At 65.2% G+C, this 93,602-nt stretch carries 81 protein-coding genes and 3 pseudogenes; 54 read left to right on the forward strand and 30 right to left on the reverse strand.

Going from position 1 to position 93,602, the window contains the following annotated elements; all coding sequences use genetic code 11:
* The 4 genes from AVHM3334_RS12855 to AVHM3334_RS12865 all read left to right on the forward strand — a co-directional run.
* Positions 1 to 446: RHS repeat-associated core domain-containing protein (locus AVHM3334_RS12855; protein ID WP_284412819.1), on the forward strand; the 446-nt coding region annotated here is incomplete at its 5' end.
* A gap of 12 nt (positions 447 to 458) precedes the next feature.
* A complete protein-coding gene (gene imm45, locus AVHM3334_RS23915; RefSeq protein WP_349816621.1) occupies positions 459 to 794 on the forward strand; it encodes an Imm45 family immunity protein in 336 nt (111 codons plus the stop codon).
* A 300-nt stretch (positions 795 to 1,094) separates the two neighbouring features.
* Complete coding sequence (locus AVHM3334_RS23920) at positions 1,095 to 1,784, forward strand: polymorphic toxin type 17 domain-containing protein (protein ID WP_349816622.1); 690 nt, start codon at positions 1,095 to 1,097, stop codon at positions 1,782 to 1,784.
* Positions 1,781 to 2,005, forward strand: coding sequence for a hypothetical protein (locus tag AVHM3334_RS12865; RefSeq protein ID WP_284412820.1), 225 nt, complete (start codon positions 1,781 to 1,783; stop codon positions 2,003 to 2,005). Before AVHM3334_RS23920 ends, AVHM3334_RS12865 begins: the two co-directional genes overlap by 4 nt.
* Positions 2,006 to 2,624: 619 nt before the next feature.
* Here AVHM3334_RS12865 and AVHM3334_RS12870 read toward each other — a convergent pair.
* The 12 genes from AVHM3334_RS12870 to flgB all read right to left on the reverse strand — a co-directional run bounded on the left by AVHM3334_RS12870 (position 2,625) and on the right by flgB (position 14,863).
* Positions 2,625 to 3,887, reverse strand: coding sequence for an HDOD domain-containing protein (locus tag AVHM3334_RS12870; RefSeq protein ID WP_284412821.1), 1,263 nt, complete (start codon positions 3,885 to 3,887; stop codon positions 2,625 to 2,627).
* 31 nt (positions 3,888 to 3,918) lie between these two features.
* Positions 3,919 to 5,205 (reverse strand): flagellar hook-associated protein FlgL, encoded by a 1,287-nt coding sequence (flgL, locus tag AVHM3334_RS12875; RefSeq protein WP_284412822.1) that lies wholly within the window; start codon positions 5,203 to 5,205, stop codon positions 3,919 to 3,921.
* Positions 5,206 to 5,223: 18 nt separating this feature from the next.
* Positions 5,224 to 7,155, reverse strand: coding sequence for a flagellar hook-associated protein FlgK (flgK, locus tag AVHM3334_RS12880; RefSeq protein WP_284412823.1), 1,932 nt, complete (start codon positions 7,153 to 7,155; stop codon positions 5,224 to 5,226).
* A gap of 13 nt (positions 7,156 to 7,168) precedes the next feature.
* Entirely contained in the window at positions 7,169 to 8,086 is a 918-nt protein-coding gene (gene flgJ / locus AVHM3334_RS12885; protein WP_284412825.1) for a flagellar assembly peptidoglycan hydrolase FlgJ, read from the reverse strand.
* A gap of 68 nt (positions 8,087 to 8,154) precedes the next feature.
* Positions 8,155 to 9,300 carry a flagellar basal body P-ring protein FlgI gene (locus tag AVHM3334_RS12890; RefSeq protein WP_284412943.1) on the reverse strand — a complete coding sequence of 382 codons (1,146 nt, stop codon included), beginning with the start codon at positions 9,298 to 9,300 and terminating at the stop codon, positions 8,155 to 8,157.
* Positions 9,301 to 9,519: 219 nt separating this feature from the next.
* Positions 9,520 to 10,245, reverse strand: coding sequence for a flagellar basal body L-ring protein FlgH (locus tag AVHM3334_RS12895; protein WP_284412827.1), 726 nt, complete (start codon positions 10,243 to 10,245; stop codon positions 9,520 to 9,522).
* A gap of 65 nt (positions 10,246 to 10,310) precedes the next feature.
* Positions 10,311 to 11,093 (reverse strand): flagellar basal-body rod protein FlgG, encoded by a 783-nt coding sequence (flgG, locus tag AVHM3334_RS12900; RefSeq protein ID WP_092745654.1) that lies wholly within the window; start codon positions 11,091 to 11,093, stop codon positions 10,311 to 10,313.
* A 49-nt stretch (positions 11,094 to 11,142) separates the two neighbouring features.
* Positions 11,143 to 11,883: a flagellar basal-body rod protein FlgF gene (gene flgF, locus AVHM3334_RS12905; RefSeq protein ID WP_284412830.1), complete on the reverse strand. Its 741-nt coding sequence runs from the start codon at positions 11,881 to 11,883 to the stop codon at positions 11,143 to 11,145.
* Positions 11,884 to 11,935: 52 nt separating this feature from the next.
* Positions 11,936 to 13,213, reverse strand: a complete 1,278-nt coding sequence (flgE, locus tag AVHM3334_RS12910; protein WP_284412832.1) for a flagellar hook protein FlgE — start codon at positions 13,211 to 13,213, stop codon at positions 11,936 to 11,938.
* Positions 13,214 to 13,285: 72 nt separating this feature from the next.
* Positions 13,286 to 13,939, reverse strand: coding sequence for a flagellar hook assembly protein FlgD (locus tag AVHM3334_RS12915; RefSeq protein WP_284412834.1), 654 nt, complete (start codon positions 13,937 to 13,939; stop codon positions 13,286 to 13,288).
* A 21-nt stretch (positions 13,940 to 13,960) separates the two neighbouring features.
* Positions 13,961 to 14,365 (reverse strand): flagellar basal body rod protein FlgC, encoded by a 405-nt coding sequence (gene flgC, locus AVHM3334_RS12920; protein ID WP_272550767.1) that lies wholly within the window; start codon positions 14,363 to 14,365, stop codon positions 13,961 to 13,963.
* A 39-nt stretch (positions 14,366 to 14,404) separates the two neighbouring features.
* Positions 14,405 to 14,863, reverse strand: coding sequence for a flagellar basal body rod protein FlgB (gene flgB, locus AVHM3334_RS12925; protein ID WP_284412836.1), 459 nt, complete (start codon positions 14,861 to 14,863; stop codon positions 14,405 to 14,407).
* Positions 14,864 to 15,078: 215 nt separating this feature from the next.
* Between flgB and flgA the strand changes: the two genes are divergently transcribed.
* From flgA to AVHM3334_RS12940, 3 genes are all read left to right on the forward strand, one after another.
* Positions 15,079 to 15,840: a flagellar basal body P-ring formation chaperone FlgA gene (gene flgA / locus AVHM3334_RS12930; RefSeq protein WP_502869904.1), complete on the forward strand. Its 762-nt coding sequence runs from the start codon at positions 15,079 to 15,081 to the stop codon at positions 15,838 to 15,840.
* A 91-nt stretch (positions 15,841 to 15,931) separates the two neighbouring features.
* The gene (gene flgM / locus AVHM3334_RS12935) at positions 15,932 to 16,267 is read left to right on the forward strand and encodes a flagellar biosynthesis anti-sigma factor FlgM (protein WP_284412838.1); all 336 of its coding nucleotides are present in this window, start codon (positions 15,932 to 15,934) and stop codon (positions 16,265 to 16,267) included.
* A 40-nt stretch (positions 16,268 to 16,307) separates the two neighbouring features.
* Positions 16,308 to 16,670, forward strand: coding sequence for a hypothetical protein (locus AVHM3334_RS12940; protein WP_284412839.1), 363 nt, complete (start codon positions 16,308 to 16,310; stop codon positions 16,668 to 16,670).
* Between the two features lie 104 nt (positions 16,671 to 16,774).
* Here AVHM3334_RS12940 and AVHM3334_RS12945 read toward each other — a convergent pair whose 3' ends face one another.
* From AVHM3334_RS12945 to motA, 9 genes are all read right to left on the reverse strand, one after another.
* On the reverse strand, positions 16,775 to 17,491 hold the full coding sequence (locus tag AVHM3334_RS12945; protein ID WP_284412841.1) for an RNA polymerase sigma factor FliA: 717 nt from the start codon (positions 17,489 to 17,491) through the stop codon (positions 16,775 to 16,777).
* A gap of 4 nt (positions 17,492 to 17,495) precedes the next feature.
* Positions 17,496 to 18,290: a hypothetical protein gene (locus AVHM3334_RS12950; protein ID WP_284412843.1), complete on the reverse strand. Its 795-nt coding sequence runs from the start codon at positions 18,288 to 18,290 to the stop codon at positions 17,496 to 17,498.
* The gene (gene flhF / locus AVHM3334_RS12955; RefSeq protein WP_284412845.1) at positions 18,283 to 19,815 is read right to left on the reverse strand and encodes a flagellar biosynthesis GTPase FlhF; all 1,533 of its coding nucleotides are present in this window, start codon (positions 19,813 to 19,815) and stop codon (positions 18,283 to 18,285) included. The genes AVHM3334_RS12950 and flhF overlap by 8 nt, the downstream gene beginning before the upstream one ends.
* On the reverse strand, positions 19,812 to 21,893 hold the full coding sequence (gene flhA, locus AVHM3334_RS12960) for a flagellar biosynthesis protein FlhA (RefSeq protein WP_272550778.1): 2,082 nt from the start codon (positions 21,891 to 21,893) through the stop codon (positions 19,812 to 19,814). Before flhA ends, flhF begins: the two co-directional genes overlap by 4 nt.
* The gene (locus AVHM3334_RS12965; protein ID WP_284412848.1) at positions 21,890 to 23,044 is read right to left on the reverse strand and encodes an EscU/YscU/HrcU family type III secretion system export apparatus switch protein; all 1,155 of its coding nucleotides are present in this window, start codon (positions 23,042 to 23,044) and stop codon (positions 21,890 to 21,892) included. Before AVHM3334_RS12965 ends, flhA begins: the two co-directional genes overlap by 4 nt.
* A 261-nt stretch (positions 23,045 to 23,305) precedes the next feature.
* Complete coding sequence (locus AVHM3334_RS12970) at positions 23,306 to 23,935, reverse strand: protein phosphatase CheZ (RefSeq protein ID WP_284412850.1); 630 nt, start codon at positions 23,933 to 23,935, stop codon at positions 23,306 to 23,308.
* Between the two features lie 2 nt (positions 23,936 to 23,937).
* Complete coding sequence (gene cheY, locus AVHM3334_RS12975) at positions 23,938 to 24,324, reverse strand: chemotaxis response regulator CheY (RefSeq protein WP_092745669.1); 387 nt, start codon at positions 24,322 to 24,324, stop codon at positions 23,938 to 23,940.
* A 66-nt stretch (positions 24,325 to 24,390) separates the two neighbouring features.
* Entirely contained in the window at positions 24,391 to 25,329 is a 939-nt protein-coding gene (gene motB / locus AVHM3334_RS12980) for a flagellar motor protein MotB (RefSeq protein ID WP_284412852.1), read from the reverse strand.
* Between the two features lie 12 nt (positions 25,330 to 25,341).
* Complete coding sequence (gene motA / locus AVHM3334_RS12985; RefSeq protein WP_092745671.1) at positions 25,342 to 26,202, reverse strand: flagellar motor stator protein MotA; 861 nt, start codon at positions 26,200 to 26,202, stop codon at positions 25,342 to 25,344.
* Between the two features lie 249 nt (positions 26,203 to 26,451).
* Between motA and AVHM3334_RS12990 the strand changes: the two genes are divergently transcribed.
* The 19 genes and pseudogenes from AVHM3334_RS12990 (at position 26,452) to AVHM3334_RS13080 (ending at position 48,343) form a co-directional block, all read left to right on the forward strand.
* Positions 26,452 to 28,131: an O-linked N-acetylglucosamine transferase, SPINDLY family protein gene (locus AVHM3334_RS12990; protein ID WP_284412855.1), complete on the forward strand. Its 1,680-nt coding sequence runs from the start codon at positions 26,452 to 26,454 to the stop codon at positions 28,129 to 28,131.
* Positions 28,132 to 28,154: 23 nt separating this feature from the next.
* The gene (locus tag AVHM3334_RS12995; RefSeq protein ID WP_284412857.1) at positions 28,155 to 29,336 is read left to right on the forward strand and encodes a DegT/DnrJ/EryC1/StrS family aminotransferase; all 1,182 of its coding nucleotides are present in this window, start codon (positions 28,155 to 28,157) and stop codon (positions 29,334 to 29,336) included.
* Positions 29,337 to 29,351: 15 nt separating this feature from the next.
* On the forward strand, positions 29,352 to 30,122 hold the full coding sequence (rfbF, locus tag AVHM3334_RS13000) for a glucose-1-phosphate cytidylyltransferase (protein WP_284412946.1): 771 nt from the start codon (positions 29,352 to 29,354) through the stop codon (positions 30,120 to 30,122).
* A pseudogene (locus AVHM3334_RS13005) lies at positions 30,116 to 30,622 on the forward strand (GDP-mannose 4,6-dehydratase); the annotation flags it as partial. The gene rfbF and the pseudogene AVHM3334_RS13005, both read left to right, overlap by 7 nt.
* A 265-nt stretch (positions 30,623 to 30,887) precedes the next feature.
* A pseudogene (locus AVHM3334_RS13010) lies at positions 30,888 to 31,173 on the forward strand (IS5/IS1182 family transposase); the annotation flags it as partial.
* A gap of 28 nt (positions 31,174 to 31,201) precedes the next feature.
* The gene (locus AVHM3334_RS13015; RefSeq protein ID WP_284412859.1) at positions 31,202 to 31,600 is read left to right on the forward strand and encodes a MerR family transcriptional regulator; all 399 of its coding nucleotides are present in this window, start codon (positions 31,202 to 31,204) and stop codon (positions 31,598 to 31,600) included.
* A gap of 53 nt (positions 31,601 to 31,653) precedes the next feature.
* Positions 31,654 to 31,961: pseudogene (locus AVHM3334_RS13020) on the forward strand (PaaI family thioesterase); the annotation flags it as partial.
* A gap of 38 nt (positions 31,962 to 31,999) precedes the next feature.
* A complete protein-coding gene (locus AVHM3334_RS13025) occupies positions 32,000 to 33,187 on the forward strand; it encodes an isovaleryl-CoA dehydrogenase (RefSeq protein WP_284412861.1) in 1,188 nt (395 codons plus the stop codon).
* A gap of 30 nt (positions 33,188 to 33,217) precedes the next feature.
* Positions 33,218 to 33,880: a carbonate dehydratase gene (gene can / locus AVHM3334_RS13030; RefSeq protein WP_284412863.1), complete on the forward strand. Its 663-nt coding sequence runs from the start codon at positions 33,218 to 33,220 to the stop codon at positions 33,878 to 33,880.
* A gap of 28 nt (positions 33,881 to 33,908) precedes the next feature.
* Positions 33,909 to 35,720 (forward strand): bifunctional isocitrate dehydrogenase kinase/phosphatase, encoded by a 1,812-nt coding sequence (aceK, locus tag AVHM3334_RS13035; protein ID WP_284412865.1) that lies wholly within the window; start codon positions 33,909 to 33,911, stop codon positions 35,718 to 35,720.
* Between the two features lie 66 nt (positions 35,721 to 35,786).
* Complete coding sequence (locus tag AVHM3334_RS13040) at positions 35,787 to 36,971, forward strand: acetyl-CoA C-acyltransferase (RefSeq protein WP_284412867.1); 1,185 nt, start codon at positions 35,787 to 35,789, stop codon at positions 36,969 to 36,971.
* Positions 36,972 to 37,060: 89 nt separating this feature from the next.
* Entirely contained in the window at positions 37,061 to 37,732 is a 672-nt protein-coding gene (locus AVHM3334_RS13045; protein WP_284412868.1) for an SDR family oxidoreductase, read from the forward strand.
* Positions 37,733 to 37,734: 2 nt separating this feature from the next.
* Positions 37,735 to 38,880 (forward strand): acyltransferase family protein, encoded by a 1,146-nt coding sequence (locus AVHM3334_RS13050; RefSeq protein ID WP_284412870.1) that lies wholly within the window; start codon positions 37,735 to 37,737, stop codon positions 38,878 to 38,880.
* 72 nt (positions 38,881 to 38,952) lie between these two features.
* Entirely contained in the window at positions 38,953 to 40,083 is a 1,131-nt protein-coding gene (locus AVHM3334_RS13055) for an acyl-CoA dehydrogenase family protein (RefSeq protein ID WP_284412872.1), read from the forward strand.
* 201 nt (positions 40,084 to 40,284) lie between these two features.
* Positions 40,285 to 41,994, forward strand: a complete 1,710-nt coding sequence (locus AVHM3334_RS13060) for a hypothetical protein (RefSeq protein WP_284412874.1) — start codon at positions 40,285 to 40,287, stop codon at positions 41,992 to 41,994.
* A 465-nt stretch (positions 41,995 to 42,459) separates the two neighbouring features.
* Positions 42,460 to 43,911, forward strand: a complete 1,452-nt coding sequence (locus AVHM3334_RS13065; RefSeq protein ID WP_284412876.1) for a hypothetical protein — start codon at positions 42,460 to 42,462, stop codon at positions 43,909 to 43,911.
* A 10-nt stretch (positions 43,912 to 43,921) separates the two neighbouring features.
* Positions 43,922 to 44,539, forward strand: a complete 618-nt coding sequence (locus AVHM3334_RS13070; RefSeq protein WP_284412878.1) for a hypothetical protein — start codon at positions 43,922 to 43,924, stop codon at positions 44,537 to 44,539.
* 310 nt (positions 44,540 to 44,849) lie between these two features.
* On the forward strand, positions 44,850 to 46,427 hold the full coding sequence (locus AVHM3334_RS13075) for a hypothetical protein (protein ID WP_284412880.1): 1,578 nt from the start codon (positions 44,850 to 44,852) through the stop codon (positions 46,425 to 46,427).
* Between the two features lie 437 nt (positions 46,428 to 46,864).
* Positions 46,865 to 48,343, forward strand: a complete 1,479-nt coding sequence (locus AVHM3334_RS13080) for a hypothetical protein (protein ID WP_284412881.1) — start codon at positions 46,865 to 46,867, stop codon at positions 48,341 to 48,343.
* A gap of 26 nt (positions 48,344 to 48,369) precedes the next feature.
* Here AVHM3334_RS13080 and pepE read toward each other — a convergent pair whose 3' ends face one another.
* On the reverse strand, positions 48,370 to 49,098 hold the full coding sequence (gene pepE / locus AVHM3334_RS13085) for a dipeptidase PepE (protein ID WP_284412883.1): 729 nt from the start codon (positions 49,096 to 49,098) through the stop codon (positions 48,370 to 48,372).
* Between the two features lie 129 nt (positions 49,099 to 49,227).
* On the reverse strand, positions 49,228 to 49,707 hold the full coding sequence (locus AVHM3334_RS13090) for a DUF421 domain-containing protein (protein ID WP_284412885.1): 480 nt from the start codon (positions 49,705 to 49,707) through the stop codon (positions 49,228 to 49,230).
* A gap of 147 nt (positions 49,708 to 49,854) precedes the next feature.
* Between AVHM3334_RS13090 and AVHM3334_RS13095 the strand changes: the two genes are divergently transcribed.
* From AVHM3334_RS13095 to AVHM3334_RS13105, 3 genes are read left to right on the forward strand one after another with little or no spacing between them, the layout of a single operon-like run.
* Entirely contained in the window at positions 49,855 to 50,562 is a 708-nt protein-coding gene (locus AVHM3334_RS13095) for a DUF4197 domain-containing protein (RefSeq protein ID WP_284412887.1), read from the forward strand.
* A 7-nt stretch (positions 50,563 to 50,569) separates the two neighbouring features.
* Positions 50,570 to 51,019 (forward strand): YchJ family protein, encoded by a 450-nt coding sequence (locus AVHM3334_RS13100; protein WP_284412889.1) that lies wholly within the window; start codon positions 50,570 to 50,572, stop codon positions 51,017 to 51,019.
* Positions 51,020 to 51,029: 10 nt separating this feature from the next.
* Positions 51,030 to 52,877 (forward strand): ATP-binding response regulator, encoded by a 1,848-nt coding sequence (locus AVHM3334_RS13105; protein WP_284412892.1) that lies wholly within the window; start codon positions 51,030 to 51,032, stop codon positions 52,875 to 52,877.
* Between the two features lies 1 nt (position 52,878).
* On the opposite strand, the gene AVHM3334_RS13110 is transcribed toward AVHM3334_RS13105, so the two are convergent.
* Positions 52,879 to 53,580, reverse strand: coding sequence for a LuxR C-terminal-related transcriptional regulator (locus AVHM3334_RS13110; RefSeq protein ID WP_284412894.1), 702 nt, complete (start codon positions 53,578 to 53,580; stop codon positions 52,879 to 52,881).
* 287 nt (positions 53,581 to 53,867) lie between these two features.
* Between AVHM3334_RS13110 and AVHM3334_RS13115 the strand changes: the two genes are divergently transcribed.
* Positions 53,868 to 54,974: a hypothetical protein gene (locus tag AVHM3334_RS13115; RefSeq protein ID WP_284412896.1), complete on the forward strand. Its 1,107-nt coding sequence runs from the start codon at positions 53,868 to 53,870 to the stop codon at positions 54,972 to 54,974.
* A 131-nt stretch (positions 54,975 to 55,105) separates the two neighbouring features.
* Positions 55,106 to 55,789: an HAD family hydrolase gene (locus AVHM3334_RS13120; protein WP_284412897.1), complete on the forward strand. Its 684-nt coding sequence runs from the start codon at positions 55,106 to 55,108 to the stop codon at positions 55,787 to 55,789.
* Positions 55,790 to 55,884: 95 nt separating this feature from the next.
* Here AVHM3334_RS13120 and AVHM3334_RS13125 read toward each other — a convergent pair whose 3' ends face one another.
* Positions 55,885 to 56,943 carry an AraC family transcriptional regulator gene (locus tag AVHM3334_RS13125; RefSeq protein ID WP_284412898.1) on the reverse strand — a complete coding sequence of 353 codons (1,059 nt, stop codon included), beginning with the start codon at positions 56,941 to 56,943 and terminating at the stop codon, positions 55,885 to 55,887.
* Positions 56,944 to 57,084: 141 nt separating this feature from the next.
* Between AVHM3334_RS13125 and AVHM3334_RS13130 the strand changes: the two genes are divergently transcribed.
* The 8 genes from AVHM3334_RS13130 (at position 57,085) to AVHM3334_RS13165 (ending at position 67,170) form a co-directional block, all read left to right on the forward strand.
* Entirely contained in the window at positions 57,085 to 58,815 is a 1,731-nt protein-coding gene (locus AVHM3334_RS13130; protein ID WP_284412899.1) for an AMP-binding protein, read from the forward strand.
* Complete coding sequence (locus tag AVHM3334_RS13135; RefSeq protein ID WP_284412900.1) at positions 58,812 to 60,416, forward strand: carboxyl transferase domain-containing protein; 1,605 nt, start codon at positions 58,812 to 58,814, stop codon at positions 60,414 to 60,416. The genes AVHM3334_RS13130 and AVHM3334_RS13135 overlap by 4 nt, the downstream gene beginning before the upstream one ends.
* A 25-nt stretch (positions 60,417 to 60,441) precedes the next feature.
* The gene (locus tag AVHM3334_RS13140; RefSeq protein WP_284412902.1) at positions 60,442 to 61,608 is read left to right on the forward strand and encodes a dienelactone hydrolase family protein; all 1,167 of its coding nucleotides are present in this window, start codon (positions 60,442 to 60,444) and stop codon (positions 61,606 to 61,608) included.
* A gap of 79 nt (positions 61,609 to 61,687) precedes the next feature.
* Positions 61,688 to 62,476 carry an enoyl-CoA hydratase/isomerase family protein gene (locus AVHM3334_RS13145; RefSeq protein WP_284412904.1) on the forward strand — a complete coding sequence of 263 codons (789 nt, stop codon included), beginning with the start codon at positions 61,688 to 61,690 and terminating at the stop codon, positions 62,474 to 62,476.
* A gap of 11 nt (positions 62,477 to 62,487) precedes the next feature.
* A complete protein-coding gene (locus AVHM3334_RS13150; RefSeq protein WP_284412905.1) occupies positions 62,488 to 63,207 on the forward strand; it encodes a DUF4126 domain-containing protein in 720 nt (239 codons plus the stop codon).
* A complete protein-coding gene (locus AVHM3334_RS13155) occupies positions 63,208 to 65,235 on the forward strand; it encodes an acetyl/propionyl/methylcrotonyl-CoA carboxylase subunit alpha (protein ID WP_284412907.1) in 2,028 nt (675 codons plus the stop codon). It abuts the gene before it with no gap.
* Between the two features lie 37 nt (positions 65,236 to 65,272).
* Positions 65,273 to 66,202, forward strand: a complete 930-nt coding sequence (locus AVHM3334_RS13160; protein ID WP_284412908.1) for a 2-hydroxyacid dehydrogenase — start codon at positions 65,273 to 65,275, stop codon at positions 66,200 to 66,202.
* A 53-nt stretch (positions 66,203 to 66,255) separates the two neighbouring features.
* Positions 66,256 to 67,170 carry a hydroxymethylglutaryl-CoA lyase gene (locus AVHM3334_RS13165; RefSeq protein WP_284412909.1) on the forward strand — a complete coding sequence of 305 codons (915 nt, stop codon included), beginning with the start codon at positions 66,256 to 66,258 and terminating at the stop codon, positions 67,168 to 67,170.
* Positions 67,171 to 67,199: 29 nt separating this feature from the next.
* On the opposite strand, the gene AVHM3334_RS13170 is transcribed toward AVHM3334_RS13165, so the two are convergent.
* Entirely contained in the window at positions 67,200 to 68,132 is a 933-nt protein-coding gene (locus AVHM3334_RS13170; protein ID WP_284412948.1) for a LysR family transcriptional regulator, read from the reverse strand.
* A 199-nt stretch (positions 68,133 to 68,331) separates the two neighbouring features.
* Between AVHM3334_RS13170 and AVHM3334_RS13175 the strand changes: the two genes are divergently transcribed.
* From AVHM3334_RS13175 to AVHM3334_RS13240, 14 genes are all read left to right on the forward strand, one after another.
* Complete coding sequence (locus AVHM3334_RS13175) at positions 68,332 to 69,864, forward strand: ABC transporter substrate-binding protein (protein WP_284412910.1); 1,533 nt, start codon at positions 68,332 to 68,334, stop codon at positions 69,862 to 69,864.
* A 45-nt stretch (positions 69,865 to 69,909) separates the two neighbouring features.
* On the forward strand, positions 69,910 to 70,827 hold the full coding sequence (locus tag AVHM3334_RS13180; protein WP_284412911.1) for an ABC transporter permease: 918 nt from the start codon (positions 69,910 to 69,912) through the stop codon (positions 70,825 to 70,827).
* A 22-nt stretch (positions 70,828 to 70,849) separates the two neighbouring features.
* Complete coding sequence (locus AVHM3334_RS13185; RefSeq protein WP_284412912.1) at positions 70,850 to 71,767, forward strand: ABC transporter permease; 918 nt, start codon at positions 70,850 to 70,852, stop codon at positions 71,765 to 71,767.
* A gap of 13 nt (positions 71,768 to 71,780) precedes the next feature.
* Positions 71,781 to 72,767 (forward strand): ABC transporter ATP-binding protein, encoded by a 987-nt coding sequence (locus AVHM3334_RS13190; protein ID WP_284412914.1) that lies wholly within the window; start codon positions 71,781 to 71,783, stop codon positions 72,765 to 72,767.
* Positions 72,764 to 73,630 (forward strand): ATP-binding cassette domain-containing protein, encoded by an 867-nt coding sequence (locus AVHM3334_RS13195; protein WP_284412916.1) that lies wholly within the window; start codon positions 72,764 to 72,766, stop codon positions 73,628 to 73,630. The genes AVHM3334_RS13190 and AVHM3334_RS13195 overlap by 4 nt, the downstream gene beginning before the upstream one ends.
* A 52-nt stretch (positions 73,631 to 73,682) precedes the next feature.
* Entirely contained in the window at positions 73,683 to 75,092 is a 1,410-nt protein-coding gene (locus AVHM3334_RS13200) for a M20 family metallopeptidase (RefSeq protein WP_284412918.1), read from the forward strand.
* A 199-nt stretch (positions 75,093 to 75,291) separates the two neighbouring features.
* Complete coding sequence (locus tag AVHM3334_RS13205; protein WP_284412920.1) at positions 75,292 to 76,479, forward strand: ATP-binding protein; 1,188 nt, start codon at positions 75,292 to 75,294, stop codon at positions 76,477 to 76,479.
* Complete coding sequence (locus AVHM3334_RS13210; RefSeq protein ID WP_284412922.1) at positions 76,476 to 77,465, forward strand: ParA family protein; 990 nt, start codon at positions 76,476 to 76,478, stop codon at positions 77,463 to 77,465. Before AVHM3334_RS13205 ends, AVHM3334_RS13210 begins: the two co-directional genes overlap by 4 nt.
* A 48-nt stretch (positions 77,466 to 77,513) precedes the next feature.
* Positions 77,514 to 78,020 carry a YbaK/EbsC family protein gene (locus tag AVHM3334_RS13215; protein ID WP_284412924.1) on the forward strand — a complete coding sequence of 169 codons (507 nt, stop codon included), beginning with the start codon at positions 77,514 to 77,516 and terminating at the stop codon, positions 78,018 to 78,020.
* A 29-nt stretch (positions 78,021 to 78,049) separates the two neighbouring features.
* On the forward strand, positions 78,050 to 78,292 hold the full coding sequence (locus AVHM3334_RS13220) for a DUF1289 domain-containing protein (RefSeq protein WP_284412926.1): 243 nt from the start codon (positions 78,050 to 78,052) through the stop codon (positions 78,290 to 78,292).
* The gene (locus AVHM3334_RS13225) at positions 78,289 to 78,942 is read left to right on the forward strand and encodes a 2-hydroxychromene-2-carboxylate isomerase (protein ID WP_284412927.1); all 654 of its coding nucleotides are present in this window, start codon (positions 78,289 to 78,291) and stop codon (positions 78,940 to 78,942) included. The genes AVHM3334_RS13220 and AVHM3334_RS13225 overlap by 4 nt, the downstream gene beginning before the upstream one ends.
* A 407-nt stretch (positions 78,943 to 79,349) precedes the next feature.
* Complete coding sequence (locus AVHM3334_RS13230) at positions 79,350 to 81,008, forward strand: MFS transporter (protein WP_284412930.1); 1,659 nt, start codon at positions 79,350 to 79,352, stop codon at positions 81,006 to 81,008.
* A 252-nt stretch (positions 81,009 to 81,260) separates the two neighbouring features.
* Positions 81,261 to 82,223 carry a porin gene (locus tag AVHM3334_RS13235; protein ID WP_284412932.1) on the forward strand — a complete coding sequence of 321 codons (963 nt, stop codon included), beginning with the start codon at positions 81,261 to 81,263 and terminating at the stop codon, positions 82,221 to 82,223.
* A 140-nt stretch (positions 82,224 to 82,363) separates the two neighbouring features.
* Positions 82,364 to 82,564, forward strand: coding sequence for a hypothetical protein (locus AVHM3334_RS13240; RefSeq protein ID WP_284412934.1), 201 nt, complete (start codon positions 82,364 to 82,366; stop codon positions 82,562 to 82,564).
* 194 nt (positions 82,565 to 82,758) lie between these two features.
* Here the strand turns inward: AVHM3334_RS13240 and AVHM3334_RS13245 are convergent, their stop codons facing one another.
* Positions 82,759 to 83,868 carry an ABC transporter substrate-binding protein gene (locus AVHM3334_RS13245; protein ID WP_284412936.1) on the reverse strand — a complete coding sequence of 370 codons (1,110 nt, stop codon included), beginning with the start codon at positions 83,866 to 83,868 and terminating at the stop codon, positions 82,759 to 82,761.
* 375 nt (positions 83,869 to 84,243) lie between these two features.
* A complete protein-coding gene (locus tag AVHM3334_RS13250; RefSeq protein ID WP_502869905.1) occupies positions 84,244 to 85,353 on the reverse strand; it encodes an ABC transporter substrate-binding protein in 1,110 nt (369 codons plus the stop codon).
* 233 nt (positions 85,354 to 85,586) lie between these two features.
* Between AVHM3334_RS13250 and uvrA the strand changes: the two genes are divergently transcribed.
* On the forward strand, positions 85,587 to 91,520 hold the full coding sequence (uvrA, locus tag AVHM3334_RS13255; protein WP_284412938.1) for an excinuclease ABC subunit UvrA: 5,934 nt from the start codon (positions 85,587 to 85,589) through the stop codon (positions 91,518 to 91,520).
* Positions 91,521 to 91,623: 103 nt separating this feature from the next.
* Here uvrA and AVHM3334_RS13260 read toward each other — a convergent pair whose 3' ends face one another.
* Both AVHM3334_RS13260 and AVHM3334_RS13265 read right to left on the reverse strand, forming a co-directional pair.
* Entirely contained in the window at positions 91,624 to 92,673 is a 1,050-nt protein-coding gene (locus AVHM3334_RS13260) for an LLM class flavin-dependent oxidoreductase (protein WP_284412939.1), read from the reverse strand.
* A gap of 181 nt (positions 92,674 to 92,854) precedes the next feature.
* Entirely contained in the window at positions 92,855 to 93,223 is a 369-nt protein-coding gene (locus tag AVHM3334_RS13265) for a DUF1493 family protein (RefSeq protein WP_284412941.1), read from the reverse strand.
* Positions 93,224 to 93,602 lie beyond the last annotated feature (379 nt).

Here is a 93,602-nt window from a genome sequence, read left to right on the forward strand (position 1 = left end):
ACAACACGTTCCGGTATTACGAGCCGGAGGTGGGAGCATTCACGACGCCGGACCCGATTGGGTTGGCGGGCGGGATGAATCTGCACCAATATGCGCCTAATCCGATTGCTTGGGTTGATCCTTGGGGTTGGAATGCTAAACCAGAAACTGCAGCAGATTTTGAGGCAAAAATTTCCAAAATGCCACCTTCCGAGAGGGTTATTGTGGTTAACGGGAAAGTCCAAAAGGTAGCTGATAGAAACGGCTGGGTGAAAGATCCAAAGCTCAGCAAAAACAATGGAAGAAATGTATATAGAACGCCAAATGGAGATTTAAGGGCTGTGGATAGTCAGCATGGACGAATTGAACATACGGACAGCAAGGGGCGCCATTTGGGTGAATTTGATATCGATGGAAAGCAGGCAAAACCTGCAGATAATTCCGGGCGACATAATTTAAGATGTTAGTAAAGGATTTTTATGGCAATAAAATTGATTGATTACACCGGGAATTTATCACGCGGAATGATTTTGAGGTGCAGAGGAAAAGTGCCATATGAAAAAATTGTGGATTTTATGATTGTAGAGTCCGGAAGGGCGACAAGTCCGAGTTACTCGCTAATGGTTTCTTCTGGATATAAGGCCGGTTTGGTTTATTCCGTTCTTCCAGATGAATCTATTCCGTCAGAGGATGACGGTTATGCTGTGAATTTGAGTTGGTTGAAGATGAATTGGGGGAAATGGGGGTATTTTGAGTGCCCTCTCAATGAGGTATATGTCCTCGAAAATCAGCCGCCTGAAAGCATGCCCAACTAATTAAGGCGGCTGAAATCAAGTACTAATAAATTAATCTATTAAGTGCGGCCTACTCCTTATTAAACTGCTGTGTTGGTCTAAAAATACTGCCCGCTGTCCCGCGTTGGCGGTCGGCGACATAGCGACCACCCTTCAGCGCAGCATGCGTTCGGGGCGAATGCGAAAGAGGGGAAGGCGCACTCTGTTCCGACCACGAATCCAGATTGGGGAGACCGGTTCAACGTCGTTGCTGCCAACGATGACGGAAGTAGCAAACCCGCTCCTCGGCCGTCCCCCGTAGTCAGCAATGCGGCTGGTTCCATTGCGCAGGTTTACTACTTCCACAACCAACCCAACGGACGGCCAGAGGAGTTAAGCGATAACCGGGGCAACCTGGTCTGGCGGGCGCAGTACAAAACCTGGGGAAGTGCCGTCACGGAAAGCTGGCAGGCCTTCGACGACGTGGGGCGGCCGCTGGGGCAGGCCATTGCCGGCGGGCAAGCGGTAGCGCCGCAGAACCTGCGCATGCAGGGGCAATATCTGGATCGCGAGACAGGGCTGCACTACAACACGTTCCGGTATTACGAGCCGGAGGTGGGAGCGTTCACGACGCCGGACCCGATTGGGTTAGCGGGCGGGATGAATCTGCACCAATATGCGCCTAATCCGATTGCTTGGGTTGATCCTTGGGGCTTAGCTCGTGAGTGTGGTTCTGCCGTACCCCCTTCAAAAAAGGGTGCGATTAAAGCTGCCGGGCTACCGACTAAAGGCCGGATTCGGTATGTACCTCCAAAAAATTGGTCTCCCACGATGCCATTGCCTAAGGGAAAACAGAATGGCTACATCGATAAATTTGGTAATGAATGGACGAAGGGGCCTTCTCGGACGCAGGGCCAGGCTCATGAGTGGGACGTTCAGTTGTCTAAACAGGGCCGGGAAAAAATTGGATGGACGACACGGGATGGCTCACATGCAAATGTATCTCTAGATGGGAAGATAACTCATAAATGACACGTATAGAACAATTCGACTATGTGGAAGTAATTTCTGATAATTTGAATTTAAAAGAAATTCTTAACCGCGAAGGTGTGGTAATTGGTTTTTCTGAAACAGAGAGCGCAAGATGGTGTGCTGTATATATTGATGGTGAAACTTGGATGATACAAGATAATGAATTGTTAAGATTGGGAAGAAAAGCCAATCATGATGATATTTATCCTCCTCCCGTTTAATTTTTAATGTAGAATTTTTGAGGTAAATATTTTATAGCAGTGCTAGATAATTTTTAATATTCGCATTCATTCATTAATTCATTAATTCACTCCATGCCAAGAACAATGTTCAATCTGCTAGGGCGTCCGTAGATCTGCAGTGCATGATAAAAAATATCGAACTCTCGCAGTTATAAATTTATAGTGAAAGATGATGGAGCTGATGCGTTTTTAGGGATGAAAGCTACAGCCCGCTGGCCCGCATTGACGGTCTGGGACGAATCGAGCCCCACCCCGCGGCGCAGCATGCGTTCGGGGCGAATGCGAAAGAGGGAAAGGCACAGTCTGTTCCGACGACGAATCCAGATTGGGGAGACCGGTTCAACGTGGTGGCGGCCAACGACGCGGATGAAGGCGGCACATCCAACGCGCTGCCACCGGAACACAATTCCGGCAGCAACACCGCCGTGCCCAATGCGCAGGTGTACTACTTCCACAACCAGCCCAATGGACGACCGTAGCGGCGCGTAGCAGCTTAGCGACTCAGCGTGGGACACGCCGAACAGAGCCGTTGCGGCTCTGTCCCGTTCTAATCTGCAGGGCGTAACGCTGTACCCCGCAATCTCCAAGCGCGCAGTCCTCAGCCCCCGCGCTTCACATCCAGATCCGCGAGCACCCGCAGCAATCCCCGATTCACCTCTTCCAGATCCATCTCGTGCGTCTCGCACAGTTGGCGGATCGCCGCGCCGTTGTCCGTCTCCAGCGCGCAGGCCATCTCCAGGCTGGCCGCATACGGCCCGGTGTGCAGCACGGTGGCGTCGTAGATGCGTTCGGACAGGGGCAGTCGGCGCAGGATGGCGCCCAGTGGTTCGCCCAGCAGGTCGTCCATCTGCGAGAGCAGGCCGCACAGGTAGATTTCGCGCCGCAGGTCGTTTTCCACGCCGGCGTCCAGCAGGCGCTCGGTCAGGCGGGCGCGCAGCACCATGGATTCGCGGATGGGCTGCAGGTTGGGGTCGGTGCTGGCGTGGGGCAGCTGGTCCGAGAGCCAGCGCTTGAGCGAGCCGTAGCCCATCATCACCAGGCCGCGCCGCAGCGAGTCCACGCCGGTGCGCAGGCCCAGCGCGGCCGAGTTGGTATAGACCATGAAGCGGTAGGCGAGCAGCGGGTCTTCGCCCAGGATCTGCTCGAAGGCTTCCAGCGACTGCTCGGCGTCGATGGCCTTCATCAGCTTGAGCACGGTGTCGTGCCCGGGCTGTGGCGGCTGGTGGCGCAGTTCGTACAGCACGTCTTCCGCCGGCCAGCCGGCCAGGGCCAGGGCCTTGTGCCGGTCCAGGCAGTGTTCCATGAGGGCACGGCTGGCCACGTTCTCGTACATCTGCCCGGCCAGCACGGGGCTGGGCTGCGTATGGGCGTGGGCTTGGTGGGTTGCCGCTGTTGCTGCCGCCCCTCCCGCGCGCTGCATGCCCGTGGTGGTTTTGAGGGCGGCCATGGCGTCGGCGGCGCTGAGGGTGAGCAGGCTGTTGTCGAAGCAGCCGGCCACGGCGGGTTCGGGCAGGTGGTGCAGTTCGCCGCGCCAGACGAGTTTCAGGCCGCGCTGGTGGGCGGCCTGCACCTGGGCGACCATGGAGGGCTCTTCCAGCCATTCGCTGCGCACTTCGATCCAGGGGGAGCCGCGCGGCGCCTGCGCCAGCAGGTCGGTGAGCAGTTGCGGCGTCTGGGGGGAGAGCAGCACCGGTGGCGAGCTGGCGCTCCACAGTTCCTGCAAGGTGCGCAGCAGGTGGGGCGCGTCCACGACGGCGGCGCCATCGCTTTGCACGTAAAGCTGCACGGCGGCGAGGCGCCGTGCCTGGTTCCAAAGGGGGCGGTAACCGAGGAGAAGGCTGCCAAGAACGGATTGGACCATGGGGTGCGAAGGCGGCCGTTACCGCGCGGGCTCAGCCGATGTAGTTGAAGAGGGACAGCTTCTGCACCTGGGCATAGGACTTCAGGGCCGCTTCATACCCGACCTGGTTGTTCTGGAAGTCGGAAATGCCCTTGATCATATCGAGATCCTCCGCGCGCGAACGGTCGGCTTCGAGCTGCACGGCGCGCTTGTCCTGGTCGCCCGTGATGCGGTCGGCGCGGTTGAGCAGTTCGCCCGCGTAGCCGCGCATGTTGTGCATGCGCTCCATGCCGATGTCGATGTTGTTCAGGGCCTGGCCCACGGCCTGCGACGCCGCGCCACTGGTGGTGGCGCTGCCGATGTCGCGAATGGCGCTGTCCAGCGTGCTGAAGATGCTGGCGCTGGGCTGCAGCGAGATGCTGTCGCCGTTGGCAGGCGAGAGGCTGAAGGTGCCATCGACCTTCTTGACCGGCGTGCCGGTGATGTTGAAGCTCATGCCCGGAATGCCCGTCACGCCGATGCTCACCGGCTTGTCGGACGGAAAGTCGGGCACCGTCACCGGCGCGGACGACACGCCCGTGGTGGTGTTGGTGATGGTGTAGGTGGCGGTGGTGGTGCCCGCTGTGGCGCCGGGGCCGACGCCGCTGAAGACGATCTGGTAGTTGTTGCCCGTGATGAGGCTGGTGTCGGTGGGCTTGATGCCGTCGGTGGTGAGCAGATGGTCGGTCGAGCTGGTGGTGACGGCCGCGTTGTAGGCGCCGTCGCGCTGGGGCACGAACATGAAGGCCGATTCGCCGTCCAGCGACAGGGGCAGCGAGTTGTCGGTGCCCGAGCCCTGGCCGGGCAGGCCGGAGAAGGTGTAGTCGGGGCTGCCGGATTGTGGCCCGAGGAACGGCGTGAGGGCGCTGCCCAGCGCGCCCAGCAGCGGCATGCCGTTGCTGTCCTTGCGGTTGACCATGGAAGAGAGCTGCTCGCGCAGGCCCTGCAGCTGGTTGGCGATGGTCTTGCGGTCGTTGGGGGTGAGCGACCCATTGCCGGCACTCACGATGAGCTGGCGGGCTTCCTGCACCAGGTCCACCGCTTCGCCCATGGTCGATTCGGCCTGGGCGATGGAGTTGCGCTGGTTCTCCAGCGCGCGCTGGTCGGTCTGCACGCGCGACAGCCGCGTCATGGCGCGCTCGGCCTGCGCCGCCGCCACCGGGTCGTCGCTGGCCCGCACCACGCGTTTGCCGGAGGTGAGGTTTTCCTGCAGGTTGGACAGCGCCGTCTGCCGATTGCCCAGATTGCGCAGGGCGTTGTCGTACATGTTGGCGGTGGAGGTGCGGTAGAAGTTGGCCATGTCTTGCTCCGGCGCGGTTTATCGGCCCATCGTCTGGATCAGGCTGTCGAAGATGCTCTGGGCGATCTGCAGCACTTTGGCGGATGCCTGGTAGGCCTGCTGGTACTGGATCAGCTTGGCCGCTTCTTCGTCCAGGTTCACGCCCGAGACGGCGGTGCGGTCCTTCTCCAGATTGCCTGCAATGGTGGTGGACAGCTGGGCGGAGTTCAGCGCGCTCTGCGTGCGCGTGCCCACCTGGGCCATGAGGCCGGCGTAGCCGTCGCTCATGGTGGATTCGTCGAACATCTTCACGTCGCGCAGGGCGTTCATGGCCGTGGCGTTGCCCGCGTTGCGGGTGAAGGCGTCGCCGTACTGCGGATCGAGGGCGTTGCCCACCGTCACGGTATCGCCCGTGTTGGGCGTGCCTTTGAGCGTCAGTTCCCAGCCGTCGATCTTGATGGGCTGGCCGGGCGTGTAGGCCAGGCCCGACGTGCCCGAAGGCGGCGTGGTCGAGCCCGTCACGGTGTAGGTCGTCGGTGGGCCGGCCGTGAAGCTCAGGCTCACGCCGGCGGGAATGGGGGGCGCGGTGAAGCCGGTGGCGGTGGCCTGCACGCCCGTGAGCTGCATCGACCCGCCGTTGGTCTTGCCCATGGCGGCGTTGACGGGGCTGGCCACGGCCAGGTCGCGCGGCGACAGCACCTTTGCCTGAATGTTCGCGGCCGAGCTGCTGAAGGGCTTGAACAGCACGCGTTCGCCGGTGGCGCCGGCCGTCGTCATGTTGAAGTTGAGCCCGTCGATCTGCTTGCCGGCCAGGTCGGTCAGGTCGGTGAAGGCGGTGGCCTTGCCGTCGGACATGCGCACCACCTGGCCGGCGGGCGGCGTGGTGAAGCGCACTTCGTAGTCGGACGCGGCGAACTTCGTCGCATCGGTGAACGCCACGTTGCCCACGGCCGCGCCCTTGGTGTAGCCCGGCATGCTGGCGGGCACCGAGAACAGGTCCTTGCCGGGCTGACCGTCCAGCGTCAGGCCCTGCTTGTGCTGCGCGTTCATCGTCATGCCGATGGCCTGCGCCATGCGGCCGAGCAGGTTCGCGCCTTCGGCGAGGTCCGTGTTGTTGAAGCGCAGCAGGCCCGAAACCTCGCCGCCGCCGAGCATGTTCTCGTCCAGCTCGACCGGCGTCACGCCGGGGCGGTTGAAGAACAGCTTGGTCTGCCCGCTGCCGGGAAAGGCCGTGGCCTCGCCCACCGACAGTTGCGTGGCCGTGGAGCCCAGCACCAGCGGCTGGCTGCCGGCCACGAACAGGCCCACCGTGCCGTCGTCGGCCTGCACCTGGGTGGTCTGCACGTATTGGTTGAGCTCGCGGATGATCTGGTCGCGCTGGTCCAGCAGGTCGTTGGGCGACTGGCCGTTGCCGGTGGCGCGGGCGATCTGCTCGTTCACGCCGGCCATGCGGCTGGCCAGGCTGTTGATCGCGTTGACGTTGCTGTTGAGCTGTTCGGTGACGGTGTACTGGATCTCCGACAGGCGGTCGGCCGCGGAGCGCATGCGCCCGGCGGTTTCGTCCATGCGCGTGAGCACCACCGTGCGCGCGGTGATGTCGGTCGGCGCCGCCACCACGTCCGACAGCGCGTTCAGCATGTCGGTGATCGAGGCGCCCAGACCGCTGGTGCCGCCACTGAACACGTCCTGCATCTGCGACAGCCGCTCGCCGCGCGTCGTGTCCGCCGCCTGCGTCGAATTGGCCGCGGCGGCCTGCCGTGTGAGCAGTTCGTTGTGGTTGCGCAGGATGGTCTGCACGTCCACGCCCTGGCCGATGTAGCCGCCGCCCGTGAACTGGCCCTGCACGGTCTGCAGCGCCAGCGTCTGGCGCGAATAGCCGGCGGTGTTGACGTTGGCGATGTTGTGGCCCGCCGTCTGCAGGGCCACCTGGTTGGCCAGCAGGGCGCGGGCGCCGACGTTGAGCAGGCTCATGGGGCGTGCCCTGTCAGGCCGCCGTGCGCGATACGCGCAAGGTGCTGTTGATGGCCCGGCTCAGCTTGCTGGCGTATTCGGGGTCGGTGGCGTAGCCTGCCTTTTGCAGTTCGGTGGCATAGGCCACGGCCGAATGCGTCTTCTCGCGCGCTTTTTCGTAGCGCGGGTTGTCGTTGATCAGCTTGGCGTAGTCCTTGAAGGAGTCTTCGTAGGAGTCGTAGGCGCGGAACTTCGCCGTCACCTTGCGCGGCACGCCGCCGATGTATTCGGTGGTGGTGATCTCGGCGACCTTGCCCGTCCAGCCCTTGCCGGCCTTGATGCCGAACAGGTTGAACGAGTTGTCGCCGTCCTTGGCTCGGATCTCGCTCTTGCCCCAGCCGGTTTCGTGGCCGGCCTGGCCGAGCATGAAGCTGGCGGGAATGCCGCTTTCCTTGGCCACGCGCTCGGCCGCGTCGCGGTGGTGCTGAACGAAGCTCTCGCGGCCCTTGGGCGCGGGAGCCGACGGATCGGCCGCCACCGCGGCGGTGCGCTGGCTCGCGGCGCCCAGGCTGAGGGTGGAGGGCACCGAGAACGTGGGTTCGGCCCCGGCACCGGCATCGCCGCCCCCGCCGATCTGCCGCGTCAACTGGCGCTGGATGGCCTCGGAGAGACCGCCCTGGCGGCCCGACATCTGAATGGACAGCTGCTGGTCGAGCATGTCGCTGCCCAGGTCGGCCTGGCCGCCTTCCATGAGGCCGGACTTCATCGTCGCCTCGCGCATGCTCTTGATCATCTCGCGCATGAACAGCGATTCGAACTGCTTGGCGGCTTCCTTGGCGGCCTGCGGATTGTTCTGACCGGCCTCGTACTTGAGCGCGTTGAGCGAGCGCGAATCGACGGCCAGCGCATTGGTGGCGGTGGTGGTCGCGGCAGAGGGCAGGGTCATGGCCATGTGCGTTCTCCGTCAGGTCGGGCGCCGTCCCGCGAAGCGCAGGGGCGAAGGGGTGGCGGCCTGGGTCATCAGATGACCTCCAGCTCGGCGTTCAGGGCGCCTGCGGCCTTGATGGCCTGCAGGATGGCCAGCAGGTCCTGCGGCGTGGCGCCCAGGGTGTTGAGCGCGCGCACCACGTCGGCCAGTTGCGGCGACGGCGGCATCTGGATGATGTTGCCGGGCTCCTGCTTGACGCTGATGTCGCTCTTTTGCGCGACCACGGTCTGCCCTTGCGACAGCGGGTTGGGCTGGCTGATGACGGGCGTGGTGCTGATGGTGATCGACAGGTTGCCGTGCGCGATGGCGCAGGGGCCGAGCGTCACGGCCTGGTTGAGCACGATGGAGCCGGTGCGGGCGTTGATCACGACCTTGGCGGAGGGGATCGAGTCGGCCACCGCCAGCTCTTCCAGGTCGGCGATGAAATTCACCCGGGCGCCGGGGTCCAGCGGGGCGCGGACCTGCACCGTGCGGCCATCCAGCGCCGTGGCGATGCCGGCGCCGTTGCCCAGCTTGCCGTTGATGGCCTGGGCCACCTTGCGGGCGGTCTGGAAGTCCGAGGCGTTCAGGCCCAGGGTGATGGTGTCGCTGTCGTTCAGCGGGGTGGGCACCGAGCGCTCCACCTGAGCGCCGTCGGGAATGCGGCCGGCGCTCAGGTGGTTGATCTGCACCTTGCTGCCGCCGGCCGATGCGCCCGCGCCGCCCACGACCATGTTGCCCTGGGCCATGGCGTAGATCTCGCCGTCGGCGCCGCGCAGCGGCGTGGCGATCAGCGTGCCGCCCTTGAGCGACTTGGCGTTGCCCATGGAGGACACGCTCACGTCGATGGTCTGGCCGGGCTGGGCGAAGGCGGGCAGTTGGGCGGTGACGATCACCGTGGCCACGTTCTTGAGCTGGGGCGCCGCCGTGCCGGGCGGCAGGCTGATGCCCATCTGCTGCAGGTAGTTCGTCATCGCCTGCGTGGTGAAGGGCATCTGCGTGGTCTGGTCGCCCGTGCCGTCCAGCCCCACGACGAGGCCATAGCCCGTCAACTGGTTGCTCCGCACGCCTTGCACGGCCGCCACTTCCTTGATGCGCAGGGCATGGGCGGGCAATGCGGCGCAGAGGGTGGCCAGTGCGGCCAGCAGCCACACGAGCCGCGACGCGCGCGAAATCAGGGGGGAGGGCAGGGCTTTCATGGCCTCGATTGTGAAAGCGGAGCGCTTCACGGGATGGGCCAAAAAGATGCCGGATTACCGGCCAATTGGGGCGGCCGCCCCTGGGGGAATACAAGCGAAAAATGCCTCCAGTGCAATAAGCACTAAGGCATTGTGCTATGAAAAACATAGCAATCTGCCGCCAGGGCATGGCGGCAGATTGCGGCGAGCGCGAGCGCTGGCTGGCGCTGGCGGGCGCTTTTAGAACGGCGTGACCGAATTGAACGCGCGCGACAGCCATCCCACGGCCTGGGCTTCGCTCTGGGCGCCGCGTCCGCGCGACTGCACCCGGGCATTGGCCACCAGCGTGGAGCTGATCACGCTGCCGGGCTGCAGGGCGCGCGGGTCCACCGTGCCCGAGAACCGCAGCACGTCCACGTTCTCGTTCACGCCGATCTGCTTTTCGCCGGCGATCACGAGGTGGCCGTTGGGCAGCACGTCGATGACGGTGGTGGTGATCGTGCCCGTGAAGGTGTTGGTGCTTTCGGTACCGCCCTTGCCTTCGAAGTTGTTGGTGCTGGTCGCGCCCAGCGAGGCCTTGCCGAGGTTGGTCGAGCTCACGAACGGCAGCGCGGTGATGCCCGAGGCCGTGCCCGACTTGCGGTCCACGGTGGAGGTCGATTTCTGGCTGGCGGACACCGTCTCGATGATCTGGATGGTGACCACGTCGCCCACCAGGCGCGCGCGGCGGTCCTCGAACACCGGCCGGTAGCTGGCCGCGTGGAACAGGCTGCCGGTCGCCGGGCCCGAGGGGCGTGGCGTGGCGGCCACGGGCGGCGGCGTGGTGGGCAGCAGGTCCACGGGCGGGGGCGGCGACAGCGTGGCGCAGCCGGTGCACAGCAGCACCAGGCCGGCGACGGCGGCCAGGCGCGCGGGCCGGGCCGGCAGGGTGAACGAGCGAGGAAGGAGAGAGGAGGCGGTACGCATGGCGGAATCCTGCAACGGGCGGTGGGGGCGTGGGCGTTCTTCGTGGGAACGGTCGGCGTTGCGCTTCAAAGCTGCGCGAGCTTGGCCAGCATCTGGTCCGATGTCTGGATGGCCTTGGAATTCATTTCGTAGGCGCGCTGGGTCTGGATCATGGTCACCAGCTCTTCCACCACGTTCACGTTCGAGGTTTCGAGGAAACCCTGGCGCATGTAGCCCAGGCCGTTCGTGCCCGGCGTGCCCTGCTGGGGCTGGCCGGACGCGGCCGATTCCTTGTACATGTTCTGCCCGATGGGCTCCAGGCCGGCCGGGTTGATGAAGTTGGCCATCGCGATGCTGCCCAGCTGCTGGGGCGCGGTGCTGCCCGGCACGGTGGCGGAAACCACGCCCTCGGTGCTGATGCTGATGGCCGTGGCGTTGGCAGGCACGGTGATGCCGTTGGCCACCGGCAGGCCGCTGGAGGTGACCATGCGGCCCTGCGCGTCGAGCTGGAACGAGCCGTCGCGGGTGTAGCCGATGGTGCCGTCGGGCTGGGTGATTTCGAAGAAACCGTTGCCGTTGATCGCCACGTCCAGGTTGTTGTTGGACTGCTGCAGGCTGCCCTGCGTGAAGTTGCGGCTGGTGGCCACCGTGCGCACGCCCAGGCCCAGGTGCAGGCCGGTGGGCAGCTGGTTCTGCTCGGTGGTCTGCGAGCCGACCTGGCGCTGGTTCTGGTAGATCAGGTCTTCGAAGACCGCGTTGTTGCGCTTGTAGCCGTTGGTGGAGACGTTGGCCAGGTTGTGCGAGATGACGTCCAGCTGGGTTTGCTGGGCGGACATGCCGGTCTTGGCGATCCACAGGGAATTGATCATGGCGGTTCCTTCGGGGAGGCGGTTGCGTCGTCGTCTTCGGCGTCGGGTGTCAGCCGTTGATGCTCAACAGCTGGCTGGCCGATTTGTCGTTGGTCTCGGCCGTCTGGAGCAGGCGCAATTGCGCCTCGAACTGGCGGGAGGCGGCGATCATTCCGACCATGCTTTCAACGGCATTGACGTTGGAGCCTTCCAGCGCGCCCGACAGCAGGCGCGCATTGGGGTCGTTGGGCATCGGATCGCCCGAGGTCGTGCGAAACAGGGCGTCGTCGCCGCGCTTGAGCGGGTCTTCCAACGTGGGCGTGGCCAGCTTCAGGCGTCCCACGGCGGCGGGGCGCTGGTTGCCCACCTTGGCGGTGATGGTGCCGTCCGAGCCCAGTGCGATCTCGGCGCCCTGGGGCACGTCGATGGGGCCGCCGCCGTCCGAGAGCACCGTCAGGCCATTGCTCGTGAGCAGCTGGCCCGTGGCCGACACTTCCAGGCTGCCGTTGCGCGTGTACGCCTCGGTGCCGTCCAGGCCCTGCACGCCGAACCAGGCATTGCCCACCGCCATGGCATCCAGGTTGCGGCCGGTGCGCTGCACCGGGCCGGAGGCTTCGGAATGGCCCGACGTCGCCTCCAGGGCGAACACGCGCGTCTTGGCGCCGTCGCCCTGGATGGGCACGGCGCGGAAGGTGGACATCTCCGCGCGAAAGCCGTTCGTGGAGGCGTTGGCCAGATTGTTGGACAGCACCGACTGCCGCTGTGCGGCGGCGTTGGCGCCCGTCATCGAGGTGTAGATGAGGTGGTCCATGGTGTGTCTCGCGCAGGCGTCTCAGTCGGGGGTGTTCAGGAATCAGGCCGGATCAGCGCAGGTTGACCAGCGTGGACATCACCTGGTCCTGCGTCTTGATGGTCTGCGCGTTGGCCTGGTAGGCGCGCTGCGCCGTCATCATGTTGACCAGCTCGGCCGTCAGGTCCACGTTGGAGTCTTCCAGCGCGCCGGAGCGCAGGGCGCCGAACTTGCCATCGGTGGGCGAGCCCATCACGGCCTGGCCGGACTCGAAGGTTTCCGACCAGTTGTTGTTGCCGATCGAGGCCAGGCCCTGCGTGTTGCGAAAGCTGGCCAGCGCCAGCTGTCCTTCGGCGCGGGTCACGCCGTTGGAGTAGCGCGTCATCACCATGCCGTTGTTTTCGATGTTGATGCCCGTCAGTTCCCCTGCGGTGTAGCCGTCCTGCGACAGGTCGGACACGGCGAACTTGGTGCCGAACTGCGTCACGCCGTCCAGCTTCACCTCCACCGTGTAATTGGTGAGGTTGTTGGGGTTGGGCGGCGTGGGCGAGATCGTGAGCGGCATCTGAAAGCCCGTGGCGGGCGGCGTCGCTGCCGGCGCGGTGATCTTGCCGTTGTTGTCGAACGTGATCTGGCCCACGGGCGTGGCCGTCACGGGCGGGGTGGCCGTGGCATCGTCCAGCTGGTCGTACACGTCCCATGTGTTGGCGCCGTTCTTCTGGAAATAAAGGCTCACCGGCTTGGCGACGCCCTGGCTGTCATACACGTTGATCGACGTGCCGTAGGTGGCGCGCGGCGTGGCCGGCACGGGCGGCGTGGCGGTCGAATCGCCGGCGGCGTCGGGGGCCCGCGCATCCAGGTTGAACGATGCGGTGATCGACGTGGTCTGCTTGGCCGGAATCGGCTGCGACGTGGGGAACGTGAGCGGCGCGGCGTTGCTGGACGAGCGCAGGCCCGTGGCCGGGTCCACCGCGTAGCCCATCACCTTGGCACCGCTGTTGGTGATCACGTTGCCCAGGTCGTCGAGCTTGAAATTGCCCGCACGGGTATAGGCATTGGTGCCATCGGGCTGCTGCAGCTTGAAGAAGCCGTCGCCGTTGATGGCCACATCCAGGCTGTTGCCGGTGATCGACAGATTGCCCTGGTTGAACTGCTGGGCCACGTCGGCGGTTTCCACGCCGATGCCGGCGTTGGTGCCCCCCGCGGAGCCGATGGCGGAGGCCACCATTTCAGCGAACTCGGCGCGGGAGGCCTTGAAGCCCACCGTGTTGGAGTTGGCGATGTTGTGGCCGATCACGTCCAGGTTCTTGCTGGCCGCGTTGAGGCCGGACAGGCCTTGCTGAAAGCTCATGGTGTTCTCCTGAAAGGAAGAAGAAAGCGCGTGGAAAAGGGGAGGAAGGTGGGGGAGATCAGGGCCTGTCCGTCAGAGCACGGCGCGGATCTGGTTGTAGTTGACGGTGCTGCCGGTATCCAGGTCGAGCGTGAGCGCGCCGCTGCTGGAGCCGGTGCCCACCACCTTGGCCTGCATGAGCGCCGTGGATTGCACCGTGCCGTCCTTGGTGGCGGCGACCACGCGGAACTGCAGGTCGCTCTTGCTGCCGGCGTACTTGCTGGCATCGAACTCGAACTCGTGGCGGCCCTTGTCCTGCGCGCCCATGTCCACGGTGCCGACCACGGCGCCGCCGGGCGTGACGACCTCGACCTTGGCGCTGGTGGCCGCGCCGGCCAGCTCGAAGTAGCCCTTGCCCGTGCCTTCGGTGAAGGTCATCTTGGACCCCTCGGCCAGCACCGAGCGGCCGATCATGGCCGTGCCCTGCAGCGTCTGCATCGTGGAGAACTGCTCGGCCATGGTCTGCATGGTGAGGTTCAGCGTCTGGATGCCGGTGACGGTGTTGATCTGCGCCATCTGCGAGGTCATCTGCGCGTTGTCCATCGGATTCATCGGATCCTGGTTGTTCAACTGCGCGACGAGCAGCTTCAGGAAGCGGTCCTGCGCGGCATTGGGATCGGTGGCCGAGTTGGCGCTGGTGCCCTGCGAATTCACGGTGGCGGTGGAGCCGATGGGGTTGAGGATCATGGCTTGGGTCTTTCCCGAAAGTTACTGGCCCATCTGCAGGGTCTTGAGGAGCAGCGACTTGGCCGTGTTCATGACCTCGACGTTGTTCTGGTAGGAGCGCGAAGCGGAGATCATGTTGACCATCTCCTCCACCGCGTTCACGTTGGAATGGGTGACATAACCTTCCGCGTCGGCGGAAGGGTGGCTCGGGTCGTGAACCCGCTTGCCCGGCGCGTTGCTTTCGCTGATGGCGCTCACCCGCACGCCGGCAGAGCTTTCGGCCCCCATGGGCGCGGTCTGGAACACCACTTGGCGCGCCTTGTAGGCCTGGCCGTCCGGGCCGGCCACGGCTTCGACGTTGGCCAGATTGCTGGCCACGACGTTCAGCCGCTGCGACTGCGCACTGATGGCGCTGCCCGAGACATTGAAGATGGAGAACATGGACATGGCGGTTTCCGCTTTCCGTGGGTCTGGGCGTTATGACTCTTACTGGCCCTGGATGGCGCTCAGCATCGTCTTGGCGTTGCCGTTGATGAAACGCAGCGTGGCTTCGTAGCGCACGGCGTTGTCCACGAAGGCGGCCCGCTCGCGGTCCAGGTCCACCGTGTTGTTGTCCAGGTTGGGCTGGGTCTGCACCGAGTAGCCCAGCGTGCTGCCCGATCCCATGCCCGTCGTGGCGGCCGGCAGGGGAATGTGGCGGGGGTCGGTGGCGCTTTGCTGGCGCTGGCTGGTGGCCAGCGACATGCTGGCGCCCGATCCGGTGCTCAGCGTGGTCGAGCCGCCACCGGTCGCGTCGCGCATCGCATCGGCGAAGTTGAAGTCGCGGGCCACGTAGCCGGGCGTGTCGGCGTTGGCGATGTTGCTGGCGATGGCGCGCTGGCGCTCGGCACGCAGCAAAAGCGCGTTACCGTGAAAATCCAGCCTTTCGGTCATCTTGTTCAGCATGTCAGCCTCGCACAGCGGTGGGTTCCTGGCCGGAGGACAACGGTGTTCCGGCGTGGGTTCGATTATGGAAATGGGCCGGTTTTTCTAAAGCGCGAAGAACGCGGCGATTGGCGCGCAGTTCGGTGCTTCGTCCAAGCCCGGCGGCCCTAAAGTGCCAGGGGTCGAATGGCCTTTCCCCTCGTGGAGCCGCCTTCGCCGCCACAGGAGACCTTCCCATGTCACATCACACCGCTCACCGATCTTTCATTGCACGGCCCCTGGTCCGCATGGCCGCCCTGGCGGCCGCCTTGGCCCTGCCCGCTGCCGCATTGCGGGCGCAGCAGGCCGTGGCCGACCCGGCGGCGGATCTGGGCGGCATCACCCAGCGCTGGCTGGACGATGCGCTGCAGCGCGGCCAGTCCGGCACGGCCAACATGCCGCTGCGCATGGAAGTGAGCGTGGGGGCGCTGGATTCGCGGCTGCGCCTGGCGCCGTGCGCCCGGGTGGAGCCTTATTTGCCGGCGGGCTCACGGCTGTGGGGCCGCACCCGGCTGGGGCTGCGCTGTGTCGATGGCGCCACGGCCTGGAACGTGTTTCTTCCCGTCACCGTCAAAGCCTATGGCCCGGCCTGGGTGCTGACGGGCAACGTGGCGTCCGGCGCCGTGCTCACGGCGGCCGATGCGACCGAGGCCGAAGTCGATTGGGCGGCGGAAACCACCGCCATCGTGGCCAATCCGGAAAGCTGGGTCGGCATGGTCGCCTCGCGCCAGCTCATGGCCGGCCAGGCGGTGCGCCAGCACATGGTCAAGGCACCGACCTTGTTCAAGGCCGGTGCGGCCGTGCGGGTCGTGGCACAGGGAAAGGGCTATTCGGTCACATCCGCAGGGCAGGCGATCACCGCTGGCGCCGTGGGCGAGACTGTGCGCATCCGTATGGATAATGGCCGCGTAGTCGCCGGTGTCGTGTCTGAAAATGGGACAGTAGAAATCACTTTGTAACCGATGCGGCGCAAGAAAAGCCTAAAGTCGCCGCCGAAGTGGTCGAAAACATTGCTACTGTGCCCCACATCGAGCGGGGTGGGAGAGAGCGATGAAGATAGGTCAGAACCCCGAAATTGCCAATGCAGTGTCGCAAGCCGCCACTGCAGCCAAGCAGGCCAAGGCGCCTGCGGCCGCCGCCGAAACGGCGGCCAAGACTGCAACGCCAGCCGCCGTTGTGGCTGCCGGCGTGCCCGTCACGTTTTCCAATGCGGCCCGCGCGCTGGATGCCAACAGCCGCGCCAGCACCGATTTCGATGCCAACAAGGTGAAGGCCGTGCGCGCCGCCATCGAAAAGGGCACGTTCACGGTGGACGCCGATGCGATCGCGGACAAGCTGCTGTCCAATGCGCAGGAAATCATTTCCCACAACAGCAACAGCCATTGATCCCGGTTTCCTGCGGGGTTGATCGGCACAGGATCCACCCATGCAGCTCGAAACCACGCTCTCCGAAGTCGAATCCCGTCTGAAAGACGTCGGCGCCGCCTTGCTGGCCACCGACGCGCTCGCGGTGGAACGCACCGCCCCCCTGCTGCGCCAGGCAGCCCTCGATCTGTCCAACGCGCTCCAGAAAATCGCTCGCCCGGCGGAACTGCCGGCCGACCTCCAGCGCCGCATCCAGGCCATCCGCTCCCAATTGATCCAGCAGCGCGAACACCTGGCACGCCTGACCGCCCTGACCGAGCGCCAGGTGGCGACCGTGTTGCCGCCCCAGGAAGCCTCCACCTACGGAAACGGTGCGCCAGGGCGTTCGGGCGGCGCGGCCCGCATTTACCGCTCGCAGGGCTGACCCCGAGCCCAAAAACAAAAACGCCGCACATCGATGCGGTGTTTTGTTTTGGAAGGGAATGAAGCAACTGCAGAAAGAGTGCCAGCCCGACGGTTGTGCGTTGGCTAATGGCTGCGCATCTTGGCCCGAAGGCGCGCGATCGACTGGCTGTGCAGCTGGCAGATGCGCGATTCGGTCACCCCGAGCACCGCGGCGATCTCTTTCAGGTTCATGTCGTGCTCGTAGTACATGCCCATGATGTGCTGCTCGCGCTCGGGCAGGCTTTTGATGGCGGCCACCAGGGAGGCCTTCAGCCGCTGGTCGCGCAGCACGGCCATCGGGTCGGCTTCGCCGTCGGCGACGTGGCGGTCGAGAAAGCTGTCGTCGCCGTCGTCGCCGCGCGTCATGTCTTCCAGGTACACCAGCTGCGTGCCGCGCACCTTGCCCAGCAGCGTCTGGTATTCCACGAGACTCAGGTCCAGTTCGGCGGCGATTTCGGATTCGAGCGGGCTGCGCCCGAACTTCTGCTCCAGCCTACGGACCGCATGTTCGATCTCCTTTTGGCTCTTGCGCGAGCTGCGGGACATCCAGTCGCCCTCGCGCAGTTCGTCGAGCATGGCGCCGCGGATGCGCTGGGTGGCGAAGGTTTCGAACTGCACGCCCTGCGCGGCTTCGTAGCGGGACAGGGCCTCGCTCAAGCCCATCATGCCCACCTGGATGAGGTCGTCCAGTTCCACGTTCGGCGGGAGCTTGGCGATCATGTGGTGCGCAATCCGGCGGACCAGCGGCACATGCTGGCGGATCAGCGCATCGCGGTCGAGCTGGCCTTTGGCGGTGTACATGGGGTCAATGGCTCCGGGCGAAATGCGCAGCCGTCTCCGTCATGCCGAAGGGCTGGGTGGCAGGCATCGCGGCGCCAATGGTGCACGCGTTTTCCAGCAGTTGCAAGGCCAGCCGCTGCACGTCCTGTGAATGGTTGGCCCGCACGGTGCTCGTGAGGATGCCGCTGCCCAGGTGCCGCTCGGCGCAGCGCTGCAGGGTATGGAGCGCCGCGTGCGTCAGGTCGGCCTGCGCCGGCCCGCCGGGCGGCAGGATGGAAGCCACCGAGCAGTGCACGCCAGCGTGCATCGCCATGTGTTTGAGCTGGCGATAGCTTTGCACCACGCTGTCCGGCCCGCCCTCGGCGATCACCAGCGGCACGGCGGCGGTGGCGCGCACCAGCGGGGCCAGCACTTCGGCGCTGGCGTACAGCACCAGGAGCGCATAGGCGCGAAAGAACGGTTGCAGCGCCTGCAGCGCGGCCGGGCCGTCGGCGGTCTGGCGTGCCAGCCGCTGCATGCCGTAGCCGGCGGGAATCACGGCCAGCGACGAGGCCGCGGGCCCGGTTTCCAGCGGGGCGCCGTTCTGCCAGGAGGGCTCGGCCAGCAAGTGGGCCAGGCCGGGCGCATCGTCGGTTTCGCGGGCGGTCCCGTCCAGCACGGCGACGGGATAGCCCAGCCGCTGCAGGCTGGAGCACACCTGCCAGAGGGTTTCCAGCCCATAAGCGGCGTCGGGCTGCGCCACCACCGCCACGATCCGCAGATCGGACTGAGGCGTGATGCTGTGCAGGCTCGCGGCCTGGTGAAAACCGGTATCAAGCATCGACCATTCCCCTTTCCGAGGCCAGCTCGGGCGAGTGCGAGAAGAAAAAGTTCAGGTCCGACGCCTTCGGGTCGAAGGCCGACTTGGCGGGCGAGCGCATCGACGTGCTGATGAGCCGGTGCGCATCGGCGGCTTCCCAGTCTTCGGGCACGCGCTGGCCGTTGGTCACGCCGCGCAGCACCATCTGGTGGCGGATCAGGGCGTCGATCGAGGGGCCGAGCTTCACGGCTTCGTCCACCTTGGACAGGATGGCCTGTTGCGAGCCTTCGGTCTTGAAGGCGCTGAGCGTGTCGTCCAGCGTGTCGCCATGGCAGCCGGCGTTCAGCACCAGCAGGCGGTTCACGTTGGGCAGGTCCAGCACGTCGAGCATGTCGCGCTTGCGCGGATCGCGCGGGGCGATGCCCGTGGTGTCGATCAGCACCATCTTCTTGCCGCCCAGCAGGCCCAGCAGGTCCTGCAGCGCGGCCCGGTCGTGCGCCAGATGGGCGACGACGCCCAGCATGCGGCCATAGGTGCGCAGCTGTTCGTGGGCGCCGACACGGTAGGTGTCCAGGGTGATCAGGCCGACGCTGCCGGGGCCATGGATGCGGGCGCACATGGCGGCCAGCTTGGCGGTGGTGGTGGTCTTGCCCACGCCGGTGGAGCCCACCATGGCGTAGATGCCGCCTTCCTCGTACAGCGGGCGCACATGCGCGTCGGTCTTCAGGTTGCGTTCCAGCACTTCCATGAGCCAGCGCACGGCATCGCCCGCGCCCAGTTCTTCGGGCAGGCGCTCCAGCACGGCACGGGCCAGCGACGGCGAGTAGCCGGCGCGGATCAGCTTGAGCATCAGGTTCGACTGGATCGGATTCTGCTTGGCCTGGCCGAGCCAGGCGAGCGTGTTGAAGCGGTCTTCGATGAGGTCCTTCATCGATTGCAGTTCGCTCATCAGGTTCTGCTGTCCGGAGGCGGGAGCTAGCGAGGGCACGGGTACCTGCATGCGGCGCGGGGCCACGGGCTCGGGCGCGATGTCCATCGGTATGGAGCGCAGCGGGTTGTGGCGCACGACGGGTGCGGATGCGGCCGCTGGCGCGGGCATGCGCTCGCGTTCACGCTCCGGAGCGCGTTCGCGGCTGCGTTCGTTGATCGATGGGGCTTCGGCCGTTCCGGTGAGGGCTTCGTGGCGGCGGCGCAGCATGCGCTCGCGCACGTAGTCCTGGAACGAGAGCGTGCTCATCGCCAGTTGCTCGGTGTCCTGCGCCACCGCACTGCGCTGCGGCTCGATGCGGGCTGCGGCCGCCTGGGGGCGGGCCAGGGTGCGCGCGGGGCTGGCGGCCATGTCGGCAGCGCGTTCCTGCAGGCGGCTGGCGGGCGCCGGCTCGGGCGCGTTTTCCAGGCTGGACAGCGTGTCTTCCGCGGTGGCCATGACTTCCACGCCGTTGGCCGTGGGGCGGTTGGACAGGATGAGGGTGCCGTCCCCGAAGGCCATGCGCGCCTTGGCCAGGGCCTCACGCGAGGTGGGGGCGGTGAAGCGTTTGATGTTCATGCGGATGCACCTTTGAGGATCGGACCAATGCGGATGGTGTGGGTTTCAGGGATCTCGCTGTGGGCGAGCACCTGCAGCCGTGGCGCGACGCGGCGCACCAGGCGGGAAATGGCGTTGCGGATCGCGTCGGGCACCAGCAGGCAGGCGGGCATGCCCATTTCTTCCTGCTTCATGGCGACTTCGGCCGCTTTCTGCGTGAGGATGTCGGCCACGCCGGGATCGAGCGACGGGCCGGCGCTGTTGCTCAGCGCCTGGACCAAAAGGCGCTCCAGGCCGGGTTCGATGGCGATCACGTTCAGTTCGCGCGTCGGACCGTAGATCTGCTGCACGATGGCGGGCGACAGCGCGATGCGCACGCGGCGGGCCAGTTCGACCGGGTCGGTGGTGGCGCCGGCGTGCTCTGCCAGCGTTTCGATGATGGTGCGGATGTCGCGGATGTGCACAGACTCTTCCAGCAGCAGCTGGAGGACTTTCTGGAACGTTGCGATCGACACCATTTTGGGTACCACTTCCTCGATGAGCTTGGGGGCCAGTTTGGCCACGTGTTCCACGAGTTGCTGGGTTTCCGTGCGACTCAGGAGCTTTGCGGCTTGAACTTGCATCAAGTGTGACAAATGCGTCGCCATCACGGTTTCTGAATCAACGACCGTAAAACCCGCCATTTGTGCCGCTTCCTTCTGGTGTTCGTCGATCCAGTGGGCGGGCAGGCCGAAAGCGGGGTCGGTCGTGGGGGTGCCGATCAAGGGCGTGGTGATGCCGCCGGGGTTGATGGCCAGGTGCATGCCGGGGAAGGCCTCGCCTTCGCCCACCACCACGCCGCGCAGGGTGATGCGGTAGGCGCTGGGCTTGAGTTCCAGGTTGTCGCGCACGTGCACGGCGGGGGGAAGAAAGCCCACTTCCTGGGCGAACTTGCGGCGCACGCCCTTGATGCGGGTGAGCAGGTCGCCCTGGCGGTTCTTGTCCACCAGGGTGATGAGGCGGTAGCCCAGTTCCAGGCCCAGCAGGTCCACGGGTTGCAGGTCGTCCCAGCTGGCTTCGCCGTCGTGGGCGGGCGGGGGCGCTTCCACCACCGGCTGCGGGGCGTTGGCGCGCTTCATCAGCGTCCATGCGGCGTAACCCAGCCCCGAGCCCATGATGAGGAACACGGCGTGCGGCATGCCGGGAATCAGCCCCAGCAGGATCAGGATGCCGGCGGTCACGCCCAGCACGCGGGGCGACATGAAGAGCTGTTGCACGATCTGGTGCCCCATGTCCTCTTCCTTGCCCACGCGCGAGATCACCATCGCCGCGGCCACCGAGATCAGCAGCCCCGGAATCTGCGCCACCAGCGCATCGCCGACCGCCAGCAGGATGTAGCTGTTGGCGGCCTGGCCGGCCGAGAGGTCGTGCTGCAGCATGCCGATGGCGAAGCCGCCGACGATGTTGATCAGCAAGATCAGGATGCCGGCGACCGCATCGCCGCGCACGAATTTCGAGGCGCCGTCCATCGAGCCGAAGAAGTTGGCTTCTTCCGCCACTTCCAGGCGCCGGCGCTTGGCTTCCTTCTCGTCGATCAGGCCGGCGTTCAGGTCGGCGTCCACGGCCATCTGCTTGCCGGGCATGGCGTCCAGCGTGAAGCGGGCCGACACTTCGGCGATGCGCTCGGCGCCCTTGGTCACCACCACGAAGTTGATCACCACCAGGATCGCGAAGACGATCAGGCCGACGGCGAAGTTGCCGCCGATCAGGAAATGCCCGAAGGCCTCGATCACCGCGCCGGCAGCGCCCGGGCCGGTGTGGCCTTCCAGCAGCACCACACGGGTGGATGCCACGTTCAGCGACAGCCGCATCAGCGTGGTCAGCAGCAGCACCGACGGAAACGCCGCGAAGTCCAGCGGCCGCAGCATGTACGCCGCCACCATCATCACCATCAGCGCGACGGCGATGTTCAGCGTGAAGAAGGTGTCCAGCAGCCAGGCGGGGATGGGCAGCACCATCAGCGCCAGGATGGCCACCACCAGCAGCGGGGCGGACATGCCCTGCACGGCCGAGGCGTTGGTGCCGGCCCACTGCCGGACGGATTTCATGGAGGGCGTCATGGTGCGGTCCCAGCGTCGGTGGTGCGGTTCAGCGGATCGAGTTCGGGCGGCACGAACGGATCGGGCTGCGCGTCGGGCATGCGGCCTTCACCGCGCATCGCGGCCTTCAGGCGGTACACGTAAGCCAGCACTTGCGCCACGGCGGCGTACAGCGTGGCGGGAATGGCCTGGTCCAGTTCGGCATGCGCATACAGCGCCCGGGCCAGCATCGGCGACTGCAGTACCGGAACCGAATGCTGCGTGGCCATCTCGCGGATCTTGAAAGCCAGCAGGTCGGTGCCCTTGGAGATCACCTGCGGGGCGCTCATCGTGCCCTCGTCGTACTTGAGCGCCACGGCATAGTGGGTCGGGTTCATCACCACGAAGTCGGCCTTGGGCACCGACGCGATGCTGGCGCGGTCGGCGATCTCGCGGGCCCGCTGGCGCTGTCGGCTCTTGGTCTCGGGGCTGCCTTCGGACTCCTTGTGCTCCTGCTTGATTTCCTCGTGCGACATCTTCTGGCGCGATTTGAAGAAGAACGCCTGGAGCGGAACGTCGACCACCGCCGCAAGAAACACCACCAGCAGCATCAGGCTCACGCCCGAGGTCATCCATTCGCCGACCCAGCGCAGCGACACCGGAGAGGGCTGGAGCACCAGCATGGAGAGCTTGTCGATGCTGTTGCCCAGGAAATTCCAGGCCACGGCGGTGATCACGCCGGTCATGAGCACCATCTTGCCCACGTTGACCAGCTGCTGCTTGGACATCAGATTGGAGAAGCCCGAGATCGGGTTCAACCGATTGAACTGTGGCGTGATCGGCTGGAAGCTGAACACCCAGCCGCCGGCGCCGATGGCGCTGGCAACGGCCGCCGCACCGGTCAGCAGTGCGAAGACGATGCTGGCGAGCACTCCGATGAAGGCCATCTGCTGCAGCCGGGTGACCATGGAGCCCGTGGCCTGCACGGTGGCGGCGTTGAACACCAGCTGCTCGCGCACGGCCAGTTGCATGTGCTCGGTCAGCATGGGAGCCAGCACGAGGACGCTGCAGGCACCCATGCCGAGCACGGCGATGTGGGACAGGTCCCGCGAGCGCGCAGCCTGGCCGTCCTTGCGCGCTTTCTGGAGCTTGTGCTCTGTCGCGGGGAGGTCTTTGTCTTGGCTGGAGTCCATGGTGGCATGACGGGTTTGGTCATGCCATTGTCGTGAGCGCCCGGAAAATCTAAAGCGCGAATAGACGGCTTGTCGGGCAGCTATTCAGGGCGGCGGGCCGGAGCGGGCCGGCAGGCCATCGTCAGGCAGTTCCGTGGTTTTATCAAAAACCATAGCAGAGTGCCGTGGGATTCATTGCCTTTCAGGTCAAAAAGGCATTCAAAGATTACGGGGATAAGCGGTGAATGCTCCTTTTTCAGGAGCATTTCGCCATCCGGGGGATCAGAAGCCCAGGCTGGCCAGCAGATCGTCCACTTGCGACTGGTCGGTGACCACGTCGGGCGTGCCTTCGGGATCGACCACGGGGCCGGCCAGATGATCGCGGCGCGCCTCCACCACGGGGGCGACCTGGGCCTGCGCAGCGGGCGGCGCGGTCTGGATGAGCAACTGCACGAGCTGCTCTTCGATCGTGGCCGCCAGATTGACCACGCGCGCGATCACCTGGCCGGTGAGGTCGTGGAAATCCTGCGCCATCATGATTTCGGTCAGGTGGCCGTCGGCTTCCTTGGTGACGCGCTCCACGTCATGCAGGAAGTTCATGATCTCGCCCTTGGCGACGGCCGCCACCGGGTCTTTCACCAGCGAGGAAACCACGCGCCGGGTCTCTTCGGCGATGAAGTCGTGCTGGGCCTTGGCCTGTTCCACCCGACTCAACACTTTTTCCGCCGCTTCGCCCGTGAGGCGAGCGATATAGGAGAGACGGCTTTGCGCATCGGGCAATTCGCCCATGGTGCCGCGCAGCTTGTCGGCATAGCCGAGTTCGTTCAGCGAATCGTGCAGCTGGCGGGTCAGCTGGCCGATCTTGTTGTGAACGGCGCCTGTTTCCGCAGGGGTGTTGTCCGAGGTGTCCATGATCACAGGCCCATTTTCTTGAGGATCAGGGTGACTTTCTCTTCCAGCGTGGCTTTGGTGAACGGCTTGACGATGTAGCCGGCAGCCCCGTTCTGGGCAGCGGCCACGATGTCTTCCTTGCGGGCTTCCGCGGTCACCATCAGCACAGGCAGGTGCTTGAGCTTGTCGTCTTTCTTGATTTCTGCCAACAACTGAAACCCGTTCATGTTGGGCATGTTGATGTCGGTGACGACGAAATCGAACTTGCTGTTGCGCAGCTTGTTCAGGGCCACCACGCCATCTTCGGCCTCGTCGGCATCGGCGAAGCCGCTTTCCTTGAGCAGGTTGCGCACGATGCGTCGCATGGTGGAGAAGTCGTCAACGATCAAAAAGCGGAGTGCAGTGGTCACGTGGGACCCTTTCGGTCGGAAATTGCAGTGTGTATTGTCATGGGCCGCAGGTTTGGTGACAAGACGTTACGGCCGAGGGGCGGATGCCGGATTCTCCCGCTTTTCGGCGGTGAACTCCGTGGAAGTGATGGTGGCAGATTTCTTGCCGAGCAGACGCTCCTCGGCTTCCTGCGTCAAAACCGTGATCGTGATGCGCCGATTGGACGGCGCCCGCGGCTCCCTGGGCTCCAGCAAATCGCTGGCCGCCAGCCCGACAACGCGGCCCAGCTTGGCATCCGGCATGCCGGCGGCCACCAGTTCACGGCGCGAGGCGTTGGCGCGATCGGCCGACAGCTCCCAGTTGCTATAGCCACGGTCGCCGTTGCCGTAGGGCGTTGCGTCGGTGTGGCCGGACAGGCTGATGCGGTTTTGCACGCCACCGAGCGCCGTACCGATTTCTCGAAGAATGTCGCGCATGTAGGGTTTTACCAACGCACTGCCGCTGTCGAACATGGGCCGGTTCTGGTCATCCACGATCTGGATCTGCAAGCCGTCGGGCGTCACATCCATGCGTATCTGAGAACGGTACTCGTTCAGTTTGGGGTTTTCAGTGATCAGCGCGTCGATTTTGGCCTGCAGCGCCTTGATGCGCTGCTCATCCTGGCGGGCGCGCTCGGCGCGTGCGGCCTCCAGGTTGGCTTTGCGGCTGGTCGAGGCTTCCGAGTCGGATCGGCGCACCTGCCCGTGCACCTTGGACAGATCGTTGCCGCCGCCGGGAATCACGCTCGAGCTGTTGCCCGCGCCGTCCCCTCCCTGCATGGCCACCTTCAAAGGCGAGCTGAAGTAAGCGGCGATGCCCTGCAGTTCCCCCTTGGCGGTCGAGCCGAGGAGCCACATCAGCAGGAAGAACGCCATCATGGCCGTCACGAAGTCGGCATACGCGATCTTCCAGGCGCCGCCATGCACGGCATGGCCGCCCTTCTTGACGCGCTTGATGATGATCGGCTGGAGTTTCTTGTCGGCCATGGCGTCCGCAGCTTACTTCTTGCCCTTCACGTGGCTTTCCAGTTCGGCAAAGCTCGGTCGGTCGGTGGAGAAAAGTACCTTTCGGCCGAATTCGATGGCGGTGGCGGGGTTGTAGCCCTGCATGCTGGCCAGCAGCGTGGTCTTGATGCACTGCAGTTCCTTGGCGGCATCTTCCAGCTTCTGCTCCACCAGGCCGCCGAGCGGCTCCACCACGCCATAGGCCAGCAGAATGCCCAGGAAGGTGCCCACCAGGGCCGAACCGATCATGCCGCCGAGCACGGAAGGCGGCTGGCCCACCGAGCCCATGGTGTTCACCACGCCGAGCACGGCGGCGATGATGCCGAAGGCGGGCAGCGCGCCCGCAAGGCGCGCAAGCGCTGCCACGGGGGCGTGCGCTTCCTGGTGGTGGGTTTCGATTTCGCTGTCCATCAGCGCCTCGATCTCGTGGGCGTTCAGGTTGCCGGACACCATCATGCGCAGGTAATCGGTCATGAACTCGATCACATGGTGGTCGTTGCCGACCGTCGGGTACTTCTTGAAGATTTCCGACTCGTGGGGCGTCTCGACATCCTTTTCGATGGCCATCAGCCCTTCCTTGCGGGCTTTCTGCAGGATGTCGTACAGCATGGCCATCAATTCCATGTACCGCGCCTTGGTGTACTTGGACCCTTTCAGCGCCATGGGCAGCGCCTTCAGCGTGGACTTCAGCACCTTCGGCTGGTTGTTCACCACGAAGGCGCCCAGCGCGCCGCCGAAGATCGTGATCATCTCGAAGGGGAGCGCCTTGACGATGACGCTCACATTCCCGCCGTGCACCACGTACACGCCGAAAATGCACCCGAGACAGACCAAGTAACCGATGATTACAAACATGCGGCCATTCTGGCAGAGTCCTTTTGAAGCGCAAAAACGGAAATGCGGGTGGGAAACACCCTAATTCGTTTCCCTTGACAAGCGCGCTGCCTGGTGGTGAAACCGGTTGCCCGCGTGTGGAAACAGGCGGGCAAACCATGGTTTATTGGGGCCATTGCAGCGCTTGCCAGCGCCTAAGATGGGCCCTGCCGTTTCGGTCCTTCGTGAAAAGATTCCTCTTTCTTTCATTGCCCGCCGCCAATGTGCTCCATGCCCACCTCCCACGACGATGCTGATGTGCAAGCGCATGCCGAGTTGCTGATCGCGCTCTACCAGGCGGAGCAATGTCTCGCGCAGCAGGATCTGGTGGGGGCCTTGACCAAGTTCACTACGGCCTTGGCGTTCGAACCACGCAACGCGGAGGTGTGGATGCAGGTGGGGCGCACCTATCTCAAGATGGAAAACTGGGCGCAGGCGATCCCGGCGCTCGAGACCGCCATCACCTTGCAACCCGGCATGCCGGATGCGCAGCATGGACTGTCGTTCGCGTTGTTCAATCTGGGGCGGCATGCCGAAGCCCTGGAAATGATCGACGACGTGTGTCGCCGCGGCAACAACCCGGCCATGTGGGTCATGCGGGCCTTTCTGCACAGCCAGATCAACCGCGACCCCGTCAAGACATTGGAGGTCTATCGGGACTGGGGACGCCGCTATGCGGATCCATTGACGCGCAAGGCGGCGCCGCTGAGCGTGGCTGACCGCCGGCCGAAAAAGCGCTTGAAGGTCGGCTATGTGACGGCCGACTTCCGGGAGCACTCGGTGGCGTTCTTCATGTTGCCCGTGCTCCGCCACCACGACCCGAAAGAGGTCGAGGTACATGTGTATTCAGGAGGGCGCCGCGACGCGATCACCGATGCCCTCCAGCAATGCGTGCCCCACTGGCACGAGATGATGCATCTGTCCGATGACGAGCTTCATGCGCTGATCCGTTCGCACGGCATCGACGTCCTGGTGGACTTGTCGGGCCACACGGCGGGCAATCGTCTTCTGGTTTTTGCGCGCCGCGCTGCACCTATCCAGGTGACGTGGCTGGGCTTCATGAATCCGTTGGGCATGAAGGCCATGGATTACCGGCTGACCGACGCGGGGATCACGCCGCCGGGGCATGAACTGCTGTACAGCGAGCGACTGTTCCGGCTGGCGTGCATGGCGAGCTATGCCCCGCCCACCTATGCGCCGCTGTGCGAGGCGCCGCCGATGCTGGGCAATGGTTACCCCACGCTCATCTCGCTCAATAACTCCGCCAAAGTCACCGACCGCATGCTGGGCACATGGGCGCGAATCCTGCAGCAGCGCCCCGACGCCCGCCTCATCATCATGGTGAAGGAGCGGTCTGCCGAAGCGGCACAGGCCAACATGCAGATGCGCGTCGAGGCTGCTGGCATGCCGGTCGATCGCGTATTCGTTCTGCACCAGCAGCCCTTGAATCAGTTCATGGAGCTGGGCCACATCGCGGACGTTGCGCTGGACACGTCCCCGATCTCGGGAGGGACGACGACGCTGCATGCGCTCTGGATGGGTCTGCCGATCGTCGCCATGGATGCAGAGCGGGGCATCGATGCGTCGTCCGCCCGCACCCTGCAGGGGCTGGGCTTCGGTGGCGAAGTGGCCCAGGATGAAGATGCGTACGTGGCTGCCGCCCTGCGGCTGATGGCTGACACGGAGGGCTTGCTCCATCTGCGCCACCATGCTCGCGAGTGGATGGGGAAAAGCGTGCTGATGGACTACGCAACCCGCACTGCCGAGCTGGAAAAGGCCTACCGCCTCATGTGGCTGAACTGCCTGAACCGGGACGCGCGCTGGCTGGGCGTGGAAGTGGATCTGGAGGCCGCCATGGCCCACACCGAAAACGCATCGCCTGCATCGCCGCGTTTGATGGGCAACGGATGACGCCCAGGCCTGCGCCAGCCCCGGTGACCCTTCCTCTGCTGGTGCCGGACCTGCCTGCGCCTGAGGTACTCATGCCGTATTTGCAGCGCATGCACGCAGCGCGGCAATATTCCAACTTCGGTCCGCTGGTCTGCGAATTCGAAACCGGCCTGAACGCGCGTTTCTCGGCACGGTCACCCGTGTCTCTGGGGTTGACGACGGTGGCCAATGCCACGCTGGGGCTGGAGCTGGCGCTGACGGCGCTGGACCTTCCGCCCCACAGCCGCGTGCTGGTGCCTGCTCTGACCTTCGTGGCCACGGCCACGGCCGTGTTGAGGGCGGGCCACCTGCCCGTTCTGGCGGATGTGGACGCGCAAAGCTGGTTGCTCACTCCCGAGATCGCACGCCAGGCCGTGGCGCAGGGAGCCGTTGATGCCGTACTACCCGTCGCCACCTTCGGCGCGCCCCATGCCATGGCTGGCTGGCACGAGTTCGAGCAGGACACCGGCATCCCCGTGGTGATCGATGCAGCGGCCGCTTTCGGCAGCCAATGGCTGGACGCACCCACTGGAACCGCTGTGTTCAGCCTGCACGCCACCAAGTGTCTCCCCGCAGGGGAGGGCGGATTCGTGGTCTCCAGTCGTCCAGGGTTGATCGCGAGAGTGCGGCAGTTGACCAACTTCGGCATCAATTTGAATCCCGCTGCTGGCGTACCGGTCGGCATGCTGGTTCGTATCGGTACGAACGCAAAAATGAGTGAATACCACGCTGCAGTGGGCCTGGCATCGCTGGATCGCTGGGATGAACGCGCTGCGCTGCGCAGATCGATGCATGCGGATTTGCGTGCCCGGCTGGATGCGGCGGCTACCCCGGCCTTGCTGCGGTGGCAGGAAATGGCGGAGCCGGTGGCCGCGCCCACCTTGCTGTGCGTGCGGTTGCCCAGTGCACAAGACCGCGAACGGCTGGAGCGCGTGTGCGCAGAGCGCCACATCATGGTCCGGCGCTGGTACCAGCCACTGCTCAATGCCATGCCCGCACTGGAAAAGCACAGTACTTGCCTGCCTGCGCCTGCCGCGGTAAAGATTGCCACCGATCTTTGTGGATTGCCTTTCTACCTGGGTATGGCAGGGGGGGATGCGGAGCGGGTGGCCGAGGCGGTGCGTGCTGCATTGGGTGCGAAGGGCGCAGCCCCTTTGGTCGGGAGTGAGGGGCAGCACAGCGCATGAAGGCGATCATCCTGGCTGGCTGGCTGGCTGGCTGGCTGGCTGGGCTCACGGCTCAGTGAAGAAACCTTGCAGAAACCCAAGCCCATGGTGGAGATCGGGGGCAAACCCATCCTCTGGCACATCATGAAGATGTATTCGCAGCAAGGTATCAACGACTTCGTGATCTGCTGCGGCTACAAGGGCTACATGATCAAGGAGTACTTCGCCAACTACTTCCTGCACATGTCAGACGCCACTTTCGATTTGGCGAATAACCGCATGGAAGTGCATGGGCGCCATGCCGAGCCCTGGAGGGGGACGCTGGTCGATACCGGGGAGACGACGATGACCGGAGGCCGCCTCAGGCGCGTAGGTGAGCACGTGCGCGGAGAAGAGGCTTTTTGCTTCACCTATGGCGACGGAGTGAGCGACATTGACATCGGCGCGCTCATCGCTTTCCACCGCAACGCAGGTGTGCTCGCCACCCTGATGGCCACGCCGCCGCCCGGACGATTCGGAGCCCTGGACTTGGATGATCGGCAATTCGTCACGGTGTTCAAGGAAAAGCCGGAAGGCGACGGGGGGTTGATCAACGGAGGATTCTTCGTGCTCTCTCCGCAAGTGCTGGATTTGATCGAGGACGACCACACCGTATGGGAGCGCGCGCCGCTGGAAACTTTGGCGCAGCGCAAACAGCTTGCCGCTTATCGCCATCCAGGCTTTTGGCAACCAATGGACACGCTGCGCGAAAAAGTTTTGCTGGAAGGGCTTTGGGCCTCGGGGAAGGCGCCATGGAAGACATGGTGAGGCCGGCAGTCGACGCCGGTTTTTGGCGAGGCAGGCGCGTATTTCTAACAGGCCATACCGGCTTCAAAGGTGGGTGGCTCAGTCTGTGGCTGCAGGCGTTAGGCGCGCAAGTCACCGGGTTTGCCCTGGAGCCGCCGGCGCTTTCGCTATTTCGCTTGGCGCAAGTGGATCGCGGAATGCAATCGCTGCTGGGGGATGTGCGGGATGCCGCCGCACTGCAGGAGGCTTTGGCTGGCAGTGGGGCTGAGGTCCTGATCCATTTGGCGGCTCAACCTTTGGTTCGGCAAGGTTATGCCAACCCGGTGGAGACGTATGCCACCAACCTGATGGGAACAGTGAATCTTCTTGAAGCAGTGCGCGCCACCCCGAGCGTGCGAGCTGTCGTGGTCGTGACCACGGACAAGTGCTATGAAAACAGGGAGTGGAATTGGGGCTACCGGGAAAACGATCTGCTGGGAGGGCACGACCCTTATAGCAACAGCAAGGCTTGTGCCGAGTTGGCCGTACAGAGTCCGTCCTGAACAATTCGCAAGTCGTTGATCTTGCTTGCAGTTCTTGGGGTTGATGGCCGCAGCCTTTGCAAGGTATGGTTCTGCCAATACCTGTTTTCTTGCAAATTCCTCCGGAGATTCCATGGGCCCGAAGCCTTCGCAGCCGCAAACGGCCGAACTGTTCCGTCCAAGGTTGGACGAGTTGATCAACATGCGTCACCCGCTGGTCAAGCTGGCCGCGCAGATCGGGCGCTACGCGCAAGCCAAGCAGTTGTCAGGCCAAAAGCGTGGCATCACGCGAACGCTCAAGGCCATGATCAAAAGGCGCAGTGCCATCGAGCCCGCCATTGGGCACATGAAGATGGATGGGCGACTTGCCCGCAACCCGCTCAAGGGCGCGCTGGGCGATGCGCTGCATGCGGTGATGTGCGGCCGGGCACGACCTGCGCCTGATCCTGGCCGCGCTGCGGCTTTTTTGCGCCCGATTCTGGCTGCCGATGCAGGCGGTCATCGCCGCGTTGATCGCCACTCCGGTCGAGCACCAACCGGCGTGCGGGTAAAAACAGAATTATTCAGGGCGGACTATTTATGGCTTTAACCACTTACACCATCAGCGACCTCGCCAAAGAGTTTGATTTAACGACGAGGGCCATGCGCTTCTATGAAGACATGGGATTGCTCCAACCGGAAAGAACGGGGCCAGGTGGGCGAACCCGCCTCTACAGCGCTCGCGATCGAACTCGGCTTCGGCTGACGCTTCGAGCAAAGCGCTTGGGCTTGTCGCTGACCGAAGCGAAAGCAATCATCGACCTGTACGACAGCCCCCGTGATACCGGGGTACAACTGCGCAAATTCCTTGATGTGCTGGGGGAGCATCGCAAGCAATTGGAAGAGCAGATGGCAGACCTTCAAGCCAACCTGGAAGAAGTGAGAGAGCACGAAAAAGAGGCCCGTGCACTGTTGGCAAAAGCAGAGAAGAAGAAATGATTCATAATTGACGTTTACGTAAACGTAAATCATTCATTGCCATGCCACTCACGTTGTCCGAACAACATGGTTTTTTGCACGCGGGCATGGTGTCTACCGCGTTGGATTCGGCCTGTGGTTATGCAGCCTTCACGCTGATGCCCGCGGATGCCGCTGTGTTGACGATCGAATTCAAAATCAATTTGCTTGCGCCGGCGCGCGGACCTCGCTTTCGCATGGAAGACCGAGTGATCAAGCCTGGCCGAACCATCACTGTGTGCGAAGGCCGCGCTTTCAGTTCGGATGACCATCAGGAAAACTCATTGCCACGATGAGCTGCACCCTCATGTCCGTTATCGGGCGTGACGGCGTTGCTGGCTGAATTTCTTCTTTATTGATGCCAAAACAGGAGACATAGATATGACCGTTGCGAGCCTTCCCGGCCTGAATTTCCAGTTGGGTGAAGACATTGATGCATTGCGCGACGCCGTGCGTGACTTCGCACAGGCAGAAATCGCTCCGCGTGCGGCAGAGATTGATCGCACGGACCAGTTTCCCATGGACCTGTGGCGCAAGATGGGTGATTTGGGCGTGCTGGGTATCACTGTGCCGGAGACCTATGGCGGTGCACAAATGGGATACCTCGCTCACATGGTGGCAATGGAAGAAATCTCTCGTGCCAGCGCGTCCGTCGGCCTGTCTTACGGGGCCCACAGCAACCTTTGCGTGAACCAGATCAACCGAAACGGCACGGAAGAGCAAAAGCAAAAGTATTTGCCGCGCTTGATCAGCGGTGAGCATGTAGGCGCCCTTGCCATGAGCGAGCCTGGCGCGGGCTCCGACGTGATCAGCATGAAGCTCAAGGCGGAGGACAAAGGCGGCTACTACCTGCTCAACGGCACAAAGATGTGGATCACCAACGGTCCGGACGCTGACACCTTGGTGGTCTATGCCAAAACCGAGCCCGAGTTGGGCGCTCGGGGCGTCACTGCATTCCTGATCGAAAAAGGCATGAAGGGCTTCAGCATCGCGCAGAAGCTGGACAAGCTGGGCATGCGAGGCAGCCACACCGGTGAGTTGGTGTTCGAAAACGTCGAAGTGCCCGCCAGCCAAGTGCTGGGTGCTCTCAATGGCGGTGCCAAGGTACTCATGAGTGGGCTCGACTACGAGCGGGCCGTACTGACGGGAGGGCCGCTCGGCATCATGCAGTCGGTGATGGATAACGTCGTGCCGTATATCCACGATCGCAAGCAGTTCGGCCAGAGCATTGGTGAATTCCAACTGATCCAGGGCAAGGTGGCGGACATGTATACCGTCCTGCAGGCCGGTCGCTCATTTGCATACACGGTGGCGAAGAATCTGGACATGCTGGGCATCGACCATGTGCGGCAAGTTCGCAAGGATTGCGCCTCGGTCATTCTCTGGTGTGCGGAGAAAGCCACTTGGATGGCTGGCGAAGGCGTCCAGATCTTCGGGGGCAATGGCTACATCAACGAATACCCGCTGGGGCGCTTGTGGCGAGATGCAAAACTCTACGAGATCGGCGCGGGGACGAGTGAGATTCGGCGTATGCTCATCGGCCGCGAATTGTTCGCGGAAACATGCTGATTTGTTGAACAATCTTCTGAAAGAGCCAAAATGACCGTTCCTGACATTGAACAACTTTTTGTCCACAACCGCGCGTGGGCAGCGCAGATGAAGCGGGAACGTCCCGGGTTTTTCACGGGCCTCATGGCGCAGCAGAAGCCCAAGTACATGTGGGTCGGCTGTTCCGACAGCCGCGTGCCGGCCAACCAGATCACCGGGTTGGAGCCGGGCGAGGTGTTCGTGCACCGCAATGTGGCCAACGTGGTGGTGCCCACCGACCTGAACTGCCTCTCCACCATCCAGTACGCGGTCGACCAACTGCGCGTCGAACACCTGATGGTGGTCGGCCATTACGGATGCGGTGGCGTGCTGGCCGCGCTGCAGGACGTGCGCGTGGGTTTGGCGGACAACTGGATCCGTCATGTGAAGGATGTGCGCGACCGCCATCGTGAGCTTATCGCCGCGACGCCGCAGGCGTGGCGCCACGACGCGCTTTGCGAGCTCAACGCCATCGAGCAGGTGATGAACGTCGCGCAGACCACCGTGATGCTGGACGCCTGGGCGAGCGGCCAGAAGGTCACCCTGCATGCCTGGTGCTATGGTCTCAAGGACGGGTTGATCAAGAGCCTGAACCTGGAGGTTTCCGGCACCGAAGGCATCGACGAGCTCTACCAGGCGGCCGTTGCCGGCATCGCGGCCACCCGCCGCGAGTAAGGTCGTTCCCCTTCGCAGGATGCGGCCCATGTTCCCGCAGCGACTGGACTCCCCGCACGCCTATGCGATTGCCAAGGCGATGATGGATGGCTTCAACCGCCACTATCAGCTGTTTCGCACGGAGTCCGCTCGCGCCAGGCACCGGTTCGAAACCGCCGATTGGCACGGACAGCAGCGGGCCCAGCGGGAACGGATCGAGTTCTACGATCTGCGCGTGAAGGAATGCGTGCGGCGGCTGGACAAGGAGTTCCAAGCGGGAGAGCAACCGATGGATGTGTGGCATCAGGTCAAGCTGCACTACATCGGTCTGCTCGTGGACCATCACCAGCCCGAACTGGCCGAAACGTTCTTCAATTCGGTCACGACCAAGATCCTCCACCGCACGCATTTCCATAACGACTTCATCTTCGTGCGGCCGGCGGTCAGCACGGAATACATCGAGAACGAAGAACCTGCGGCCAGGCCCACCTACCGGGCCTATTACCCGTCGCCCGGGACGCTGCACGAGACGCTGGTGCGCATCGTCGATAACTTTCAATTGCAGCGGCCCTTTGAAAACCTGGACGGCGACATTCGCAATGTGTTGTCCGCCCTTCAAAACCGCCTGGGGCCTCACACCAAGCTGCGCACCAATTTCCAGGTGCAGGTACTGTCCGGCCTGTTCTACCGGAACAAAGGCGCCTATCTGGTGGGCAAGGTGATCAATGGCTTCAACGAGCTGGCCTTCGCGCTGCCCATACTGCATGGCGATGCGGGTGGCCTGGTGATCGACGCGGCGCTGTTCGGCGAGGACGATCTGCAAATGCTGTTCAGTTTTGCCCGCGCGTATTTCATGGTGGACATGGAAATCCCGAGTGCATACGTGCAGTTTTTGCGCAGCCTGATGCCGCGCAAGCCACGCGCCGAGTTGTACAACGCACTGGGGCTGGCCAAGCAGGGCAAGACACTGTTCTACCGCGACTTCCTGCACCACCTGCGCTATTCGAGCGACCTTTTCCGCATCGCTCCGGGCATCAAGGGCATGGTGATGCTGGTCTTCGATCTCCCGAGCTTTCCGTTCGTCTTCAAGCTCATCAAGGATTACTACCCGCTGCAAAAAGACACGACGCGCGAGCAGATCAAATCCAAATACCTGCTGGTCAAGCAGCACGATCGGGTGGGCCGCATGGCCGATACGCTGGAGTACAGCGAGGTGGCGTTTCCCCGCGAGCGGTTCGAAGACGAGCTCATCGCCGAGATCGAAAAATTCGCCCCCAGCCAATTGGAGATCAGCGACCGGGACGGTGACGGGCAGACGGAAGTCATCATCAAGCACCTGTACATCGAGCGGCGCATGATCCCGCTCAACATCTACCTGCAGGAAGCTTTCGAGATCGGCCTGCACGATGGGCGGGCGCGCCAGCAGATGGAGCGCAGCGTCATCGAGTACGGCAACGCCATCAAGGATCTCGTGGCCGCCAACATCTTTCCCGGCGACATGCTGTGGAAGAACTTCGGCGTCACGCGCAACGGCAAAGTGGTGTTCTACGACTACGACGAGATCGAATACCTCACCGATTGCCAGTTCCGCCGCGTGCCCGCCGCCCGCAACGAGGAGGACGAGATGAGCGGTGAGGTCTGGTACGCCGTTGGGCCGCGCGACGTCTTTCCCGAAACCTTCGGTCCCTTCCTGCTCGGCAACGACGCGGTGCGCGAAGTGTTCATGCGCCACCATGCCGATCTGCTGGATGCGGATTTTTGGCAGACGCACAAGGAGCGCATCCAGGCAGGCCACGTGTACGACGTTTTCCCGTACGACAACGAGCGGCGGTTCCCGCCGCGATCCGCACCGCCGCATTGAGCGGAGAGGATGGCGCGGCATTCCTTTTTCCGAATTTTTCCCACCCTTTGCAGCAGGAGCAACAGCATGAGCAGTGATTCCATCGTCATCGTCGGTGCCGCGCGCACCCCCATGGGCGCCTTCCAGGGCGACTTTTCCAGCCTGGCCGCACACGACCTGGGCGGCGTGGCCATCCGTGCCGCCGTCGAACGTGCGGGCATCTCGCCGGAGTTGGTGCAAGAGGTGCTGTTCGGCAACTGCCTCATGGCCGGGCAGGGCCAAGCGCCTGCACGCCAAGCCGGTTTCAAGGGCGGTCTGCCCGAGAGCGCTGGCGCCGTGACCTTGAGCAAGATGTGCGGCTCGGGCATGAAAGCTGCGATGTTCGCGCACGACCTGCTGCTGGCCGGCACGCATGAGGTGATCGTCGCTGGCGGCATGGAAAGCATGACCAACGCGCCGTACCTGTTGCAAAAGGGCCGAGGCGGCTACCGGCTGGGCCATGACCGCATCTTCGACCACATGATGCTCGACGGCCTGGAAGACGCTTACGAGCCCGGCCGCTCGATGGGTACTTTCGGCGAAGACTGTGCCGGTAAGTACGAATTCACGCGCGAGCAGCAGGATGCTTTCGCCACGGCCAGCGTTCAACGCGCCAAGGCCGCCAGCGACTCCGGCGCATTCGCCGACGAGATCGCCCCGGTGACCGTCAAGACCCGCTCGGGCGAGACCGTGGTGTCGATCGACGAAGGCCCCGGCAAGGTCAAGCTCGACAAGATTCCCCAGCTGAAACCCGCGTTCAAGAAGGACGGCACCATCACGGCGGCGTCCAGCTCCAGCATCAACGATGGCGCCGCGGCGCTGGTGATGATGCGCGAGTCCACCGCCAAGAAGCTCGGTTGCCAGCCCATCGCGCGCATCGTGGCCCATGCCATGCATGCACAGGCCCCCGAATGGTTCACCACCGCCCCCGTCGGTGCCACGCAAAAAGCGCTGAACAAGTCCGGCTGGAGCGTGCTGGACGTGGACCTGTGGGAGGTGAACGAGGCCTTCGCCGTCGTGCCCATGGCGCTGATGAAGGAGTTGAACGTGTCGCACGACATCGTGAACGTGAACGGCGGCGCCTGCGCGCTGGGCCATCCGATCGGCGCCAGCGGCGCCCGCATCATGGTCACGCTGATCCACGCCCTCAAGGCGCGCGGCAAGAAGCGCGGCCTGGCGACGCTGTGCATCGGCGGTGGCGAAGGCACGGCCGTCGCGCTGGAACTGGTGTAATCGGCTGCGACTTGTTTGCTATTAAAATAATAGCTATATGCCTTAGATATTATTGCCCTGGAGGCCAATTTGACTCAAGGAATTATGCCGTGACCCAGACCGTTCTCGTCATCGGCGCATCGCGCGGTCTCGGGCTGGAATTCGTGCGGCAGTACCGTGCAGCGGGCTGCCGCGTGATCGCCACCGTGCGGGACGAAGCAGGGCGCGACCGCCTGCGGGCCCTGGGTGCGCAACCCCTGCTCGTGGACGTCGCCAACCCGGCCAGCGTCAGCGGGCTGGCCTGGCAGCTGGACGGCGAAAAAATCGACGTGGCGCTGTACGTTGCGGGCGTGATCCGCCGGCCCTCTGCGCTCACCCCGCCCACGCGCGAGGATTTCGACGCGGTCATGCACACCAACGTGCTCGGCGCCATGCAGGCGCTGTCACAGGTCGCACCGCAGGTGGCGCAGGCAGGCGGCATCTTCGCCTTCCTGTCGTCCACCATGTCCCTGATCGGCAGCGTACCGAACAGCGACTCCTGGCTGTACCGCACGAGCAAGGCCGCCCTCAACATGGCGGTGGCCGCGGCGCAGCACGACCATCCCGAAGCGACGCTCATCACCCTCGACCCGGGCTGGGTGAAGACCGACATGGGCGGCGACGGCGCTGCGCTCACGCCCCAGGCCAGCGTGCACGGCATGCGCAAGGTGCTGGCCAGCGTCACCGCTGCCGACCGTGGGCGGCTGCTTCACCATGACGGCCGGCGGGCCGATCACTGGTGACCGTGGCAGCGCTGGGTGCTTCGCGCGGGGCGGCAGTGATCGCACCGACCGCGCAGGGCGCCAATCGCTTCAACCTGCTGCGGCTGGCGGCGGCGGTTGCCGTGCTGCTGTCGCATGGAGAGTTCCTTTACCGCCTGACCATGGCGGTGCCTTTTGCCGGGCACAGCGTGGGTTCGCTGGCGGTGTATTGCTTTTTCTTCATCAGCGGCTACCTCGTGTGCCAAAGCTGGGAGCGCGAGCCGCACCTGGGCCTTTTCTGGGCCAAGCGCGTGGCGCGCATCTTTCCCGGCCTGATCGTGGCGACCGCGTTTTCGGTGTTCGTATTGGGTTGGGCGATGACGCAGCTGTCCACGCAGCAATACTGGTCCGATGCGCGCACCTGGATCAATTTCTTCAACAACGCCTTGGGACTGGCTTTCATGCAGGTGCTGCCCGGCGTGTTCGAAAACAACCCGTTCGCACGCTCGGTCAATGGCTCGCTCTGGACGATCCGATATGAACTGCTGATGTACGTCCTGCTGTCGCTCGCGGGCGTGGCTGGCTGGACGCGCAGGCGCTGGGTCTACCCGGTGGCCGCGCTGCTGATGGCGGTCTCCTGGCAATGGGCGCGTGTGGCAGGCTGGAACGACTATGTTGATGCGGGCCCGCGCTGGTTCAAAGCGTTTTTCCATTGGTTCCAGTGGTCAGACGTGTCGGGATTCGGCGTGGTTTTTCTGCTCGGCTGCACTTTTGCCGCCTACCGGGTTCGCAGCGGGGCCTGGCTGCTGCCGGTGGCCGGGATGGGCGGCGTGCTCGCGCTGGCCACTCCGTTCGCCTGGAGCGTGCAACTGGGCGTGTGGATGCTGGTGGCCGCAGGCATCTTCTGGGCTGCGCACGCGGGCGCGGGGCGTTCCAAGGGTTGGCCGCGCGAGGACCTTTCCTACGGCGTGTACATCTACGCCTTCCCGATCCAGCAGGCCGTGACCGAGATCGGTCTGCAGCGGGGCTGGAGCCTGGCTGCGTGCCTCGCAGTGTCGCTCGTGTCGACGCTGGTCATGGCTGCGTTCTCGTGGTTTTGCATCGAAAAGCCAGGTGTGCGCTACGGGCGGCGCGTGGTCGAGCAGTGGTCGCGACGCCGCAGCCTGCGTGTGCAGAGCGCGCCGGTGTAGCAGGCGGCTGGCACCCCATCAGAATTTTCAGGGCCTCTTCAGAGCCTTCCCTTTCGACGACGGAGACAAAACATGCTGTTGAACCAAGACCAGGAAATGATCCGCGACGCCGTGCGCGACTTCGCCCAGCGCGAGCTGTGGCCTCACGCTGCCCGCTGGGACCGTGAACACCACTTCCCTCGCGAGGCCCACCAGGGCCTGGCTGCGTTGGGCGCCTACGGCATCTGCGTGCCGGAGGAAGACGGCGGCGCGGGCCTCGATTACCTCACCCTGGCATTGGTGCTGGAGGAGATCGCCGCGGGCGATGGGGGCACCAGCACCGCCATCAGTGTGACCAACTGTCCGGTGAACGCCATCCTCATGCGCTACGGCAATGCCGCGCAAAAGAAACACTGGCTGGCACCGCTGGCCCAAGGCCGGATGCTGGGCGCCTTCTGCCTGACCGAGCCGCATGTGGGCTCGGACGCGTCCGCCCTGCGCACGACGGCCGTGAAGGACGGCGACGGCTACGTGATCAACGGCGTCAAGCAGTTCATCACCAGCGGAAAGAACGGCCATGTGGCCATCGTCATCGCGGTGACCGACAAGGGGGCGGGCAAGAAGGGCATGAGCGCCTTCCTCGTGCCCACCGATTCGCCGGGCTACACCGTCGCGCGGCTGGAAGAAAAACTCGGGCAGCACAGCAGCGACACCGCGCAGATCCAATTCGACCAGTGCCGCGTTCCGGCAGAGAACCTGATCGGCGCGGAGGGCGAGGGCTACAAGATCGCACTCGGCGCGCTGGAAGGCGGGCGCATCGGCATCGCCGCGCAGAGCGTGGGCATGGCGCGCAGCGCGTTCGAGGCGGCGCTCGCCTATTCGAAGGAGCGCGAGAGCTTCGGCACGCCCATCTTCAACCACCAGGCGGTCGGGTTTCGGCTGGCCGACTGCGCCACGCAGATCGAGGCGGCTCGCCAGCTCATCTGGCACGCGGCGGCGCTGCGCGATGCAGGCCGGCCATGCTTGAAAGAGGCCGCCATGGCCAAGCTGTTTGCCAGCGAGATGGCCGAGCAAGTGTGCAGCGCGGCGATCCAGACGCTGGGTGGCTACGGCGTGGTGAACGACTTCCCGGTAGAGCGCATCTACCGCGACGTGCGCGTGTGCCAGATCTACGAAGGCACGAGCGACGTGCAGAAGATCATCATCCAGCGCGCGCTGGCCTGAGCGGGCTGAGCCCGGGCTCCCTGCGGCGCGTCCGCGGTCGCCGCTGCAGTCCGGCGACGCAGGTGCCGCTCCCAGTGCGCCGCTGGTCCGGTCGATGGTGTTTCGCTTGCCAGCCCGGTGCTTCGCTGCGGCGTGTGAGCTGATGGCCGGCCTCCGCCATGCTCTCGAAGGCCGGCACGTCCCGGCGGCAGAAAGAGAGCCATGTTGCCGGATATTCCTTCTCGGATCGCCCGCAGTTCAGCCCCCCGCGCGCTGCGCATTTCCACCGAGATCACCCCGGCCTCCCCCCCTGCGCCGCCCTCGCCGATGGCGCTGGAGGGGCCCGTCGGGCTTCGGAGCGCCACAAGTCGTCCCCGGGGCGCTGCCGACCAGCTATCGCCCTTGCGCAGCCAGTTGCCCCTGGTGCGCAGCCCGCAGGCAGCCCACCGGTCGCCAAGCGAGATTCAGCCGGAAGTTGCCGAAGAAAACACGCCGCCGCCGCAGGGGAGCGCACACCGGCCGGGGCAACGGCCCCGTCAGACGCTGGCGGATTTGTTCCGACGGGATTCCGCGGAAGTGAACGCACCGAAACGGGAGGAGAAAGCCCAGGGCCGCAAGCCTCCGTCCCTTCCGACGCTGGCCGAGTTGTTTCGGCAGGAAACAGCCGAGCAGGCGGAGCAGGCCGAGCAAGCCCGGCGCGCCGAACTGGCGCGATTGATGCGGTCGGCCCTGCCCGATGGCGGCGCGGCCATGAAGCGGCTCAAGGAGCGCGCGGTCAGAAAGCATCCGAGGACAGCGGCTCAGATATGGCAGGCGGTCCAGACCGGAATGCCCAAGACCATGAAAGACCAGCGCCGCAGGGACTTCGAAGCCCTGGTGCGGACCGATTTGAAGGCGCTCGCCGAAACCGGCCAGATCACGCCCATGTCGGCCGTCGAAACAATGTCCGAGGCGGTGAGCAAAGGCCTGTTCGGCCAAGGCATCCTGAAGAGGGATCGGGCGCTGCTGCTGGACGTGTTGGGTGAGCTGTCCATCGATGGCATTTACCAGCGGCTGAAGCTGAAGCAGACGCCGGATACCCTTGCGGCCTATACCGACGCAGACGTGCTGGAGCCACCCAAGAGGTTCGGAACTGGAAGCTTTAGCACGGTCTATGCCGTGAAGGTGAGCGAGCCCGACGGCTCCGAACGGGACGTGCTCTTCAAGCCGATTCCTCAAGAGGAGCACTGGTCTTTCGCGGGCTGGAAGACCGGCATCCCAAAAGACAATCCGCAGACCGCGATGCGCAACATCGCAACGCTCGCGTATGCGAAGAAGCTCGGCTTCGATGTGATCGTGGACACGCGCGTGGCGCTGATCAATGTCGGAAAAGACCCTTTCGAGCCGGCTCTGGGGCTGGTCATGGAGCCGGCGAAAGGCAAGTCGGCCGAGCTGGCCGATGGAGGCGTTTTCGCACGGGCCGACGTGTGCGCGGAGATCACCAAGCTCCAGCTGCTCGACCACCTGACGGGGGAGGGTGATCGCCATGGCCTCAACTACTTCATCCATCTCGACCCCGATGATCGGCCCAGGATCATGGGCATCGACAACGAAGAGTGCTTCGGTGAGAAGCTGACCGATCCCGCCGGCACCCAGAAACTCGACAACGACGAAAGCAGGTTGTTTCAAGGCGTGGGGCTTCCTGCGGTGATCGATACCGAAATGGAAAGCGCGATTCATGCCATGTCGCAAGAGGACATCCGCTCCCTGCTGAGTGACAAACTGAACGACGCGGAGATTTCGGCAGCGCTGCAGCGCTATCAAGGCCTCAAGGAACACATCGCCCAGTTGCGAGAGGCAGGGCATGTCATCGAACCGGAACGGTGGGGCGCACCGGAGGTGCAGCAACTCCTGACGCCTGAGAACAGCTACTTCGCCCGGGATCGCCACTGACGGCGGTTTCGCCATCGATCCGGCAAGGAGCCCGCCGCTGCGGGGGATGCGCAGGCCTTCGCGGCACCGAGGATGCGTGGGTGTCGGCGTGCCGTTTCGCGTGCCGGCCCAGCACTTCGCGGCGGTCTGCGACCCGCGCTCCGTCGTCCGACATACTCTTGGACACCGCACCCTTTGGGCGGCAGAGAGAGAGTCGTTTTGCTTGAGAACCTGTTTCGGACCGCTCGGAACTCCGCACCCGGTGCTCCGCGTGTCCAACTCGACACTGCGCCTTCCACGCCGACATCGCGGGCGCCTGTCGCGTTAAAGGCCCCCTCGGGGCTGGGCGGTGCGCCGAAGCGCCTGCAGGGCGGCGAGCAGCTTTCGCCCCTGCGCAACCCGTTGCCGCAGCCAGCGGTGGAGGGCCATCGGCCGACCCATCGATCGCGGGGCGAGATCCAATCCCATTCCTTCGACAGCAGCGACTTGCCTTCGCCGGGAGCGCAACAGCCCCAAGCGGCAGCCCGCCCGAGGCTGGGCGAATTGCTCGCCCAGGAACTGCGCCAGGAAAAAGCCGAGGAGGCCGAGAAGGCCGCACAGGCAAGCCAGGCGAAGCAGGCCCGCCGAGATGCGCTGGAACAACTGGTGCACGCTGCACTGCCCGATGGGGGCCAAACCATGAAGCGCTTGAAGGCGCGCGCGGCCAGAAAGCACCCGGCCACGTTGGCGGACCGATTGAACGCGGTCCGCAACGGCGCTCCCAAGCCGATGGAAGGTGAGCGAAAGACGGCGTTCGAGGCGCTGGTTCGCGCTGACCTGCTGGACATCGCGGACGCCGGCGAGATCGATCCGTTGGTGGCGGTCGACAAAATGGCCGAGGCTCTGGAGGCGGGGATGCTCGGCAAAGGCATTCTGGAGAGCGATCGGCAGTTGCTGGAGGAGGTGCTGGACGGCCTGTCGATCGACCGTCTGTACACGCAGCTGAATTTGAAGATGACGGACGACACGATGCCCGCGTTCACCAATGCGCAGGTGCTGGAAGCGCCGACGTTTCTGGGCGAGGGGAAAATCAGCAAGGTGTACGCGCTCAAGATCCAGAACACCGATGGTTCTCCGATGGATGCCGTCTTCAAGCCGCTGGAATACGAAGTGCCTGGTTTGGACGAATGGAGCGTGGTGGCCAGGCTGACGGGCATCTCGCGAGAGGAGCCCCAGACGGCAATGCGCAACCTCGCGACCGTCGCCTATGCCAAGACGCTCGGCTTTCACGTGGTCACCGACACGCGCGTGGCGCTGATCGACATCGGGTATGGCCCCTTCGAGCCCGCTCTTGGCCTGATCATGGAGCGAGCCAAGGGCAAACCGGCTGAAGAGATCGATGCGGAAGTCCTCGTGCAGGCGAAGGTGTGCGCGGAAATCACGAAGCTGCAATTGCTCGACCATCTGACGGGCGAAGGCGATCGCCACGACAAAAACTATTTCATCGACGTCGGGTCCGATGGCCGCGCCCAGGTCATGGGCATCGACAACGACCAATGCTTCGGCGCGGCACTGACCGACCCGGCCGGCGCCCAGCCGGACCTGGCCCATCCGCTGCGCCAGGCGCTTCACGGCACGGCGCTTCCTCCGGTGGTCGATACGGAGATGGAACTGGCCATCCTCATGCTCACGGAAGAGCACATTACGTCGATGCTGGAAGAAAAGCTGAACGATGCCGAAATCGCGGCAGCGATCCAGCGGTACCAAGGCGTCAAGCAGCATGTGATTCAGCTGCGGCAGGACGGCCTGGTCATCGAGCCGCATGAATGGGGGCAGGCCCATGTGCAGGAGCGCCTGACCCCTGAGAACAGCTATATGGCGCGCGAGCTCGAAGTGGCGAAGGCTTTCGAAACCACGGCCCCAGAGCACGATGCCGCCCCCGAAAACGACAACCGTTGAGAACTTTTCCATGAACCCCCTTGCCAACGACGCCGACAGCGATATCGCCGCCGCCACAGCCCAGTCGATCTTCGACGGGGAGGGATTGCCGTTTCCCCCGGTGCCCGCACCGTTGGCCGCCAGGTTGAAGCAACAGGGGCCAGGGTGGTTCGCCACGTGCCCCGTGGCGTCGTCCCCCTACGACTTCCACCATTTCGTGCAGGAGTCCGAAGCGCAGTCTGACCTGGCGGATTACGCCGTGGTGGGCTTCGACGGCCATGGCACCAACAGCTGGGCGGTGCATTTCTACCTGGTTGGCACCGGCATCGCGCTCTTCGTCAAGCTGCCCTGGGGCGGGGCCTACATGGACCCCGAGCCGGCGCGGGCGCACATCGCCGAAATATTCGACTGGACCGCTGCACTTCTGTCCCGGCTGCAACAAGCCGAGACGGCGGGCCGCATGCCGCCTGGCCTGCGGCTCCAGGTGGCCGCGAGCAAGTTCGGCCACGCGGGCTGGCGCTGGCTCGGCACGGGCCAGGAGGCGGCCCAGGTGCCGTGGAACCCGCCGTCCGGCATGCGAGCGGCCCTGCTGCAGGAGCTGGACGATGTCATCGCCGGCCGCAAGGTACTGACGGCGCAGCGGTCTTGATGCGGCGCTGAGCGGCGGGGGCGATCGCGTTTTCGCCTGCCAGTCCGGCGCTTCGCGGCGGCGCGTGCGGCGAGAGCCTCGCACCGACAGACTCTTGGGCGCCCATCGGTTTTGGTGCCAGAAAGGGAGTCATTTGTTCGACCACTCACATCGAATCAACCGGGGCGCTACCGTGCCTGCGGCCACTCGCATCCCGACGGATACCGGGCCGTCCACCCCGGCATCGAATTCGCCGGCCTTACAGGACGCGCCTGAGGGGTTGCGCAACGCGCGCAACCGGCCCCAAGGGCCTTCAGGGCAGCGCTCTCCCGTGCGCAGCCGCTTGCCCGGGGTGCCGGGCGGCCATGCGCCAGCCGCTCACGCGGCGTCGGCCATCGGTTCGCCGTCCGCCCCAGCCGCGACAGCGCATCACCTGCCCGTCACCCGGCGCCGCGGCGAGATCGAATCGCAGTCTTCCGAAGGGAATTCGCCACCGCGGCAAGCATCGGGCCAACGGCCTTCGCAGCGAAGCTCTCCCCAGCCGGAAGGATCGTCGGCGCCGCAGCGAGAGCGAGAGAGGGCCGAACGCGAGCAGCAGGTGCGCAAGGCCCTGCCCGGTGGGGGCGCGGCCATGAAGCGCTTGAAGGAGCGGGCGGCCAGACAGAAGCCGGCCACGCTGGGCGACAAGATGCGCGCTACCCTCCAGGGCGTGCCCAAGCCCATGACAGACCAGCGCCGCAAGGCGTTCGAAGCCCTGGTGCATGCCGATGTGATGGCCTTGGCGGGCACGGGCCGGATGGCGCCCTTGTCGGCGGCAGACACGATGCGGGCTGCGGTGCAGGACGGGGTCCTGGGCCAGGGCGTGCTGGAGGAAGACCGGCAACTGCTGCTGGACGTGCTGGAGCGCTTGTCCATCGATCACCTCTACGGGCGGCTGAAACTCAAGAAAACGGCCGAGACGCTGCCTGCCTTCACCGATGCCCAGGTGCATACCCCGCCCACCCGGATGGGCGCGGGCAAGTTCAACACGGTCTTTGCGGTCAAGCTCAACCATCCGGACGGCTCCGTGTTCAATGGTGTCTTCAAGCCCCTAAGAACCAAGGCGCGCGGGTTTGCCTCCGGGATGAGCGGCATCCCTCGGGACGATCCGCAGACGGCCATGCGCAACCTCTCGACGCTCGCCTATGCGAAGAAGCTCGGGTTCGACGTGATCGTGGACACGCGCGTGGCGCTGCTCGACGTCGGTGCCGGCCCGGTGAAGCCGGCCCTCGGCCTGCTCATGGAGAAAGCGCGAGGCGTGCCTGCGGCCAAAACGAAGTCGGACATTCTGAACCGGCCGCAGGTGTGTGCGGAGTTGACCAAGCTCCAGTTGCTCGACCACCTCACGGGGCAAGGCGATCGCCACCTCAACAACTACTTCATCCACATCCACGGCGATGGACGTGCCAGGGTCACGGGCATCGACAACGACCAGTGCTTCGGCCACAAGCTGACCGACCCTGCCGGCATCCAGCGGGTCAGGGGCGATCCTTCGCGCAAGGGGTTTCGCGGCACGGGGCTGCCCCCGGTGGTGGACGTGGACATGGCGCGCGCCATCGATGCGCTCACGCAGGATGACATCCGTTCGATGCTGGGCGACAAGCTGGACGAGGCCGAAGTCGGGGCGTCGATCCAGCGCCTTCAGGGCGTCAAAAGCCACATCGCGCAATTGCGCAAGCAGGGCCGGGTGATTGGTCCGCAGGCATGGCGCCAGCCATGGGTGCAGGCGCTGCTGGCTCCGGAAAACAGCTACGTGGGGCGCCAGCGCGACCGGGCGCTGAAAAAAGAGGCCGAACTGGCGCGTGCGCAGATGGACAGCGATAGCGACGGCTCAGACAGCTGGGCCTCGATGGGGCCGGTGTTTTTGTGAACCCGCTGCGAAGCCCGGTGCCTGGCCTGTGCCGCACATCTTGACGGCAGAACGCATTGCTAGGGCGGGCTGGCCAAGGTCACAGGCATCGACAACGACCAGTGCTTCGGACACAGAAGCTCCGATCCCGCCGGCACGGGCATGGCGGTGCGCTTTCGCCACCCAGGCCGGCGCTTCGCAACCCGGCACCCTCCAGCGCTTGTCCGCTCACATACTCCCGATGCCATCCTGCTTTTTGGGGGCAGAGAGAAAGATTCGTTTTGCCAGAAAGTCCTTTTCGGATCACTCGCAGTTCCAACCTCGGTGCGCGGCGCTCCGACCTTGATGCTGCGCCGCCCCCACCCGCGTCGCCGTCACCGGGTGTGCTGCAGGGGCCGGCCGGGCTGCAGGGGCGTTCGCCGGAGCGGCCCCGCGGAATCGCCGGGCAGCTGTCCCCCTTGCGCAGTGCGGTCCCCGGCGCGCGGGAGGGCAACCCGCCTGCAGTGGCCGACCGGTCCGGTGCGGCGTCGCCTTCCATATCGCCGTCTGGCACGGCGCATCCTTCGTCCACGATTCTTTCACGGCATTCGAGCAGCGAAATCCAGCCAGGGCCAGATACCCACCTCGTGCCGCCCCGCGCGATGCTGGGTGATTTGTTTGCGCAGGCACGCCTGCAAGAGAAATCCGAACGCGATCAACTCCTGCATTCGGCCCTGCCCCATGGAGGCGCAGCGATGAAGCGGCTTTTGGACCGTGCGGCCCGAAAGCACCCGGCCACGATGGCCGAGAAGTGGCATGCACGTCTGAACGGATCGCCAAAGCCCATGGAAGGCCAGCGAAGAGCGGCTTTCGTGGCGCTGGTGCGAGCCGATGCGATGGCGGTGGCCAGGGCCGGCCAGATCGACGCACGCGTCGCGGCGGACAGGATGCGTGCGGGGGTCGAGGACGGGACGTTGGGCCAAGGCATCCTGGCGCAAGACCGTGAGTTGCTGCTGCAGGTCCTGAGCGAATTCGTGGACCCAGCCGAGCATCTCTACCAGCAATTGAATTTGAAGTTCACGCCCGACACCCGGCTGGCCTACACCGACGCCCACGTGCTGGAAGCGCCAACGGAGCCGACAAAGGGCAGCTACAACAAGGTCTTTGCGCTGAAGGTCATGAATGCCGATGGCGTGGTGCAGGACAAAGTCTTCAAGCCCCTCAAGGCCGCCGAGAAAAACACGATCGGCTTGGTGACCGGCATTCCCGCGGACGATTCGCAAACGGCAATGCGCAACATCGCGACGGTGTCCCTGGCAAAGAAGCTCGGCCTCGATGTCGTCGCAGACACGCAAATGGCGCTGATCGACACGGGGCGCGGTCCGCTGGACCCCGATCTGGGACTGATCATGGAGCGTGCAGCTGGCACGCAGGCCCGATTCGTTGATCCTGACGTTCTGGCTCAGCCGGCTGTTTTCGCGGAGGTGACCAAGCTCCAGTTGCTGGATCACCTGACAGGCCAGGTGGACCGCCATCCCAACAACTATTTCATTCACGTCGGGCCGAATGGCGATGCCAAGGTCACGGGCATCGACAACGACCTGTGCTTTGGCAAAAACCTGACCAGCCCTGCCGACATTCAACGGATCGAAACGGATGATCGGTTCATGCCTTTTGAGGGCACCGACCTACCGCCTGTGATCGATGAAAGCATGGCGAGATCGATTCAGGAGCTTACTGAAGATGACCTCCGTTCGATCCTTTCAGACAAGTTGAACGAGGACGAGATCGACGCCGCTGGCAGCCGCCTGGAAGGGCTCAAGAATTACGTCATCAGCCTTGATTTGGCGGGCAAAGTCATTAAGCCGGATCAATGGGCCGACCCGCAAGTGCAGCAACTCTTCACCGCGAAAAATAGCTACATCGGCCGCGAGCGTGTCAGTCACAAGGTCTCCTAGCGTCCAGCGCGAGCCCCTGCCTCGGTTCACAGGTCGGTGGGCAGCGGCCCCGCATTCATCAGCCGGGGTGCGTTCGCCCCATGGAAGAGCCTCGCCGGCGCATCGCCCAGCAGCGTGCGCGCATTGCCTTGCAGGCGCAGCCCCGTGCCTTCGGGCAGGCCCAGCACACGGGTTTCGGGGTTGAGCGTGCAGAATTCCTGAAGGCGTTCCTGCCGTGTCTCGCCACGGTGGCCAGGCGGGTGGGCCTCGGTGTAGTGCGCGTTGATCTGCCAGGGCACCAGGCCCATCGCGTCCAGGCCGCCGGGATCGGTGATGGGCATGTCGTTGGTGGTGCGGATGGTGGGGCAGGCGATGTTGGAGCCCGCGCTCCATCCCAGGTAAGAGGCCGCGCCTGCCCGCACGCGCTCGGCCATGGCCGCGAGCAGGCCCTGGCGGCGCAGATGGCCCAGCAACGCGAAGGTGTTGCCGCCACCCACCACGATGCGCTGCGCGCCCTGCACGGCGGCCAGCGGATCGGCGGCATGGTGCACCGACCGCACCTGCAGCCCCAGCGGCTGCAGGGCCCGCGCGACCAGCGCTTCATAGTCGTCCCAGCCGCGCGTGACGCCGGCGAACGGGATGAAGAGCGCGTCGCCGCCATTCGACCCCTCCTGGCCGGCGGCGGTGGGCAGCGCTGCCCAGTCGCGGACCCAGTCGAGGGCGTGGGTGAGATAGCCTGCGTCGCTGCTGGAGTTGCTCAGGAGCAGAAGATTCATGGGGTGTGTTCCGGTGGTGGTGTCCCGTGGGATCGTGGGAGAAGAAGACAAGCCATCGGCCTGCAAATCGAATGCTATCAAATAGATAGCTATGTACCGTTGATTTTATTGCGCTGGAGGCCTTTTTGATCAAGAGCCGCTGCCGCGCTGGCGCAGCACCACGGTGATCTGGCCATTGGTCTCGATGGTCGCGCGCTCCACCTCGTGCAGGTGCAGGCTGCCTCCCGCGCGCAGGGCGGCGGCCAGGTCTTCGGTGGAGATGAGTTCCTTGCGCATCAGCGCCTCGTTCACCTGGCCGTGGCGTACCAGCACCTCGGGCTTGCCGTCCACCAGGTGGGCCAGCCCCTGGAACCGGAAGGTCAGCTGCGCCAGCAGCACGTGGCAGACGATGAGGGTGACTGCGGAGATGAGCCCACCCACCAGGGAGTTGTCGCCCGCGTTCATCGAGTTCTGCACGGCGTTGGACAGCACCAGCAGCAGCACCAGGTCGAACGGGGCGGTCTGTCCAGTCTGCCGCTTGCCTGTCAGGCGAAGAAAGACCAGCAGGAAGAGATACACGATCACCCCGCGCACGATGAATTCCCACCAAGGCACGCTCATTGCCAACATTGCCATTCTCCGGTTGAGCCCGACGTGGGCGGGGTGCAGTGTGCCATCTGCAAGAATGCGCCCCTCGGGCCCGTGCCGGGCCGCTTTCGCGCATTCCGCTCCCGGTACCGGTACCGCCTTCCGTTTTCGTTCAAGCAAAGGACCGCCATGCAGCGTCGCACCTTCCACCACCGCGCGGGCGCCACGGCGCTGGCCCTCTGGCTGCTGGCCGCCCGCGGCCAGGCGCAGGCGCTGTCGCTGGGAGACCTCTCCAGCGCCGATGCCGCCAGCGGCGTGAGAACCGCGCTGGCGCAAGGGGCGCAGGCCGCCGTGGCGCTGCTCGGGCGGCCGGACGGCTTTCTGGGCAACCCGCAGGTGCGCATCGCCCTGCCCGGCAAGCTGGAAAAGGCCGCGGAGCTGATGCGCCGCTTCGGCCAGGGCCGGCGCATCGACGAGCTGGTCACCTCCATGAACCGCGCGGCCGAGCAGGCCGTGCCCATGGGCCGCGACCTGCTGGTGGGCGCCGTGCAGACGATGACCGTGACCGATGCCAAGGCCATCCTCGCGGGCGGCGAAACGTCGGTGACGGAGTTCTTCGCGCGCAAGACCCGCGTGCCGCTGGGCGAGCGGTTCCTGCCCGTGGTGGACCGCGCCATCGAGCAGGTGGGGCTCATGCAGCAATACAACGCCTTCGCCAGCAAGGCCGCGGGCTTCGGCCTGATCCGCCAGGAAGACGCCAACCTGTCGCAGTACGTCACGGGCAAGACGCTGGACGGGCTGTACCTGATGATCGGCGAAGAAGAAAAGAAGATCCGCCAGGACCCGGTCGGCTCGGGCAGCGCCATCCTGCGCAAGGTCTTCGGGGCGCTGCAATGACGGGGGCGTGCCAGTGAGTCCCTCCGCCCTGGCGAAGCCGCCCGTGGTGTCCGATGGCACGGTCGCCTGCCCCTGCGGCCGCGTTTCACCGCAACGCCGGGTGCTGGCCTATTCCGATTGCTGCGACCGCTACATCGACCACTTCGAGACCACGCCCGCCCCCGATGCCGAAAGCCTGATGCGCTCGCGCTACACCGCCTTCGTGCGCGAACACGCCCCGTACCTGCTGGCCACTTGGGATGCCACCCATCGCCCTGCGCGGGTGGATTTCGATCCCGGCGTGCGCTGGCTGGGCCTGGAGGTGCGCGCGCACCGCTGCCCGGACGGCGAGCGCGCCGAGGTCGAATTCGTCGCACGCCAGCGCATGCCGGGCGGCCGGGCCCACCGCCTGCACGAGCTGAGCCGCTTCGTTCGGCAGGACGGGCGCTGGTTCTACGTGGACGGCGACCTCCGCTAGCCGCTGCCGCATGCCCGATCGCTCCAGCGGCGCGGCGCCGCCCGTTTCCCCGTCTCACGCCACACCGGGGGAGCCCGCGTCCCAGACCGACGAGGCCGGGCAGGCGCTGGACCTGGCCGTGCGCCGCCGGCTGCTGCAGTCGCTGGCCACGCGTGGTTCCTCGGAGATCGCCGCCATCGTCATCCCCGGCGTGCTGGTGGGGTTTTACAGCCGCTCCGCATCGCCATGGCCGCTGATCGCCTGGTGGGTGCTTTTCGGGATCGTGGCCATGGGGCTGCTGCGGCTGCGCAGGGGGCTGCAGCGCGATACCCCGTTGCCCGATGCGGTGGCCGTGCCCAAATGGGAGCGCATCTTCCATGGGCTTTCCGTGGTGACCGGGCTGATGTGGACCTTGCCCGTGTTCCTGACGATGTCTGCGGCCACGCTCGAATTCCGGCTCTTCCTGTACATGGTGCTGTGTGCGGTCATCGCGTCGGCCACGACGTTTCTCGCCCCGGTGCCGGGCATCTTCTGGCGCTATTTCGCGGCCAGCTACCTGCCGCCCACGCTGGCGATCTACTGGTACTTTCCGCAGCGCTGGCACTACCTTTTGCCGCTGATGCTGCTGTATGGCGCCGTGCTGTGCCGCCATGCCTGGGGCTCGCGCCGCTTCGTGGTGCAGCAGGTCGAGATGGAGCGCCAGCGCGCCGAACTGGCCGAGCAGTACCGCGCCGCCAAAGAGGCGGCCGAGCGCGCGCTGGAAGAAAAGAACCGGTTCATCTCCACCGCCAGCCACGACCTGCGCCAGCCGCTGCACGCCATGGGCCTGCTGGTGGAAACGGCCCTGCAGCGCAACGGCGACGAGCGGCTGGCCGCCGTGCTGCAAGACGTGCAGGGCTGCGTGCGGTCGCTGAACTTCATGTTCAACGCCTTGCTGGATCTGTCGCGCATCGAGGCCGGGACGTTTTCCGTGCGGGAGGACAACGTGTCCCTGTCCGCGCTGTTCGACGACGTGGCCACCGTCTTCGCGCCGGACGCGGCCTTGCGCGGCCTGCGCCTTCGGCTTCATCTGCCGCGCCACCGCGAGGCCACGGTGCGGGGCGACCCGGCGCTGCTGCGGCAGATGGTGTTCAACCTGGCGCAGAACGCGCTGCGCTATACCGCGTCGGGCGGGGTGCTGCTGGGCGCACGGGCCCGCGGCGACCGCTGGCGCATCGAAGTGTGGGACACCGGCGCGGGCGTCGCCCCCAAGGACCGCCACCGCATCTACGCGCCGTTCTATCGCAGCGAGCATGCGCGGGTGCAGCAGGCCGAGGGGCATGGGCTGGGCCTTTCGGTGGTGGCGCGCTCGGCAGGGTTGATCGGCGCAGGGTATGGTTTTGAGTCCACGCCCGGCCGTGGCTCGTGCTTCTGGCTGGAACTGGCCGCGGCCCCGCCCGGCGACGCGCTGCCCACCGACCCGATGCTGCAGCCCGCCGCGCCCTGGGCCGAGCGCATGGCATCGCTGCACGGGCGCTGCCTGCTGGTGGAAGACGACCCGCAGATCGCCAGGTCGCTGTCCCAGTTGTTGCGGTCGTGGGGGCTGGAGGTGCAGAGTCCCGCCACCGGGGCGCAGGCGATGGCCTGGCTGGACGGCGGCTTCGTGCCCGATGCCGTGCTGTGCGACCAGCGGCTGGGCGCGGGCGAGAGCGGATTCGACGTGCTCCAGGCCCTGCTGGCGCGCTGTGGCCACGCGCGCGGCGCCATGGTGAGCGGCGAGCATGACGCGCCGGCGCTGCTGGAGGCCGAAGAAGAAGGCTATCTCGTGTTCCGAAAACCCCTGGCCCCGCAGGCGCTGCATGCGGTGCTGTCCCGCTGGCTGGCGCCTGCGGCGCCCTAGTTCAGCGCGGGTAGGGCGAGGCTGGCAACTCCAGCCGCACGCCGCGCAGCTTGGCGATGGCCTCGACCCGGTTGCGCGCCTGCAGCTTGTGAAGGATGGCCGTCACATGCTCCTTGACGGTGTGTTCGGACACGTTCAAGGCCGTTGCGATCGGCCGGTTGGGCAGGCCTTGCAGCAGCATCGCCAGAATCTCGCCCTGCCGCGGGGTCAACCCCAGTTCGGCGGGCGACAGCGGCACCTCGCGCGCCAGCGGCGCGTCGGACACCGGCACGGCGCCGTCTGCCGCCATGTCGAACCACGTGCCACCGTCGAGCACTTCGGTCACCGCCGCTGCGAACACCTCGGGCACTTCCTGCTTGTGCACGAAGCCGTGGGCACCGGCGGCGCGCGCTTTCAGCACGACGGCAGGGTGGCTGTCGCCGCTCACCATGAGCACGCGGGTGGAGGGCGCAAGTGCCAGCACGTCGCGGATGAACAGCGTGGTGGCCCCATCGGCCAGCCAGAAGTCCACCAAAGCGATAGCAGGCGCGCCGCGCTGGGCAATGGTGCGAAGCGCTTCGGGCGCGCTGCCCGCGCTCACCGCATCTTCCAGTTTCTTGTGTAACCGCAGGAACGCGGTCATGCCGTGCGCGACGAGGGGATGGTCATCGACCACCAGCCCATAGTTGTCGCCACCAGGGCGCAAAGGTTCAGACAAGCTCAAGAAAATTTCCGTGCCGGTGCAGTTCGCCGCCCTCGGGCTGTGCTGCACCGTGTAACAAATACCCCCCTGCAGAGGGGTGGGGCATGGGATGCACTGTACTAATAATCAGCGGCATTTTGACGCCGAGCCGGGCGATATCGCCCTCGGCTGTTGCTTTGCTGCCAGTCACCCCGACGCAGGAACGTGCCGGTGCCGCCGTGCCGGACCACGCGCGTTCGCTGCGATCGTGGGTGTTCTCCCCCTTGGGTGGCCACCTTCTCATTTCCATCTTTCACACGGAAAACACCATGAACACTGCGAATCTGACCCGCCTGGCTGCTACCGCCTTGATCGCCTCCTTGCTCGCTGCCTGTGGCGGCAGCGACGGCAACGGCGACCCCACGGCGCCAGGGGTGCCCGGCGCACCGGCACCTGCCCCGGCCCCATCTCCTGCCCCAGCGCCTGCGCCCGGGACCGATCCGACCACTCCCGCGCCGGCCCCTGCGCCGGCTCCGGCCCCAGCCAACGTGACGGGCCAGTACCGCCAGGAAAGCGCTGCCACGACGATGGATGCCGCCCTGGCGGCCATGAACGCACAGGGTGCCCAGGGCTATGCGTACCTCGCCACGCTCGCCGTCAATCCGGGCACCGCCTCACAGGCGCTGGGCAGCTTCTACCTGCAGGACACGGCCCATACCGGCTCGCGCCTGCAGTACCAGGCCATCGCCCAGCCCGCGACGGCGGACGCGCTGCTGGCGCTGCTCAACCAGCAGGGTGCCAACGGTTTTGCGTACAAGGCGCCCATGTCGTTCGGCTCGGCGTCGGACGCCCGGGGGATCTTCGTGAAAGACACGACCAAATCGACGACCTTCACGTATGAAAAGCTGCCCATCTCGTCCACGCTGTCCAGGGACGCGTTCGTGGCCCAGCTCAATGCGCAGGGCGCGCGTGGCTTCCGGCTCGTGGGGCCCATGACGGCGGGCAATGAGTTCTTCAACGTGTATGTGAAGGATTCTTCGGCCAACACCTACGCCTATGTGGGGCTGGACGGCTTGCAAGCCACCGGCGCAGCCTATGGCAATGCGCTGCGCCAGCGGCTGGACGAGCAGGGTGGCCAGGGTCGCCTGTGGGTCGGCGAATTCGTGCTGCAAGGCAATGCCAGCGTCAGCATCTTCGAGAAAAGCGCGAGCCAGACCGGCGCCATTCGCTACAGCGTGGACCCTGCGAGCGCCAGAACGACGCTGGAGCAGGTGCGGGCCGAGCTCAATGCACGGGCTGCGCAGGGCTTCTTTTATTACAGCGATGTGGCTTCCGTCGATGCGTCCTCCACCTCCACCTCCATCGCCTCGTTCACGGTGTCGATGAGTGGGGCGGAGTCGGTGCGCAACCCCTTGGCGGGCATCGCCTATCCTTGAAGTCGGTGGTGCCTGGGCAGCCATGCCAGGCGGGGTTGGCTGAAGCACTCCAGCGCTTGCGGTAGATTGCAGGGCTTTTCTGGCGCCCCATGCGCCTGCCCTGCCGGGCGCTTCTGCCCCATCCTTCTGCCATGCCCCATTCCTCCCTGCGACCCGCCTACGAGGCCGTTCTGTTCGATTGCGACGGCGTGCTCGTGGACAGCGAGGCCATCACCCACCGCGTGCTGCGCGACCGGCTCGAAGCCTCCGGCTGGAAACTCTCTGCGGAGGAATGCATGGCCATTTTTTTGGGCAAGGCGGTGCGCAGCGAGGTGGCCCGCATCGAGGCCGAGACTGGCCAGCCGTTGACGGATGCGTGGATGGCCGATTTCTATGCCCGCCGCAACGACGCGCTGCAGGCCGAGCTGGGGCCCATTCCAGGCGCCCTCGACGCCGTGCGCGCCGTGCATGCGCGGCTCGGTGGCCGCATCGCCTGCGCTTCGGGCGCGGACCGCTTCAAGGTCGAGCTGCAACTGGCCAAGGTGGGCCTGACGCCGTTCTTTCAGGGCAGGGTGTTCAGCGGCCATGAAATGCCCCGCACCAAGCCCGCACCCGATGTGTACCTGGCCGCCGCCGCAGCCCTGGGCGCAGACCCGGCGCGCTGCCTGGTGGTCGAGGACTCGGTCACGGGCGTGCAGGCCGGTGTGGCGGCAGGCGCCACGGTGATCGGCTACAGCCCCTCGCCTGTCGGGCACTGGGCGGTCCAGGATCTGCGCGCGGCGGGGGCGGCCCATGTCATCGCCCACATGTCGGAGCTGCCTGCGCTGCTGGGCTGAGCGGGCCTGCAAAAGCGCAGGCTGCAGCGGGGAGGGCACGGTCTTCGCTTCAAGCAGGCCACCGTACTGCGTACTGAAACAGCCCCGGCGGCGCTTCACCCCCCGCTCGCCAGGCGGGCGGCGCGGCGAAACGCGGCAGGCGACTGGCCGGTCCAGTCGCGGAACGCGCGGATGAAGCTCTTTTCGTTCATGAACCCGGCTGCCTGCGCCACCTGCTTGATCGGGCGGTCGGTGCGGTGCAGCAAATCGATGGCGCGGTGCTGACGCACCTCGTCCTTCAATGCCTGCAGCGATGCGCCTTCTTCCTTGAGCTGGCGGTGCAGCGTGCGTGGCGACAGGTGCAGCCGTTCGGTCAGGGCCTGTGCGCCGTACAGCGCGCCCGAGTCCGCAGCCAGCACCTGCCGCACGCGCTGTACCAGCAGGCGGTCGCGCCGGTATTGGCGCACGGTGAGCGGCAGGGCGCGTTGCAGCATGGTGCGCAGCGCCTCTTCGTCGCGCCGCAGCGGCAGGGCGAGGTAGCGCGCATCGAAGCGCAGGACGGCCTGCGGCGCCTCGAAGGCGATGGGGCCGGCGAACAGCAGCGGATAGACCGCCTGGTGCGGCGGCGGCGCGAAAGGAAAGTCCGCCCCCTGCAGCGGCAAGCGCGAATCGATCAACCAGCACGCCAGTCCCAGCGCATTGCGCAGCATCGACACGAGGCAGAACTCGCGCAGCGTGCCCAGATCGCGGTGCTCGTTGATCGCCAGCGTGGCGGTGGCGCCGTCGCTCGTCAGGGTGAGGGCGATGTCGTCGGTCAGCAGGCCATGGTGGCGGCACCAGCGCTGCAAGGCCAGGCCCAGGTGCGGCGCGCTGATCGAGGCGCGCGCCAGCATGCCGTAGCTGCCCCAGGGCAGGCGCCGGCCGAACCAGCCCAGGGCTTCGTCGTCCAGTTCGCGCATGGCGCCGTCGGAAAGCTGCTCCATCTGCAGCGCGGTGATGCGCCCGTGCGGGTTGCCGATCTCCGGTGGCGTGATTTGTGCCTGCCGCAGCACCGCCGATGCGTCCATGCCCCGCAGGGCGTAGGCCTGCATGATCGCGCGAACGAAAGCCATCGGTGTCGCCGCTGCGGGCCCCTGAGTGCTGGACGGGGCGGAGTCGATGGGGGTGGCGGGCATGGCTGCGAGTGTGCCTGCGCTGGCGCATATTGCAACCTTTGTGACCCCATCTGTCATGCTGCGGGGTCTGTCGCGGGCGTATGCTGCGGCCCATCGCCGTCCCCCGGCCGGGCCGGGGGCGCGCAAACGAGGAGACATTCCATGGATCGAGTGAGCCCGACCGCCCCGTTGACCTTCGCCCAAGCCAGGGGCTCCACGGCGGAGCCCCTGATCGAGCAGGCCATCGGCGCGTTCTTCGCCGGCATGGCGCAGCGCCAGCCCGACCGCGAGGCGCTGGTGAGCGCGCACCAGGGCCTGCGTTACACCTACGGCCAGTTGCACGCCGAGGCGCGCCGCCTGGCCAGTGCCTTGCTGGGTCTGGGCCTGCAAAAGGGCGACCGGGTCGGCATCTGGTCGCACAACAACGCCGAATGGGTGCTCATGCAACTGGCCACCGCGCAGGTCGGACTGGTGCTGGTGAACATCAACCCCGCCTACCGCACGGCGGAGGTGGAATACGCGCTCAACAAAGTCGGCTGCAAGGCGCTGGTGACCATGGCGCGCTTCAAGACGAGCGACTACCTGGGCATGCTGCGCGAACTGGCCCCGCAGTGGGCCGCCGGCACGCCGGGCGAGTTGCAGGCCGAGCGGCTGCCGCAGCTGCGCAGCGTGGTGTGGATCGACGGCGGCAGCGAGGGCACCGCCGACGAGCCCGGCCTGCTGCGGTTTTCAGAACTGATGGCGCGGGGCGACGCGCAGGATGCGCGCATCGACGCCGTCGCCGCCACGCTGGATGCGAACGATCCCATCAACATCCAGTTCACCAGCGGCACGACCGGGTTTCCGAAAGGGGCCACGCTCACGCACCGCAACATCCTCAACAACGGTTTTTTCATCGGCGAATGCATGCGGCTCACGCCCGAAGACCGGCTTTGCATTCCCGTGCCGCTGTACCACTGCTTCGGCATGGTGCTGGGCAACCTGGCCTGCATGACGCACGGCGCCACCATCGTCTATCCGAACGACGGGTTCGATCCGCTCAAGGTGCTGGAAACGGTGCAGGCCGAGCGCTGCACGGGCCTGCACGGCGTGCCCACCATGTTCATCGCCGAGCTCGACCACCCGCGCTTCAAGGAGCTCGACCTGTCCACGCTGCGCACCGGCATCATGGCCGGCTCGCCGTGCCCCATCGAGGTGATGAAGCGGGTGGTGAGCGACATGCACCTGTCGGAAATCACCATCGCCTACGGCATGACCGAGACCAGCCCGGTGAGCTGCCAGAGCAGCACCGAGACGCCGCTCGACAAGCGCGTGTCCACCGTCGGCCAGGTGCAGCCGCACCTGGAGATCAAGATCGTCGATCCCGACATGGGTGCCGTGGTGCCCGTGGGCGAGCGCGGCGAGCTGTGCACGCGCGGCTACTCGGTCATGCACGGTTATTGGGACGACCCGGCCAAGACGCGCGAGGCCATCGACGAAGCGGGGTGGATGCATACGGGCGACCTGGCCACCATGGATGCCGAGGGCTACGTGAACATCGTCGGCCGCATCAAGGACATGGTGATCCGCGGCGGTGAGAACGTGTACCCGCGCGAGATCGAGGAGTTCCTGTACCGGCACCCGCAGGTGCAGGACGTGCAGGTGGTGGGCGTGCCCGATGCCCGCTACGGCGAAGAGCTGTGCGCCTGGATCATCCCCAAGCCCGGTGCGGCGGCGCCCACCGAAGACGACATCCGTGCGTTCTGCAAGGGCCAGATCGCGCACTACAAGGTGCCGCGCTACATCCGCTTCGTCGCCGAATTCCCGATGACGGTGACCGGCAAGATCCAGAAATTCAAGATCCGCGACGCCATGAAAGAACAGCTCGGCCTACAGGAAAGCACCACCGCATGATTCTCGAATCCCAACTCAATCCCCGCTCGGCCGACTTTCTGGCCAATGCCGCCGCCATGCGAGCGCTGGTCGAAGACCTGCGGGCCCGCACGGCGCAGGTGGCGCAGGGCGGCGGCGAGGCCGCCCGCGCCAGGCACACCGCCCGCGGCAAGCTGCTGCCGCGCGACCGCGTGCAGATGCTGCTGGACCCCGGCACGCCGTTTCTCGAACTGGCACCCCTGGCCGCGCTCAACATGTACAACAACGACGCGCCTGGCGCCGGCCTGATCGTCGGTATCGGCCGCGTGAGCGGCGTGGACTGCATGGTGGTGTGCAATGACGCCACGGTGAAGGCCGGCACCTACTACCCCATGACCGTGAAGAAACACCTGCGCGCGCAGGAGGTGGCCGCGCAGAACCACCTGCCGTGCATCTACCTGGTGGATACCGGCGGCGCCAACCTGCCCAACCAGGACGAGGTGTTTCCCGACCGCGACCACTTCGGCCGCATCTTCTACAACCAGGCGCACATGAGCGCCCAGGGCATCGCGCAGATCGCGGTGGTGATGGGCTCCTGCACGGCGGGTGGGGCCTACGTGCCCGCCATGAGCGACGAATCCATCATCGTCAAGAACCAGGGCACCATCTTCCTGGGCGGCCCGCCGCTGGTGAAGGCCGCCACGGGCGAGGTCGTCACGGCGGAAGACTTAGGGGGCGGCGACGTGCACACGCGCCTGTCCGGCGTGGCCGACCATCTGGCGCAAAACGACCTGCACGCCTTGCAGTTGGCCCGCAACGCAGTGCGCAATTTGAATAGAAAGAAGGCTGATGCCGCCGTATCCATTGTGCCGATAGCTCCTAAATTAGGAGCGCAAGAGCTGTACGGCGTGATTCCGGTGGACACGCGCAAGCCTTTCGATGTGCGCGAGATCATTGCCCGCATCGTGGACGGCAGCGAGTTCGACGAGTTCAAGGCGCGTTACGGCAGCACGCTGGTCACGGGCTTTGCGCGCATCGAAGGCATGCCCGTGGGCATCATCGCCAACAACGGCATCCTGTTCAGCGAGTCGGCGCTCAAGGGCGCTCACTTCATCGAACTGTGCTGCCAGCGCAAGATCCCGCTGGTGTTCCTGCAGAACATCACCGGCTTCATGGTGGGCCGCAAGTACGAGAACGAGGGCATCGCGCGCAACGGCGCCAAGATGGTCACGGCCGTGGCCACGGCTGCGGTGCCCAAGTTCACCATCGTCATCGGCGGCAGCTTCGGCGCCGGCAACTACGGCATGTGCGGGCGGGCGTATTCGCCGCGCTTTCTGTGGATGTGGCCCAACGCGCGCATCTCCGTCATGGGCGGCGATCAGGCGGCCAGCGTGCTCGCCACCGTCAAGCGCGACGGCATCGAGGGCAAGGGCGGCCAGTGGAGCGCGCAAGAGGAAGAGGCCTTCAAGGCCCCGATCCGCCAGCAGTACGAGAGCCAGGGCCATCCCTACTACGCCACCGCGCGGCTGTGGGACGACGGCGTGATCGACCCCGCCGACACGCGTCGCGTGCTGGCGCTGGGCCTGTCGGCCACGCGCAATGCGCCGATCGAAGACACGAAGTTCGGCCTGTTCCGCATGTGACCCGCGCGTTGCCCTGGACCCCACCATGACCCTTCACCGAAACGCCCTGGCCTGGCTGCTGCGCTCCGCGCTGCTGCTGGGCGCCGTGCCCGCGCTGGCGCAGCTGGCTCCTTCCGCTGCGCCCACGCTGGACGCCACGCTGCGCGAGCAGATCGTGATGGTGCCCAAGGGCGAGGGCCTGCTGGCCACCGAGCTGGAAACCACCGTGTACCGCCCGGCAGGGATGGGACCGTTTCCCGTCGTCGTCATCAATCACGGCAAGGCCAACGGCAACCCGCGCCTGCAGGAGCGGTCGCGCTACCTGGCGGCCGCCCGCGTGTTCGTGGAGCGCGGCTACCTCGTGGTGATCCCGATGCGCCAGGGCTTCTCGCACTCCACGGGCGCCTACCTGGGCAGCGGCTGCAACGTGGAAGGCAATGGCCGCACGCAGGCCGAGGACGTGCAGGCCGCGCTGACCTACGTGCGCCGCCTGCCGGACGCGGACAGCCAGCGCATCGTGGTCGTCGGCCAGTCGCACGGCGGCCTGACCACCCTGGCGCTGGGCACGCTGAACCCGCCCGGCGTGCGCGGGCTCATCAATTTCGCCGGCGGTCTGCGGCAGGAGCAATGCCCCGGCTGGGAAAACAACCTGGCCAGCGCCTTCGGTGCCTACGGCCGGAGCACGCGCCTGCCGTCGCTGTGGTTCTACGGGGACAACGATTCGTACTGGCCCACCTCGCTGTACCGCGACATGTACGCGCGCTACGTGGCGGGCGGTGGGCGGGCGCAGCTGGTGGCGTATGGCAGGTTCGGAGCCGATTCGCACCGGCTGTTCGCCTCGCAAAGCGGCGTACCGATCTGGCTGCCGGAGGTGGAGCGCTTCCTGGACGGCCTGGGCCTGCCGTCCCGGCCCGTGACGCACATCCTGCTGATGCCGCACGACAGTCCCGTGCCCCAGGCCACCGACGCCTACCCCGCCACCGATGCGTCGGCCATTCCCTACGTGCGCGACGCGGCGCGGGAGGGCTACCGCAAGTTCCTCGCAGCGCCATGGCCCCGGGCCTACGCCATCGCGCCCAGCGGCGCCTGGGCCTACTACTACGGCCGGGCCGATGCCATGGCCGCGGCGGTGGCCCGCTGCAACGAAAACGCCAAGGCGGCGACCTGCCATTTGTATGCCGTGGACGATCACGTCGTGTGGGAGGCGCCATGAGGCCCGCCCATTCGCCCGCCGCACCCGTCCGGTCGCATCCGCGTCCGGCTTTTTCTCCAGAGCATCGAGAACCCCACCCATGAACTCCGTCCAGACGGCCTACGACGGCGCTGTGGCGCGCATCACGCTGGCCCAGCCCGAGCTGCGCAATGCCTTCAACGACGAGACCATCGCCGCGCTCACCGCCGCGTTCGCGCAGGCCGGCGCGCGCGACGACGTGCGTGCCGTGGTGCTGGCCGCGCAAGGCACGGCCTTTTGCGCCGGCGCCGACCTGAACTGGATGCGCCGCATGGCCGACTACACGCGCGATGAGAACCTGGCCGATGCCGGCGCGCTGGCCGAGATGCTGCGCACGATCTACGAATGCCCCAAGCCCACCATCGCCCGGGTGCAAGGCGACGTGTATGCCGGCGGCATGGGCCTGGTGGCTGCCTGCGACATGGCGGTCGCGGTCGATACCGCGGGCTTTTGCCTGTCTGAGGTGAAACTGGGGCTCATCCCCGCCACCATCAGCCCGTATGTGATCCGCGCCATGGGCGCGCGGGCGGCACACCGCTATTTCCTGACCGCCGAGCGTTTCGGGGCGGCCGAGGCGCTGCACCTCGGGTTCGTGCATGCCGTGGTCGAGTTCGAGCAGCTCGACGACACCGTGGAGTCCTGGCTCAAGGCCCTCACCAGCGCCAGCCCGGCGGCGGTACGCGCCTGCAAGCGCCTCGTGCAGGACGTGGCCGGCCGCGACATCGACGCCGCGCTGATCGCCGCCACGGTCGAAGGCATTGCGGACATCCGCGCGAGCGACGAAGGCCGGGAAGGCGTGCAGGCCTTCCTGCAAAAGCGCAAGCCGTCCTGGCTCCCGGCGCAGGGCTGACCGGAACCGCCATGGATGCGCTCTGGCTGAACATCGTCCAGTGGCTCCACACCGTGGGGCTGCATGTGGGCGGCGATACCGCCCGCGACGTGGCGGCCGGCGCAGCCCATGCCACGGCCGCGCTGGACCTGCCGGGCCTGATGGCCCTGGCGGCCGCGCTGGGCTGGGCCAGCGGCTTTCGCCTCTATGCCGTGGTGTTCATCGTGGGGCTCATGGGTGCGGGCGGCTGGCTGCCTTTGCCTGCCGGCCTGCACGGGTTGCAGCATCCCGCCGTGCTCGCCGTGAGCGGGCTGCTGCTGTGCGTGGAGTTCTTCGCCGACAAGGTGCCCTGGCTCGACAGCGCCTGGGACGCCGTGCACACCTTCATCCGCATTCCTGGCGGCGCGCTGCTGGCTGCTGGCGTGTTCGGTGCCGACAACGCCACCATGGGTCTCGTCGCCGGGCTGCTGGGCGGCTCGCTCTCGGCCACGGCGCTGGCCACCAAGATGGCCACGCGCGCCGCCGCGAACACCTCGCCCGAGCCGTTCTCCAACTGGCTGCTGTCGTTCTTCGAGGACGGCCTGGTCGTGGCCGTGGTGTGGCTCGCCACGCAGCACCCGGTGCTCTTCGGCTTCGCACTCTTGGTGATGCTGGTGGTCTCGGTCCTGCTGCTGGTCGTGCTCTTCAAGTTCCTGCGCGCCGTGCTGCGGCGCGTGTCGTCTTTCTTTTCTGGTCCTGCGAAGGTGGTTTGAATGTTCCAAAAAATCTTGATCGCCAACCGCGGTGAAATCGCCTGCCGGGTGGCTGCGACCGCGCGCCGCCTGGGCGTGAAGACCGTGGCCGTGTACTCCGACGCCGATGCGGGCGCCAAGCACGTGGCCGCGTGCGACGAGGCCGTACACATCGGCGGCAGCGCGCCCAAGGACAGCTACCTGCAGTGGCAGCGCATCATCGATGCCGCCCAGGCCACGGGCGCGCAGGCGGTGCACCCCGGCTACGGCTTTCTGTCGGAGAACGAAGAGTTCGCCCAGGCCTGTGCCAACGCCGGGCTGGTGTTCATCGGCCCCCCGCCCTCCGCCATCCAGGCGATGGGCCTGAAGGCCGAGTCCAAGCAACTCATGGAAAAGGCCGGCGTTCCGCTGGTGCCCGGATACCACGGCGCCGACCAGGACCCCGCCTTGCTGCAGCGCGAGGCGGACCGCATCGGCTATCCCGTGCTCATCAAGGCCAGCGCGGGCGGCGGCGGAAAGGGCATGCGCGCGGTGGACCGGTCGGAAGACTTCGCGGCCGCGCTGGCGTCGTGCCAGCGCGAGGCCATCAACAGCTTCGGTGATGACGCGGTGCTCATCGAGAAATACGTGCAGCGCCCGCGCCACATCGAGATCCAGGTGTTCGGTGACACGCTGGGCAACTGCGTGTACCTGTTCGAGCGCGACTGCTCGGTGCAGCGCCGCCACCAGAAGGTGCTGGAAGAAGCCCCCGCGCCCGGCATGACGCCCGAGCTGCGCGCCCAGATGGGCAACGCCGCCGTGGCCGCCGCGCGGGCCGTGAACTACGTGGGCGCGGGCACGGTGGAATTCATCGTGGAGCAACGGACCAGCGGCGCCATGCAGTTTTTCTTCATGGAGATGAACACCCGCCTGCAGGTCGAACACCCGGTGACCGAAGCCATCACCGGCCAGGATCTGGTGGAATGGCAATTGCGCGTGGCATCGGGCGAGCCGCTGCCCCTTGCGCAGGACCAGTTGCGCATCACCGGCCATGCCATCGAGGCCCGCATCTGCGCCGAGAACCCCGACAACAACTTCCTGCCTGCCACCGGCACGCTGCATGTCTACCGCAAGCCGGCCGCCACCAGTTTCGAGCGTGCGCCGCTGCACGGCGTGGGCGCCGGGGTGCGCATCGACGACGGCGTGCGCGAGGGCGACGCGATCAGCCCGTTCTACGACTCGATGATCGCCAAGCTCATCGTGCACGGCGATACGCGCGAGCAGGCGCTGGCGCGGCTCGACGAAGCGCTGGCGCAGACCCGCATCGTGGGCCTGTCCACCAACGTGCAGTTCCTGCGCCGGGTGGCGCGCACCGGTTCGTTCGTGCAGGCCAACCTCGATACCGCGCTGATTCCGCGCGAGCAGGCCGTGCTGTTCCACCAGGAGCCGGTGGGCCTGCCGCTGGCTGCCGCTGCGGCCGTGGCACAGACGCTGCTGCGCGAGCGGGCGACCGAAGGGACCGACCCGTTCAGCCGACGCGATGGCTGGCAATCTCACGGCGTGACGCGCCGCCCGTTCGCGTTCGAGTTCGGCGGCCAGCCCGTGAACGCCTGGCTCACCTACGGCGCTGGCGGTGCCATGCTGCTGGCGGTGGGCGAGGGGGATGCCGAGGTGGCCGGGCCGCTGGCCTTTGCAGCTGAGGGCGAAGGGATGGACCTGCGGTTTGCCGGCCAGCGCACGCGCACCGTGGTGCATGCGCAGGGTGAGACCGCCCACGTCTTCACGCCGCACGGCGCCACGCAGATCGTTGCCATCGACCTGCTGGCCCATGCGGGCGAGGTCCATGCCGAAGGCGGGCGCCTCACCGCACCCATGCCGGGCAAGGTGGTGTCGTTCGCGGTCAAGGCGGGCGATACCGTGACCAAGGGCCAGGCGCTGGCCGTGATGGAAGCCATGAAGATGGAACACACCATCGCCGCACCCGTGGACGGCACGGTGCAGGAACTGCTCTACGCCCCCGGCGACCAGGTGACAGAAGGGGTCGAGCTGCTCAAGCTCTCGCCCGCGTGACAGCGCGCAGCATGCACTCGCGCTACGCTTTCGCGCCATGAACATCACTTTCTGCTGTACCCACACCAAGGCCGATCCCTGGCTGCAGGGCCTTCAGGCCGCACTGCCCGAAGCGAAAGTCACCGTCTGGCAGCCCGGTGCGCCCCCGGCCGATTTCGCGGTGGTGTGGGCACCGCCCCAGCAATTCATGGACGAGCAGGCCGGGCTCAAGGCATTGTTCAACATCGGTGCGGGCGTGGACGCGCTGCTGGCCTTGCGCCTGCCTGCTGGCGCTCAAGTCGTGCGGCTGGACGACGCAGGCATGGCCGTGCAGATGGCCGAGTACGTCTGCCATGCGGTGATCCGCCACTTTCGCGAGTTCGACGCCTACGAAGCCGACATGCGCGCCGGTGGCTGGGCCTTTCGCCGGCCGCGTCTGCGCGGTGACTTCCCCGTCGGGGTGATGGGCCTGGGCGTGCTGGGCGAGCGCGTGGCCAAAGCGCTCGCGCAGTTCGAGTTTCCGGTGAACGGCTGGAGCCGCTCGCCCAAGGCCATCGAAGGCGTGAAGGCCTTCCACGGCGCGGGCGGGGCAGAGGGCTTCGATGCATTCCTGGCCGCCAGCCGCGTGCTGGTGAACCTGCTGCCCTTGACGCCCGATACACAGGACGTCATGAACCGCAGCACGCTGTCGCGCCTGCAGCCGGGCGGCTACGTGATCAATGTGGCGCGGGGCGCCCATCTGGTCGAGGAAGACCTGATCGCGCTCATCGATGCGGGCCATCTGGCAGGGGCTGCGCTCGACGTGTTCCGTACCGAGCCGCTGCCTGCCGAGCATCCGCTGCGCACGCACCCGAAGATCACGACCACGCCCCACACCTCGGCCCGCACGCTGCGCGAAGAAAGCATTGCCCAGATCGCGCGAAAGATCGCCGCACTGCAGCGCGGAGAGCCGGTCGCCGGCATCGTGGACCCTCGGCGCGGCTATTAGCCGACGCTGGCTTTCACGCTCCCCTGGAACCCATCACAGCAGGAATTTTTCCCATGAGCAGCAGCATTCCTTCCCGCGTCAGACTCGTCGATGTCGGCCCGCGCGACGGCCTGCAGAACGAGAAATCGCCCGTGCCCGCCGCCGTCAAGATCGGCCTCGTGCACCGGCTGCAGACGGCCGGCCTGACCGAGATCGAGGTCACCAGCTTCGTGTCGCCCAAATGGGTGCCGCAGATGGCCGACAACGTGGAGGTGATGGCCGGCATCGAGCGGCAGCCCGGCGTGCGCTATTCGGTGCTCACGCCCAACCTCAAGGGTTACGAGGCCGCCGTGCCGACGCGGCCCGACGAGATCGTCGTGTTCGGCTCGGCCAGCGAAGCGTTCAGCCAGAAGAACATCAACTGCAGCATCGCCGAGAGCATCGAGCGTTTCGCGCCCGTGGTCGAGGCGGCGCGCGCGGTCGGCATTGCCGTGCGCGGCGCCATGAGTTGCACCGTGGGCTGCCCGTACGAAGGCGAGGTGGCCCCTGAGCGCGTGGCCTACCTGGCCGGCCTGATGAAGCAGATCGGCGTGCAGCACGTGGGCGTGGCCGACACCATCGGCGTGGGTACGCCGCGCAAGGTGCAGCGCGCCATGGAGGCCACCCTGCAGCACTACGGCATCGACGCGGTGTCGGGCCACTTCCACGACACCTATGGCCAGGCGCTGGCCAACACGCTGGCCTCGCTGGAGATGGGCGTGTGGCAGTACGACACCTCGGTCGCGGGCCTGGGCGGCTGCCCCTACGCCAAGGGGGCCACGGGCAACGTGGCGACCGAGGACGTGGTCTACATGCTGCATGGCATGGGCATCGACACGGGCATCGACCTGGACAAGCTCATCGATGCGGGCGCGTACATCAGCGACTTCCTGGGCCGCCCGTCCAACTCGCGCGCGGCCAAGGCGCTGCTGACCAAGCGGCTCGGCTGACCTGCCGCAACGGCGTCAGCCGCCGGCCGTCAGCTGCCCTGCAGCGGCGCCGCCACGTTCTGCAACTGCTCCTTGAGGTGCACTAAAAAAGACTGCGCGGCGCGTGACAGCGTGCGGCCCATCAGCGTCTGTACCTCGATGTTGCGCAGGTCCAGCCCACGGTCGCGCAGGCGCACGCAGGCCATTTCCTCGCGCTCGATCTGGTAGCGCATGGTGATCTCGCCGGAGATGGAAACGCCTTCGGGCTCGTGCTTGACGAAGCCGAACAGGCTGGCGATGTAGTTGCTGGTGAGCACCGGGTCGATCTGCACCTTCTGGCGGCTGCAGGCGATGTCGAAGAGCTGCCGCACGGTGGTGTCGGGCTCGGGCAGTGCCACCGGATAGTTCTGCAGTTGCGACAGGCTGACCTGCTGAAAGCGCGTCAGCGGGTGGCCTCGCTGCACCACGGCCATCACCGGCGAGGGCTGCAGCAGCTCGATGCGGATGTCTTTCTCGGCGTTGCGGCTCATGGTGATGCCGATGTCCGCATCGCCCAGCAGCACGCGGCGCGTGCTTTCAGCCGGCGGGAATACGCCCAGGTGGAACTGAATGCCCGGGTGCCTGCGGCGAAAGTCGCTGATGAGCCGGGGCAGGAACTCGAGCGCGAATCCCTCGGACGATGCCAGGCGCACCCGCCCGCGCTCCATGCCCTGCAACGCCTGCATTTCATGCACCACGCGCTCCGCATCGTGGGCCGACTTCTGAGCATGCACCGCCAGCAGTTCCCCTGCCGCGCTGGGCACCATGCCGCGCGCGTGGCGGTCGAACAGCGATGCACCCAGCAGGTCCTCCAGGTGCGCGATGTGCCGGCTGATGGCCGACCCCGCCACGTTCAATCGCTGCGAGGCCTCGCTGATCGAGCCGCAGCGGACCACCTCGAGGAAGTAGCGCAGGGCCGTGTCCTGCAACTGGCGGGCGACGATTTGCGAGCGTTTCATGGCGGGTGGCGCAGGGGCGTTGTGCATTGCAGCAGTGGCCGAAGCATAGAGGCACTGCCGCCGGAGCGTTGCCTTTTCGATAGCGCTCGCCGCGATATTCGGTAATGGCGAAAACGCGCCAGAGGTCCCATTCTTGCTCCCGGTCATGGTGTTTTCCTGGTTCATCACGATGAAGGAGTTCGCAATGGGGCATTTATTCACCCAATGGGTGCGTCGGGGTTGCCTGGCGCTGGGCGTGGCGGTCTGTGCGGCGAGCGCGCATGCCAACAAGGCCAACGACACCCTGACCTACGCCTCGGACAACGAGGTCGAGAACGTCAGCCCGTACCACAACAACATGCGCGAGGGCGTGGTGCTCGCCGCCATGGCGTGGGACACGCTGCTCTACCGCGACACCAAGACCGGCGAGATCAAGCCCCAGCTCGCCACGGCCTGGAAGTGGGAAACGCCCACGGCGCTGCTGCTCACGCTGCGCCAGGGCGTCACCTTCCACAACGGCGACAAGCTCACGGCCGACGACGTGGCCTACACCTTCAACGTGGTGACCGGCCCCGATGCCAAGATCGCCACGCGCCAGAACACCGACTGGATCAAGAGCGTGGAGAAGGTGGGCGATTACGAAGTGCGCATCCACTTGAAGACACCGTTTCCTGCGGCGCTCGAGTACCTGGCCGGCCCCACACCCATCTATCCCGCGGCCTATTTCACCAAGGTGGGGCTGGAAGGCTTCAGCAAGGCGCCCGTGGGCAGCGGCCCCTACAAGATCACCGCCGTGGTGCCGGGCCAGGGCGTGACCATGGTGAAGAACACCGCCTACTTCAAGGACAGTCCGGTGGGCCAGCCGAAGATCGGCACCGTGAAGTTCACCGTCATCCGCGATCCGGAGGCCCGCATGGCCCAGCTGATGACCGGCGCGGTGGACTGGATCTGGCGCGTGCCGGCCGACCAGGCCGATTCGCTCAAGGCAGCGCCCAATCTTTCGGTGCTGAGCGGCGAGACCATGCGGGTGGGCTTCATCTCCATCAACAACAACGGCACCACGCCCGAAGCTGCGCCTTTCAAGGATCCGCGGGTGCGCCAGGCGCTCAACTACGCCATCAACCGAAAGGGCCTGGCCGAAAGCCTGGTGCGCGGCGGCAGCCAGCCCGTCTATGCGCCTTGCTTTCGCACCCAGTTCGGCTGCGACACCAGCAAGGTGCAGCAGTACGAATACAACCCGGCCAAGGCCAAGGCGCTGCTGGCCGAAGCGGGCTACCCGACCGGGTTCGACACGGCCCTGTGGGCCTATCGTGAGCGCGAATATGCCGAGGCGATGATCGGCGACCTGCGCAAGGTGGGCATCCGCGCACGGCTGCATTTCGTTCAGTACCCGGCGCTGCGCACCGAACTGCGAGCCGGCCGTGCGCCGCTCACGTTCCAGGCATGGGGTTCGTTCTCGATCAACGACGCCTCAGCCTTCGTGGGCAACTTCTTCAAGGGCGGGCCGGACGACACCGCCAAGGACCCGCAGGTCATCGCGCTGATGCAGACGGCCGACGCCACCGTGGACAAGGCCGAGCGCAAGGCCAAGTACGCGCAGGCGCTGCAGCGCATTTCGGCGCAGGCCATGTGGGCGCCGCTGTTCACGTATTCGACCAACTACGCGTTCACGTCGGACCTGAAGTTCGAAGCCCAGCCCGATGAACTGCCGCGCTTTTTTCAGGCCAGCTGGAAGTAACGGCCCCGTCGCCGCCACCCTCCCAACGTTTCACCAGCCAGTGCCATGCTGATCTATATCTTTCGCCGGTTGCTCGTGGCGCTGAGCGTCATGCTGACCGTGGCGGTCGTCAGCTTCATGCTGCTGCACCTGTCGGGCGACCTGGCCACCGCCATCGCCGGCCCGGAATCGAGCGCCGCGGACGTGGAGAAAATCCGCGTGCAATACGGCCTGGACCGCCCCATCGTGGAGCAGTTCTTCGACTGGCTGGGCGCGGCAGCGCGCCTGGACTTCGGGCGATCGTTCTACTTTCAGAACACGGTGATGGAACTGGTCGGCGAGCGGCTGCCCATCACGCTCAAGCTCGGTGGCGTGGCCTTGCTGCTTGCGGTGGTGGTGGCCATTCCGTTGGGGGTGCTCGCCGCCCTCTACCGCGATACCTGGATCGACCGCGTGGCGCTGATGGTGGCGGTGGTGGGGCAGGCCATGCCGACCTTCTGGTTCGCATTGACGCTGGTGCTGCTGTTCGCCGTGGGCCTGAAATGGCTGCCCGTGGCGGGCAATGGCACCTGGCAGCATTTCGTGCTGCCGGCGGTGGCGCTGGGCTATTACGCCATGCCGGCCATGATGCGGCTCACGCGGGCCGGCATGCTGGACGTGCTGGGCGCCGACTACATCCGCACCGCACGCGCCAAGGGCCTGAGCCGCTCGCGCGTGGTGTTCAAGCACGCGCTGCGCAACGCCATCATTCCCGTGGTGGCGCTGGCCGCCGTGGAGCTGGGCTTCATGCTCGGCGGCTCGGTGGTGATCGAGTCGGTGTATTCCATGCAGGGGCTGGGGCAGCTCGCCTGGGATTCGATCGCACGCAACGATTACCCCGTGGTCCAGGCCGTGGTGCTGATCATCGCGGTGTTCTATATCGCGCTCACCTTCCTGGCCGACGTGCTCAACGCCGCGCTCGACCCACGCATGCGCACCCGCTGACACCGCCGCACCGGAGACCGCCATGAACGCTTCCACCACCCTTTCCTCCCCCGGCGCGGCGGCCACCCTGGCCCTGCCGTCGCCACCGGCCTGGCACCGCTGGTTGCGCCGCGTGCTGTGCCAGCGCGGCCTGGTGCTCGGTGCCATCGTGCTCATCGTCACGCTGGTGGCCGCGCTGCTCGCCCCCTGGATCAGTCCGCACGATCCTTACGCGCAGGACGTCACGCAGCGCCTCATTCCACCCGTCTGGCACGCCAAGGGCAGCTGGGAGCACGTGCTTGGCACCGACAAGCTGGGCCGCGACTATTTGAGCCGACTCATCTACGGCGCCCGCGTGTCGCTGCTGATCGGCGCGGTCACGGCGCTCATCGCCGGCGCCATCGGCACCACGCTGGGGGTGCTGGCCGGCTACTTCGGCGGCAAGGTGGATGCGGTGATCAGCTACATCATCACCACGCGCCTGGCCATGCCGGTGGTGCTGGTGGCGCTCGCCATGGCGTCGCTGGTGGGTGGTTCGCTGCAGGTGGTGATCGTGCTGCTGGGCCTGCTGCTGTGGGACCGTTTTGCCATCGTCACCCGATCGGCCACGCAGCAGTTGCGCGATGCCGAGTTCATCGCTGCGGCGAAGGCGCTGGGCGCCTCGACCCCGTACATCCTGGTGCGCGAGCTGCTGCCCAACCTGATGAGTGCGCTCACCGTGGTGGCGACGCTGGAGATGGCGCACGCCATCCTGCTCGAATCGACCCTGTCGTTCCTGGGCCTGGGCGTGCAGCCGCCCACGCCGTCCTGGGGCCTGATGGTGGCGGAGGGCAAGGCCTACATGTTCTTCCAGCCCTGGGTGATCCTGATCCCCGGCGTCGTGCTGGCCGTGCTGGTCCTGGCCATCAACCTGGTGGGCGACGGCATCCGCGACCTCACCGCGCCCGATGGCCGGAACTGAAAGGCAAAGACCCATGACCACTCCTTTGCTGGATGTGAAAAACCTCCGCGTGGACCTGCCCACCGAGCGCGGCATGCTGCACGCAGTGCGCGGCATCGACTTTCATGTGAACCGCGGCGAACTGCTGTGCCTGGTGGGGGAGTCGGGCTGCGGCAAGTCGATGACTTCGCTCGCGCTCATGGGCCTCTTGCCACGCAAGGCGGTGCGCACGGCCGACCACATCCGCTTCGACGGTGCCGAGCTGCAGGGCCTGCCCGAGCGCGGCATGGCGGCCCTTCGCGGCGCCCGCATGGCGATGATCTTCCAGGAGCCGATGACTTCGCTCAATCCTTCCTATACGCTGGGCGACCAGCTATGCGAGGCGCTGCGCGCGCACCGCAAGGTGAGCATGGCGCATGCCCGCGAGCGCGCCGTGTACCTGCTGGAGCGGGCAGGCGTGCCACAGGCTTCCGAGCGCCTGCGGCAGTATCCGCACCAGCTGTCTGGCGGCCTGCGCCAGCGCGTGATGATCGCCATGGCACTGATGTGCGAGCCCGACCTCATCATTGCGGACGAACCCACCACGGCGCTGGACGTGACCATCCAGGCGCAGATCCTGCGGCTTCTGCGCGAACTGCAGCAGGAATTCGGCATGGCTGTGGTGTTCATCACGCACGACCTGGGCGTGGTGGCGCGCATCGCCGACCGCGTGGCCGTCATGTATGCAGGGGAGGTGATCGAGACGGCGCCGGTCAAAGAGTTGTTTGCCCGTCCCACGCACCCTTACACCCAGGGTTTGCTCCAGTGCATTCCCGTGCGCGGGAAGACCTTGCCCGGCAGTCGCCTGCAGGCCATTCCGGGCGTCGTTCCCAGCCTGGTCGGCACCGTGCAAGGGTGCGCCTTTTCCAACCGCTGCGCGCACGTGCAGGCGGCTTGCGCCCACACGCCGCCGTATGTCGCGTTGAACGCCCGGCATGCCGCACGCTGCGTGCATGCCCGCCCCCTGGAGGAAGCCGCATGATCCCGACACCCGATCCCCTGCGTGCCTTGCCCGAATTACCGGGCAGCGACATCGCGCTCGAACTGTGCGCGCTGCACCGAAGCTTTCAGCTGAAGCGGGGGCTCTTCCGTGCCCCTGGCGAGATCCATGCCGTGAACGACGTCTCGCTGCGCATTCGCAAGGGCGAAACGCTGGGCCTGGTGGGCGAATCCGGTTGCGGCAAGAGCACGCTGGCCAAGATGCTGCTGGGCCTGCTCGCGCCCAGTTCGGGCAGCGTGCTGGTCGATGGCAAAGAGATCGACCCCCGCCACCGCCGTGCGCTCGCGCGGCGCATCCAGCCCATCTTCCAGGACCCGTATTCGTCGCTCAACCCGCGCCGCACGGTGGCGGACATCGTCGGCGTGCCGCTGCGCCTGCACCGGGTCGGTACGGCCGCCGAGCAGCGCCTGCGCGTGCGCGAAATGCTCGATCTCGTCGGCATGCCCGAGCGCACGCATGCGCAATACCCCAACCAGCTCTCAGGGGGGCAGCGCCAGCGCGTCGCCATCGCGCGGGCACTGGTGCTGCGGCCGGACATCCTGATCTGCGACGAGCCGACTTCGGCGCTCGACGTATCGGTGCAGGCGCAGATCCTGAATTTGCTGCTCGACCTCAAGGCCGAGTTCGGGCTGACCTATCTGTTCATCAGCCACGACCTGGGCGTGGTGGAGCACCTGGTGGACTGCGTGGCTGTGATGTACCGCGGCGCCATCGTGGAGCTGGGCACGCGCGAGCAGATCTTCGCCCGGCCCGAGCACCCCTACACCCGCCGGCTGCTCGCCTGCGCCCTCACGCCCGAGCCGGGCCTGGGCATTCCCGACATAGAGCGCGCCGCGCTGGCCTGACCCACCCGAGCGGCGCGGCCATTCTTCGTTCCACCCCACCGAGGACTTTTCCATGAGCCGTGACCAAGCCATTGCGCAGACGCTGGCCTGCTTCGACGACGGGCGCTTTCAGCAGACGCTGGCGCGCCGCGTCGCCTTTCGCACTGAAAGCCAGGACGCCGCCAGCGGCCCCATCCTGCATGCCTATCTGACCGAAGAGATGGTGCCCCAGTTACAGGCACTGGGCTTTGCCTGCCGCGTCGTGGACAACCCGGTGCCCGGAAAAAGCCCTTTCCTGCTGGCCGATCGCACGGAAGAGGGCGCCGCGTTCACGCTGCTCACCTACGGCCACGGCGACGTGGTGCGCGGATACGACGCCCAGTGGCGGGCGGGCCTCAAGCCCTGGGACATCGTGGTGGAAGGCAATCGCTGGTATGGCCGCGGCACGGCCGACAACAAGGGCCAGCACACCATCAACCTCACCGCGCTGGAGCAAGTGCTTGCGGTGCGCGGCGGGCGCCTGGGCTACAACGTGAAGATCATTCTGGAGATGGGCGAAGAGGACGGTTCGCCCGGCCTGGACGCCGTGTGCGCTAAAGAGCGCGAAGCACTCGCGGCAGACCTGTTCCTGGCGTCCGACGGGCCACGCGTGTCGGCATCCCGCGCCACCCTGTTCCTCGGCTCGCGCGGCGTCTTCAACTTCGACCTGCACGTGAAACTGCGTGAGGGCGGCCACCATTCGGGCAACTGGGGCGGCCTGCTGCGCAACCCGGGCATCCGGCTGGCCCATGCCATCGCCAGCCTGATCGACGAGCGTGGCCGCATCCAGGTGCCGGGACTTCGACCCACCGAGGTACCCGCCAGCGTGCGAGAGGCGCTGCGCGACATCGAAGTGGGCGGCGGTCCCGATGATCCCGAGATCGATGTGGACTGGGGCGAGCCCGGCCTCACGCCTTCCGAGCGCGTGATCGGCTGGAACAGCCTGGAGGTGCTGGCTTTCACCACGGGCAACCCCGCCATGCCCGTGCACGCCATTCCCTCGGAGGCGCGCGCGCACTGCCACATGCGCTATGTGGTCGGCTGCGACCCGACGGCCTTCCTGGGCCATATCCGCGAGCACCTGAACGCCCGCGGCTTCACCGATGTGGAGGTGCGCGGCACCGATGTGCACATGGCTGCCACGCGGCTGGACCCCGACGACGCCTGGGTGCGCTGGGGCCTGGCGTCCATTGAGCGTTCCACGGGGCGGCGCCCCGCGCTGCTGCCCAACCTGGGCGGCTCGCTGCCCAACGACGTGTTCTCGGAAACGCTGGGTTTGCCCACGCTCTGGGTACCGCATTCGTACCCTGCGTGTTCGCAACACGCGCCCAACGAACACATCCTGGCCGATGTCACGCGCGAATCGCTGCACATCATGGCCGGCCTGTTCTGGGATCTGGCGGAGCAGGGCCCCGGCGTGCATCGGGAGCGTGCCACGGCTTGATAGCCAAGTCGCTGTGGCCGGAAAGCGCTGCTAGGCATTGCTAGTGGTAGCAACCTTCAAAAAGGATGATCGAGAGCGTGTATTTTTCCGACCGCTCCCGTGCTGTAGTGAGCTACGGCGGCCCGGTTTACTATCTGCGCATGCTAAATCGTGTATTCCAAAACAAATTCATCAGCTTGCTCACGAGGGCGCAAGAGTCATGTTGAGCCCTGAGTTCGTTCAGGCGCTGTTGTCCGATCTGGAGTCGGATCGTGTAGAGCGGACAGTGTCCACCAGCAATACCGACAAATTTGCGCAGGCCATCTGTGCCTTTGGAAATGACTATCCCAACCATCGTCAGCCCGGTTATCTCATTGTTGGAGCCAACGATGATGGTAGCTTGGCAGGGCTGACGGTCTCTGATGAACTGCTGCGCAACCTTGCGGCCATCCGTGCTGATGGCAATGTACTGCCTCCCCCGGCGATGACTGTTGAGAAAGTCGTCATGCAAGCAGGATGCGAGGTGGCTGTGGTGGTGGTCCAGCCATCCACGGTTCCACCCATTCGATACAAGGGCCGTGTCTATTTGCGCGTCGGTCCGCGCAAGGGCATTGCCAACGAGCAGGAAGAGCGCATTCTGTCCGAGCGTCGCGCCAGCCTCGTGACTACTTTCGACGCCCATCCTGTCGGTGAGGCAGGATTGAACGATCTGACGATGCGCCTGTTCGATGAATACCGCATGCAAACGGTGGACGCGGGCACCATTGCAGCGAACCACCGTACCACCGAGGAGAAATTGGCATCCCTGCGCTGTTTTGATTTGACCTCTGGCAAGCCCACTGTCGCGGGGATTTTGTTATTCGGCACCAACCCGCGTTATTTTTTGCCTGGAGCCTATGTTCAGTTTCTGAAATTCCCAGGAACAACACTCACGGAAAGGCCGGAGGATGAACTGGAAATCTCTGGAGACTTGCGAACGGTGGTGGAAACAATGCGCCAGAAAATCGTAGGGCACAACCATGTCGCATCTACTCAAGGCGAAGGGTTTCGAGATCGCCCCATTCCCGACTATCCCGAATGGGCGTTGCGCGAGCTTTTTCACAACGCCGTCATGCATAGAGATTACCAGTCCAACACACCGGTGCGTTTTTATTGGTTTTCTGATCGTATAGAAATCCAGAGCCCTGGCGGCCTTTATGGCGAAGTCACGCAAGCGACCTTGACCCGCCGTAATAGCTATCGCAATCCTGTTTTGGCAGAGGCTATGAAATCCATGGACTATGTCAATCGCTACGGCTATGGCATCCAGCGTGCTCAGTCATTGCTGCTAGAGAATGGAAGTCCACCTCCTGAGTTCGAAATCGACGACAAAATCTTCCTCGTCACCATTCGCCCTTCCATCCGATGAAAACCATTGCCTTCTTTAACAACAAGGGCGGTGTTGGCAAAACTTCGCTGGTGTATCACCTAGCATGGATGTTTGCAGAGCACGGCGTACCCGTGTTAGCTGTGGATCTGGATCCTCAGGCCAACCTGAGTTCCATGTTCTTGGATGAAGATCGGCTGGCCGAGCTGTGGGACAACGGTGGCTCGAACACGATTTTTGGCAGCCTTCAACCATTGATGAACAGGACTGGGGATATTTTTTCTCCGCATGTCGAGAAAATAAGGCGGAATCTGGGGCTTGTTCCAGGCAATCTAGCCTTATCCCGATTCGAGGATTTGCTTTCCGAGAACTGGCCCAAGTGCCTGGATGGTCAGGAAGCTGCTTTTCGTGTCATCACCGCTTTTCATCGAATCATGCTGGATGCGGCCGGTCAGATAGGCGCAGAACTGGTTCTCATCGACGTAGGGCCGAATCTAGGGGCTATCAACCGGTCTGCATTGATCGCCGCCGAGCAGGTGGTCCTGCCTCTGGCGCCAGATTTGTTTTCTTTGCAAGGGCTGAAAAATCTGGGCCCTACGCTACGCGATTGGCGTAAGGGCTGGAAGAAGCGCTTGGGTGAACTACCTGACAGCGCAGGCATTGCAGCACCCAGTGGTGAGATGCAACCTGAGGGCTATGTCGTCATGCAGCACGGTATTCGAGATAACCGCCCGGTTAAAGCTTACCAGCGCTGGCTTGATCGCATTCCGGGTGTTTATCGGGAATCGATTCTTGATCGAACGGTGACCAAGCCCCCGTCTCCGGAGAAGGATCCATACAACTTGGCATTGCTTAAGCACTATCGAAGTCTGATGCCACTGGCGATGGATGCACGCAAACCGATGTTTGCCTTGAAACCGGCCGATGGTGCCATCGGGGCCCATGTGGAGGCGGTACGTGCTTGTTATCAGGACTTCTTTCAGTTGGCACAGCGCATTGCCACCAAGGCCGATATTGCTCTGCCTTGACTGATACGGGTTGTTTGTATCGTTAAATTGAAAATAAGGAACGTTGCAATGTGCGGTGTTGAATTGAAGGCATATCCCGAAGGCGTCCAGCGCGTGGCCGCCACGCTGCAGACGCTGGGCCACCCGCACATGCCGCGCATGCTCGACGACGCGGCGCGCACGGCGCAGCAGGCGGCCGATGGCCTGGGCATACTGGTCGGCCAGGTGGCCAAGAGCATCATCTTCCGGCGCAAGAGCGACGATGCCGCCGTGCTGGTCGTCACCTCGGGCGACCGGCGCGTGGATGAAAAGAAGGTGGAAGCGCACGTGGGCAAGATCGGCCGGGCCGATGCCGAGTTCGTCAAGGCGCGCACGGGCTTTTCGATCGGTGGGGTGTCTCCGGTGGGCCACGCGACCCCACCCGTCACGCTGATCGACCGCGAGCTTTTCCGCTTCGAGGAGATCTGGGCGGCTGCCGGCCATCCGCACAGCGTCTTCGCACTGCGCCCGCAGGATCTGGAGAAACTCACTGGCGCTCCCGTGGTCGATGTGGTGCAGGCACCGGTGTCGGCATGAGTGCTGCTGAATCGATAGCTGCTCGCGCAATGCTGTTGGGCGCTGGCGGGTATTTTGACGAGAGCAGTGCCGAGGGGGTGCCTTCGCCCTGCATCTCGGTGTGCCGCCTCTCGGCCGATGGCACTTTCTGCGACGGCTGCTTTCGCACGCTGGACGAGATCCGCGTTTGGGCGGGCTCCGATTCCACTGAGCGCCGCGCGATCTGGGCCCGCCTGGCGCAGCGCGCGGGTTTCGAGTTTCCGCCGCCGTCTCCGTTCGAGGACTTGCCGTGAAGCACATCACCTTCTATCTGGACTTCGTCTCTCCGTATGCCTGGCTGGCGTTCGAGCAATTGCCGCATGCCCTGGAAGGATTGAGCTACAGCGTCGAATACCGTTCCGTCCTGCTGGGCGCGCTGCTGCAGCAGCATGGCAATCCTGGCCCGGCCGGTATCCCGGCCAAGCGGCTGTGGACGTATCGCCATGCCGAGTGGCTGGGGCATTCGCTCGGAATGGGCCTGACGATGCCGGCGCAGCATCCGTTCAACCCGCTTTTGCTGCTGCGCCAGGCGCTGGCCTGCAGCGATGACGGCGCCATCAACCGCTTCGTGGCCGGCACCGTGCTGCGCCATGTGTGGCTGGGCGGGCTCGACGCCAACGATCCGGCGCGGCGAGAGGCACTGGCCGAAAACCTGGCGCAGCAACTGAGGCCGGACCCTACCGGCGGAACCGCCGCCAAGGCGCTGCTGCGCGCCAACACCGATGCTGCAGCGCAACGCGGCGTGTTCGGCGTACCGGCGTTCGAGGTGGATGGCCGCCTGTTCTGGGGGCTGGACAGTTTGCCGATGCTGCGCGCCTACCTGGCCGGCGACCCGTGGTTCGAAGGTCCTGCGTGGGCCCATGCCGAAGCCTTGCCTTCGGGCACGCCGCCTGCGGCAGCTTGAATGTCACTCCAGGCGGGCGCCAGCGGGTCGGCCCTGCCGCGCTGGGCTTCGCGCTGTCTGCGCCAGCTCGTGTCGCCCATTTCCTCGAAGTTCCCTTCATTTCAGGGTTAGTCCCCGGCAGGGTTTTCCCGTGGCATGGTGGGACCGCCTGGGCCGGCGCCAAGCCCCCTAACGGCAGTCTTGAGCCCTTTTCACCCCTGATTTACCGCATCGAGAAATGACGGGTCAGGGTCGGCCCTAGGTTTGTCAGTTGGGAGTCAGTCCGGCGTGCCGAAGGGTGCGCCGTGCTTGTCAGTGTTCGGTCAGATGCGCGTCCGATATTGCGGTCCAGGTTGCGACGAGTGCCCGGAAACCCCATCGCACCGTGCATTCCCGCGTTCCCCCGACAACCTATGGAGACAAGCACCATGGCTACCAATGCTGCACCCCGGCCCATGTCGCCGGAAGAAAGAAAAGTCATCTTCGCCTCGTCGCTGGGCACCGTGTTCGAGTGGTATGACTTCTACCTCTACGGCTCGCTCGCGGCCATCATCGCCAAGCAGTTCTTCAGCGGCCTGGATGCGGGCTCGGCCTTCATCTTCGCGCTGCTGGCGTTTGCCGCCGGCTTCATCGTGCGGCCCTTCGGTGCGCTGGTGTTCGGCCGGCTGGGCGACATGATCGGGCGCAAGTACACCTTCCTCGTCACCATCCTGATCATGGGCCTGTCCACGTTCATCGTGGGTGTGCTGCCGACCTACGCCAGCATCGGCGTGGCAGCGCCGGTCATCCTGATCGTCCTGCGCATGCTGCAGGGCCTGGCGCTCGGCGGCGAATACGGCGGCGCCGCCACCTATGTGGCCGAGCATGCGCCGCAGGGCAAGCGCGGTGCCTATACGTCCTGGATTCAGACGACCGCCACGCTGGGCCTGTTCCTGTCGCTGCTGGTGATTCTGGGCACGCGCACGATCTTGGGCGAGCAGGCTTTCGGCGATTGGGGCTGGCGCATTCCGTTCCTGGTGTCCATCCTGCTGCTGGGCATCTCGGTGTGGATCCGCCTGTCGCTGTCCGAATCCCCTGCCTTCCAGAAGATGAAGGCCGAGGGCAAGACCTCCAAGGCGCCGCTGGCCGAGTCGTTCGGCCAATGGAAGAACCTGAAGATCGTGATCCTGGCGCTGATCGGCCTCACCGCCGGCCAGGCCGTGGTCTGGTACACGGGCCAGTTCTACGCGCTGTTCTTCCTCACGCAGCAACTCAAGGTGGATGCCGTCACGGCCAACCTGATGATCGCCGCCGCGCTGCTGATCGGCACGCCGTTCTTCGTCGTGTTCGGTACGCTGTCCGACAAGATCGGCCGCAAGCCCATCATCATGCTGGGCTGCGTGCTGGCCGTGCTCACGTACTTCCCCGTGTTCAAGGCCCTGACCGAGGCGGCCAACCCCGACCTCGCCGCTGCCCAAGCCAAGAACAAGGTGGTGATCGTCGCCGACCCGGCCGAGTGCTCGTTCCAGTTCAACCCGACGGGCACGTCCAAGTTCACGAGTTCATGCGACATCGCCAAGCAGGTGCTGGCCGCCGGTTCGGTGAGCTATGACAACGAAGTGGCCCCTGCCGGCACGCCTGCGGTGATCAAGATCGGCGCGACGACCATTCCGAGCTACAGCGCCAAGGGCCTGCCTGCCGACCAGGTCAAGGCCAAGGACGTGGAGTTCAAGAAAGCGGTGGCTGACACGCTGAAGGCCGACGGCTACCCGACCAAGGCCGACCCCGCCAAGATGAACAAGGTGATGATGGTCGCCATCCTGACGTACCTCGTGCTGCTCGTCACCATGGTGTACGGCCCCATCGCCGCCATGCTGGTGGAAATGTTCCCCACCCGCATCCGCTATACGTCCATGAGCCTGCCGTACCACATCGGCAACGGCTGGTTCGGCGGCCTGCTGCCCACCACCTCGTTCGCGATCGTGGCCCAGACCGGCAACATGTACAACGGCCTCTGGTATCCCATCATCATCGCGGGCGCCACGGCGATCATCGGCACGCTGTTCATCCGCGAAACCAAGGACGTGGATATTTACGCGAACGATTGAACTTCCTGCATGACCCAAAGGCGGACCGCTGCAAAGTCGGTGGTCCGCAGTGTGTAAAGGTAGTCATGTGTTGGCAAAAAACGCCAAAGTGTGGCGGTAATGCATCAGCGTTGTTATCAAAGTGACTTTGCATGCTGGTATTTGGGTGGCAACACCTAAAATTTCGTAAGTAGTTGCACCAACGTCCGGCGGCCACCCGCTCTGCAGTGCCTACCCAACCATCTGATGAATAAAAGCATTCAAGGAAATCACATGCAAAAGACGAACCGTTTGGCACTGGCTGTGCTGGCCCTCCTGGGTAGCACCGCTGCCTTCGCTCAAAGCAGCGTCACGCTGTATGGCCGTGTGAACACCACGGTGGAACGCCAGGAAGTGGGCGACACCAAGACCACCGGTCTGTTCAACAACGCTTCGCGTTTTGGTTTCAAGGGCGTGGAAGACCTCGGCGGCGGCTTGAAGGCTGGCTTCCAACTGGAAAGCGGCTTTGCCTCTGACACCGGTTCTTCCGACGCACGTGGTTTCTTCGCCCGTCAAAGCGAAGTGAATCTGTCGGGTGGTTTCGGCGCCCTGCGTCTGGGCCGCTTCACGGCTGAGTCCTACTACGCTACGGCCGACTACGTCAGCCTGCACAACCATGACACCGGTTCGTCGTCCGACGCGTTCTACGCCTACGTGATGCCCGATGCCAACAAGATTTCCTACCGCACCCCTGACTTCGGCGGCCTGACCGTTGAAGGCGCCGTGGCTCTGCACGAGCAAGCCGTCGGCGTGAAGAACGCCTATGACCTGGCTGCCAACTACAACCTGGGCGCTCTGGCCCTGGGCGCTGGCTACAGCAAGCAAGGCGACGTGAACCAGTTCGCACTGCGCGGCCTGTACACGATGGGTTCGTTCATGTTCGGTGGTTACTATCAACGTGACGAAGACGCATACGTCCTGAACGGCGGCAAGCGCAACACCTTCCGTCTGTCGGGTGCCTACCTGATGGGCGCTTCGGAATTCCACGTGAACGTGGGCCGCGCCGGCAAGTACAAGAACGTGTCTGACAGCGCTGCTACGCAATACACGCTGGGCTACAACTACAACCTGAGCAAGCGCACCAAGGTGTACGGCTACTACACGAAGGTCAACAACAGCCGCAACGCTGCTTACATGACCGGTATCGCCGGCGCTGACTTCAGCTCCGTGGCAGTGGGTGTTCGCCACGCTTTCTAATTGCTGATGGACGTCGCTTCGCAGGTGGTTCCGGCCGCTCGCCAAGCGCTTCACGCAAACAGAGCCTCACATCCCGAAAGGGGTGTGGGGCTTTTTTTCAACCGTTTCGGCCGTTCTGGTCACTCAAAAAGGAGATAGGTATGTGGAAAATCGTCGTGGGCTTCGTTCTGTTTGCAGCGCTGTCGCTCTTCGTCATCATGAAAGCCGGGGACAAAGTGGACATGAGCGGTGAAAAACATGGAGCCGATGCGGTCCACGTGCCTGAAACCGCTGCGCCAGCGGCCAGCACCCCCGCGTCGGTGCCCGTACCCCCTGCATCCGCCGCCAGCAGCGCGTCTTGACGCGCTTGAAGCGCTGGGGCCGGGTGCCCGGCTGATGCGGCCTTGGGGCATTCGGCTCCGCCAAAAAAGCGAAGGCCGGCCAGTTCTCAGGAACTGGCCGGCCTTTTTGTTTTCATGGACCGGTTTTGGTTTTTTGGCTTGAAGCGAGTGGGTGGGCGAGGCGGCTCCTGGCAACTTGTCCTTCACCCTGGCCGTCAGCGCCTGAATTTTCCGTCCGATCCGATGATCGAAAGCTCGGCAAAGTCGAGCCCCGAATGATCGTCGGGCCCGTAGCTCACTTCGAGTCCGCCCAGGTCGAACTTCTGCAAGCCCTCCAGCGCGGAGCGAATGCGTTCCCGCGTGGGCTTGGGCCCGGCGCGGCGCAGGCCTTCCACCAGCACCTTGGCGGCCGCGAAGCCTTCCAGCATGGCCGGGCTGACGTCCTTGCCCTGCACCTTGGCCAGCTCGTGCGCTTCGCTAACCAGCGCCAGGTTCACGGCGCGTTCGTTGGGAAACACCTGGGTGACGATCACCCCGCGGGCGTTCTCGCCCAGGCTTTTGGCGAAACCCGCCGAGGCGTTGTTCGACAGCGTGACCAGCTGCGCCGCCGAGCCGGCCGCGCGGAGCGCCTTGTAGCCGTCGGCCACGGCGGTGCTGGAGGCGATCATCAGCACGGCCTGGGCCTGCGACTGGACGATTCGGGGCACGAGCGCCGAGAAATCGGGCTTGGATCGGTCGATCTTTTCCTGCAGCACCGCCTTGAGCTTGGCGTTGTCCAGCCCTTTCTGCGCGCCGGCCAGGCCGTCGGCCCCGAAGCTGTCGTCCGCATGGACCACGGCGATCTTGGTGACGCCGATGGACACCAGGTGCGCGATGGTTTTCTCGGCTTCGCGCTGGTAGGGGGCCCGCACGTTGAACACGTTCTTGCGCACCGGCTTGTGCAGCGCCATGGCGCCGGTGGATGGCCCGACGAGGGCGACGCCGTGCTGGTCCAAAACGGGAATGACGGCCTCGGTCGGCGGCGTTCCGCGCGTGAGGAAGAGCGCGGAAACGTGCTGCTCTTCGATCAGCTTGCGGGCGTTGGCAGCGGCCAGCTGGGGGTCGAGCTTGTCGTCCAGCGAGATCAGCTGCACTTTCTGCCCATGGATGCCGCCGCGTGCGTTGATCGCGTCGAGGTACAGCTTGGCGCCGTCGGTGGTTTCCTGCACGCCCGCAGCGACCGTTCCGGTGAAGCCGGCGGTCTGCCCGATGAGGATCTGCGCCGGCGCGACCGACAGCCATGCGGCCAGCGCGATGCCCGCGCCGAGTTTGTGAAGAGAAGTCATGGTGATGGATTGAGGGAGAAGGGATCACGCCACGCCCGGGCTTTGCAGGGTTGCAAAAACATTCTCAGGCAAGTGGCGGTTAACCGAACGGCATGGGAATTGTGCCGTTGCCAGATGATTCTCCACATATCCCCCTGCCCAGGGGTCGGCCATCGCGTCCAGTCCAGGGACGGAGCCGGGTCTTTTGAGGGAGGCAGCGCGGGTGAGGGCCATGGACGCACCGGGAAAAGGCGGCGCCAGATCATTCCAGGCCGTGCCTCAACGGCTGGCCGCACCCGTTGCGCAGCCCTGCCCTGGCCCCGTCCTGGTCTTGGCCCAGCTACTCCCTCAACCCCGGGCAGCGGGGATGACGGCGCTCAGGCGCCTTCATGGCGCTCAGCGGCGAAACTTGCCGTCCGTTCCGATGATGGACAGGTCGGCAAAGTCCAGCCCGGTGTGGTCTTCCGGGCTGAAATTGACTTCCAGGCCCCCCAGGTCGAACTTCTGCAGGGTTTCCAGCGCGGCGTGGATGCGTTCGCGGGTGGGCTTGGGGCCCGCGCGGCGCAGGCCTTCCACCAGCACCTTGGCGGCGGCGTAGCCTTCCAGCATGGCGGGGCTGATTTCCTTGCCCTGGGCCTTGGCCAGTTCCTGGGCTTCGCGCACCAGCGGGAAATTCATCGCCCGCTCATTGGGAAACACCTGGGTGACGATCACGCCGCGCGCATTGGCGCCCAGGCTCTTGGCGAAGCCTGCCGAGGCGTTGTTGGACAGCGTGACCATCTGCGCGGCCGAGCCGGCGGCCCGGAACGCGGCGTAGCCTTCGGCCACGGCGGTGCCCGAGGCGATCATCAGCACGGCCTGGGCCTGCGACTGAACGATCTTCGGGGCGATGGGGCCGAAGTCCGGCTTGGACCGGTCGAACTTTTCCTGCAGAACGGCCTTGAGCTTGGCGGCCTCCAGGCCCTTTTGCGCGCCCATCATGCCGTCGGCCCCGAAGCTGTCGTCCGCCTGCACCACGGCGATCTTCGTGATGCCCATGGACACCAGATGGGAGATGGCCTTTTCGGCTTCGCGCTGGTAGGTGGCGCGCACGTTGAAGACGTTCTTGCGCACCGGACGGTGCAGCACCATGGCGCCGGTGGACGGGCCGACCAGGACCACGCCGTGCTTGTCCAGCAGGGGAATGATGGCCTCGGTGTGGGGCGTGCCGCGGGTGAGGAACAGGGCGGAGACGTTCTGCTCTTCGATCAGCTTGCGGGCGTTGGCGGTGGCCAGCTGGGGGTCGAATTTGTCGTCCAGCGAGATGAGTTCCACCTTCTGGCCCAGCACGCCGCCACGGGCGTTGACGGAGTCGATGTACAGCTTGGCGCCATCGGTCGTTTCCTGCACTCCGGACGCGACGGCGCCCGTGAAACCCGCCGTCTGGCCGATGAGGATCTGAGCGTGCGCGGCGGACAGCAAGCCTGCCAGCAGCAGCGCCAAGCCGGTTTTGCGCATGAGGTTCATGGTGTCTCCTGTCGAATCCGTGAAAGACTGCAGAGGAAAGCCCTCCGCCTGACCGGCACCATGCCGCAGTTGGGAATTCGTGACAACCGGTAACACCCTGAGTGCGAAGCCCATTCCATCAGGCGGGGGGCGGTTGCCAATGGCCGAGTCGCCCCGATATGGGAAAACGCCCTACCTTCCGCACGCGGCCGCAGTCCATAGAATGCTTCGCCTCCCCACCCGAAAGACCCCCGATGACCCAGGGATTGATCCGCATCCACGGTGCCCGCCAGCACAACCTCAAGAACCTCGATCTGGACATTCGCACTGGCGAGCTGACGGTGGTCACGGGCCCGAGCGGTTCGGGCAAATCCAGCCTGGTGTTCGACACTCTCTATGCCGAGGGCCAGCGCCGCTACGTGGAAACCTTCAGCGCCTACGCGCGCCAGTTTCTGGACCGCATGGACAAGCCGGCCGTGGACAAGGTGGAGGGCGTGCCGCCCGCCATCGCCATCGACCAGACCAACCCGGTGCGCTCCAGCCGCTCCACGGTCGGGACGATGACCGAGCTGAACGACCACCTGAAGCTGCTCTTCGCCCGCGCCGGGCAACTGTTCGACCGCCAGACCGCGCAACCGGTGCGCCACGATTCGCCCGAAACCATCTACGCCGACCTGCAGCGCCGCTGTGCCGAAGCGGGCGACCCGCGCATCGTCCTGACCTTTCCGGTCGAATTGCCAGCCAACACGTCGCCCGAGCAGGTCGAGCAGTGGCTGTCTGCCAGCGGATTCACCAAGGTGCAGGCCGAGCGTGAGGTCGCAACGCCCACCGGCCCGCGCAAGCTGCTGGACGTGGTGGCCGATCGGTTCCGCCTCGGCACCGCCGAGAAGGCGCGCGTGGTGGAAGCCATCGAGGTGGCGATCAAGCGCGGCGCCGGGCGGCTGAACGTGTACCGACTGGTTGATGAAGGCGAGCCCGGATCCGCCGCCGGGCCGTCCCAAGGCGGATCAGCCCTCTCGGGGGGCAGCGCACCACGCGCAGCGAGAAGCGTGGGGGCGCGGGAGATTTGGCGCTTTTCCACCGGGCTGCATTGCCCGGACAGCGACTTGCGCTACAGCGAGCCGATCCCCTCGATGTTCTCGTTCAACTCCGCCGTGGGTGCCTGCGACACCTGCCGGGGTTTCGGCCGCGTGATCGGCGTGGACTACGGCCTCGTGATCCCCAACGAAAAGCTCACGCTGCGCGCGGGCGCGATCAAGACCATCCAGACCCCGGCGTGGAAAGAGGCGCAGGACGACCTCATGCGCCATGCCGAAACCGCCGGCATTCCGCGCGACACGCCCTGGTACAAGCTCACCGAAGACCAGAAGCAATGGGTCATCGGCGGCGCGCCCGGCTACAAGGACGGGCAGTGGAACAAGCAGTGGTACGGCATCAAGCGCTTCTTCGAATACCTGGAGAGCAAGGCCTACAAGATGCACATCCGCGTGCTGCTGTCCAAGTACCGCAGCTACACGCCGTGCCCCACCTGCGGCGGCGCGCGCCTGAAGACCGAGAGCCTGCTGTGGCGCGTGGGCGGCAAGGAAGATGCCGACGCGGCCATCGACCCCGCGCGCCGCTTCATGCCGCAAGGCGTGCAATGGAGCCGCGCGCAGCTCGAAGCGCTGCCCGGCCTGTGCCTGCACGACCTGATGCTGCTGCCCATCGACCGGCTGCGGCGCTTCTTCGACCGCATGGAGCTGCCCGAGGGCGATGCCGCGGCCGGGGGCGACGCGCAGGCGCTCAAGCTGCTGCATGAAGAGATCACCACGCGCCTCAAGTACCTGTGCGACGTGGGCATCGGTTACCTCACGCTGGACCGGCAAAGCCGCACCCTCAGCGGCGGCGAGGTGCAGCGCATCAACCTGACCACGGCGCTGGGCACCTCGCTGGTGAACACGCTGTTCGTGCTGGACGAGCCCAGCATCGGCCTGCACCCGCGCGACATGCACCGCATCACCGAGGCCATGCTGCGCCTGCGCGATGCGGGCAACACGCTGGTGGTGGTGGAGCACGACCCGGCCGTCATGCTGGCGGCCGACCGCGTGATCGACATGGGCCCCGGCCCCGGCGAGCGCGGCGGCTCCATCGTGTTCGACGGCACCACGGCCGACCTGCGCCGCGCCGACACGCTGACCGGCCAGTACCTGGGCGGCACCAAGCAGATCGGCATGGGCTACCAGCGGCACGTGACCGAATCGACGCCGCGCCTCATCCTGGAAGGCGCGCGCGAGCACAACCTGCAGAACGTGTCGGTGGAGTTCCCGCTGCAGCGCCTGGTCACCGTGACCGGCGTGAGCGGCTCGGGCAAGTCGAGCCTCATCCAGGACGTGCTGGCCCCCGCGCTGCTGCGCCACTTCGGCAAGGCGACGGAGACGCCCGGTGCGCACGACCGCCTGCTGGGCGCCGACCACCTGGGCGAGGTCGTCTTCGTGGACCAGTCGCCCATCGGCAAGACCGCGCGTTCCAACCCCGTGAGCTACGTGGGCGCCTGGGACGCGGTGCGTGAGCTGTTCGCCGTGGCGCCGCTGTCGCGCCAGCGCAGCTACACCGCGTCCAAGTTCAGTTTCAACTCGGGCGACGGGCGCTGCCCGACCTGCGGCGGTTCGGGCTTCGAGCATGTAGAGATGCAGTTCCTGTCGGACGTGTACCTGCGCTGCCCCGACTGCGACGGCAAGCGCTACCGGCCTGAAATCCTGGAAGTGACCCTCGAACGCGGCGGCCGCTCCTTCAACGTCGCCGACGTGCTCGACCTCACGGTGAGCGAGGCCGCCTCGCTGTTCGCCGCCGACCGCGACGTGATCCGCGCGCTGCAGCCCATCGTGGAAGTGGGGCTGGAATACGTGAAGCTGGGCCAGCCCGTGCCCACGCTGTCGGGCGGCGAGGCGCAGCGCCTCAAGCTCGCAGGCTTTCTGGCGGAGGCGGCGCGCAGCGAATCCAAGTCGCGCCAGCCGCTGGCGCGCAAGGGCACGCTGTTCCTGTTCGACGAACCGACCACGGGACTGCACTTCGACGACATCGCCAAGCTCATGCGCGCGCTGCGCAAGCTGCTGGATGCCGGGCATTCGCTCATCGTCATCGAGCACAACCTGGACGTGATCCGCGCCAGCGACTGGATCATCGATCTCGGCCCCGAGGGCGGCGACGGTGGCGGCCTGCTGGTGGCCGAAGGCACCCCCGAAGACGTGCGCCAGCACCGCACGTCGCACACCGGCCAGGCCCTGCGCGAGTACGAGCAGGCCCTGGGCGAGGGCGGCCACTCGGTGCACGAAAAGGCGGCGGTGCTACGAAAAGAGAAGCAGACCGCCCTAGCCAAACATGCGCCGGCAGCCAAAAACGCCATTGAAATCGTCAACGCCAAGGAGCACAACCTCAAGAACCTCAGCGTGGACATTCCGCGCGGCCAGTTCAACGTGATCACCGGTGTGTCGGGCTCGGGCAAATCGACGCTGGCGTTCGACATTCTTTTCAACGAAGGCCAGCGACGCTACCTCGAATCGCTCAACGCCTACGCGCGCTCCATCGTGCAGCCGGCGGGCCGACCCGAGGTGGATGCGGTGTACGGCATTCCGCCCACGGTCGCCATCGAGCAGCGCCTGTCGCGTGGCGGCCGCAAGAGCACGGTGGGCACGACCACCGAGGTGTGGCATTTCCTGCGCCTGCTGTACGTCAAGCTGGGGGTGCAGCACTGCATTTTCGATGGCGCCGCCGTGCAGCCGCAGACGCCCGACAGCATCGCCGCCCAACTGCTGCGCCACTTCAAGGGGCAGCACATCGGACTGCTGGCGCCGCTGGTGATGAACCGCAAGGGCGTCTATACCGAGCTGGCCGACTGGGCGCGCCCGCGCGGCTACACCCACCTGCGGGTGGACGGGCACTTTTTGCCGACCACGGGCTTTCCGCGCATCGACCGCTTCAAGGAACACACCATCGAGCTGCCCGTGGCCAGCCTGGACGTGTCGCCCGAGAACGAAGGGCTGCTGCGCTCGTCGCTGGCGCGCGCGCTGGAACTGGGCAAGGGCGTGGTGCATGTGCTGAGCCAGCTGGACGGCCTGAAGGACGCCATGCTGGCGGGCGGCGCCACCGCGCACATCGGCACGCTGCAGGCGTTCTCCACCAAGCGCGCCTGCCCCGTGTGCGCCACGAGCTATGCCGAACTCGACCCGCGCCTGTTCTCCTACAACAGCAAGCACGGCTGGTGCCCCGACTGCGTGGGCACGGGCGTCAAGCTCACCAAGGAGCAGCGCAAGGTGTTCGACGACTCGGTGCAGGACGACAAGGAAAAAGGCCGTGAGCAGACCTTTGCCGAACCCGAAGCCGAAGACATGGCCGACGTGGCCTGCCCCACTTGCCAGGGCTCGCGGCTGAACGCGACGGCACGCGCCGTGCGCTTCGGCGAGAACGCCGCTGCCGGCCGTGCGGGCGTGGGCATCGCCGCCATCGCTGCGCTGTCGGTCACCGACATTCGCCAGTGGATCGAAGGGTTGCAGCAGGGCGCGGCCTTGAGCCAGCGCGAGGCCGGCATCGCACGCGACCTGATCCCCGAGATCCAGAGCCGGCTCGAATTCCTGGAGGAGGTGGGCCTGGGCTACCTCACGCTGGACCGGGGCGCCCCCACGCTCTCGGGCGGCGAGGCGCAGCGCATCCGCCTGGCCGCGCAACTGGGCAGCAACCTGCAGGGCGTGTGCTACGTGCTGGACGAACCCACCATCGGCCTGCATGCGCGCGACAACCAGATCCTGCTGAACGCGCTGCACAAGCTGGGCGACAAGGGCAACACGCTGGTGGTGGTGGAGCACGACGAGGACACGATCCGCCGCGCCGACCACATCATCGACATCGGCCCCAGCGCCGGCAAGCGTGGCGGGCGGCTGGTCGCCCAGGGCTCGGTGGCGGACATCTCCGCGGCCGAAGACTCGCAGACCGGCCGCTACCTGCTGCACGCCATGCGGCATCCGCTCAAAGCCCGGCGCCCGGTGGTGCCGCCCGTGCATATCGTCCGTTCGGATGCTACTATTTTGATAGCTGTTACCGCAGATAATACTAGGGCGCAAGGCCAAAACGATACCAAAACGGCCGACCCCGAGCATTGGCTGACCGTTCGCGGCGCCCAATTGCACAACCTGCAGCACGTGACGGCCAGCGTGCCGCTCAACCGCTTGGTGGCCGTCACCGGCGTGAGCGGCTCGGGCAAATCGACCCTGGCGCGCGACGTGCTGCTGGCCAATGTGCAGGCCTGGGTGCAGCAGCGCTCCACCAAGGCCGGCCGCGACGCGATGGACGCCGGCAGGGCGCCCCCGCTCGTGGGCTGCACCGGCCTGTCCGGCTTCGAGACGGTGGACCGCGTGCTGGAGGTGGACCAGACCCCCATCGGCAAGACGCCGCGCAGCTGCCCCGCCACCTACATCGGCTTCTGGGACACCATTCGCAAGCTCTTCGCCGAAACGCTGGAGGCCAAGGCGCGCGGCTACGCGGCCGGGCGGTTCAGCTTCAACACCGGCGAAGGCCGCTGCCCGAGCTGCGAAGGCCAGGGCATCCGCACCATCGCCATGAGCTTTTTGCCCGATGTGAAGGTGCCTTGCGAGACCTGCCACGGCGCGCGCTTCAACCCCGAGACGCTCGCCGTCTCCTGGCGCGGCAAGAGCATCGGCGACGTGCTGCAGATGGAGGTGGACGAGGCGGTGGAGTTCTTCGCCAGCATGCCCAGCATCGCGCACCCGCTGCAACTGCTGAAAGACGTGGGCCTGGGCTACCTCACGCTGGGCCAGCCCAGCCCCACGCTGTCAGGCGGCGAGGCGCAGCGCATCAAGCTCGTCACCGAGCTGACCAAGGTGCGCGACGAGGTTGGCCGCCGCGGCCAGAAGGCGCCGCACACGCTCTACGTGCTGGACGAGCCCACGGTGGGCCTGCACATGGCCGACGTGCACAAGCTCATCCAGGTGCTGCACCGGCTGGTGGACGGCGGGCACAGCGTGATCGTCATCGAGCACGACCTGGACGTGATCGCCGAAGCCGACTGGATTCTCGACCTGGGGCCGGAAGGCGGCCGGGAAGGGGGGCGCATCGTTGCGGCGGCGGCGCCCGAGGACGTGGTGCGGCTGGGCACGCACACGGGCAAGGCGCTGGGGCCGGTGCTGGCGAGGGGATAGGGGCTGGTTTTAGAACGCATGGGACTGGAGGTGGCGTGCCCCCGTCGTTCTCTCCATGCACTCGGAGGGCGCGCGCAAATCCGATGCACGGCGCCCAGCGCCTTCAATTCATGGTTGTGCGCTGCAACGTGGGAATGACTTGGGTGCCAAAAAGCCGGTAGGAGTTTTCGAAAGAAGCCCGGTTTTCTCGATTACCCGCAAAAAATCCGACGATGTTGGCAGCACCTGTCAGCCTTGCTTGTTCAACGATTTGCTCGATCACTGCGTCCGGTGTGCCCGCGATGATGTCGTCCGTCAGGATGGATGGAATCTGCGTTTGCGCCGCCTGGGCATGTTCCCTGGCCTCCGAGGCGCTCTGGGCAACGAAGATGCAGCGGCGGACAGCCAATCGATCAGGGTTGCAGTGATTGCCGTTCGCTGTCCATGCACTCCGGTAGTTGTCGAAGAGTTCCTTGATCTGCGGCGTCGCCAAGAAGCCGGTGCATGCCTTGTACCCCCGTTGCGCTACCTCTTGCGCCGAGGCATTGCTGCGGATGGTGGCCCACACCGGCGGGCCGGGCCGCTGGAGCGGCCTGGGAAGCATGGGCAATTGGTCGAACGACCAATATCGGCCATGGTGAGACAAGGTGGGATGGCGCCATGCCTTGTCCAGAATGTCCAGCGCTTCGTTGAACATGGGCGTGATGTCCTCCTGAGCTATGCCGACCGCCTGCGCTTCTAAGGGGTTGGAGCCACGGGCGACGCCGACCTCCAGCCTTCCCCCGCTCAGGTGGTCCAACATGGCCACCTCCTCCAAAAAGCGCCACGGATGCCATAGGGGCAGGACCCAACCCAAGATGCCGATGCGCAAATTCCGCGTTCTGGCTGCGAGTGCGGCTGCAAGGATGCCGGGACAGGGAGAAATCCGGGCGCCACTGAAATGGTGTTCGCTGAAGAAGATGCCGTGAAAGCCAAGATGTTCGGCTTCGGTCCACAGGTTGAGGCGCCACGCGAACTCTTCTTGAAAGGCGTCGCGGCAATGGGTTGAGGCAGAGGGATCGGCGGATGTGTTGAGCTGCTCGAAAATCCAGGGCTTTATCGTGGTTTTAAGAGGCCTGGATGAATTCGGAGTTTTTTCGCGGGGGCGTTCAGGGCTGAGAAGCGAATCGTACATGGGTAGAAAAGGTCACTGGAGAGCGCAATGCGATTGAATGAATAAAGAAACGTGCTCACGCGTAATCGAGTTGATCGATGGCGTATTTGATTTCATTATTTTTTGGGGTGGAAGGATGTTTTGCGCTACCTCAATCCGTAGGGGCCGGAACAGAATTAATGGTGAATCAGGAATTCGATGATCAGTCCGCGTGTTGCCCTTCAATTTTTGAAGCGTCCCATCGTTTTAATTCAACGGCCCTGGCGAGCATTCCCAATGTCAGTGGAACTTTAATGACTTCTTTTTTTAACTTTGCTCGAAAGCCAGGAAAGGGCAATAATAGAAATTTTAATGGATTCAAACCCTCTCCGTTAAAGTATCTTTGAAAATTGAATGTTTCGTAATCTACTTCGAATTTATCAAAGAACTTTTCCATGAAATCTACTGCGTCATCTCCTGTGATTTGCAGATCATCCTCTATTGTTGTGAATTGATTTAGAATTTTGCTCGGAAAAACACCAGATTCCTTTCTGGCGAAATCCTCTATTTCTGCAATAAGATTTCTGTCCATTAAAAATCCTGTCCTCTTCGTTTGCAATTTCCACAAACAATACTTTTAACTGCAACATACTCTTCCAGGTGACTGTAGGAAGAATCTTGTATTTCAGTTCAAAAGGCAGAGCTTTCCTTGACACAACAGGGAACCTCTCAAAACCTCCGAATTTGCAAATTCGAGCGCCGTAACTCGTTGATTTGTAAGGGCGCCGAGTGGCTGGGATAGGGGTTTTGAGAGGCTCCCTGGAGTGCAGGGGGCGGGAATTTTTAGTCGCCCCTGCAAAACCCTGGCAACCCGCATGAACACTGGGTTTTCGCCAGTTCCGCTAGTTGCTTGATCCCCTGAGAATCAACAAATCAGATTTTGTTTTCTGGGAGTTTTGCAGATGTCCGAG

Origin of the sequence: Acidovorax sp. SUPP3334 (assembly GCF_030159055.1) — a bacterium.
Classification (GTDB): Bacteria; Pseudomonadota; Gammaproteobacteria; order Burkholderiales; family Burkholderiaceae_C; genus Paracidovorax.

What these genes read in the sequence shown, in the direction of transcription:
- imm45 (WP_349816621.1), top strand. Translation starts at nt 459, where the DNA reads ATGGCAATAAAATTGATTGATTACACCGGGAATTTATCACGCGGAATG.
- AVHM3334_RS12865 (WP_284412820.1), top strand. Translation starts at nt 1,781, where the DNA reads ATGACACGTATAGAACAATTCGACTATGTGGAAGTAATTTCTGATAAT.
- AVHM3334_RS12870 (WP_284412821.1), bottom strand. Translation starts at nt 3,887, where the DNA reads ATGGTCCAATCCGTTCTTGGCAGCCTTCTCCTCGGTTACCGCCCCCTT.
- flgL (WP_284412822.1), bottom strand. Translation starts at nt 5,205, where the DNA reads ATGGCCAACTTCTACCGCACCTCCACCGCCAACATGTACGACAACGCC.
- flgK (WP_284412823.1), bottom strand. Translation starts at nt 7,155, where the DNA reads ATGAGCCTGCTCAACGTCGGCGCCCGCGCCCTGCTGGCCAACCAGGTG.
- flgJ (WP_284412825.1), bottom strand. Translation starts at nt 8,086, where the DNA reads ATGGCCATGACCCTGCCCTCTGCCGCGACCACCACCGCCACCAATGCG.
- AVHM3334_RS12890 (WP_284412943.1), bottom strand. Translation starts at nt 9,300, where the DNA reads ATGAAAGCCCTGCCCTCCCCCCTGATTTCGCGCGCGTCGCGGCTCGTG.
- AVHM3334_RS12895 (WP_284412827.1), bottom strand. Translation starts at nt 10,245, where the DNA reads ATGCGTACCGCCTCCTCTCTCCTTCCTCGCTCGTTCACCCTGCCGGCC.
- flgG (WP_092745654.1), bottom strand. Translation starts at nt 11,093, where the DNA reads ATGATCAATTCCCTGTGGATCGCCAAGACCGGCATGTCCGCCCAGCAA.
- flgF (WP_284412830.1), bottom strand. Translation starts at nt 11,883, where the DNA reads ATGGACCACCTCATCTACACCTCGATGACGGGCGCCAACGCCGCCGCA.
- flgE (WP_284412832.1), bottom strand. Translation starts at nt 13,213, where the DNA reads ATGAGCTTTCAGCAAGGCCTGTCCGGCCTCAACGCGGCCAGCAAGAAC.
- AVHM3334_RS12915 (WP_284412834.1), bottom strand. Translation starts at nt 13,939, where the DNA reads ATGATCCTCAACCCCATCGGCTCCACCGCCACCGTGAATTCGCAGGGC.
- flgC (WP_272550767.1), bottom strand. Translation starts at nt 14,365, where the DNA reads ATGTCCATGTTCTCCATCTTCAATGTCTCGGGCAGCGCCATCAGTGCG.
- flgB (WP_284412836.1), bottom strand. Translation starts at nt 14,863, where the DNA reads ATGCTGAACAAGATGACCGAAAGGCTGGATTTTCACGGTAACGCGCTT.
- flgA (WP_502869904.1), top strand. Translation starts at nt 15,079, where the DNA reads ATGTCACATCACACCGCTCACCGATCTTTCATTGCACGGCCCCTGGTC.
- flgM (WP_284412838.1), top strand. Translation starts at nt 15,932, where the DNA reads ATGAAGATAGGTCAGAACCCCGAAATTGCCAATGCAGTGTCGCAAGCC.
- AVHM3334_RS12940 (WP_284412839.1), top strand. Translation starts at nt 16,308, where the DNA reads ATGCAGCTCGAAACCACGCTCTCCGAAGTCGAATCCCGTCTGAAAGAC.
- AVHM3334_RS12945 (WP_284412841.1), bottom strand. Translation starts at nt 17,491, where the DNA reads ATGTACACCGCCAAAGGCCAGCTCGACCGCGATGCGCTGATCCGCCAG.
- AVHM3334_RS12950 (WP_284412843.1), bottom strand. Translation starts at nt 18,290, where the DNA reads ATGCTTGATACCGGTTTTCACCAGGCCGCGAGCCTGCACAGCATCACG.
- flhF (WP_284412845.1), bottom strand. Translation starts at nt 19,815, where the DNA reads ATGAACATCAAACGCTTCACCGCCCCCACCTCGCGTGAGGCCCTGGCC.
- flhA (WP_272550778.1), bottom strand. Translation starts at nt 21,893, where the DNA reads ATGACGCCCTCCATGAAATCCGTCCGGCAGTGGGCCGGCACCAACGCC.
- AVHM3334_RS12965 (WP_284412848.1), bottom strand. Translation starts at nt 23,044, where the DNA reads ATGGACTCCAGCCAAGACAAAGACCTCCCCGCGACAGAGCACAAGCTC.
- AVHM3334_RS12970 (WP_284412850.1), bottom strand. Translation starts at nt 23,935, where the DNA reads ATGGACACCTCGGACAACACCCCTGCGGAAACAGGCGCCGTTCACAAC.
- motB (WP_284412852.1), bottom strand. Translation starts at nt 25,329, where the DNA reads ATGGCCGACAAGAAACTCCAGCCGATCATCATCAAGCGCGTCAAGAAG.
- motA (WP_092745671.1), bottom strand. Translation starts at nt 26,202, where the DNA reads ATGTTTGTAATCATCGGTTACTTGGTCTGTCTCGGGTGCATTTTCGGC.
- AVHM3334_RS12990 (WP_284412855.1), top strand. Translation starts at nt 26,452, where the DNA reads ATGCCCACCTCCCACGACGATGCTGATGTGCAAGCGCATGCCGAGTTG.
- AVHM3334_RS13015 (WP_284412859.1), top strand. Translation starts at nt 31,202, where the DNA reads ATGGCTTTAACCACTTACACCATCAGCGACCTCGCCAAAGAGTTTGAT.
- AVHM3334_RS13025 (WP_284412861.1), top strand. Translation starts at nt 32,000, where the DNA reads ATGACCGTTGCGAGCCTTCCCGGCCTGAATTTCCAGTTGGGTGAAGAC.
- can (WP_284412863.1), top strand. Translation starts at nt 33,218, where the DNA reads ATGACCGTTCCTGACATTGAACAACTTTTTGTCCACAACCGCGCGTGG.
- aceK (WP_284412865.1), top strand. Translation starts at nt 33,909, where the DNA reads ATGTTCCCGCAGCGACTGGACTCCCCGCACGCCTATGCGATTGCCAAG.
- AVHM3334_RS13040 (WP_284412867.1), top strand. Translation starts at nt 35,787, where the DNA reads ATGAGCAGTGATTCCATCGTCATCGTCGGTGCCGCGCGCACCCCCATG.
- AVHM3334_RS13055 (WP_284412872.1), top strand. Translation starts at nt 38,953, where the DNA reads ATGCTGTTGAACCAAGACCAGGAAATGATCCGCGACGCCGTGCGCGAC.
- AVHM3334_RS13060 (WP_284412874.1), top strand. Translation starts at nt 40,285, where the DNA reads ATGTTGCCGGATATTCCTTCTCGGATCGCCCGCAGTTCAGCCCCCCGC.
- AVHM3334_RS13070 (WP_284412878.1), top strand. Translation starts at nt 43,922, where the DNA reads ATGAACCCCCTTGCCAACGACGCCGACAGCGATATCGCCGCCGCCACA.
- pepE (WP_284412883.1), bottom strand. Translation starts at nt 49,098, where the DNA reads ATGAATCTTCTGCTCCTGAGCAACTCCAGCAGCGACGCAGGCTATCTC.
- AVHM3334_RS13090 (WP_284412885.1), bottom strand. Translation starts at nt 49,707, where the DNA reads ATGTTGGCAATGAGCGTGCCTTGGTGGGAATTCATCGTGCGCGGGGTG.
- AVHM3334_RS13095 (WP_284412887.1), top strand. Translation starts at nt 49,855, where the DNA reads ATGCAGCGTCGCACCTTCCACCACCGCGCGGGCGCCACGGCGCTGGCC.
- AVHM3334_RS13105 (WP_284412892.1), top strand. Translation starts at nt 51,030, where the DNA reads ATGCCCGATCGCTCCAGCGGCGCGGCGCCGCCCGTTTCCCCGTCTCAC.
- AVHM3334_RS13115 (WP_284412896.1), top strand. Translation starts at nt 53,868, where the DNA reads ATGAACACTGCGAATCTGACCCGCCTGGCTGCTACCGCCTTGATCGCC.
- AVHM3334_RS13120 (WP_284412897.1), top strand. Translation starts at nt 55,106, where the DNA reads ATGCCCCATTCCTCCCTGCGACCCGCCTACGAGGCCGTTCTGTTCGAT.
- AVHM3334_RS13125 (WP_284412898.1), bottom strand. Translation starts at nt 56,943, where the DNA reads ATGCCCGCCACCCCCATCGACTCCGCCCCGTCCAGCACTCAGGGGCCC.
- AVHM3334_RS13130 (WP_284412899.1), top strand. Translation starts at nt 57,085, where the DNA reads ATGGATCGAGTGAGCCCGACCGCCCCGTTGACCTTCGCCCAAGCCAGG.
- AVHM3334_RS13135 (WP_284412900.1), top strand. Translation starts at nt 58,812, where the DNA reads ATGATTCTCGAATCCCAACTCAATCCCCGCTCGGCCGACTTTCTGGCC.
- AVHM3334_RS13140 (WP_284412902.1), top strand. Translation starts at nt 60,442, where the DNA reads ATGACCCTTCACCGAAACGCCCTGGCCTGGCTGCTGCGCTCCGCGCTG.
- AVHM3334_RS13145 (WP_284412904.1), top strand. Translation starts at nt 61,688, where the DNA reads ATGAACTCCGTCCAGACGGCCTACGACGGCGCTGTGGCGCGCATCACG.
- AVHM3334_RS13150 (WP_284412905.1), top strand. Translation starts at nt 62,488, where the DNA reads ATGGATGCGCTCTGGCTGAACATCGTCCAGTGGCTCCACACCGTGGGG.
- AVHM3334_RS13155 (WP_284412907.1), top strand. Translation starts at nt 63,208, where the DNA reads ATGTTCCAAAAAATCTTGATCGCCAACCGCGGTGAAATCGCCTGCCGG.
- AVHM3334_RS13160 (WP_284412908.1), top strand. Translation starts at nt 65,273, where the DNA reads ATGAACATCACTTTCTGCTGTACCCACACCAAGGCCGATCCCTGGCTG.
- AVHM3334_RS13165 (WP_284412909.1), top strand. Translation starts at nt 66,256, where the DNA reads ATGAGCAGCAGCATTCCTTCCCGCGTCAGACTCGTCGATGTCGGCCCG.
- AVHM3334_RS13175 (WP_284412910.1), top strand. Translation starts at nt 68,332, where the DNA reads ATGGGGCATTTATTCACCCAATGGGTGCGTCGGGGTTGCCTGGCGCTG.
- AVHM3334_RS13180 (WP_284412911.1), top strand. Translation starts at nt 69,910, where the DNA reads ATGCTGATCTATATCTTTCGCCGGTTGCTCGTGGCGCTGAGCGTCATG.
- AVHM3334_RS13185 (WP_284412912.1), top strand. Translation starts at nt 70,850, where the DNA reads ATGAACGCTTCCACCACCCTTTCCTCCCCCGGCGCGGCGGCCACCCTG.
- AVHM3334_RS13190 (WP_284412914.1), top strand. Translation starts at nt 71,781, where the DNA reads ATGACCACTCCTTTGCTGGATGTGAAAAACCTCCGCGTGGACCTGCCC.
- AVHM3334_RS13195 (WP_284412916.1), top strand. Translation starts at nt 72,764, where the DNA reads ATGATCCCGACACCCGATCCCCTGCGTGCCTTGCCCGAATTACCGGGC.
- AVHM3334_RS13200 (WP_284412918.1), top strand. Translation starts at nt 73,683, where the DNA reads ATGAGCCGTGACCAAGCCATTGCGCAGACGCTGGCCTGCTTCGACGAC.
- AVHM3334_RS13205 (WP_284412920.1), top strand. Translation starts at nt 75,292, where the DNA reads ATGTTGAGCCCTGAGTTCGTTCAGGCGCTGTTGTCCGATCTGGAGTCG.
- AVHM3334_RS13210 (WP_284412922.1), top strand. Translation starts at nt 76,476, where the DNA reads ATGAAAACCATTGCCTTCTTTAACAACAAGGGCGGTGTTGGCAAAACT.
- AVHM3334_RS13215 (WP_284412924.1), top strand. Translation starts at nt 77,514, where the DNA reads ATGTGCGGTGTTGAATTGAAGGCATATCCCGAAGGCGTCCAGCGCGTG.
- AVHM3334_RS13220 (WP_284412926.1), top strand. Translation starts at nt 78,050, where the DNA reads ATGCTGTTGGGCGCTGGCGGGTATTTTGACGAGAGCAGTGCCGAGGGG.
- AVHM3334_RS13230 (WP_284412930.1), top strand. Translation starts at nt 79,350, where the DNA reads ATGGCTACCAATGCTGCACCCCGGCCCATGTCGCCGGAAGAAAGAAAA.
- AVHM3334_RS13235 (WP_284412932.1), top strand. Translation starts at nt 81,261, where the DNA reads ATGCAAAAGACGAACCGTTTGGCACTGGCTGTGCTGGCCCTCCTGGGT.
- AVHM3334_RS13240 (WP_284412934.1), top strand. Translation starts at nt 82,364, where the DNA reads ATGTGGAAAATCGTCGTGGGCTTCGTTCTGTTTGCAGCGCTGTCGCTC.
- AVHM3334_RS13245 (WP_284412936.1), bottom strand. Translation starts at nt 83,868, where the DNA reads ATGACTTCTCTTCACAAACTCGGCGCGGGCATCGCGCTGGCCGCATGG.
- AVHM3334_RS13250 (WP_502869905.1), bottom strand. Translation starts at nt 85,353, where the DNA reads ATGAACCTCATGCGCAAAACCGGCTTGGCGCTGCTGCTGGCAGGCTTG.
- uvrA (WP_284412938.1), top strand. Translation starts at nt 85,587, where the DNA reads ATGACCCAGGGATTGATCCGCATCCACGGTGCCCGCCAGCACAACCTC.
- AVHM3334_RS13260 (WP_284412939.1), bottom strand. Translation starts at nt 92,673, where the DNA reads ATGTACGATTCGCTTCTCAGCCCTGAACGCCCCCGCGAAAAAACTCCG.
- AVHM3334_RS13265 (WP_284412941.1), bottom strand. Translation starts at nt 93,223, where the DNA reads ATGGACAGAAATCTTATTGCAGAAATAGAGGATTTCGCCAGAAAGGAA.